General features: G+C 68.8%; 91 protein-coding genes. 47 read left to right on the forward strand and 44 right to left on the reverse strand.

Annotation, left to right across the window (positions count from 1 at the left end; translation table 11 throughout):
- Both BR31_RS0118965 and BR31_RS0118970 read left to right on the forward strand, forming a co-directional pair.
- Window positions 1–388 (forward strand): HNH endonuclease signature motif containing protein (locus BR31_RS0118965; protein WP_027502358.1); only part of this gene is annotated, 388 nt, incomplete at its 5' end.
- A gap of 210 nt (window positions 389–598) precedes the next feature.
- On the forward strand, window positions 599–1117 hold the full coding sequence (locus BR31_RS0118970) for a hypothetical protein (RefSeq protein WP_027502359.1): 519 nt from the start codon (window positions 599–601) through the stop codon (window positions 1115–1117).
- A gap of 54 nt (window positions 1118–1171) precedes the next feature.
- Here BR31_RS0118970 and BR31_RS0118975 read toward each other — a convergent pair whose 3' ends face one another.
- The 4 genes from BR31_RS0118975 to BR31_RS0118990 form a co-directional block, all read right to left on the reverse strand.
- Window positions 1172–1573, reverse strand: coding sequence for an SgcJ/EcaC family oxidoreductase (locus BR31_RS0118975; protein ID WP_027502360.1), 402 nt, complete (start codon window positions 1571–1573; stop codon window positions 1172–1174).
- A gap of 29 nt (window positions 1574–1602) precedes the next feature.
- Entirely contained in the window at window positions 1603–2064 is a 462-nt protein-coding gene (locus BR31_RS0118980; RefSeq protein WP_197023658.1) for a hypothetical protein, read from the reverse strand.
- A 30-nt stretch (window positions 2065–2094) separates the two neighbouring features.
- A complete protein-coding gene (locus tag BR31_RS0118985) occupies window positions 2095–2733 on the reverse strand; it encodes an NAD(P)-dependent oxidoreductase (protein WP_027502362.1) in 639 nt (212 codons plus the stop codon).
- Between the two features lie 62 nt (window positions 2734–2795).
- Complete coding sequence (locus tag BR31_RS0118990) at window positions 2796–4025, reverse strand: MFS transporter (RefSeq protein ID WP_231496580.1); 1230 nt, start codon at window positions 4023–4025, stop codon at window positions 2796–2798.
- A gap of 40 nt (window positions 4026–4065) precedes the next feature.
- On the opposite strand from BR31_RS0118990, the gene BR31_RS29270 reads away from it, so the two are divergent.
- Window positions 4066–5013, forward strand: a complete 948-nt coding sequence (locus BR31_RS29270) for a LysR family transcriptional regulator (RefSeq protein WP_231496582.1) — start codon at window positions 4066–4068, stop codon at window positions 5011–5013.
- A gap of 39 nt (window positions 5014–5052) precedes the next feature.
- Here the strand turns inward: BR31_RS29270 and BR31_RS29275 are convergent, their stop codons facing one another.
- The 4 genes from BR31_RS29275 to BR31_RS0119015 all read right to left on the reverse strand — a co-directional run bounded on the left by BR31_RS29275 (window position 5053) and on the right by BR31_RS0119015 (window position 8166).
- Window positions 5053–5421 (reverse strand): Rieske 2Fe-2S domain-containing protein, encoded by a 369-nt coding sequence (locus BR31_RS29275; RefSeq protein WP_051637569.1) that lies wholly within the window; start codon window positions 5419–5421, stop codon window positions 5053–5055.
- 160 nt (window positions 5422–5581) lie between these two features.
- Window positions 5582–6037, reverse strand: a complete 456-nt coding sequence (locus BR31_RS0119005; protein WP_027502364.1) for a group II truncated hemoglobin — start codon at window positions 6035–6037, stop codon at window positions 5582–5584.
- Window positions 6038–6112: 75 nt separating this feature from the next.
- Entirely contained in the window at window positions 6113–6637 is a 525-nt protein-coding gene (locus BR31_RS0119010; protein WP_051637570.1) for a hypothetical protein, read from the reverse strand.
- Window positions 6638–6735: 98 nt separating this feature from the next.
- Window positions 6736–8166: an amidase gene (locus tag BR31_RS0119015; RefSeq protein WP_027502366.1), complete on the reverse strand. Its 1431-nt coding sequence runs from the start codon at window positions 8164–8166 to the stop codon at window positions 6736–6738.
- Between the two features lie 119 nt (window positions 8167–8285).
- Between BR31_RS0119015 and BR31_RS29280 the strand changes: the two genes are divergently transcribed.
- Entirely contained in the window at window positions 8286–8873 is a 588-nt protein-coding gene (locus BR31_RS29280; protein WP_231496584.1) for a TetR/AcrR family transcriptional regulator C-terminal domain-containing protein, read from the forward strand.
- A 4-nt stretch (window positions 8874–8877) separates the two neighbouring features.
- Here the strand turns inward: BR31_RS29280 and BR31_RS0119025 are convergent, their stop codons facing one another.
- From BR31_RS0119025 to BR31_RS0119035, 3 genes are all read right to left on the reverse strand, one after another.
- Window positions 8878–9825, reverse strand: coding sequence for a tyrosine-protein phosphatase (locus BR31_RS0119025; RefSeq protein ID WP_027502367.1), 948 nt, complete (start codon window positions 9823–9825; stop codon window positions 8878–8880).
- 84 nt (window positions 9826–9909) lie between these two features.
- Window positions 9910–11073 (reverse strand): Rv3169 family protein, encoded by a 1164-nt coding sequence (locus tag BR31_RS0119030; protein ID WP_027502368.1) that lies wholly within the window; start codon window positions 11071–11073, stop codon window positions 9910–9912.
- Window positions 11070–12251, reverse strand: a complete 1182-nt coding sequence (locus BR31_RS0119035; protein ID WP_037177313.1) for a phosphotransferase family protein — start codon at window positions 12249–12251, stop codon at window positions 11070–11072. Before BR31_RS0119035 ends, BR31_RS0119030 begins: the two co-directional genes overlap by 4 nt.
- A 124-nt stretch (window positions 12252–12375) precedes the next feature.
- On the opposite strand from BR31_RS0119035, the gene BR31_RS0119040 reads away from it, so the two are divergent.
- Together BR31_RS0119040 and BR31_RS0119045 are read left to right on the forward strand one after the other, a co-directional pair.
- Window positions 12376–12999, forward strand: a complete 624-nt coding sequence (locus BR31_RS0119040) for a TetR/AcrR family transcriptional regulator (RefSeq protein WP_027502370.1) — start codon at window positions 12376–12378, stop codon at window positions 12997–12999.
- 302 nt (window positions 13000–13301) lie between these two features.
- On the forward strand, window positions 13302–14111 hold the full coding sequence (locus tag BR31_RS0119045; protein WP_027502371.1) for an alpha/beta fold hydrolase: 810 nt from the start codon (window positions 13302–13304) through the stop codon (window positions 14109–14111).
- A gap of 61 nt (window positions 14112–14172) precedes the next feature.
- Here the strand turns inward: BR31_RS0119045 and rsgA are convergent, their stop codons facing one another.
- The 3 genes from rsgA to BR31_RS0119060 all read right to left on the reverse strand — a co-directional run bounded on the left by rsgA (window position 14173) and on the right by BR31_RS0119060 (window position 17675).
- Window positions 14173–15195: a ribosome small subunit-dependent GTPase A gene (rsgA, locus tag BR31_RS0119050; protein ID WP_027502372.1), complete on the reverse strand. Its 1023-nt coding sequence runs from the start codon at window positions 15193–15195 to the stop codon at window positions 14173–14175.
- A gap of 309 nt (window positions 15196–15504) precedes the next feature.
- Entirely contained in the window at window positions 15505–16179 is a 675-nt protein-coding gene (locus BR31_RS0119055) for a DUF305 domain-containing protein (protein ID WP_027502373.1), read from the reverse strand.
- A complete protein-coding gene (locus BR31_RS0119060) occupies window positions 16176–17675 on the reverse strand; it encodes an LVIVD repeat-containing protein (protein ID WP_231496615.1) in 1500 nt (499 codons plus the stop codon). Before BR31_RS0119060 ends, BR31_RS0119055 begins: the two co-directional genes overlap by 4 nt.
- 221 nt (window positions 17676–17896) lie before the next feature.
- Between BR31_RS0119060 and BR31_RS0119065 the strand changes: the two genes are divergently transcribed.
- Window positions 17897–18454, forward strand: coding sequence for a TetR/AcrR family transcriptional regulator (locus tag BR31_RS0119065; protein ID WP_027502375.1), 558 nt, complete (start codon window positions 17897–17899; stop codon window positions 18452–18454).
- A 20-nt stretch (window positions 18455–18474) separates the two neighbouring features.
- On the opposite strand, the gene BR31_RS0119070 is transcribed toward BR31_RS0119065, so the two are convergent.
- Window positions 18475–19074: a helix-turn-helix domain-containing protein gene (locus BR31_RS0119070; RefSeq protein WP_027502376.1), complete on the reverse strand. Its 600-nt coding sequence runs from the start codon at window positions 19072–19074 to the stop codon at window positions 18475–18477.
- A 132-nt stretch (window positions 19075–19206) separates the two neighbouring features.
- On the opposite strand from BR31_RS0119070, the gene BR31_RS0119075 reads away from it, so the two are divergent.
- The 7 genes from BR31_RS0119075 to BR31_RS0119105 all read left to right on the forward strand — a co-directional run bounded on the left by BR31_RS0119075 (window position 19207) and on the right by BR31_RS0119105 (window position 26017).
- Window positions 19207–20625 carry an MFS transporter gene (locus BR31_RS0119075; RefSeq protein WP_231496585.1) on the forward strand — a complete coding sequence of 473 codons (1419 nt, stop codon included), beginning with the start codon at window positions 19207–19209 and terminating at the stop codon, window positions 20623–20625.
- A 128-nt stretch (window positions 20626–20753) separates the two neighbouring features.
- Window positions 20754–21173 carry a YciI family protein gene (locus BR31_RS0119080; RefSeq protein WP_027502378.1) on the forward strand — a complete coding sequence of 140 codons (420 nt, stop codon included), beginning with the start codon at window positions 20754–20756 and terminating at the stop codon, window positions 21171–21173.
- A 15-nt stretch (window positions 21174–21188) separates the two neighbouring features.
- Window positions 21189–22475, forward strand: coding sequence for an RNA polymerase sigma factor (locus BR31_RS0119085; protein WP_027502379.1), 1287 nt, complete (start codon window positions 21189–21191; stop codon window positions 22473–22475).
- Window positions 22476–22563: 88 nt separating this feature from the next.
- The gene (locus BR31_RS0119090) at window positions 22564–23340 is read left to right on the forward strand and encodes an IclR family transcriptional regulator (RefSeq protein ID WP_027502380.1); all 777 of its coding nucleotides are present in this window, start codon (window positions 22564–22566) and stop codon (window positions 23338–23340) included.
- Window positions 23337–24587, forward strand: coding sequence for a CaiB/BaiF CoA transferase family protein (locus tag BR31_RS0119095; protein WP_051637572.1), 1251 nt, complete (start codon window positions 23337–23339; stop codon window positions 24585–24587). Before BR31_RS0119090 ends, BR31_RS0119095 begins: the two co-directional genes overlap by 4 nt.
- Window positions 24584–25453 carry a citryl-CoA lyase gene (locus BR31_RS29285; RefSeq protein WP_037177278.1) on the forward strand — a complete coding sequence of 290 codons (870 nt, stop codon included), beginning with the start codon at window positions 24584–24586 and terminating at the stop codon, window positions 25451–25453. Before BR31_RS0119095 ends, BR31_RS29285 begins: the two co-directional genes overlap by 4 nt.
- Window positions 25454–25504: 51 nt before the next feature.
- Window positions 25505–26017 carry a hypothetical protein gene (locus BR31_RS0119105; RefSeq protein ID WP_231496593.1) on the forward strand — a complete coding sequence of 171 codons (513 nt, stop codon included), beginning with the start codon at window positions 25505–25507 and terminating at the stop codon, window positions 26015–26017.
- On the opposite strand, the gene BR31_RS0119110 is transcribed toward BR31_RS0119105, so the two are convergent.
- Entirely contained in the window at window positions 26003–26728 is a 726-nt protein-coding gene (locus BR31_RS0119110; RefSeq protein ID WP_027502383.1) for a TetR/AcrR family transcriptional regulator, read from the reverse strand. The genes BR31_RS0119105 and BR31_RS0119110 overlap by 15 nt on opposite strands.
- Before the next feature lie 116 nt (window positions 26729–26844).
- On the opposite strand from BR31_RS0119110, the gene BR31_RS29290 reads away from it, so the two are divergent.
- Together BR31_RS29290 and BR31_RS0119120 are read left to right on the forward strand one after the other, a co-directional pair.
- A complete protein-coding gene (locus BR31_RS29290; RefSeq protein WP_037177294.1) occupies window positions 26845–27564 on the forward strand; it encodes a DUF4386 domain-containing protein in 720 nt (239 codons plus the stop codon).
- Between the two features lie 106 nt (window positions 27565–27670).
- The gene (locus tag BR31_RS0119120; RefSeq protein ID WP_027502384.1) at window positions 27671–28303 is read left to right on the forward strand and encodes an NAD(P)-dependent oxidoreductase; all 633 of its coding nucleotides are present in this window, start codon (window positions 27671–27673) and stop codon (window positions 28301–28303) included.
- A 73-nt stretch (window positions 28304–28376) separates the two neighbouring features.
- On the opposite strand, the gene BR31_RS0119125 is transcribed toward BR31_RS0119120, so the two are convergent.
- A complete protein-coding gene (locus tag BR31_RS0119125) occupies window positions 28377–28865 on the reverse strand; it encodes a MarR family winged helix-turn-helix transcriptional regulator (protein ID WP_027502385.1) in 489 nt (162 codons plus the stop codon).
- 50 nt (window positions 28866–28915) lie between these two features.
- Here BR31_RS0119125 and BR31_RS0119130 point away from each other — a divergent pair, with 50 nt between their 5' ends.
- From BR31_RS0119130 to BR31_RS0119145, 4 genes are read left to right on the forward strand one after another with little or no spacing between them, the layout of a single operon-like run.
- The gene (locus BR31_RS0119130) at window positions 28916–29689 is read left to right on the forward strand and encodes an SDR family NAD(P)-dependent oxidoreductase (protein WP_027502386.1); all 774 of its coding nucleotides are present in this window, start codon (window positions 28916–28918) and stop codon (window positions 29687–29689) included.
- A complete protein-coding gene (locus BR31_RS0119135; RefSeq protein ID WP_231496595.1) occupies window positions 29686–30486 on the forward strand; it encodes a hypothetical protein in 801 nt (266 codons plus the stop codon). The genes BR31_RS0119130 and BR31_RS0119135 overlap by 4 nt, the downstream gene beginning before the upstream one ends.
- On the forward strand, window positions 30483–31292 hold the full coding sequence (locus tag BR31_RS0119140; RefSeq protein ID WP_027502388.1) for an SGNH/GDSL hydrolase family protein: 810 nt from the start codon (window positions 30483–30485) through the stop codon (window positions 31290–31292). The genes BR31_RS0119135 and BR31_RS0119140 overlap by 4 nt, the downstream gene beginning before the upstream one ends.
- A 30-nt stretch (window positions 31293–31322) precedes the next feature.
- On the forward strand, window positions 31323–32198 hold the full coding sequence (locus BR31_RS0119145; RefSeq protein ID WP_081830586.1) for an alpha/beta fold hydrolase: 876 nt from the start codon (window positions 31323–31325) through the stop codon (window positions 32196–32198).
- A gap of 14 nt (window positions 32199–32212) precedes the next feature.
- Here BR31_RS0119145 and BR31_RS0119150 read toward each other — a convergent pair whose 3' ends face one another.
- Both BR31_RS0119150 and BR31_RS0119155 read right to left on the reverse strand, forming a co-directional pair.
- Entirely contained in the window at window positions 32213–32995 is a 783-nt protein-coding gene (locus BR31_RS0119150; protein ID WP_027502390.1) for a thioesterase family protein, read from the reverse strand.
- Window positions 32996–33066: 71 nt separating this feature from the next.
- Complete coding sequence (locus tag BR31_RS0119155; protein WP_027502391.1) at window positions 33067–33687, reverse strand: TetR/AcrR family transcriptional regulator; 621 nt, start codon at window positions 33685–33687, stop codon at window positions 33067–33069.
- Between the two features lie 162 nt (window positions 33688–33849).
- Here BR31_RS0119155 and BR31_RS0119160 point away from each other — a divergent pair, with 162 nt between their 5' ends.
- Together BR31_RS0119160 and BR31_RS0119165 are read left to right on the forward strand one after the other, a co-directional pair.
- Window positions 33850–34800, forward strand: a complete 951-nt coding sequence (locus BR31_RS0119160; RefSeq protein WP_027502392.1) for a metal-dependent hydrolase — start codon at window positions 33850–33852, stop codon at window positions 34798–34800.
- Window positions 34800–35960 (forward strand): hypothetical protein, encoded by a 1161-nt coding sequence (locus BR31_RS0119165; RefSeq protein ID WP_027502393.1) that lies wholly within the window; start codon window positions 34800–34802, stop codon window positions 35958–35960. The genes BR31_RS0119160 and BR31_RS0119165 overlap by 1 nt, the downstream gene beginning before the upstream one ends.
- Window positions 35961–36037: 77 nt before the next feature.
- On the opposite strand, the gene BR31_RS0119170 is transcribed toward BR31_RS0119165, so the two are convergent.
- The 6 genes from BR31_RS0119170 to BR31_RS29300 form a co-directional block, all read right to left on the reverse strand.
- Window positions 36038–37204, reverse strand: coding sequence for a serine hydrolase domain-containing protein (locus BR31_RS0119170; RefSeq protein ID WP_051637573.1), 1167 nt, complete (start codon window positions 37202–37204; stop codon window positions 36038–36040).
- Between the two features lie 171 nt (window positions 37205–37375).
- On the reverse strand, window positions 37376–38191 hold the full coding sequence (locus BR31_RS0119175) for a mycofactocin-coupled SDR family oxidoreductase (RefSeq protein WP_027502395.1): 816 nt from the start codon (window positions 38189–38191) through the stop codon (window positions 37376–37378).
- Window positions 38188–39720 (reverse strand): flavin-containing monooxygenase, encoded by a 1533-nt coding sequence (locus BR31_RS0119180; protein ID WP_027502396.1) that lies wholly within the window; start codon window positions 39718–39720, stop codon window positions 38188–38190. The genes BR31_RS0119175 and BR31_RS0119180 overlap by 4 nt, the downstream gene beginning before the upstream one ends.
- A gap of 22 nt (window positions 39721–39742) precedes the next feature.
- Complete coding sequence (locus BR31_RS29295; protein ID WP_156042545.1) at window positions 39743–40345, reverse strand: TetR/AcrR family transcriptional regulator; 603 nt, start codon at window positions 40343–40345, stop codon at window positions 39743–39745.
- A gap of 223 nt (window positions 40346–40568) precedes the next feature.
- Window positions 40569–43010, reverse strand: coding sequence for a beta-glucosidase (locus tag BR31_RS0119190; protein ID WP_027502397.1), 2442 nt, complete (start codon window positions 43008–43010; stop codon window positions 40569–40571).
- 152 nt (window positions 43011–43162) lie between these two features.
- A complete protein-coding gene (locus BR31_RS29300) occupies window positions 43163–43780 on the reverse strand; it encodes a TetR/AcrR family transcriptional regulator (protein WP_051637575.1) in 618 nt (205 codons plus the stop codon).
- Window positions 43781–43897: 117 nt separating this feature from the next.
- Here BR31_RS29300 and BR31_RS30705 point away from each other — a divergent pair, with 117 nt between their 5' ends.
- The 5 genes from BR31_RS30705 to BR31_RS29310 all read left to right on the forward strand — a co-directional run bounded on the left by BR31_RS30705 (window position 43898) and on the right by BR31_RS29310 (window position 48400).
- Window positions 43898–44902, forward strand: a complete 1005-nt coding sequence (locus BR31_RS30705) for a poly(ethylene terephthalate) hydrolase family protein (RefSeq protein ID WP_156042546.1) — start codon at window positions 43898–43900, stop codon at window positions 44900–44902.
- 108 nt (window positions 44903–45010) lie between these two features.
- A complete protein-coding gene (locus tag BR31_RS0119205; protein ID WP_231496603.1) occupies window positions 45011–45628 on the forward strand; it encodes a TetR/AcrR family transcriptional regulator in 618 nt (205 codons plus the stop codon).
- Window positions 45625–46638, forward strand: coding sequence for a TIGR03617 family F420-dependent LLM class oxidoreductase (locus BR31_RS0119210; RefSeq protein ID WP_027502399.1), 1014 nt, complete (start codon window positions 45625–45627; stop codon window positions 46636–46638). Before BR31_RS0119205 ends, BR31_RS0119210 begins: the two co-directional genes overlap by 4 nt.
- Window positions 46635–47447 carry an enoyl-CoA hydratase/isomerase family protein gene (locus BR31_RS0119215; RefSeq protein ID WP_027502400.1) on the forward strand — a complete coding sequence of 271 codons (813 nt, stop codon included), beginning with the start codon at window positions 46635–46637 and terminating at the stop codon, window positions 47445–47447. The genes BR31_RS0119210 and BR31_RS0119215 overlap by 4 nt, the downstream gene beginning before the upstream one ends.
- Window positions 47444–48400: an SDR family NAD(P)-dependent oxidoreductase gene (locus BR31_RS29310; RefSeq protein WP_051637577.1), complete on the forward strand. Its 957-nt coding sequence runs from the start codon at window positions 47444–47446 to the stop codon at window positions 48398–48400. The genes BR31_RS0119215 and BR31_RS29310 overlap by 4 nt, the downstream gene beginning before the upstream one ends.
- A 108-nt stretch (window positions 48401–48508) precedes the next feature.
- On the opposite strand, the gene BR31_RS0119225 is transcribed toward BR31_RS29310, so the two are convergent.
- Entirely contained in the window at window positions 48509–50110 is a 1602-nt protein-coding gene (locus BR31_RS0119225; RefSeq protein ID WP_442970228.1) for a hypothetical protein, read from the reverse strand.
- Window positions 50111–50468: 358 nt separating this feature from the next.
- Here BR31_RS0119225 and BR31_RS0119235 point away from each other — a divergent pair, with 358 nt between their 5' ends.
- The 5 genes from BR31_RS0119235 to BR31_RS0119255 all read left to right on the forward strand — a co-directional run bounded on the left by BR31_RS0119235 (window position 50469) and on the right by BR31_RS0119255 (window position 55043).
- A complete protein-coding gene (locus BR31_RS0119235; RefSeq protein WP_027502402.1) occupies window positions 50469–52151 on the forward strand; it encodes an alpha/beta hydrolase in 1683 nt (560 codons plus the stop codon).
- A 23-nt stretch (window positions 52152–52174) separates the two neighbouring features.
- Window positions 52175–53200: an alpha/beta fold hydrolase gene (locus BR31_RS0119240; RefSeq protein WP_231496610.1), complete on the forward strand. Its 1026-nt coding sequence runs from the start codon at window positions 52175–52177 to the stop codon at window positions 53198–53200.
- Window positions 53201–53279: 79 nt separating this feature from the next.
- Window positions 53280–53915: a pyridoxamine 5'-phosphate oxidase family protein gene (locus BR31_RS0119245; RefSeq protein ID WP_027502404.1), complete on the forward strand. Its 636-nt coding sequence runs from the start codon at window positions 53280–53282 to the stop codon at window positions 53913–53915.
- A 58-nt stretch (window positions 53916–53973) separates the two neighbouring features.
- Window positions 53974–54600 (forward strand): DJ-1/PfpI family protein, encoded by a 627-nt coding sequence (locus BR31_RS0119250; protein ID WP_027502405.1) that lies wholly within the window; start codon window positions 53974–53976, stop codon window positions 54598–54600.
- Window positions 54597–55043: a MarR family winged helix-turn-helix transcriptional regulator gene (locus BR31_RS0119255; RefSeq protein WP_027502406.1), complete on the forward strand. Its 447-nt coding sequence runs from the start codon at window positions 54597–54599 to the stop codon at window positions 55041–55043. Before BR31_RS0119250 ends, BR31_RS0119255 begins: the two co-directional genes overlap by 4 nt.
- 31 nt (window positions 55044–55074) lie before the next feature.
- Here the strand turns inward: BR31_RS0119255 and BR31_RS0119260 are convergent, their stop codons facing one another.
- A complete protein-coding gene (locus tag BR31_RS0119260) occupies window positions 55075–55395 on the reverse strand; it encodes a DUF6191 domain-containing protein (protein WP_027502407.1) in 321 nt (106 codons plus the stop codon).
- Between the two features lie 122 nt (window positions 55396–55517).
- Here BR31_RS0119260 and pip point away from each other — a divergent pair, with 122 nt between their 5' ends.
- Window positions 55518–56483, forward strand: coding sequence for a prolyl aminopeptidase (gene pip / locus BR31_RS0119265; protein WP_027502408.1), 966 nt, complete (start codon window positions 55518–55520; stop codon window positions 56481–56483).
- Window positions 56484–56776: 293 nt separating this feature from the next.
- Here the strand turns inward: pip and BR31_RS0119270 are convergent, their stop codons facing one another.
- Window positions 56777–57583, reverse strand: a complete 807-nt coding sequence (locus BR31_RS0119270; RefSeq protein WP_051637578.1) for an MBL fold metallo-hydrolase — start codon at window positions 57581–57583, stop codon at window positions 56777–56779.
- A 70-nt stretch (window positions 57584–57653) separates the two neighbouring features.
- Between BR31_RS0119270 and BR31_RS29315 the strand changes: the two genes are divergently transcribed.
- Together BR31_RS29315 and BR31_RS0119280 are read left to right on the forward strand one after the other, a co-directional pair.
- Complete coding sequence (locus BR31_RS29315) at window positions 57654–58640, forward strand: GlxA family transcriptional regulator (RefSeq protein WP_037177303.1); 987 nt, start codon at window positions 57654–57656, stop codon at window positions 58638–58640.
- A gap of 59 nt (window positions 58641–58699) precedes the next feature.
- Entirely contained in the window at window positions 58700–59710 is a 1011-nt protein-coding gene (locus tag BR31_RS0119280) for a LacI family DNA-binding transcriptional regulator (RefSeq protein ID WP_027502410.1), read from the forward strand.
- A gap of 55 nt (window positions 59711–59765) precedes the next feature.
- Here the strand turns inward: BR31_RS0119280 and BR31_RS0119285 are convergent, their stop codons facing one another.
- Window positions 59766–60266: a nuclear transport factor 2 family protein gene (locus BR31_RS0119285; protein WP_081830581.1), complete on the reverse strand. Its 501-nt coding sequence runs from the start codon at window positions 60264–60266 to the stop codon at window positions 59766–59768.
- A 212-nt stretch (window positions 60267–60478) separates the two neighbouring features.
- Between BR31_RS0119285 and BR31_RS0119290 the strand changes: the two genes are divergently transcribed.
- Together BR31_RS0119290 and BR31_RS0119295 are read left to right on the forward strand one after the other, a co-directional pair.
- Complete coding sequence (locus tag BR31_RS0119290) at window positions 60479–61654, forward strand: NADH:flavin oxidoreductase (RefSeq protein ID WP_027502412.1); 1176 nt, start codon at window positions 60479–60481, stop codon at window positions 61652–61654.
- Window positions 61655–61771: 117 nt separating this feature from the next.
- Complete coding sequence (locus BR31_RS0119295) at window positions 61772–64093, forward strand: FHA domain-containing protein (RefSeq protein ID WP_037177336.1); 2322 nt, start codon at window positions 61772–61774, stop codon at window positions 64091–64093.
- Window positions 64094–64097: 4 nt separating this feature from the next.
- Here the strand turns inward: BR31_RS0119295 and BR31_RS0119300 are convergent, their stop codons facing one another.
- The 4 genes from BR31_RS0119300 to BR31_RS0119315 all read right to left on the reverse strand — a co-directional run bounded on the left by BR31_RS0119300 (window position 64098) and on the right by BR31_RS0119315 (window position 68143).
- A complete protein-coding gene (locus BR31_RS0119300; protein ID WP_027502414.1) occupies window positions 64098–65333 on the reverse strand; it encodes a DUF4303 domain-containing protein in 1236 nt (411 codons plus the stop codon).
- A 116-nt stretch (window positions 65334–65449) separates the two neighbouring features.
- Complete coding sequence (locus tag BR31_RS0119305; protein WP_027502415.1) at window positions 65450–66241, reverse strand: ABC transporter ATP-binding protein; 792 nt, start codon at window positions 66239–66241, stop codon at window positions 65450–65452.
- Complete coding sequence (locus tag BR31_RS0119310; protein ID WP_027502416.1) at window positions 66238–66930, reverse strand: FadR/GntR family transcriptional regulator; 693 nt, start codon at window positions 66928–66930, stop codon at window positions 66238–66240. The genes BR31_RS0119305 and BR31_RS0119310 overlap by 4 nt, the downstream gene beginning before the upstream one ends.
- 175 nt (window positions 66931–67105) lie before the next feature.
- The gene (locus BR31_RS0119315) at window positions 67106–68143 is read right to left on the reverse strand and encodes a beta-ketoacyl-ACP synthase III (protein WP_027502417.1); all 1038 of its coding nucleotides are present in this window, start codon (window positions 68141–68143) and stop codon (window positions 67106–67108) included.
- An 88-nt stretch (window positions 68144–68231) separates the two neighbouring features.
- Here BR31_RS0119315 and BR31_RS0119320 point away from each other — a divergent pair, with 88 nt between their 5' ends.
- Window positions 68232–68816 (forward strand): TetR/AcrR family transcriptional regulator, encoded by a 585-nt coding sequence (locus BR31_RS0119320; RefSeq protein ID WP_027502418.1) that lies wholly within the window; start codon window positions 68232–68234, stop codon window positions 68814–68816.
- 57 nt (window positions 68817–68873) lie between these two features.
- On the opposite strand, the gene BR31_RS0119325 is transcribed toward BR31_RS0119320, so the two are convergent.
- Window positions 68874–69413, reverse strand: a complete 540-nt coding sequence (locus tag BR31_RS0119325) for a hypothetical protein (RefSeq protein WP_027502419.1) — start codon at window positions 69411–69413, stop codon at window positions 68874–68876.
- A gap of 227 nt (window positions 69414–69640) precedes the next feature.
- On the opposite strand from BR31_RS0119325, the gene BR31_RS0119330 reads away from it, so the two are divergent.
- Window positions 69641–70801 carry a zinc-binding dehydrogenase gene (locus BR31_RS0119330; protein WP_027502420.1) on the forward strand — a complete coding sequence of 387 codons (1161 nt, stop codon included), beginning with the start codon at window positions 69641–69643 and terminating at the stop codon, window positions 70799–70801.
- Window positions 70802–70829: 28 nt separating this feature from the next.
- Here the strand turns inward: BR31_RS0119330 and BR31_RS29320 are convergent, their stop codons facing one another.
- Window positions 70830–72365 (reverse strand): hypothetical protein, encoded by a 1536-nt coding sequence (locus BR31_RS29320; protein WP_156042547.1) that lies wholly within the window; start codon window positions 72363–72365, stop codon window positions 70830–70832.
- Window positions 72365–72991: a hypothetical protein gene (locus BR31_RS0119340; protein WP_027502421.1), complete on the reverse strand. Its 627-nt coding sequence runs from the start codon at window positions 72989–72991 to the stop codon at window positions 72365–72367. The genes BR31_RS29320 and BR31_RS0119340 overlap by 1 nt, the downstream gene beginning before the upstream one ends.
- 177 nt (window positions 72992–73168) lie before the next feature.
- Between BR31_RS0119340 and BR31_RS29325 the strand changes: the two genes are divergently transcribed.
- Complete coding sequence (locus BR31_RS29325) at window positions 73169–74248, forward strand: SMI1/KNR4 family protein (protein ID WP_197023660.1); 1080 nt, start codon at window positions 73169–73171, stop codon at window positions 74246–74248.
- Between the two features lie 3 nt (window positions 74249–74251).
- On the opposite strand, the gene BR31_RS0119350 is transcribed toward BR31_RS29325, so the two are convergent.
- Window positions 74252–75850 (reverse strand): MFS transporter, encoded by a 1599-nt coding sequence (locus BR31_RS0119350; protein ID WP_027502422.1) that lies wholly within the window; start codon window positions 75848–75850, stop codon window positions 74252–74254.
- Between the two features lie 158 nt (window positions 75851–76008).
- Between BR31_RS0119350 and BR31_RS0119355 the strand changes: the two genes are divergently transcribed.
- Complete coding sequence (locus BR31_RS0119355; protein WP_027502423.1) at window positions 76009–76632, forward strand: TetR/AcrR family transcriptional regulator; 624 nt, start codon at window positions 76009–76011, stop codon at window positions 76630–76632.
- 34 nt (window positions 76633–76666) lie between these two features.
- Window positions 76667–77752, forward strand: a complete 1086-nt coding sequence (locus BR31_RS0119360) for an NAD(P)/FAD-dependent oxidoreductase (protein ID WP_027502424.1) — start codon at window positions 76667–76669, stop codon at window positions 77750–77752.
- Between the two features lie 134 nt (window positions 77753–77886).
- Here BR31_RS0119360 and BR31_RS32485 read toward each other — a convergent pair whose 3' ends face one another.
- The 3 genes from BR31_RS32485 to BR31_RS30710 all read right to left on the reverse strand — a co-directional run bounded on the left by BR31_RS32485 (window position 77887) and on the right by BR31_RS30710 (window position 80769).
- Entirely contained in the window at window positions 77887–78021 is a 135-nt protein-coding gene (locus tag BR31_RS32485; protein ID WP_269321361.1) for a hypothetical protein, read from the reverse strand.
- Between the two features lie 167 nt (window positions 78022–78188).
- The gene (locus tag BR31_RS29330; protein ID WP_231496616.1) at window positions 78189–79604 is read right to left on the reverse strand and encodes an MFS transporter; all 1416 of its coding nucleotides are present in this window, start codon (window positions 79602–79604) and stop codon (window positions 78189–78191) included.
- Between the two features lie 505 nt (window positions 79605–80109).
- On the reverse strand, window positions 80110–80769 hold the full coding sequence (locus tag BR31_RS30710) for a TetR/AcrR family transcriptional regulator (RefSeq protein ID WP_197023661.1): 660 nt from the start codon (window positions 80767–80769) through the stop codon (window positions 80110–80112).
- 272 nt (window positions 80770–81041) lie between these two features.
- Here BR31_RS30710 and BR31_RS30715 point away from each other — a divergent pair, with 272 nt between their 5' ends.
- Together BR31_RS30715 and BR31_RS29345 are read left to right on the forward strand one after the other, a co-directional pair.
- A complete protein-coding gene (locus BR31_RS30715) occupies window positions 81042–82202 on the forward strand; it encodes a saccharopine dehydrogenase family protein (RefSeq protein WP_027502425.1) in 1161 nt (386 codons plus the stop codon).
- Between the two features lie 115 nt (window positions 82203–82317).
- A complete protein-coding gene (locus BR31_RS29345; protein ID WP_051637582.1) occupies window positions 82318–83553 on the forward strand; it encodes an NAD(P)/FAD-dependent oxidoreductase in 1236 nt (411 codons plus the stop codon).
- 55 nt (window positions 83554–83608) lie between these two features.
- Here the strand turns inward: BR31_RS29345 and BR31_RS29350 are convergent, their stop codons facing one another.
- Both BR31_RS29350 and BR31_RS0119395 read right to left on the reverse strand, forming a co-directional pair.
- A complete protein-coding gene (locus BR31_RS29350) occupies window positions 83609–84040 on the reverse strand; it encodes a nitroreductase/quinone reductase family protein (RefSeq protein ID WP_051637583.1) in 432 nt (143 codons plus the stop codon).
- A gap of 93 nt (window positions 84041–84133) precedes the next feature.
- A complete protein-coding gene (locus tag BR31_RS0119395; RefSeq protein ID WP_037177304.1) occupies window positions 84134–84709 on the reverse strand; it encodes a pentapeptide repeat-containing protein in 576 nt (191 codons plus the stop codon).
- A 74-nt stretch (window positions 84710–84783) separates the two neighbouring features.
- On the opposite strand from BR31_RS0119395, the gene BR31_RS31950 reads away from it, so the two are divergent.
- Window positions 84784–85383, forward strand: coding sequence for a TetR/AcrR family transcriptional regulator (locus BR31_RS31950; protein ID WP_051637584.1), 600 nt, complete (start codon window positions 84784–84786; stop codon window positions 85381–85383).
- A gap of 40 nt (window positions 85384–85423) precedes the next feature.
- Here BR31_RS31950 and BR31_RS0119405 read toward each other — a convergent pair whose 3' ends face one another.
- Together BR31_RS0119405 and BR31_RS0119410 are read right to left on the reverse strand one after the other, a co-directional pair.
- A complete protein-coding gene (locus tag BR31_RS0119405) occupies window positions 85424–86185 on the reverse strand; it encodes a hypothetical protein (RefSeq protein WP_027502427.1) in 762 nt (253 codons plus the stop codon).
- Between the two features lie 472 nt (window positions 86186–86657).
- Window positions 86658–88850 (reverse strand): acyltransferase family protein, encoded by a 2193-nt coding sequence (locus tag BR31_RS0119410; RefSeq protein ID WP_027502428.1) that lies wholly within the window; start codon window positions 88848–88850, stop codon window positions 86658–86660.
- 233 nt (window positions 88851–89083) lie between these two features.
- On the opposite strand from BR31_RS0119410, the gene rox reads away from it, so the two are divergent.
- Entirely contained in the window at window positions 89084–90520 is a 1437-nt protein-coding gene (rox, locus tag BR31_RS0119415) for a rifampin monooxygenase (protein ID WP_027502429.1), read from the forward strand.
- A gap of 200 nt (window positions 90521–90720) precedes the next feature.
- A partial coding sequence (locus BR31_RS0119420) for an amino acid permease (protein WP_027502430.1) occupies window positions 90721–91207 on the forward strand: 487 nt, incomplete at its 3' end.

Below are 91207 nucleotides of genomic sequence, written 5' to 3' on the forward strand. Positions count from 1 at the left end.
CTCCTGCGACGCCGACATCACCCCCATCACCATGGACACCGACGGCAACCCCATCGACGTCGGACGCACCACCCGCCTGATCCCCCGCAAACTCCGCCGCGCCCTCAGCGCCCGCGACTGCGGATGCGCCTTCCCCGGCTGCGGACGACCCGCCGCCTGGACCGAAGGCCACCATATTCAGCACTGGTCCAGTGGCGGCCCCACCAACCTGTCAAACCTGGTGCTGCTCTGCCGCTTCCACCACACCACCATCCACCGCGGCGACTGGACCGTGACCATCAGCAAAGACGATGGCCATCCTTGGTTTGTCCCACCCGCCTGGGTCGACCCCCAGCGACAACCACTGCCGGCACACAACCGGCGCAACCAACTCCCCTTCGCCGCCTGAGGCGAAACCATCGGGCACTGCGCTCGAAGAATAGAGCTGGGTCAAACAGGCGCGGGGCGATTGCCGTAGATCGCGCATTGAAGTTGCGGTTGACCGCCTCAGTGGCCGGTGCACGCGGGAACTGCGGTAGGTGACCGATGGTGTGCGAGGACTACCATGCGGGCTCGTCTACTCGTCTGAAGCGCATCATTCTCGGAAAGGTATGGCCCGATGGACCCGATCGACCGGCTCAGGGAGGAAATCGTGCGGACTGGGTTGCTGACGGCGCCCCAGGCGGACGACGGATTCGTCTTCGGGACCGCTCGGATGCGTGCTGTCGGAACCGACGTCAACGTGAACGTCGACCCCGAACTCGACGACAGGTCCGACATGGACACCGGGACGCTTCTCGCTGCCATCGAACGAGTGCTCACGGTCACCGATGCGCGATGGGGTCAGATCGTCCACTCGGTCGCCGAGGAGATCGAGGAGGCGGTCGGCGATCAGCCCGTGGTCGAGGCAACCGACCTGCGTGATGATCTGACGCTCACCTCGATGGCTGTCTTCCATGACGCGGTTCTGCTCTCCTTCGCCGCGCCGAAGCAGTTTCCCGACAGCTGGATCCGGGCTCAGCTCGACGATGATCTCGACGTCAATGGCGTCGTCGTGGACGAGAAGGACGACGACACCGAGGTCGTCGAGTTCGAGTCGCTCGACGACCTCTTGGACCACCTGACCGCCGACCGCTAGGTCGCCCGCACCGGCGACCAACCGGGCGTGCCCTTGTCGAGGGGTGCGGCGTGTTCAGGCCCTGATCGGTGTGGTCTGCGCGGAGGCGATCCGCCAGCGGTCGCCGTCCTCGACCATCACGTAGGTGAGCTGCCCCGACGTCGCCGGCAGGGCCGTTGTGGCGGAATCCCTTCCGTCGAAGATCCGTTTGACGCAGGTCGCGATTGCCACGTCGTCGCGGAGGAATCGGATGTCCTCGACCTCGACCGTGGTGGTCACGTCCGCGAGGGGTGTCGCCAGGGCCTGCCGCATGGCCTCGGTCAGCGCGTCCCGGCCCGAGACTCGGCGTCCGCCGAAGTTGACGATGGTCACCTCGGGTGTGTGCAGCGGGATGAATCGGTCCACGTCGTTCTGGAACTCCACGGCGTCGGCGACGAGGCGGCGGATGGCGGCGAGTGCGGATGAATCGGTGCTCATGTCGGTGCTCCCGGTGGGGGTCGTGGTGGTCAGGGCAGATCCGTGCGGCCGTCCAGGTTGGCGACCATGCGCCGCAGGACATTGACGGTCGCGACGTAGTCGGCGGTCGGCACTCCCTCACGCATCCGCCCGTGCGCCTTGGCGTTCCGCTCGTGGGCGCGCAGCCTCCCGGCCTCGCCTTCGTCGGTCAGGGCCAGTGTGCCGTCGCTGCCGTCGACGCGCAGCCAGTCCCTGTCGGTCAGATCGTCGAAGACAGCGCCGAAATCTGTTCCTTCCTCGGCGAATTCGTCGAGACGCTGGGCCAGCGTCGTGCGGGTCCAGGATCCGGGGGACCCGCTCACGTGGTTGAGGGTCCACCAATGCGGCTGGGTGAGCTGTTCGACCGCGAGCTGTCCGCGCAGGGCCCCGATGATTGCGCGGGCTGCCAGGTCGGTCCAATAGCCCATCGGTTGGGCGGCGATCACGTCGTCGGCGTAGTCGATCATGGTCATGTCGTTGTCCTGTCAGTGGTGGGGCGCAGATCAGTAGGCGGCGGTGAACCGGACGCGGTGATGCTGCGGCTGTTCCGCCTCGTCGAGCAGCGCCACCGCCAGGTCCTCCATGGAGAGCACGGAGGCGCCGTCGGCGTCGACCAGCAGGTCGTCCGTGCCCAGCCGGAACAGTCCGGTTCGCGTGCCGGGCTCGAGCAGTGCGGGCGGGCTGAGGTACGTCCACTGCGTGGACGCATCGGCACGGCATACCTCGAGCTGGTCGGCGCACGCCCGCGCGATGCCCCGCAACGAGGCCGGGAAGTCGGGCTCGTCCATCACGGTCACCCCGGCCGTGCCGGGCACGGTCAGGGTCGCGGCGCCGCCGACGACCAGCAGCCGCACCCGGGTCCTGGCCAGACCCGCGAGCAATACCTTCGTGGTCGCGACCAGATCGCTCTCCCGGCCCGGTGTCGGTCGGGTCGCGCTGATCACGAGGTCCTGGCCGATGCTCAGGTCGATGACGTCCTCGAGGTCCGCCGCGTCGCCGATGCGGACCTCGGCTCCCGCAGGCACCTCGTGTGCCCGGGCGGGGGTCCGCAGCACGGCCGTCACCTCGTGGCCTCGATCCAGGGCCTCTGCCACGGCCCGGCTTCCCACCTGTCCTGCCGCGCCGAAAACTGTGATGCGCATCGTTGTTCGCTCCCGTTCGATTTGTTTGTCAGTGGAATGTCGGAATGCCCGGGACGGTGCGATCAGGCCGGAACGACGGTGCCGCGCCTGGCGCTCACGCGTTCGGCGACCCAGACCAGGAAGGTGGCGAGGGCAAGCGCTCCGCCGAGGGCGCTCACCCCTGCCCACCCGCCGCGCACCCAAGCGACGGCGGTCAGTGCCGAGCCCGCGGCGCCACCGACGAAGAAGGCGGTCATGAACGCCGAGTTCAGCCGATTGCGGATCTCGGGGGCGAGGGCGTAGATGACGTTCTGGTTGCTGTTGAGCACGGACTGCTGCGCGACAGTCAGGGCGATCGCTCCGGCCAACAGCCACACCAGCGACGTCGCCCCCGCGGCGATCGCCACCCAGGACACCGCCAGCAGAGCGGTGCCGATGCCGGCCACCCACTGCACGTAGCCGCGGTCGGCGAGCCTGCCCGCCACCGGGGTGGCGATCGTCCCCGCGACGCCGACCAGGCCGAAGAGGCCGATCACCGCTTCCGACCACCGGTAGTGGTCCGCGACCAGCAGGAAGGTGACGGACGTCCAGAACACGTTGAACGAGGCGAGTGAGAGCGCGGCGATGACCGCCCGCCAGCGCAACACGGGTTCGGTTCGGAACAGGACGACGGTGGAGCGCAGCAGTGCCGGATAGGACATCCCGGCGGGGGTGTGCAGGCGGGGCAGAACGCGCCACAGCAGCACCGCCACCACGGTCAGCAGCACCGCGTTGACGAAGTAGACCGTGCGCCAGCCACCGAACTCCGACAACATCCCGGAGACCGTCCGCGCCAGCAGGCCACCCAGCAGAAGGCCGCTCATCACGGTGCCCACCACCCGGCCACGATGCTCAGGATCGGCCAGCGCCACGGCGAAGGTCACCAGCACCTGCGCCGCCACCGAGGTGATGGCGGCAAGCGCGGTTCCTGCCAGCAGGACGGCGCCGTTGGGTGCGGTGGCCGACATCAGCAGGAACGCCGCGGTGGCCCCGAACAGCGCCACCGCGAGGCCGCGCCGCTCCAGCAGGTCTCCCAGCGGGAGCAGCAGGATCAGGCCCAGTGCGTAGCCGGCCTGGGCGGCGGTGACGACCATCGCCGCCGTCGACGTGCTGAGTTCGAGGTCCTGGCGGATCACGTCCAGCAGCGGCTGCGCGAAGTAATTGCCCGCCGCCACGAGTCCGGTCGAGACCGACATGAGCAGCAACAGCCCTCGGCCGATCCCGGCCTCGGCAGCGTTGTCGCGCTGCGTGGTTCGCGTCATCACGTTTGTCATGATCGAAAGCCTGGCCAAGAAAGATCAATGAGTCCAACACATGTTTGTCACCGCAGCGATCGTGATTCAAGATAGATGGGTGGAGCTACAGCAGATGCGGTACGTCATCGCCGTCGCGGAGGAGAAGAACTTCACCCGCGCGGCCGAACGCTGCCTGGTGGTCCAGTCAGCGCTGAGTCACCAGATCGCGCGACTGGAGCGAGAACTCGGCGCGAAACTGTTCGACCGGACCAGTCGCCGGGTCGAGCTCACACCCGCGGGTGAGGCGTTTCTCCCTGAGGCCAGGCAGAGCGTGGAGGCCGCGGAACGGGCCAGGGCCGAGGTCACCGCCGCCGCGGGCGAGATCCGGGGCCGGCTCGCGATCGGTGCCATCCCGACGGTGGGGGCGATCGATCTCGCTGCGTCCCTGAAGGATTTCCGGGCGCGCCATCCGCAGGTACAGATCAGCCTGCGCATGGGAGCGAGCGGCGATCTGGTCGATCAGGTCCGGCTGGGATCCCTGGACGTCGCGTTCCTCGGACTGCGTCCCGAGACACCGCCGACGGGCGTGTGCGGTGTCGAGCTCGCGCGCGGCGAGTTGGTCGTATTGGTCCCGGCCTCGCACCCGCTTGCGGACGAACGCGCCGTTGACCTGAACCGGCTCGCCGACGAGGTCTTCGTCGACTTCCCGGCGGGGTCGGGAGGGCGAGCCCAGTCGGACGAGGCCTTCGCCGCGGCAGGCGTCCGGCGCCGGGTCGCCTTCGAGGTGATGGCTGTTGACTTCATTGCGAGGCTGATCAGGCAGGGCCTGTGCATCGGGCTGTTGCCTGCATCCATCGTGTCGGAGTTCCCCGACCTGCGGGTCGTCGAGCTGGTCGACCCCCCGACGAGGGTGGAGCACCTGGTGTGGGGCCGGTTGCGGCCCACACCCGCGGCCGCGGCCTACCTGTCGGGGCTCGGGGTCGCCGACGAGCAGCTCCTGTCGCCGCCGCGCCGCCGGGACGGGTAGGGGTCGGGGGCCGGGCTCACCGCGCCAGGGCCGACTCGATCAAGCGCGGGCGCACGCCTCGGCGGGCGGAGGGCCGCTCTCCTGGTCGTGCCACACGAACAGCAGCCGGTCCCGCTCGAGGGTCGCCCAGGCGCGAGTGGGCGTCGGGTGCGGGGATCCGCCTGCGGCCTCGCCGTTCCCGTCCCAGCGCCAGCGGTGGATCGGGCAGTCGATCGTGTCGCCCACGACGGAGCCGTGACTCAGGTCGCCGCCCATGTGCGGGCACCGGGCGTCGAGGATCCGGATCTCGCCGCTGCGGTCGGCGAACGCGACGAGCTTGATGCCGAAGGCCTCGATGGCATGCGGCTTGCCGTCACGGTAGTTCTCGGCCGGTCCGAGGCAGTGCCATCCGGTCTCGACAGCGGTCAACGCGCGTCCCTTCGTTCCTGGCGTGGGCGCGTGCCGTCCAGGGTCCGGTCGCTCGGCGCATCGACGCCCATCCGCGCAACCGTGTCAATCCGAGGGTGGGGCGTCAATCGGTCGATCCGCTGGGCGGAACGCGCCTGTTCGGCGGCGACTGGACGCCTGCTCACCAGTCCCAGCGGGGCACTTCCTGACAGGGATGAAGGTCGACGTCGTCGGTCGCGTGCGAGTTCTGCACCGCCACTTCGGTGCCGAAGCGGAGGTAGTCGCGCAACGCGGTGCGGAATCGCGTGTCGGAGGGTAGTCCGGCGTCGTCGGCGGCGGTGAGGAACAGGTCGACGAACCGTTGACGCTGCTCCTCGCTGATCTGTTTGCCGCGGTGCACCTCGAGGAGCGCGGGAAACCCGCCCAACTCGTCGGTGTAGGTGGTGGGCCCGCCGAACACCTCGGCGAGGAAATCCGTCAGGTGATCGATGTGGCTGGGGCTGCCCGCGCCGAACAGCGGGTGCAGGAGCGGATCGGCGAGGACCCGCGGGTACCAGGTCGCGACGAGGCGGTGCAGTCCTTCCCGGCCGCCGACATGCTCGAAAAGTGATTCGGTGGTGTTCCTGTCCGCTGTCATGGCACTCCTCGGTGAGGGAATGATTACATGATTACAGAATTACTTTCGGTCCGCGAGGATCGAGGAGCCGCTCCGTCACCAGCGAAACATCGGTAGCGGGCTCCAGGGCTTGGTGAGGGCCCGCTTGCCACCCAGCTCGAGCAATCGGCGATGGAAGCCGGCGTCCGGGAACTCCCGCAGCAGTTCGCGGTAGTGCCCGCGCGGCACACCGAAGTTGCGCAGGCCAAGCGTGACATCGATCCAGTCGGCCCGGCGGAAGATCTCCACCGCATCCCGCGCGGCCCCGGCCGAGGTCACCTTGTGGTGCTGCTGGATCAGGGTGGTGACCAGTTCGGTCTTGTCGGCGTGGCCGTGTTCGCGCAGCCAGCCGACGGCGCGCGTCGCCGAGGGGTCCAGGTAGTCGAAGGTGCCGTCGCTCCAGATGCCCAGGTCGTGGTAGACCGCCGCCACCCCGAATGCGACCGGATCGGGCAGTTCGCCGCCCGCGAGCGTCGTGCACAGGCGCAGCACCCGCTCGACATGATGGCGATAGGCCGTGCGGTCCTTGCCGAGTGCCCGGTTCCACGGCTCGAGGAGGCTGTCGAGATCGATCGGGTCCATGACCACGGCCTTCCTGGTCGGTTCAGTTGTCTCTCGGGGAGATCGCGCTACCGGTGGCGTTGCCGCCGGAGCCCCTCGAGCATGCCGGTCGCGACGGGCTATGAGACCGGATTCCGGTCGAAGCGATAGCGGCCGTGCCATGGCATGGCCGCCTCCAGCATCGCCGCGGCCGTCAGCAGGTCCGCGTCGGCGCCCCACTTCGCCGAGATCATCACGCCGAGCGGGACCTCCTCGTCGGTCCAGCCCAGCGGCAGGCTGACGGACGGGAAGCCCGTCGCGTTCGCGACGATCGTGTTGCCGGTGAAGGCCACCATCTCCACGAGCTCGGTGGCCGGGTCGGCGTCGTTGCGCAGCTCGCCGAGGGCGACGGGCGGCCGGGTGACGGTCGGCGTGATCACCAGGTCCACGTCGGCGTGGTCGAGGCTCCAGCGCCGCGACCACGCCTGCACCAGCCCCACCGCGGCCGCGAGGTCGCCCGATGACGTCTCCCTGGCCCGAATCCGCAAGTGCCGCACGATGGGGCGTAGCAGGTGCTCGTACTCCTCCGGGATGGGCTTGGTGCCTGCCAGGGACGAGAACATCGTGATGAACGCGTCCGAGAACGCCGGGTCGACGGCCTGCGGACGCTCGATCACGGTGTGTCCCAGCGACTCGAGCATGGCGCCCACCCTCGCGACGGCGGCCGACACCTGTGGGTCGACGGGACCCCGCGACACCGACCCCTGGGCCAGCGCGACGGTCAGCCTCCGCGTCGACCCGTCGGCGCCGCGCACGACGGCGTCCTCGAAGGAGTCCGGCCGCGGCGGGTGCACGGTCCCGGCGCCGGGGCGGGTCGCGAGCACGTCCAGTAGCGCGGCGGCATCGCGCACCGTCCGGGCGATCGGACCCTTGCTGGCGAAGCCGAAACCGTCGTGCCCGGCGTACCCCATGGTGAGCAGCCCCCGGCTCGGCTTGAGTCCGACCACGCCGCACGCACTCGCCGGTGACCGCAGCGAGCCCGCGGTGTCACTGCCCTGTGCGATCGGGACGAGGCCCGCGCCGACGGCGGCCGCGGCGCCGCCACTGCTCCCGGCGGCGCTGCGCGCGGGGTCGAACGGGCTCCGCGAGGGCGGGGCCACGTCCGGTTCGGTGTAGCAGGCGGCGCCGAACTCCGGGACGGTGGTCTTGCCGATGTCGACGAGTCCGCCGTCGCGGATCGCCTCGACGATCTCGTCGTCTACCTCGGGGACGAAATCGCGGAAGATGGCTGAGCCGAACGTGGTTCGGATCCCTCGGGTGGCTTCGAGGTCCTTGATCGCGGTGGGGACGCCGAAGAGCCGGGGCAGGCCCTCCTCGCCTGCATCGAGCCGGGCCTGCGCGCGATCGGCGAGCTCGAGCGCGTGTTCGGTCGCCACCGTGGTGAAGGCGCCGACGTCATCCTGCGTGGTCGCCCGGTCGAGGAAGTGGCGCGTCACCTCGGGAACGGAGAGCTGCCGACGGGCGATCGCCTCGGCGAGATCGACGGCGGAGAGCTGGTGTAGATCTGTCACGGCGGCCACCTTGTCATTCCGTTACGCGTATCGTTATGGTGGAATGCATGGTAGTCGAATCTGGGGACGCCGCAAGGGTGGGACGCCGAAAAGCCGTGAGCCACAGTCAGATTCTCGAGGTGGCGGCCCAAATCGCCGATGACGAGGGGCTCGACGCCGTCTCGTTCCGCGTGCTCGCAGACCGGCTCGGGACCTCGCCGATGGCCGTGCATCGCACGACGGGCGGCATCGACGCGCTGCGCCGGGACCTGGTGTCCACCTTGGTGGGCGGCGCCGTGGCGGCCATCGTGTGGCCCGAGGAGTGGCGCGCGGTCGCGCGGACCTTCGCCGACACCCTGCACGACCTGCTCATGCGGCACCCGCTCGTCCTCGAGGCGCACCGGCAGGCCGCGCTGGAGGCGCCGGGCGCCGACGACACCGCGCATCGCGTGGTCCGCGCCTTTCTCGAGGCCGGGTTGGGGGACGAGCAGGCCACGTACGCCTACGCCACACTGCACGACTTCGTGACCGGGCACGTCGCCATTCGGCTCAGCCGAGGGGACTTCGGCACCGTCCCTGCCGTGCGCCGGGCGGTGTCGGTCTACGCCGATCACCACGACTACGACCGGCGGTTCGCCGCGGGGGTTGGGCTGATCCTCGACGGTGTCGGCGTCGCTGCAGCGCGGTCGGCAACCCCGGGTGCTGTACGGCACCCGGGGTCGCCCTGATGGGCTAGCCGACCAGCTTGGCCTTGAGGGCCGCGATGGTCGCCGGGCTCAGCCCGAGGCCTTCGGTGAGGTAGTTGCCGACACTGCCGTAGTCGGCGGTGATCTGCGCGAGGCCGGCCTCGAGGAAGCTCTGGTCGACGCCGAGGACCGGCGTCAGGTTGGCGGCGGCCTGCGCGCCCATGGCCGCGGTGATCTGCGCCAGGGTCTTCTGGTTGGTCTCCGCGAGATAGGTGTTGCTCAGCAGGTAGTCGTCCATGACGGTGGCGGCGGGGACCCCGGCGATCGACTGCAGCAGCATGGCGGTCCAGCCGGTGCGGTCCTTGCCCGAGGTGCAGTGGAAGAGCTGCGCGCCGTCACCGGTGGCGATGTCCGTCAGCACCTGTGCGAAGCCGGCGCGACGGGCTGGGTCGGTGACGAAGCTGCGGTTGGTGTCGATCATGAACTGGCGGCCCTGTTCGGGCGACTGGATGGTCTGGGCGAGCTGGACCAGATCCGCGAACTCGATCGGGATGCTCTTGTATGCGACGCCGTCCGGCAGCTTGTCCTGGCCGCCGACCAGCGGATTGGCGATCTCGGCCGACCCACGCAGGTCGTAGACGTCGGCCAGGCCGAGGGTGGTGAGGGTCGCCTTGTCGGCGTCGCTGGTCTTGGTGAGCGCGTTGGAGCGGTAGATCACGCCGCGCTTGAGGTGCTTGCCGTCGGCGGTGGCGTAACCGGCGCCGTCGTTGCCCGCCACGTCGCGGAAGTTGGCCACGGACGCCAGCTTCGGCGTCGGTGCGAGGACCGGGTTGCTCGAGCCCGGGTCGAGCAACCCGCCGAGCGAGCCGGTGTCGATCGAGCTGAGGTCGAAGGCGCCCGCGGTGGCGGGCGCGGTGAACAACAGACCGCCTGCGAGCAGTAAGGCGGCGGCCCTCGCAGTACGGGTGGACAGCGTTCGGGAGCGTGTGGACATCTGATGGGTCTCTCTATCTGTGTGGAACGGACCGACCGAAGGGATTGACGGACGGTGGTCGAACCCGGCGAGGGCCGGGGCCGGTCAGGGGGCGACGTCACCGATCCCGGTGAAGCCGTAGCGCTGGTGGGGGCCGATGACCGCCACCTCGAACAGGCCTGCCCCGGTGCGGGAGTCGCCGTCCTCGCTGACGGTGAACCGGGCGAGGTTGTCGACCGGGCACAGCATCTTCTTCCACGGTTCGATCGCCGAGACCTTCTCCCGCAGTCCCTGGACCACCAGCTCGCCCTGCCACATCCCGTGGCGCCAGTCCTGCTCGAGGCCGTAGCCGGTGCCGACGCCGAGATAGTGCGGCAGCACCGGTTCGCAGGTGACCGAGAGGACCCGGTCGGGCTCGCCCGGTGCGCCAGGGCGTCGGAAGTGCAGGGTTCCGGTGGCAACCTCCCTGGTGCCGGGAACGAAGGTCAGCTCGTGGTCGGGTCGGCCCAGCCACTCCGGTTCCCTGGTGCGGTCCGACCAGACCCGGGTCGCGTCCTCGACGATGCGGCGACCCTGCTGGTCCTCCTGGATGACCGTGACGATGCTGTAGTCGCCGAACTGCATGATCGAGTAGATCCAGAAGAAGTTCTGGCTCGCGGCGAGCGCCGGATCCGCCTTGCGCCCAGGCGGTTCCGCCTCACCGACCGGGCGGACACCCCACGAGCGGTCGCGATTGCCGCGCCAGGTGTCCGCGGTGACGGGCCTGACCTCGCCGTCGACGGTGAGGGAGCCGGACCACGTGCCGGTCTGCACGAACCGCTGGGTGTCGAACGTGACCCGCTCGAGCTGGCGGTGGAAGTGCCTGGCCTCGAGGTTGGCGGGCCCGTCGGACTCGAAGACGAGATCGAAGCTCAGGTCGGGTGCCTCGGTGCTCGGGTCCAGCACCACCCGCAGGCGGTGCAGGCCCTCGAGGATCTCGATCCGCAGCGGTCCGACGGACAGGTCCATCCGGTCCTCGCCCAGCGCGCGGGACGCCCGGAAGACGATGTGGTCGTCCCCGCGCCGTAGCACTGCAAAGCCGTCGCACACACCGAGATTGGGGTACTGGCCGAGTCCGATGATGAGGAACAGTGGGTCGGTGTCGCCGTCGAGGCCGGGATGGCAGTTGAAGTAGTAGCGGTCGTAGAAGTTGCGGTCGGAGGTGCCGACGTGCCGGATCGTCTCGGCGATCTGGTGCACCGGGTAGTCGTCGAGCGGGGACAGCGTCATCGGGCGGATCCCGTCGCCACCGACGACCAGTAGGTGCCGTCGAGCATGGCCTCGAGCGTCGCGCGGTGCAGGATCATCTCGTCCGGGTTCGCCGGCAGCTCGGCCTGGCCGAACGCGACCGCGCGGCACTGCACGCGGAACATGATCACGGCGTGCCGAAGTGCGGCGTAGAGGGTGTAGAAGTCCAGGTCCGCCGCACGGTGTCCGGTCAGTTCCAGGTAGGTCGCGGCCACGTCCTCGCGGCGCAGGAAGTCGGGCATGCCGGGCAGGCCTGCCAGGCCTGCCAGGTCCTCGAAGAACCTGTGCAGGAAGATCATCCAGCTGAGGTCGAGTTCGCGCGGCCCGATCGTGGCCATCTCCCAGTCGAGCACCGCCGTCGGCTCGAAGTCCCGGAACATCATGTTGCCGATCCGGGCATCGCCCCAGCACAGCACCGCGGGCCCGGCCTCGGTGGGCAGGTTCGACTCGACCCAGTCGAGTCCCCGCTCGATCAGCGGGGACCGGGGACCGTCGGCGGTGGCCCACTCGTAGTACCGCCGCTGCGCCGCCACGTGAGCGCGCAATGCCGAGGCACCGGTCGGTTCGGTATCGGCGTCGGCCAGGCTCGGGCAGGTCAGGTGCGGATCGGCCATGGCGTGCAGCTCAGCCAGAACCCCGACGGAGGCCTGCTGGAGCCGGGTCCGCTCCTCGGCGGAGGCCTCGGACAGCCAGGACCCGAACGTGTAGGGCATGACGTCGGGCGGCACGTCCCCGTCGAGCCGTTCCATGACGAAGAACTCGCCGCCGAGTGCCTCGGGCCGGGACTCCGACCAGTAGACCCGGGGGATCGGCACGGAGGTGTGGGCGGCGACTGCCCGCATCACCTCGTACTGCTGGTTCAGGTCGTAGGACGGGAAGAGCGGCGCCGCGCTGGCGGGCGGGGCGATCCGCGCGACCAGGCGGTGTTCGGATCGACGCCCGTCCTCGGTCCACGTGGCGTCGAACAGCACGGTCTCGTTGGACATGCCGTTCGCGGCCGGGACCTCGACCGCGGTCACGGCGGGTTCGGAGCCGGGCTCCAACACGGTACCGAGCCAGCGCTCGAGGCTCGCCTGCATCACGGCGGGGTCGTTGCGGGATTCGCCGGGGCGGGCGAGTTCGGCGTAGTCGGGATCTACGTCGGCAGTTTCAGAGGTCATCACCACTCCTCGTGGTTCGGGTGGCGCCGATGCGCACGTGGCGATAGTCGATACACGTTGTATCGACTAAAGTCGTGACAGAATGTAACGGCCATCACACGAGGACGCAAGGGGTTTGTCAGAAATGCCGAAGGAAACCGAGGCCAAGCACCGTCTCGGACCGCAACGAAACCCGGCGATCGACGCGGCGGTGCTGGACGCCACCCGGCAGCTGCTGGCGGACAAGGGGTACGCCGGGACATCCATCGACGCCATCGCCACCCTCGCGGGCGTCGGGCGCCCGGCGATCTACCGGCGCTGGCCGTCGAAGGCCCACATCGTCAACGAGGCGATCTATCCGGTGCTCGACGCGGAGCAGTCCGCCGATCTCGGCGCCGGTCTCGGCACCGAGGGCCCGATCGCGGACCAGGTTCGCGCGCTGGTCCATGGTGCGGTCGCCCTCTTCGCCGCCCCGGCCACTCGGGCGGCTGCGCCCGGGCTGATGAGCGAGGTCCGGACAAACGCGGAGCTACGCGAGGTTCTGGTGGTGCGGATGCTCGCCGGAGTCCGGGTCGAGCTCAAGCGTCGTCTCGAGGCGGCGAAGGAACGCGGCGAGATCCGTGCGGGGGTCGATGCCGACACCCTCCTCGACATCATGGCCGGTGCGGCCATCTTCGCGATGTCCGTCCGCGATGTCGAGGACCCGGGGCCGTTCGCCGACTCGTTGGCGGACATCGTCCTACACGGCATCATTCCCCCCGGGCAGTAGGCGCGCCAAGGTCGGGCGCTGTCCGGAATTTCCGTTTTTCTGCGTGCGTGCACCGGTCGGTCGATATCCTCGAACCGAGTCCGTATGCGGTCGAGTGATCGCCGGGACCTGCGAACGCAGTCAGCGTCCGGGGCGGCCCGCTGGACGGAAATTCGGATACACCCGTCGGGAGGGTGACGAATGGATCTGTCGGAGAACCTCGACGCCGAGGTGAGTCCGAAAAGCCAACAGTGTTGTGAAACATCGACTCTCGTGATGCCCCGAGGTGTGCGAGCGCCGGAACCTTCGCCGAAGGAGGCACGATGAGATTCACCCGATTCGCCCGAGCCGTTCTGCTGGTGCTGACCATGCTCGCGACCGCGTTCGCGGCGGCCGTGGTGCCGGCCTCCGCCGCGCCGCGTCCGACGATCGTGCTGGTGCACGGCGCCTTTGCCGACACCACCAGCTGGGACGGCGTCGCGGCCGACCTCCGTGGGCGTGGCTACACCGTCGTGGTGCCCGACAATCCGTTGCGCGGACCCGGCTACGACTCCGCCGTGATCGAGAAGACGCTCGCCGGGATCTCCGGCCCGATCGTCCTCGTCGGACACTCCTACGGCGGCGCCGTCATCACCAACGCCCACAACCCGAACGTGAAGGCCCTTGTCTATGTCGCGGCCTTTGCGCCGGCCCAGGGCGAGCCGGTGATGCTGGCCCTCGATCCGATCCGGTTCCCGGGTAGCCAACTGCTCCCGCCTGCGTTACAGGTGAAGGTCGTCGACGACGCCCAGGCCATCGGTGGGAAGAACCTCGACGGCTATATCGCCGACGATGCCTTCCATCGTGTCTTCGCGCCCGACGTCAGTGACGCGACGGCCGCGACCATGCTGGCACACCAGCGCTCGATCGCGTTGTGGGCCAACATCGAGCCGTCCGGCCCCACCTCCTGGTCGGCCACGCCGAGCTGGTACCTGGTCTCCGCGGGAGACACGGTCATCCCGCCCGCCGCACAGCGGTTCATGGCCACCCGGATCGGTGCCCATACCAGCGAGGTCCAGGCCTCGCACGTCGCGTTGGTCTCCCAACCGCGGGTCGTGGCCGACACGATCGTCGCCGCAGCCGACGCCACCTAGACCGGCATGGGCCGTCGAGCAGGTGCCCGTACCCTGCTCGACGGCCGAGCGTCGCGCCGACCTACCGGTTGCGGTAGCGCTCCTTGAGCGAGCGCGACAACACCTTGACCTGGCGTGTCCGTTCGGCCTGCAGGCGCGCATCGGTGCGCGCGGCCATCCACTCGTTCTCGCGTTGCAGCTTGCGGTAGCTGTCGAGTCGGCGCTGCGGCAGCTCATCGCGCTCCACGGCCTTGCGTACCGCGCAGCCCGGTTCGGCGGCGTGGTTGCAGTCACCGAACCGGCATTGCTCGGCGAGGACGTCGATCTCGCTGAAGGCCCGACCGATTCCGTCGGCCGCGTCCCACAGCCCGACACCGCGAAGCCCAGGCGTGTCGATGAGGGTGCCGCCGCCGGGCAGCGGCACCAGCTCGCGGTGCGCGGTGACGTGACGGCCCTTGTGGTCGCCTCGCCTGACCTCGCCGGTCGCGAACAGGTCCTCACCGAGAAGCGCGTTCGCCAGCGTCGACTTCCCCGCGCCGGACTGCCCGACGAGTGCGACGGTGCCGTCGACCGCCGCGACCAGAACGTCGAGGCCGTCCCCGGTCCTGGCGCTGACCGCGAGCACCGTTGCGCCCGGTGCGATCGCCGCGACGTCGGCGAGCGTGTGGGAGACCTTCAGGGCCGCATCGGATTTCGTCAACACGACCACCGGCATCGCCCCGCTCTCCCAGGCGAGGGCGAGGAAGCGCTCGATGCGGCCGAGGTCGACGTCGGTGTCGAGCGCGGCCGCGATGACGACGGTGTCCACGTTGGCGGCGAGCACCTGACTCTCGGAGCGGATCGACGCCGTGGCGCGAACGATCGCGCTGCGTCGGGGCAGAACGTCCGTGACGACCGAGTCTCGGACGGTGACCCAGTCACCGGTGCAGACCGAGTGGGCGCCGGTGTGCGCACGAATCTGCCCTGATGCGGTGACGACGTCGCTTTCGCCGCGGTCGACACGGACGACGCGGCCCGGCTCGCAGTGATCGAGGTCGAGGGTGCTGAAGGCATGGGAGACCGACTCGTTCCAGCCGAAGCGGACGAGGTCATGGGGATTGAACATGGTGGGGTGATCCTTCGACGGGGCGCCGACCGGGTCACGTCATGTGGGGCCTCGGTCAGCGGGAGGGTAGGGGAGCGAGACGGCGCGCGGCGCCGAACGGCCAGACGGCCATGAGTTCGCCTCCCTGGAATCGACTGTCGGATCGGACACCACCGATGTTGCAGGAGGCGACCGGCCTGCCGCAACCGAATTTCCGGCCGCTCGGAGCTCGGAGATGCTCGTCAACCTGTCCCTGCGGGGTCGGTGCTGGGCGGCCGGGTTCGACGACGGCGTCGTCCAGTAGCTGCGACGCCGCTGTGGGAGGTTCGACTATCCGAGCGGCCGGGCACCTCGTTGCTCGAGCAGGGCCGTCATCAGCCCGGCCTCCTTGCCTTGTTCCAGGACCATGCTGCGCGCGATTTGTTTGACCGGTCCGTCGTCGAGCATGTGGTCCGCGGCCTGGGCCATGGCGATTCCGCCGAGGTGGTGGCGCTGCATCAGCTGCAGGAAAAGGGTTTCGGCATCGGGGCCGCGGGCGGCTGCGAGGGCGTCGAGTTCCGCGGTGGTGGCGATGCCGGGCATGAGCGCCGCCGGCGGGTCCGCCGGCTGGCTTGCGGGCGGGACCGCGGCGTGGTGCGCATGGGCGCCGTCGGTTTCGTGGCCGGCGCCCATCCAGGCCATCGGCGCTGGGCTGGCGGCGGTGACGCCCGCGAGCCGGAGCCAGCCCACCAGGGTGCCGACCTCGATGCGCTGGGCGTCACCGATTTGCTGGGCGAGGCGCGCGACGCCCGGATCGATCCCGGGGTCCAGCCGCTGGACCATCATCAGCGCCTGCTGGTGATGTCCCGCCATGTCCTGGATGAAGCCGATCTCGGTGTCGTTCAACACCGTTGTGGCGACCTGTGGCTCGTCGATGACGAGTGGACGGAGCGCCGCGCCCAGAGCAAGGAAGAGCAGCGCCGCCGCTCCGAACACGGCGACCCGAATCCAGGTTGCCTTCGTCATGATCCGAGCGTGGACTTCTGGTTCGCGGGCGGGTCGTAGACGTCGTTGTCGAGTTGCAGGGCCATGAATCCGTTGTCGGAGCAGGTGACCCAGAGTTGGGTGCCCCGCCACTGCGGCGGCGAGAAGCACCAGTCGGTGGTCAGGTCGCCGCCGGCGATCATCCCGGTGCGCGTGGTGAGCGCCTCGTCCACGTCGAACTTGCCCTGCTCCTGGGCCTGCATCGCGGCAGGGATGCTGAGTGCTGGGATTCCCAGGACGGAGGCTATCGCGTGCGGCGAGTTCCAGCGTTCGAGGTTGCGACCCTTCATCGCAGGCGGGTTGTAGTAGGCGATCTCCCGCACGTCGAAGGGGTCACTGACGTCGAACACCCGGATTCCCGAGGAGCTCCAGCCGCAGGCCAGGGCGGTCGGGTTGGTCGGCCGGTCGGCCGCGCAGTAGTGCGACTCGTAGCCGAATGCCGAACCGCCGGAAGCGGATCCGATGGCCGAGTCCTGGTTCTCCGGGAGGTTGATCTCGAGCTTGATCGTGTTGACGATACGAGGGTTGGTGTCCTCGGAGACGTCGATCAGCTTCACTCCGCCCGAACCGCCCTCGTTGGGGGTGAACAGGTAGGGCGTGCCGTCGTAGGTGACCGGGATGCTGTGCTGCGTCGCCATGCCGTCGGTCCAGGTCAACTGGGCGAGCTGGGGGACATGGGGATTGGGGTCGCGGCGTTGCACCGCGCTGGTGTCGAGCACGGTGATGCCACCGGCGTTGTCCGACAGGTACATCCGGTTGCCGTCGGGGGTGATGCCGAACCCGTGGGCGGACTGGCCGATCAGGCCCTGCCAGATGACGCGCGGGTTGGCCGGGTCGGTGAGGTCGACGGCGCTGACCACACTCGGGGCGATTCCCGAGGACCAGTAGGTGTTGCCGTCGGGGGAGAAGCCGCCCTCGTGAGAGGTGATGGGCAGTGGCATCTGCAGGTCCGTGCCGGGACCGGGGTTCAGCAGGCGCGGGTGGGCGCAATCGGCGATGTCGTACACCGAGAGCAGGCCGTTGCCGATGCCCGCGGGGACGCCGGTGCCGACCAGGAGCTTGCGTTTCTCGTTGACCTTCAAGCTCTCCCAGGTACCGGCGAGCATGGCGGGTTCGGTGAGGTTCGCGGTGGGGACCGGGTGGGCCGGGTCGGACACGTCCAGGACCTGCACGCCGGGGGAGGGGCCGAGCAGGTCGCCGGGGAAGATCGTGCCCAGGTAGGCGCAGTGGTCGTAGGCGGCCGAGACGATGCCGGCCCCGCGCCCCGCGAATCCCCCGAGCGTGGAAGCGTTGCAGCGGTATCCCTGAATGCTGCGGCCACTGTCGCGCTCGGCGGCGGGAACGTCGCCCTGCAGTCCGGTTTCCGGCAGTGAACCCGGGCCGCAGTCCGCGAGTGCGGCCGTGCTGGTGGCGATGGTGTGTTCCTCGAGCACCTTGCCGGGCGCGGCGGACTGGGGCGCGGCGGCGCCACTGACCATGGGTAGCAACAGTGCCGCGGCCGCAGTGAGCGCGGCGGTTCGGCCGGCGCGCACCACACACTTGGAGTTCACGCTTTTGTCCCCCTCCAACCGGACACTGTTGTCCGGATGGTTCTGTAGTCTCCGTCACACCGATTGCCGAGTCAAGCTTCGAATAGCCGTTCAGTGCACTGCCCGCGGCGGCCGATGTCCGGAATCCCCACCTCCGTAGGGTGGTCGGCGTGAACACATCGCGCGGCGTCAATCGAGGCCCCAAGGCCGCGGCGGGAAACCGTGCGGCGCTGGTCGATGCGGCGCGCCAGGTGTTCGCCGAGAACGGCGTCGATGCGCCGCTGAGTCTGATCGCGCGCGCCGCCGGGGTGGGCCAGGGCAGCCTCTACCGTCACTTCCCGAACCGGGAGAGCATCATCCTGGCGGTGTTCGAGGACAACATCGCCGAGATCGAGGAACTGGCCACCCGGCCGGAGTCGACGCTCGACGAGGTTCTCGAGTTCATCGTCGAGCAGATCACCGCCTCAACGGCATTCGTCGCGATGCTCAGCCCCACCGGGTTCGACGACCCCCGCATCCTCGAGATCAGCCGGCGGATGACCGGCCTGCTGGTCGACAAGGTCGAGGGTGCCCGTCGCGCGGGCGCCGTCGCCGCCGACGTGGATGCGACCGACGTCGTGTTGGCGCTGGCGATGTTCGCCCCCATCCTGTTGCAGACCGACGAGTCCTCCCGCCGTGACGTCGCCGCCCGGGCGTGGCGGTTGTTGCGTCGCGGGCTGGGAGCGTAACGGATCGGGTCTGTTGGTCCTCAGCGGTCCTCATCGTGTTGGGCCGCAGGTTCTTTCGGGCGCGCGCGAACGTGGGCCCGCTCGCCCTGCGGTCCGAACAGGTGGAGGATCTCGACCGGGTGATCGCCCGCCGGGCCGAACCAGTGCGGTTCGCCGGTGTCGAACTCGGCCACCTCCCCGGGGCGCAGGACCACCTCACGTTCGCCGAGGATCAGGCGTAGGTCACCCGCGAGGACATAGAGCCACTCGTATCCGGCGTGGGCGACGAGTTTCGGTGTGCGCGGCCCGATCACCTGTTTGAAGACCTGCACTCGGCCCGGGTAGTGGGTCAGCGCAATGACGACGCTGCCGTTGCGGCGGCGTTGCGGTGTGAGGTGGACGCGCGGATCGCCGGTCGCGGGAGCGCCGACGAGCTGGTCGAGAGCCACCCGATGAACCCGGGACAGGGGCACGAGGAGATCCAGGGTGGGACGCCGCTTCCCGGACTCGAGCCGTGACAGCGCGCTGATGGAGATGCCGGTCGCGGCGGAGAGTTCCTCGAGGGTCATACCGCGATCACGGCGAAGCGAGCGCAGGCGTGGTCCGATGTCGGCGAGCACCTGCTCGAGTTCGGCGTCCATGCCGGCCATTTTGCAGTCTTCGCAAATCTTCTACCCGGTCCGGGTGATCGACTGCGACGATCCCCCCGACGAATGGGGATCGGTGCGGCGAAGTCCCGCGCCCGGTCCGGTTGACCGACCGGAGGAATGAGCGTGCAATCTCAGCCTGGAATCAGCACCACCGCCCCGCCGAGCCCGGTCGGCCCTGCGCCCAGTGCCAGTAGGGGCCGGATCGTGCTGGCGATCTGCTGCCTGAGCCTGTTCGTGGTCGGCTTGGACACGACCATGGTCAACGTGGCCCTGCCTGCGATCGGACAGGATCTGGACGTCGGCACGCGCGGCCTCGAGTGGACGGTCAACGCCTACACGCTGGTCCTGGCGAGCCTGCTGATCTCCTCCGGTGCGGTGGCTGATCGGGTCGGGCGGCGACGGGTCTTCCAGCTCGGGCTGCTCGTGTTCGGTGCCGCGTCCGCCGCGTGCGCGCTGGCGCCCTCCGTCGGTGTCCTGATCGGCGCCCGGGTCGTGCAGGGCATCGGCGGGTCGATGCTCAGCCCGGTGGCGCTGGCGATCGTGGTCAACGTGATCACCGACCCCAGGGAGCGGGCCAGGGCGATCGGTGTGTGGGCGGCGGTCTTCGGCGTCAGCATGGCCGCTGGTCCCGTGACCGGTGGCGCGCTCGTCGAGAGCCTCGGCTGGCGATCGGTGTTCTGGATCAACGTGCCGGTGGTCGTCGCCGTCCTGCTCTTGACCGCATTGTTCGTCCCGGAATCGAGAGGCCAACGGCCGAGAAGGCTCGATGTGCCCGGTCAGCTGCTGTTGGTTCTCATGGTCGGCGGCGCGGTGGCGATGCTGATCGAAGGTCCGCGAATCGGATGGGTTTCCCCGGTGGCACTGATCGGATACGCGGTGGTCGCCGCCGCCACGGCGGGATTCGTGTGGACCGAGTCCCGGCGGCGCGAACCCCTCATGGATCTGCAACTGTTCCGCCGAAAGTCGTTCACCGGGGCCGTGGTCGGTGCCGTCGTGGTGTTCGTGGCACTGAACGCCACGTTGCTGCTCGGTACGCTCTACCTCCAGGACGGGCGAGGGATGAGCGCCCTGGCTGCGGGTGCCGTCACTCTTCCGATGGCCCTCGGTGCCACGGTCTGCGCGCCGCTCGCCGGGATTCTCGTCGGACGTGTCGGCCCGCGGCGGCCGCTGCTGATCGCGGGTACCTTCACCACCCTCGGCGGCCTGTGCCTGGTGGCGTTGGACGACGACACCAGCCTCCTGGTGTTGCTGCTGGCCTACCTGCTGCTCGGCATCGGCTTCGGCTTCTCCAACGCCCCGATCACCAACACCGCGGTCAACGGATTGCCGGCCGACCGTTCGGGGGTTGCGGGCGGGTTGACCTCCACCGCGCGCCAATTCGGCGCCGCCCTCGGCGTTGCTCTCGCGGGCGGCGTCGTCGCCACCACCGCCCCCGCCGACCTCGCGCACGCCTCCCGCCCCGGCTGGATGCTCGTCGCCTGTTGCGGACTGCTGGTGCTCCTCGTCGCCCGCGTGTCGCCGACGGCCGGGAAGTCGAGTTGACCGACCCCGCGCCGCCCCGAACTCGGATCGCCCGAAGAAAGTTCGTGACCGTGTCGATCCGCGACCTTCCCCGTTCGACCTATGGATGAGAGGGTCCGAGAGGGACCCGGACACCGAGGGAGACAACGATGAAGTACATGCTGATCATGCGAGCCACCGACGAGGCCTTCGCGGGAATGATGAACACCGACTTCAACGAGATGCTCGAGACCGTCGGCAAGTACAACGACGAGATGATCAGGGCCGGGGTGCTGCTCGCCGCGGAGGGACTCGACGATGCCGCCGAGGGTGTGGTCGTCGACCACTCCTCCGAGCAGCCCGTGGTTACCGACGGCCCGTACGGCGAGACCAAGGAGCTGTTCGGCGGGTTCTACCTGCTCAACGTGGCGTCGAAGGAGGAGGCGATCGAGTGGGCGAAGCGGTCGCCGATCACCGGCCCCGGCTTCAAGACCGAGATTCGCCGGGTCCCCACGATCGACGAGTTCCCGCAGGACAACGAGTGGATCCAGAAGGAGCGGGCGTGGCGCGAGGCCACCGGCCAGCTCTGAGCGGTTCGACGGGCGATGGCAGATCCCACCGGCCGTGAGGCGGTCGCGGCCGTCTGGCGGATCGAGTCCGCGCGGATCGTCGGCGCGCTCGCGCGGTATACCGGCGACTTCGCGCTGGCCGAGGATCTGGCGCAGGAGGCGCTGGCCGAGGCGCTCGTGACCTGGCCACGCGACGGCGAACCCCGCAACCCCGCGGGGTGGCTGCTCACCGTCGGCCGTCGCCGCGCGGTTGACGCGTTCCGCAGGCGCTCCGCCCTCGACGAGCGGTACGCCGCCCTCGCCCACGACCTGGGTGAGGGCGGCGTGGTCTCGGGCGGCGCGCCGAAAGATCGGGCCGCAGAACCCGAGGACGTGCTGTGGGACCCGGACCAGATCGACGACGACGTGCTCGCGCTGATGTTCATCTCCTGCCACCCCGTGCTGTCGCGGGAGGCGAGGGTGGCGCTCACCCTGCGGGTGGTCGGCGGTCTGACCAGCGACGAGATCGCCAGGGCGTTCCTGGTGCCGACCGCGACCGTGCAGGCTCGGATCACCAGGGCGAAGAAGACCCTCGGGGCGGCCCGGGTGCCGTTCGAGGTGCCGTCGGTGCAGGAGCGTGCCGAGCGGCTCGGCTCGGTGCTCAGCGTGGTCTACCTGATCTTCACCGAGGGGTCCTCGGCCAGCTCCGGTGGCGACCTGATCCGGTTCGACCTCGCGAGCGAGGCGCAGCGGCTCGCCCGGGTGCTGGCGCGGTTGGTCCCGAACGAGCCGGAGGCGCACGGCCTGCTGGCGCTGCTCGAGCTGACCGCGGCGCGTTTTCCCGCCCGCACCGGGTCGGACGGCGAGCCGGTGCTGCTCGAACACCAGGACCGCCGCCGCTGGGACCGCGCCGCGATCCGTCGGGGGCGCGCCGCCCTGGCCCGCGCCGAGCGGGCCGGACGGGGCCTCGGCGTCTATGGCCTGCAGGCGGCGATCGCCGAATGCCATTCCGTCGCACCGTCGGTCGACGCGACGGACTGGGGCCGCATCGTGCTGATCTACGAGGCGCTGGGCCGGCTCGCGCCCTCGCCGGTGGTCGAGCTCAACCGGGCGGTTGCGGTTTCCATGGTCGAGGGACCGGCAGCTGCGCTGTCGATCGTGGACGAGCTGGTGGCGGCCGGGGCGCTGTCGAACTCGCACCTGCTTCCGACCGTTCGAGGCGAGCTGCTCACCCGCCTGGGGCGCACCGATGAGGCGCGCACCGAACTGGGAGTCGCAGTTCGGTTGTGTGGCAACGAGCGTGAGCGGGAGGTGCTGGAACGTAAGCTCGCTGGCCTGGATTGACGGCGGCTTCGACGGATCGCGATGAGCGGGCGGCGAAGAAAACCACAGAATGGTTCTGAAGAACCGACTAGCGGTCTAGTGTGAGGTGATGGCCGAAGCGGGACCGGCGGCGGGCAAGGTGGACGGCGGGGTGCGCAGCATCGCCCGGGCAGTCGACGTGCTCCAGTTGTTCGACGTCGACCACCCCCGTCGCACGCTGCGCGAGATCGTGGCGCTGACCGACCTGCCGAAGACCACCGCGGTGCGGGTACTGGCCACCCTGGACGCGCTCGGGCTGATCGTCGATCAACGCGACTCCACCTACAGCCTGGGCGCGGGTTTCCTTCGCTGGGTCGATCTCGCACGGTCGTTGTGGGAGGTCGGAGCGGACGCGCGGCGCGTCATGACCCGCCTGGTCGACACCTGTGGCGAAACGGTCAACGTGTACATCCGTCAGGACCTCAGCCGGATCTCGATCGCGCAGGTCGAAGGAACCGCCACCGTGCGCAGCGTGGTGAAGACCGGCGTCCCGTACCCCCTCGAAACCGGCGCCGCCGCGAAGATCCTCCTCGGCGGGGCGCCCGAGTCGGTCCTGCGTCAACTCGTCGAGTGCCGCGCGGACCTCGACGTCGACTCGCTTCGCCGCGAGGTGCTCGGCATCCGCCGAGCGGGATACGCGGTGACCCACGGCGAACGCGAACTCGGTGCGTCGGCCGTCGCGGCACCCATCCTCTCCGACGACGGACGCGTGCTGGCGGCGCTCTCCATCGGCGGTCCCACCTCCCGATTCACCGCCGATCGGGTGGACCGCTACGTCGAGGCGGTCACCGAATCCGCAGCAGAGGTCAGCAGCATCGGTCTGGGAAGTGTGGAGGCGTTCCTATGAACGAAGAGCACGAACACGATATCGAGGGCGGGGGCGCGGACACGAGCGCCGGACTGCTCGCCGGCATCCGCGTCCTGGACATGACAAACGTCCTCGCGGGCCCCTTCGCCGGCTATCAACTCGCGCTCATGGGCGCCGACGTCATCAAGATCGAGACACCCGGGACCGGTGATCTCGCCCGCCAGCTCGGCGACAGCGCCGAGCTGAGCGGCGAGCTTCTCGGGACGTCCTTCCTGGCGCAGAACTCCGGAAAGCGTTCTGTCACGGTCAACCTCAAGACCGCAGGCGGCAAGGAGGTGTTCGAGCAGCTGGTGACGGGCGCGGACGTCCTGCTCGAGAACTTCCGTCCCGGCGTACTCGAACGGCTCGGATTCGGTTGGGGCCGACTGCATTCCATCAATCCCCGCCTCGTGTACTGCGCCGTTTCCGGATTCGGTGCCGACGGGCCCATGCGGACCAGGCCCGCCTACGACCAGGTCGTCCAGGGATTGTCCGGGATCATGTCGGTGACCGGCACCCGCGACACGGCGCCGTTGCGGGTCGGCTATCCGGTGTGCGACAGCTTCGGTGGGCTCGCCGCGGCCTTCGCCGTGTCCTCGGCGCTGGTACGTCAGCAGCGCACCGGGCAGGGTGCCTACCTCGACACCTCGATGCTCGACGCAGCTCTCACCTCGATGGGATGGGTGGTCTCCGACCACCTCATCGCCGGCAGGGAACCGACTCCCATGGGGAACGAGAACATCACCTCGGCGCCGTCCGGCACCTTCCGCACCGCCGACGGCGCCCTCAACATCGCCGCCAACAAGCAGGAACAGTTCGAGACCCTGTGCCAGATCCTCGAGCGCCCCGAACTCGTCGATGATCCTCGCTTCGCCACCCGCGAAGACCGCAAACTGAACAGGGACGTTCTGCGCGAGGAGCTCGAAACCTCACTCAAGGCCAAGACCGCCACGGAATGGGACGAGATCTTCCTGGGTGGCGGTGTCCCCGCGGCCCCCGTGGTGTCGGTACCTCGGGCCCTGCGCTCGGAGCAGGTCGCCGGTCGTGGCCTGGTGGCCACCGTCGAGTCCCCGGCCGCATGTGGCGGTACCGTCCAGGTCCTCGGGCTTCCCACCCATGTCGACGGACACGCGGTGTCGCCCGCGTCGCCCGCACCGAGACTCGGTGAGCACACCGACGAGATCCTTGCCGAGGCCGGTTACTCTCGGTCCGAGATCGACAGTCTCCGTGAGGATCACGCGATATGAGCAACGCGCGCGAGGACGCGCTGTCCCGCACCAGCAGCCGCGACGTCGCCGACTGGTGGTCCACCGCGGTCAGCGACATCGAACCCGGCGTCATCCGCTTGCGCGGGTATCCCGTCGAGCAGCTCATCGACGGGGTCGGATTCGTCGAGATGATCTGGCTCATGGTGCGGGGCGACCTGCCGACGCGCGCGCAGGCGTCGCTGCTCGAGAAGGCACTGGTGTCCGCGGTCGACCATGGGCCGCAGGCGCCGTCGATCGCGGCGGCCCGCATGGCCGCGACCTGTGGTGTCGGCCTGCACGGCGCCATCTCCACGGGTGTGGGCCTGCTCGGCGACGACCACGGCGGCGCCGGCCAGCAATGCGTGGAGGTCCTCGACGGGATCCGCCGGGCCGCCCTCGCCGGTGACGACCTGACGAGGGTCGTGCGGCATACCCTCGACGAGTTCGCCCGCGATCGCCGGTACGTGCCCGGCTTCGGGCATCGCTTCCATCCACGTGACCCCAGGCGCGACCCCCTGCTCGCCGCGGTGCGGAGTCACGTCGACCTCGGCACGGTGTCAGGGGAGCATCTGGTCATCGCCGAGGAGATCGAACGGCAACTCGCGGAGGGGCATACGCGCCCGGTGCCGATGAACATCGACGCGGCTACCGCGGTCATCTACGCGGAGCTCGGTTTCGCGCCCGAGCTGGCCCGCGGCCTGTTCATCCTGTCCCGATCGGTCGGGATCCTCGCGCACTCATGGGAAGAACGCGAGGGAGGTCACCGCATCAAGGGGCCGATGCCGCCGCCGTTGCTCGCCGCCTATGTCGGGCCTGGTGAACGGGCGGTGCCCCGCGGCGAGAATGTCGAGCACACCGCTGGCTAGCCTGGGTGGGTGGCCGGAAACTCAAGCTTTCGAATCACGCGCCTGCGAACCTTGATCGAGCATCCACGTACCGGCGCCGGTGAGCGGGCAACGGCGCAGCGGATGCTCGATCGGATCCTGACGAGGTCCGCCAGGGACGGCTCCCGTGACCCTGCCCACGGTGCGCGGCCCGATCGAGTCGGCAGGCATGCGGGTCTCTCACACATCGCGGACGCGATCCGCGACGACATCGCGTTCGCGCGAGTGGTCTTGACGACCACCACTGTGCCGGGGCAGCCGGCCGTGCACGATCCGATACGCGATGCCCCTCCCGGGATCACCTACCTCGTCGAGACTCCGCACGATGCAGGCGTGGTCATCACGATCGACGACGTCCCCCGGGACTGGGGGTGGGTGTCCGAGGACGGCATCGAGACCGTCAGCCCGGCCCTGCGGGCGCTCGCCGACGAGCTGGCCGACATGATGGACGGCTACAACCGCGGTGGTGCGGAAGGCGGGCGGCGGTTCTTCGGACGTGTTCGCGTGGGCGGCGAGACGTTGGTGTGGGGGTCACCCGGTTCCTGACGCCGCCATTGCTTCGCCACTCCCTGACCCAGAGGTCCAGCCCCGTCGGTGCAGCCGCTCGACACCGTCGAGCAGGAGATCGAGGGTGAACTCGAACTCGAACTGGTCGTCGCAGCCGGTGCCCACAACCGAGTGTCCGTCGTGCGGTCGGCTGGCGACGACGGCCGCGATGTGGGGGTAGGCGGCGGCCAATTGGGCGGCGGCGGCCGCAGGCGGGGCAGGCGCCGCACTCGTGGCATCGGCGTAGAGCTCCTGGGTGAACCCGAAGATGCGGCTCCCCAGCGCGTGCATCACGTGGTGGGTGAGGTCGATGGACAGACCGCCGGCGTCGAACGTCGCGATGGTGGAGTCCATGTAGGCCAGCACCGCCGGTGTCGGGGTGGTCCTCGACTCCATGACGCGTCGCGCCCACGGGTGCCGGAGCAGCATCGCGCGGGCGGACAGGATGCGCGACCGGATCGCGCTCCGCCAGATCAGGTTCGGGTCCGGGGCGTCGATCTCGGTCACGACCGTGTCCACCATGGCGTCGAGGAGCTCGTCCTTGTTGGCCACGTGCTTGTAGAGGGCCATCGGCACCACACCCAGCTCCTGCGACAGCCGGCGCATGTTCACCGCCTCGATCCCCTCCGCGTCGGCAAGGGCAATGGCGGTGGCCAGCACGCGGTCTCGGTTCAGGGGCGTGCGGCGAGCCTCCGCCGTGCTTCGGGCCATCGGCTCCGTCCTCTCGCGACAAACATCCGTCATCGGTTGACAGGTGTACTTCGTACACCTTACCGTTCCGATCACTGGTGTACGTAGTACACCTCCGGATCTCGAGGAGTGGCGCAATGACCTCAGCTAGAAGGACCGCGGTGGCCGCGGGTGTGTTGTTCCTGATCACCGAGGTCTCGGCGATCGCCGGACTGGCCCTCTATCAGCCGGCCCTCACGGATGCCGGCTACCTCGGCGGCGCCGGTGCCGACGGCCGGGTGCTGTTGGGTGGTCTCTGTGAACTCGTCCTGGTCGCGGCCGTCATCGGCACCGCCGTCACGCTGTACCCGGTGATCCGCAGGCGGCACGAGAGTCTCGCCCTCGCCCATGTCGCCGGCCGCATCCTCGAGGCAGCCCTCATCGCCGTCGGCATCGTCAGCGTGTTGTCGCTGGTGACGCTGCGGCAGGACGGCGCGGCCGCTGGCGCGGACGAGGGCGCCCTCGTCGCGGTCGGGCAGGTGCTGGTCGCCGTCCACGATTGGACCTTCCTGCTCGGCCCGAGCGTGGTGCTCGGCGTGAACAGCCTGGTACTGGCGTACCTGGTGTACCGGTCGGAGCTCGCGCCCCGGCCCATCGCAGTGCTCGGGCTCGTCGGTGGCCCCCTCGTCACCGCCTCGGCCGTCGCCGTGTTGTTCGGGCTCTATGGCCCTGCCGCCCATGCGATCTCCGCACTGCCGGTGTTCGCATGGGAGGTCAGCTTCGCCGTCTATCTGATCGCCAAGGGCTTCAAGGTATTTCCCGTCGCCGACCGCACCGTCACCGCAGGCGGTATGCGCCCCGAGTTGTCGGTGGCGTGAGACCCGAGCCTCCGGGCGGTGGGGGTCTCGCTCGGCATGTGGGTGCGCGAATCGCGTGAATATGGTTCAGTTAGATGAATCATTTACTGCTGCGATCGGAGTTGCTATGGACCTGTTGATGGCCGGGGTGACCGGCGGCACCGGACGGTTGGCGTTGGAGCGGGCGCTGGCCGCCGGGCATCGGGTGGTTGCGGTCGCCCGCAGGCCGGAGGTGGTGGCGGCCCGACCGGGGCTGCGGGTGATCGGGGGTGACGTGCTGCAGGGCGGGCAGTGGCGCTCGGAGGTCGGCGACTGCCGGGCGGTCCTGTCCTGCCTGGGCAGCACGGATCGCAGGCATCCCACCGCCGTCTACTCGCAGGGAACGGCAAACCTACTGGAGGCGCTGGCCGGCGGCTCCGAGCGGCGGCTCGTCTGCCTGTCCTCGGCGGGTCTGGAGATCGCGCCCGGCACGCCGTTGGCCCAGCGTGTGGTGACGCGGTGGGTGATCCAGCCGCGATACCGGCACGGATACGCCGACATGGCCCGGATGGAGGAGTTCGTCACGGCGCAGGACGTGCGATGGACCATCATCCGGCCGCCGATGCTCACCGATGCCGCTTCGGCGGGCGAGGTCCGGGCGGCCGTGAACGGGCACCTGGACAAGCCTCGGTCGATCAGCCGCGCGGCCCTGGCCGACTACGCGGTGCGGATCCTGGATGACCCCGCGACCTGGCGGGGAACGGTCGAGGTATCGGCCTGACCGAGGCGCGACCCCTGTGCCGTGCGACGCTCGCCGTCGCGCGGCACAGGTGTCTCGGGCCGATGTGTGTCCGTCAGGGCTGGCCGCGATAGCCGGGGTGTACGTCCGGCTCGATGCCGTGGCTGGTGGCCATCTTCGCCAGCAATTCGCCCAGGGTGCGCCGCTCGTCCGCCGACAGGGCCTCGACCAGGTCGGCCTCGTGTGCCTCCCCGATCTGGCGCATCTGCGCCATCACCGCCCGGCCGCCAACGGACAGGTGTAGCTCGTAATTGCGGCGGTCCCTTGCGCTGCGTTGACGCTCCACCAGCCCCTTGGTCTGCAGGCCGTCCACCAGCGCCACCACCCGGCTCGGCACCACGCCGAGCTTGGTCGCCAACGCCTGCTGGCTCATTCCCGGATCGGTCGCGATCAGCCGTAGCAGGCCGACGTCGCTCGGCTGCAGCTCCAGCGCGGACAGTCGCTCGGCGAACCGGGCGGTGGCGTACGTGCCGAGCTGGGAGAGCAGGAAGCTGACCCGCTGCGCGGGCGGTCGGAACGGCTGCGCCGCGGGGTCGGTGGCCATGTTCGCACCATACCATTGACGCGCAATCATTCTGTGCTATGAATGATTACATGACAGAAATCAATAAGCTCGACAGAGCCGACCTCACCGGTCGGGTGGCGTTGGTGACCGGCGCGTCCGGATCGATCGGGGCAGCCGTCAGTCGCGCCCTCGCCGACCGCGGAGCGACGGTGGCCGTACACGGGCGCACCGAGGATCGGTTGACCGCACTGGTCCGGCAGACCCGCGGGTCGGGCGGTACGGCCACCGCTCACCTGGGTGACGTGCGCGACCCCGACCACCTGGCGGAGCTGACCGAACGGGTGTCCGAGGACCTCGGGCCGATCGACATCACGGTCCCGCTGGCAGGCGGCGCAGGAGACCCGGAGCCGTCGGCGGCGATGAGTGCGCAACGCTGGCGGGAGGTCATAGACCTCGACCTGACCTCGACGTTCCTCACCCTGCGGGCCGTCCTGCCGGGGATGGTCGAGCGTGGCGACGGGCGGATCGTCACCGTCGCCTCCAGTGCCGGGCGCCGGGCCTCGCAGGCCAACGCCGCCTACGCGGCGGCCAAGGCGGGCGTGGTGATGCTGACCGAGCATCTGGCAAAGGAATACGCAGGCAACGGTATTCGGGTCAACTGCGTGGCGCCGTCCATCGTGGAGACCGACACGCTGCGGCACCGAATGCCGGCCGCGCAGCTCGCCGCCGTCGCCGAACGCGTGCCGCTGCGCCGCATCGGTCGACCCGCCGACATCGCCGAGACCGTCGCGTTTCTCGTCTCGGACCAGGCGGGATGGATCACCGGGAACACCATCGACATCACCGGAGGGATGACGCTGTGAACGAGGACGTGACCGAAACGAGGAGTACCGTCGGCCGGCCGTCGGGCGGACCGTCGGGTGGCGTGCAGACGCTCGACCGCGCCCCCGGTCGGGCGCAAGGGAGGCGTCCGCAGGAGGGGCCGCCGCTACCGCCGGTGGCGATCGCAACCGTCGGCCTTTTCATGGCCTCGCTGGTACTGCCGATCGTGCTGAGCGGCGGGGACGTCTACCCGTCGCCGTTTGCCCAGGGGGAGGAGATCGTCGGCTACTTCCGGGACCACGCGAACCAGGTGCTGGTGGCCGGCCTGCTGCAGTTCGCCGCCGCGCTGCCGCTGGCCGTCTTCGCCGCGGTCGTGTCGGTTCGGCTGGGCCGGCTCGGCGTGCAGGCGCCCGGGCCGCGGATCGGTTTCGCGGGCGGCATCCTCGCCGCGGTGTCGCTGGCGATGTCGGCCGGCTTCAGCTGGGCGTTGACCCGGCCGGAGATCCTGGCGCACGACGAACTGATCCGGCTGCTGCACGACCTGGCCTTCGTCACCGGTGGGGCAGGGTTCGTCGTGCCACTCGGGCTGCTCGTGGCCGGCATCGCCGTGCCCGGGCTACTGGCCGGGCTGCTGCCCGGCTGGCACTCCTGGGCGGGCCTGGTGATCGCTGCTGTGGCGATGGTCGCGACGCTGTCCGTGGCGTTGCCCGGCCTGTCGATCCTGCTGCCGATCGCCCGGTTCCCTGCCTTCGCCTGGATTGTGTCGGCGGCATTCCTGCTGCCGCGTCGGCGGGTCCGGCGTGGTGAAACCACTGCAAATCAAGGGAGTTCGCGATGAGCAATCCGATGTTGCCCAAGTTGGTGCGATTTCAGCGGCCGGACCGGGCGCTGCCATGGGCGCGGCCGGACCGGGCCACCGAGGCGGCGCTGTTCGGCACCGACCTGGCGGGATACGAGGCCGCGCTGGCCGATCTGGATCGGCAGCGGGACGAGGCATCGGACCGGCTTGCCGCGGACGAGGGGGTGGCGGATCGATTGCGTCGACTGCCGTTCGCCCCGGGGGAGCGCATTGTGGCGATCGGCGAGAGCACCACGGCCGATCGGTTGTCCTGGTTCGAGGTGCTGCGCATGCTGATCGACCGGCACCGGCCCGACCTGGGATTGGAGCTGATCAACCTTGCGGTGTCGGGGGCGTCCACCACGGCGGCGTTGGCCGGGCTGGCCGGGGTCCGCCGGCAGCAGGCCGACCGGGTGTTCATCCAGTTGGGCGGCAACGACATCCAGCGGTGCGGTGTGGACGGGCCGCGGCTGGTCAGCGAGGCCGAGACCGAGCGGAACCTGAGGCTGCTGCGCGAGCGAGCGTCCGACGATGCGGCGCAATGGATCTGGCTGACCCCAACGCCGGTGGACGAGGCGGCCGTCGCCGCGTTTCCCTTCTTTGGCGGCGCCGGACTGCACTGGTCCAACGAGGACGTCCGACGCACCGCCGATGCGGTCCGCCGGATCGCGGGGGACCGAGACGTGGTGATCGACACGAGCCCGGCTGTCACGGGACCCGAATCGTTGCTCGAGGACGGGGTCCATCCCCAGGCCGCGACCCAGGCGGCCGTGGCTGGGCTGGTCTTGGATGCATTGACCCGGTGAGGGGGTGGCGGATGGGTCAGGATGGTCGGCATGCGTGAGATCGCCCTTGACCTGGACGAGGTCCGGTTGCGGGCCCTGACCTGGGGACCCGCGACCGGCCGGCTGGCGCTGCTGCTGCACGGCTTTCCTGACACCGCGCACACCTGGCGGTACCTGGGCCCCGCGCTGGCCGACGCGGGTTGGCGGGTGGTTGCCCCGTTCACCCGCGGCTACGCCCCCTCGGGGGTGCCGGAGGACGGTAGCGGCCACATCGCCGCCCTGATGGACGACGCCGTCGCCGTCCACGCCCGGCTCGGCGGCGGGTCCGACGCGGTGCTGGTCGGACACGACTGGGGGGCGATCACCGCGAACGCGCTCGCCGCCCACGCCGACAACCCCTTCGTCGCCGTGGCGGCGCTCTCCGTCCCGCCGTTCGCTTCCCTGCGGACGCCCGCCGCGCTGCGCGTGCTCCCGCGGCAGCTGCGCAACAGTTGGTACATCCTGTTCAACCAGCTCCCGGTCCTGCCCGAGCGCGTCGCGGAACCGCTGGTCCGTCGGTTGTGGGCCGACTGGTCACCCGGATACGACGCGAGCGAGGACCTGCCGGCCGTGCTGGAGGCGATCGCCGATCCGGCGCACCGCAGGGCCGTGATCGGCTACTACCGGAACAACATCCGGCAGTTCGCGCGTCCCCCCGCGCGCTACCGGCGCTGGGCCGGAGCCGAGATGCGGCTGCCGGTGGTCCCGACGCTCTACCTCCACGGTGATACCGACGGCTGCCTGGATCCGCGGCTCGCCGCCCTGGTGGGAACCGGCCTCCCGCCGGGCAGCGAGGCCCACCTGATCGCAGGCGCGGGCCACTTCCTCCAGCTCGAGCGGCCGGAGGCGGTCAACGCCCGCATCCTGGAGTTCCTCGCCCGGCGGTGAGGCCCCCGCGTGACCTACCGGGTGAAGTCGATCTGCCGACGGCCGTTGGACAGCGCGGTGACGACGCAGGTGCCGAGCGGTCCGGTGCGGTCGTAGAGGGTGGCGGTCCCGATCGAGATGCCCTCGGAGGTGACGGTGTTGTCGGCGCGGAGGCCGAGTTCGTATCCGACGGGGAGTCTCGACAGCGTGAGTGTCATATCGGTGTTGATGTAGCCGGCGCCATGGGAACCCCAGTGGCAGACGTGATTTGTGGTGTCGCCGAGGACCGCGGCCCGCTGGAACGGCGAGATCGGTTCGCCGTCGACGAGGGGAGGGAGGCTGTGCCACGAGGTCTTGCGGTCGGCGTTCTGGTTCGCCGCGAAGTCGTGTGTCCACTCGCGATCGCCGCTCTTGAACAGCGGTGGCGCACCATAGGGGGACACGCTGCCCTCCGACGGCACCGGCAGGTCCGCCTCCGGGCTCCACATCCGGCCCGCGGGCGCCGGGCCGGTGGTCAGGAACGCCGCCGAGGCGCGTGCCCGCACCTGGTCGTCCTGCACGATGGAGGCGTCCGCGACGGTGATCCTGGTGCCCTGGCGGACGACCTCGCTGCGCACCTCGATCGGGGCGTTGAGGACCGGTCTGAACAGGTCCACGGTCATCCGGGCCGGGACGAACCCGGCGGGGCAGTGCGTTTCGAGGCTCCTGGCGAGTAGACCGCACACGGCGTGACCGCCGACCTGGGTCGGCGTCCAGTGGCTCACCGCCAACTCTTCCGCCACGAGTAGATCTCCACGTCTGGTGAAGAAACTGACCATCGTCACCGAACCCCCCTCCGGATATGCGATGAGTCTAGATGCGGCGCCGGGGAACTGGCGCGGATGGTCGGCTAATCGCCTGTGGGCGAGCGTGTCTGGGCGGAGATGGCCGTTCCCATCCAGCGGCGCAGATAGCCCCGAAGCTCTTCCTCGCTGCGGGGCGGGTTGCTGGGTGAGATGAAGAACGACTGCATCGTCCGCAGGGCGTACTCGACGAGTTCGCGGAGCGATTCCTCGTCGTATCCGTGCCCCTCCCAGTCGACGTCGAAGCGTCGGATCATCGTCATGCCGAAGGCGCGCGCCTCGTCCGAGGTGAGCCCGTAGGCGCCCACGTTGGTGTGCGAACCCGAGAGCATGATGCCGAGATGGGGAATGCGGTGCACCTCGTCGAGCGTGTAGATCACGCCCTCGGTCATCGCCTCGGCGGGATCCTTGAGGCCGTGCACATGCTGTGTCAACCGATCGAGGAAGCCGTCGACGGAAGCGATGGCCGCGGCCCGCATCAGGGCCTCGGCGCTGGGGAAGTAGCGGTACACGGTCTGGCGGATCACGCCGAGCGACTCCGCGACGTCGGCGATGCTGATCGCCGACCCGGTGCGCGAGATCACCTCGACCGCGGCGGCGACTATGCGCCGGGAGGCTTCCTCGTCACTGCCGGGGGGACTTCCACCCCATCCACGTCTGCGTGCCACCGAGCGGACGGTACCAGCACCGCATCCGGCCCCGGTGCGAACGGCGGTGGATTCGACCAAAGTGATCATACACAGTTCCGATTGTTTGTATGATCGCTGAGAATGCGACCCCACCTGCCCTGACAGGGGTTCGCCGGCGCCAACGGAAACGAGGAATCGCGCATGACAGATCTGAAACCCCGGAAGATGGACTTCGGGTTCGAGGGCGAGGACGTCCCCTTCCTGTGGAACCCGGAGAACCCGGCGTGGTCGAGCATGTCCAACGCGGTCTCGTTCCTCGCCATCGGCTTCGAGAAGATGATCGTCAAGCTGATCCTGCAGGCGAAGCCGCTGATCACCGATCCGGAGGTCGCGGCGGAGGCAGTCGCGTTCATGCGCCAGGAGGGCCACCACTCCACCGCGCACCGCCAGCACGTGAACGCGCTGATCCGGCGGTACCCCGGCCTGCAGAACACCCTCGACGCCGTGACCGGAGAGTTCGACCTCCTCACCGAGCGGACCTCGATCAACTACAGGCTGGCGTACACCGCCGACCTGGAGGCCACGTTCACTCCTGTGTTCAAGCTGATGCTCGACAACGAGGCCACCCTGTTCCGGCCCGGCGACGACCGGGTCGCGTCCCTGTTCCTCTGGCATTTTGTCGAGGAGGTCGAGCACCGCAGTTCGGCGCTGATCATCTACAACTCCGTCGTCGGCAACGAGCTCTACCGGATGCGGATGGCCGCGTCGATCTTCGCGCACGTGATGAAGTCGATCCGGATCGCGTGTGCCGGCTTCAACCAGCACGTTCCGCTGTCCGAGCGGAAGGTCGACTCGATGTCGATGTTCGCCAGGCACCGGGCCAAGCAGAAGGTGCTCACCGCCTTCGCGCCGTACCTGACCAAGGGGCCGATGCCGCGCGCGTTCGACGGCCTGCCGATCGGTGAGCAGCTCACCGCACTGTCCGGCGCCATCCGCAGCCAGATGCCCGGCCACAAGCCCGAACACGAGAAGCTGCCCGTACTCGCCGACGAGTGGTTCACCCGCTACGACGCCGGTTACGACTGCACGCGGTGGTACACCGGGGACTCGCAGAAGCCCGAGGCCGAGCCGGTCTCCGCGGGGGCGAACTGATGTCGGACCACTGTTCGCCCACCTTCTCGGATCTCGCGACCCGTCTTGGCTTCTCGTGCGAGGATGCCGGTGGGCTCGTCGAGGTCCGCAACCCGTTCGCGCTGGAGAACTGGACCCTGCCGGTCCTCGAACTCACCATCGTCCTCGGGGCGGTGCTCGCGCTCGTCTACGCGGTACTGCGGCTGCGCAGGCACGGTGATCCCACCAACCTGGTGCTGTGGTTCGGTGCCACCGCGTTCCTGTTCGTGATCGAGCCGCCGATCTACTTCCCGGCCACCTTCGGTACCGAGGAATACCTGGGAACGATGTTCGCGCACAACGTGTTCACCGTGGACTTCCTGTGGGGTCGACTACCGCTGTACATCGTCGCCATCTACCCGCTGATGGCAACGCTGGCGTTCGAGATCGTCCGGATGCTCGGCGTGTTCCGGAGGTATGGCGTGCTCCTCGGCGCGGTGTGCGTCGGCTTCGTGCACCACGCGTTCTACGAGATCTTCGACCAGCTCGGACCGCAGCTGCGCTGGTGGGAGTGGACACTGGACAACAAGGTCAACCTGCCCTTCTTCGACTCGGTTCCGCTGCCGAGCGTCGTGGTGTTCGCGGCGCTGTGGCCGATGTCGCTGGCGCTGTGCGTCCAGTTCTTCGTCGGCAGGCACGTCGATGCGGGCCGGCGCTTCTCCGGCCTGCAGCTGGTGTGGCGCACCGTGGTGATCGGTCTCACCGCCTCGGTCGGGGTGTTCGTGCTCCCGCTCCCGGCGACGGTCTTCGGCATGGGGAGCGACACGGTCCGCGGGTTCCTCTATGCGGCGGAGTTGGCCGCGCTCTCGGCCGTCGCCGTCGTGGTCCTGGCCCGGCAGTGGGGTCAGCTCCGCAGGCACCCGTCGGAGGCCCCCGGCTACACCGACCGCTTCGTTCAGGTCTACGCACTCGTGTACCTCGGGGTGATGGCCGTGCTGTGGGCGACCGCATTGCCGGACTTCCTCGGCGCCATCGACGGTGTGACCGGCAACGGGGATCCGATCGGCAATCTCTGGTACACGATCGCCTGCTTCGCCGTCGCGATCGTGTGCGTGGCCGCCACCTTCACCGTGCCGCGCGGCCGGCCGACGGACGGCGGCGAGTCCGTATCCGGCGAGAGCGCGGTGCCGCAGTCGGCCTAGGCCGGTTCGATGCGAAGACACGGTTCGAGGCCCGTTGCGTGTGACGGGCCTCGAACCGCATCCCGACCCGTTCTCGGTCAGTCCGCGCACATCGCGGCATCGACGACCCGCTGCGCCGCGTCGACCGAGTCCTCGCTCATCGGGATGTGATTGAGGGTGAGCGTGACCGCGAGGCCGTTGGCGTCGACGCCGCCGGAGGTGGCGAACCCGGGGATGCCCCCGCCGTGTCCCCAGATCTCCTTCCCGCAGGAGCTGTGCACGTGGACGAGCCCGAGGCCGTATTCGTCCTTCGGGCCTCGGTCGAACGGCACGGTGTGCTTCATCTCGGCCAGTCGGTCCTGCGACACGAGGTCGCCGCGCAGTAGCGCCGCGAAGAAGGTGTTGAGATCGGCGCCGGTCGCGACCATGGCGCCCGCGGTATCCGCCCACGACACGTCGCCCTCGGTGACGTCGACCTGCTGCCCGCCCATCCGGTGATATCCGCGCGCGTGCGGTCCGCGGATCTGCGTCTCGCCGGAACCCGGGAAGTAGGTGTCCTTCAGCTCGAGCGGATCGATGATGCGTGTGGTGATCTCCTCCGCGGCGGGGCGACCTGTCACCTTCTCGACGAGCATCCCGAGCACGACGTAGTTGGTGTTCGAGTAGGTGGCCTCGTCCTTGGCGGCCGGGCCGGGCGGCAGGGACATCGCGATCTTCACGAGCTCGGCGGGCGTGTAGTGCCCAACGGGTTCCGTGCTCGTCGCGATCTGTAGCTGTCCAGGCTTGACGTCCTCCGGCTTCGCGCCACCTGGCGCGAGATAGTCCGTCAGTCCGCTGGTGTGCTGCAGGAGATCGCGGACGGTGACCCGGCTGCCGTCGTTCCCGTTGCCCGTCACGATTCCGGGCAGGTACTGCTCGACGCTCGCGGCCAGGTCGAGCCGTCCCTCGTCGACGAGCTGCATGACGACGGTCGCGACGAACGCCTTGGTGTTGCTGCCGATCCGCGCCCGCGCGTCGTCGGGGATGGGATCGCCGGTGGCCGTGTTCCCCGTCCCCGCGCGGAGGACGCGCGTGCCGCGGTCGGGATCGGTGACCACCAGCTGCGCGCCGGGAATCCCCAGCTCGGTGACGGCGTCGAGCTCCTGCTGTATCGCGGCGTCGGGCGACGGTGCGGACTGCGCGGTGTCACCGCACGCGGTCGCCCCCAACGCGATAGCGGCGGCGGTGGTCACGGCGAGCACGGCGCGACGTCGAGATGCGGTCATCGGCACTGGTCCTCCTGGTCCATCGAACCTCGCGGTGAGATCCGTACGACCAGAAGAGTATTGACGCGCGATGACGCTTCCCATGGTGCTGACCACCGCTTTCTCGGTGGACTGGGCCGGAGCGTCCGGGGTATGGCGGGCTGTACCCCGGACGCCATGGCTCCCCGGCGATCAGCGCGCGAGGAACCCCTTGTCCACCGGAATCTGCGCGCCGGTGATCACGGCCGAGGCGTCGTCGGCGAGCCACACAACGGCCTCCGAGATCTCCTCCGGCTCCACCAGCGCATCGGTCTTGAGCAGGTTCGGCGGGTAGCTGTAGACGTACGTGGGGTACTTCTCGAAGAGCTCGTACATCGAGGTGTCGTTGCCCAGCGCCGTATTGGTGCCGTACGGCAGGACGACATTGGCGCGAATGCCGAACTCGCCCAACTCCACCGCCAGTGCCTTAGTCAGTCCGGCCACCCCGAACTTGGCCGCGGCATAGTGGCCGCAGCCGGGAGGCGCCTTCACGCTCGCCGACGAGCCGACCGTGATGATGGATCCGCCGTTGCCTGCCTCGATCATCGCGGGAACCGTCGCCTTGATCGTGTTCCACACCCCGGTCAGGTTCACGTCAACGGTCTCTTGGAACTGCTCGGCCGAGATCTCCCAGATGCGGCCCCAGTTGCACACGCCCGCGTTGGCGACCACGACATCGAGTCGGCCGAAGGTCTCGATGGTCTCGGCCACGACCGCCTGCTGGCCGGCCAGATCCCGCACGTCGACCTGCCGGGTGAGGACCTTGCGCCCCTCGGACTCGATCAACCGCGCCGTCTCCTCGAGATCCGCAGGCTCGGCCATCGGATAGCCGCTGAACTCTGCGACCTGCGCGCAGACGTCGACGGCAACGATGTCCGCCCCAGCCTGCGCCATTCGAACCGCATGCGAACGGCCCTGTCCCCGAGCCGCTCCCGTCACATAGGCGACTTTCCCCGCAAGTGAGCTCATGTCGAAACCTCCGTGAATGTGTAGTCGTCGAACGATGAGAACCGGCTGAACCAGAACGCGCCGCTGATGGTCTGCGGGCGGTAGTAGAGGGCCTCGCCCTGCGAGTTGACGAAGTAGGTGCGCAGACCAGGGTTGCTGTCCACGGTGTAGGCGCTGATCGCCTTGCCGTGGCGGCGCATCTTGCGCACCCATCGGGAGAAGGCCTCGGTGCGCACCTGCGCCACCGTCGCGCCCCTTCGCCCGGTCTCGGTGATCACCCGCACGGCGTGCCGGGCCGTCAGGTCGACGAACGTGTGCCACGCGATGCCGACGTACCCCTGCGGCGCCACCAGCGACCAGCGGTTGGGCAGGCCCGGGTGCGCGCTGCCGCCGTAGCTGCGAAGCCCGTTGCGGTGGTAATCATCGGCGAGGTCGAACCCGTCGCGACCGATGATCGCGCCGCTGCGGTACGTCTCCGGGTCGGTGAACAGCTCGTATCCGGTGGCCGCGACGATCAGGTCGTAGGGGCGCTCGGTGCCGTTCGACGTGCGAATGCCGTTGGCGGTCACCCGTTCGATCGGGTCGACGACCAGCGACACGGACGGATCCGCGAGGGCGGGGAAGAAGGTGCTCGACAACACCGGTCGCTTGGCGAGGACGCCGTAGTCGGGAACCAGTGCGGCGCGGATGCTCTCGTCATCGACGTTGCGTCGCAACAGGGATCGGTAGACCGACTGCCAGATCCGGTCGTACTGCGGCATGACGGCGGCGAGGAATCTGCGCGGGAGCAGGCGCAGCACATTGCAGAGGAACTGCATCGGCAGTTCCATGGCGGCCAGCGCGGCCCCGTTGACGAGGGCGCCCGCGCCGGGGACCGCGAGGAGGCGGTGGGCTCGTGCGGACAACTCGACGTCGGGCTTCGGCAGGATCCAGGACGGCGTCCGCTGGTAGATCTCGACGCTGCGGGCCTGTCGATAGATGGCAGGGACGATCTGCACCGAACTCGAGCCGGTGCCGATCACCGCGACCCGTTTGCCGGACCAGTCGTAGTCGGGGTCCCAGGCGTTCGGGCGCAGGACGGTTCCGGCGAACTCGCCGATCCCCTCGATGTCGCCTGCCGGTTTGGCGTTGACGTAGCCGCCGACGGCATTGATGACGAACCGGGCGCGCACCGGGGCGTCGTCTTCGATGTGCAGCACCCACAGCCCCTCCGCGTCATCCCATACCTCCCGGCTGACGGTGCAGTTGCCTCGAAAGTACTTGTGCAGGTTCAGGTCATCGGCGACCCGCCGGTTGTACTCCTGGATCTCCGGTCCCGTGGGGAAGAGGCGTGACCAGTCGGGCTTGCGGGCGAAGGGGAACTGATAGAACAGCGTCGGCACGTCCACGGACAGGCCGGGGTAGACATTGTCGCGCCAACTGCCACCGAAATCGTCGGTGCGTTCGAGGATGACGAAGTTCTCGATGCCGGCGCGCTGCAGGTGGTGGGCCGCGGTGATACCGCCCGGCCCGGCGCCGATGATGGCAACGTCGACGTACTCGTGTGTCATTGCGGCTCATTTCTGTTCGTCGTCAGCGACGTGGTGTCAGCCCGTCGAGCATGAGGTCACCGACCCGGGTCCGCGCGTCGTCTGCGCTGCTGAATCCGGCCACCGAGAAGGGCAGGATCTCCAGGCTCAGGAGAACGCGCACGATCCAGTCGCCCGCGTGCATCGTGTCCAGGCCCGGGTCGACCTCGCCCCGCCGTTGGGCCTCGGCGACCAGCGTCGACCAGAAGGCGGCCCAGCTGCGGCAGAGTTGGTCGCCGTGGTGCTCCAGCAGCGTCGCGATGATGCTGTCGGTGCGCAGCGGCGGCACCAGGGCCTGCGGTGTGGTGGCATGTTCGTAGATGAGAGCGGCCGCCTCGCCGACCTGGCTTCGCAGCGTCCGCTTGGGCGTCACGGCGGCGGCCAGCCCATCGATGAAGGCGCTGCAGAGGTAGGCGAGTCCGGCGTTGATGGCCGCCTGCTTGTCGCCGAAGGCGTTGTACACCGTCCCTCGGGACACCCCGGCCGAGGTGGCGACCTCGCTCAGGCGGAATCCTCGAACCCCGTTGCGCCGCACGCATTCCGCGGCGACACGAACCAGTTCGATGGGCGGCTCGGTCACCTCTGCCCCGTCGTTCCCGCTGAGCATGTTGAACAAATTACGCCAAAGTGTTCAATGCAGTGCCCGATTCTAAAGAATGCCCCGTCGCCGAGCCCGCGCCGTTTCAGGCAGCGGGCTCGGCGACGGGGCATTTCCTGACCATGCCCGTCCTACCGCGAGGGACGGTGTTGCCGGGGATGGTCTACAGGCCGGCTCACCGCGAGGGACGGTGTGCCGGCACGGTCTCGGGCCGTACTCGGCAGCTGAGCTGTCAGACGGCCGCTTCGATGGGCAGGGTGAGGGGGCGGTCGGCGGAGGAGCCGCCGACCGTCAGGTCATACGCACCGGGGCGGTAGGCCCACGTCCGGCTCGCCTCCTCCCATACCTCGAAGGCGCGCTTCGGCAGGGTGACGGTCGCCGTCACGGTTTCGCCGGCGGCCGCCTCGATACTCGCGAAGCCTGCCAGCGCACGGGCGGGACGGGACGGGTCGCCGTCGACCGGGGCGAGGTAGACCTGCACGACCTCGCGTCCCGGCCGGGATCCGGTGTTGCGGACCCGGACCGTGACGGCCTCGCCGTCCCAGTCGACCTCCTCGTACTCCCAGGTGGTGTAGCCGAGGCCATGCCCGAACGAGTATGCGGGCGCGATGTCGGATCGGTCCCAGGCGTGATAGCCGATGAACAGGTCCTCGGTGTAGACGAGCTTGCCGTCGGTCGGTGTGACCTCAGTGACCGGGCAGTCCGCGAGCGTGGCGGGCCAGGTGGTCGGCAGCCGGCCGCCGGGCTCGGCCGCGCCGGTGAGGACCTCTGCCAGCGCCGAGCCCGCCTCCTGCCCGGGGAACCAGCTCAGCAGCACCGCGGCGACGTCGTCGCGCCACGGCATCTCCACGGGGGCACCGGAGTTGACGATCACAACCGTGCGCGGGTTCGCGGCGACGACGCGGGAGACCAGCTCGTCCTGACGTCCGGGTAGCGCGAGGGTGGTGCGGTCGAAGCCCTCGGACTCCACCTTGTCGGTGGTCGCCACGACGACGACGGCCACGTCGGCCTGGGCCGCGGCGGCCTCGGCCTCGGCCATGAGCTCCTCGGGGTCGCGCTGCGGCTCGAGGTGCCCCAGACCGAAGCTGACGATGGCGATGGGGGAGCCCTCCATCTTCATCGGCTCGTACCGCAAGGCGACCTCGACGGGGCGCCCCGCCTCGAGCTCGACGACGGCGCGATCCTTCGGCGAGCCGAAGAGCATCTCGAATGGGTCGAAGCTCTCGAGCGTCTGCTCTCCCTCGAACACCGTCTCGCCGTCGACGGTCAGGGTGAACTGGCCGATTCCCTTGGTGCCGAAGCGGTGTGGGCCTGACAGCTCCGGCGTGAACGTGCCGAGGATCTCGATGGTCTGCAGCGACGGGTAGTCGACGCCCTCGGGGAGGTTGCCCATCCACATGATGTTGCCGTCCGCCATCGGGAGCTCGCGCTGCAGCGAGCCGTCGGTGGCGAGGCAGCGGGCGCGCAGGGTGAACCCGCGGTCGGCGACGCCCATGTCCTCGCTCAGCACCGTGCCGACGTGGTAGCTCAGCGTGCCCTCGGGCAGCGCGGCCGTCAGCCCGTCGAGCGGGGAGACGACGGTCTCGGGGAAGACCATGGCGGAGCCGCCGCCGAGCACGCGGGCGTCGCGCGCGGCCAGGCCGATGAGGGCGACCGTGGACTCGGCGGGGGTGATCGGCAGGACCGGAGTGTGGTCGACCTCGGCGTTGCGGGCGAGCACGAAGGAGCGCCGGGCGATCTCGCGCGCGATCTCGCGGCCGTCGACCACGGCGGGGAACTCGGCGACGGCGGCGGGAGCGCCCTCGAGCAGGCCGACGCGCGCCGCGAGCAGCAGGACGTGACGCACGGCCTCGTCCACCACGGACTCGTCGACCTCGCCGTTCTGGACCGCCTTGACCAAGAGCTCGCCGTAGACCGACTGCGGGCCGGGCATCGCGACGTCGAGGCCGCCCGTGATCGCGCCCACCGTGGAACGTGTGCCCATCCAGTCGGAGACCACGATGCCGTCGAAGCCCCACTCGTCGCGGAGCACGCCGCGCAGCAGCTCGGTGTGCTCACTCATCGTGGTGCCGTTCACGCCGTTGTAGGCGGACATGATGGCCCACGGGCAGGCGTCGCGCACGATCGCCTCGAACGGTGCGAGGTAGATCTCACGCAAGGCTTCGGGGGAGACGATGTTGTCGACGCTCATCCGGTCGGTCTCGGCGTCGTTGGCGACGAAGTGCTTGACGGTGGCGCCGACGCCGCCGGACTGCACCCCGTGGACGTAGCCGGAACCGATCGCGCCGGTGAGCAACGGGTCCTCGGAGTAGGCCTCGAAGTGCCGGCCGCCCACCGGGGTGCGGTGCATGTTCACGGTGGGGGCCAGCAACAGGTGCACGCCCTTGCGGCGGGCCTCCTGCGCGAGCAGCACTCCCGCCCGGGCGATCAGCTCGGGGTCCCAGGTCGCGGCCATGGCGGTGGGCGACGGCAGCAGGATGGACGGGTCGTCGGGGCCCCAGAAGACTCCGCGCACGCCGACCGGCCCGTCGGACATCACCAGGGAGCCGAGCCCGATCTCGGGGAGGGCGGGCAGCGTCCACATGTCCTGTCCCTGGAGCAGCCGCGCCTTCGCGTCCAGATCGAGCTTGGCGAGTGCCGATTCCACGGCCTCGCGCGTTGCTTCGTCCTCCATCGTGAACTCCTTCGTCATCGGCCGGGTGTTGCCCGGCATGCCGGGTGGGAGAAGTGACCGCGCCGGCCCGCCGGAAGGTGATACTGCCAGCCTACCTTGTGACCACTAGGTGTTGTTATCAAACCGTTATCAAACGAAGGAGTGTGTGGGGCCTAGCCCTGGTCGTCCTGGTTCTCGACGTGGGTGCCCGCGCGGAGCAGGGTGACGAAGTCCCGGAAGGCGGCGAGCATGTCCACCTCGTCTGGGGCCAGCAGCCACTGGATCTGCATGCCGTCGAGCATGGCGATCAGCAGTGGCGCCGTCTGCTCGGGTGTGAGTCCGCCCGGCAGTTGGTCGCCGAACTCTTTGTGTAGCAATTCCGCGAACGCGCCCCGGGCGGCGGCGTAGCGCTCGGTGAAGTACTCGCGGGCCGGGTGCTGTCCGGTCGTGCTCTCCGCCGCCAATGCCGTGAACGTCTGGACGACGCCGGGGCGGTCGGCATTGAACTCCACGATCTGTTCCAGGTGGGACAGTCGCACGTCCGTCGATCGCGCGAGCAGGGCCGCGGTATCCCACTGATCGCGGGCCTCGAGCACGCCGATCAGCAGGTGCTCCTTGCTGGGGAAGTAGTGAAGAAGGCCCGGCTGGGTCAGTCCGACGCGCTCGGCGACCGCGGCAAGGGTGGTGGCTCGGTACCCGCGCTCTGCGATCTCGGCCATGGCGGCGGCGAGGATGGCCTCGCGCCTGGCTTCCGCCCTGGCTGCACGTCCGCCCCGCTGTCGCTCCGTCACGAGGCGAGCCTAACGACGGGGGTGGCGCTCCGGCGCGACGACCTGCGCAGTTCGGTATATGTAACGATTACATATCAACACCTTAATGTTGTTAGGCACTGTCGTTAGTCTCGAGCCATGAGAAGTCGCTTGAGTAGAGGTTCGGTCCTCCTCGCCGCAGCAACCCTGGCCGTGCTCGGTACCGGTGCCACGGCGCAGGCAGGTGCGCCCGCGCCGGGTAACGAGCCGAGCAAGTCCGTCGAGGCCACGTACTCCGAACGCGGACCGTGGGAGGTGACCAAGCAGCAGGGGTTCGGCTGCTGCGACTCCTCCGGCCACAAGTTCGACGTCTGGTACCCCACCGACCTCGGTGCGGACGGCACCAAGCACCCGATCGTCACCTGGGGCGACGGCACCTGGGCGCATCCCCATCAGTACGACTACCTGCTCTCGCACCTGGCGTCCTGGGGTTTCGTGGTGATCGCGCCGGACAACACCAACACGGGCTCCGGCCAGGAGATGCTGCAGGCGGTGGACTTCCTCAAGCAGCAGGACAGTGACCCGTCGAGCGTCTTCTATCGGACGCTGGACACCGACAACGTCGGCGCGATGGGGCACTCGCAGGGCGCGGTCGGCACCCTCAATGCCACCGTCCGTTCCGACGGTGCGATCAAGACCGCAGTCCCGATCGAACTCCCCGGACAGTTCATGTGCACGCTCAATTCGCCGAAGCCTGACCCCGCGATGACCGTCTGCGCGGACCCTCGGGCGCTGACCACCGGCTCGGTCCTCTACGTCAACGGCTCCGGCAGCCCCATCTCGCCGTCCGCTCAGCCGCTTCCCTGGGAGCAGATCGGACCCCAGTCTGCGCAGGGCTACTTCGGCGCCACCCCGGACTCGGTGCAGAAAGCGATGGCGACGCTGAACGGCCCGAACCACAACGACATTCAGGGTCAGCCCGGCTGCCCCGCGAATGATCCGGGCTGCGTCAGCGGCGTGCAGGGGTTCCTCGGTGTTCTCACCGCCTGGAACATGGACAAGCTGCGCGGCGATGCGCACGCACACAGCGCGTTCGTCTCCGGGACCGGTGAGCTCTTCGGTGAGACTGCCTGGAGCAACCAGGCGAGCAACATCACCGGCTGATGCCGGAGTCGACCGCATACATCAGCCGGGGTCTTTTCATGCTGCGACACCTAGGGGGGCGAAGGGCGAAGCGCCGCGTCGATTAACGTAACGAGTTACTATGTAATGGTGAAGCATGAGGATTCGCCCCGCGCCGGGCGTCCCCGCGATCCGAGCAAGGACAAGGCGACGCTCGTCGCGACCCGCCGCCTCCTGGCGGAGGTCGGTTACCAGCAGACGACGGTCGCCGCGATTGCCAGGCGGGCCGAGGTGAACACGCCGGCCATCTATCGGCGGTGGCCCACTCGCGAGGCGTTGATCGAGGAAGCCGTGCACGGGACCGGTGGGCATCCGCTGCCCGAGGCGTCGGGTGACCTGCGCACGGATCTCGCGACCTGGGTGCGGGTCTTCCTGGTTCGTGCCGCACGTCCCGCCGCGCGCGCGGGTGTGCCGGGCTTGCTCGCCGATTCGCAGTCCGAGGAGGCGCGCCAGCGCCTGCTTGCCATCGGGGTGCCGGTGCGCAAAGCCTTTCGGGATCTTCTGGACGACGCTGTCGCCAGGGGAGAGATCGCAGCCGGGGTGAATGCGACGTTCCTGTTCGACCTGCTCTCGGGCGCCACGACCATGCGTGGGCTCACCAGGGGAATGGAGGACGACGAGGATTTCGTCGACGCGCTCGCCGGTTCCCTGTACGTCCTCGCCGCGCATGCGACCGAGGCGACGGACATCAAGTCGGTGCGCCCATGAAGGTCGATGTGCAGCTGGACGGCCGACCCGAGGACGCGGCCTCGCGGGCGCGTGAGCTCGTCGCGCTCGGGGCCGACGGGCTGTTCACCTTCGAGGGTGCCCACGACGTGTTCGTCCCGCTTGTCGCCGCGTCGGGTGCGGTCGAGGCGGACCTGATGACGAACGTGGCCATCGCGCTGCCCCGCAGCCCAATGCACCTGGCCCACACCGCCAACGACCTGCAGACCCTGAGCCGGGGGCGGTTCCGTCTCGGCCTCGGTTCACAGATCCGTCCGCACATCGAGCGCCGCTACGGCGCCCAGTGGTCGAAGCCTGCCGCCCGCATGCGCGAGACGGTGCTCGCGATCAAGGCGATCTTCGCCGCGTGGGAAGGCCGGGCGCCGCTCAGGTTCCAGGGCGAGTTCACCACGCACACCCTCATGCCTCCCACCTTCGATCCCGGCCCCAACCCGTACGGACCTCCGGAGATCTGCCTCGGGGCGCTGGGCCCGTTGATGACTCGGGCGGCCGCCGAGGTCGCGGACGGACTGCTCGTCATGCCGTTCAACAGCGCCAGGCACTTCCGGGAACGGACCCTTCCCGCGATCGAGAAGGGTCTCGAAATAGGTGGGCGTTCGCGGTCGGACCTCGCGATCTACCCCCAGGTCATCGTGGGGACCGGCCGCACCCCCGAGGAGCTGGACGCGGCGGCGCGCGGTGTGCGGCGCCTGCTCGCCTTCTACGGCTCCACCCCGGCGTATCGGCCGGTGCTGGAGGTGGAGGGGTGGGCGGACGTGCAGCCGGAACTCAACGTGCTCTCCAAGCGCGGCGACGTCGCCGCGATGACGGAGTTGATCGACGCCACCATGATGACCACGCTCGCGGTGCACGGGACCCCCGAGCAGTGCGCGGCGGAGATCGTCGCTCGGTTCGGCGACCACGCGGACCGGGTGTGCTGCTACTTCCCCGGCTATCCGGTCTCGAACGACCATGTCGCCGAGCTTATCTCGGCGTTGAAGGCGTCGCGATGACGGCCGGGGTGTCTGTCACGGTCGATCGGGGGGTCGCGGTGGTGACCCTCGACCGGCCCGAGAGGCGCAATGCGTTCACCGGTGCGATGGGCCCGGCGCTGAGCGAGGCCTACCGGACTCTCGACGAGGACGATGCGATCCGAGCCATCGTGCTCACCGGCGCGCCCCCCGCGTTCTGCGCGGGCGCCGATCTCGGCGGTGGCGGCGCCACCTTCGACGCTCCCGACGCCGAGTTCACCGCCTCGCCAGTCGATCCGCCGGCCTTCGATCTGCGTAAACCGGTGATCGCCGCGGTGAACGGGCACGCCATCGGAATCGGGTTCACGCTCGCGATGCAGGCCGACATCCGGATCGTCGCCGAGGACGCCAGGTTCGCGATCCCGCAGGTTCGCCGCGGGGTGCTCCCCGACGCGATGTCCCACTGGACCGTTCCGCATGTCGCGGGCATGTCGGCCGCGGCGGATGTGCTGTTGACGGGCCGCACCTTCGACGGCGCCGAGGCGGTCCGGCTGGGGCTGGCGAGTCGCTGCCTGCCATCCGGCGAGGTGCTGCCGGCCGCGCTGGAGGTCGCCCGTGACATCGCGGTGAACACCGCGCCGATGTCGGTCGCGTTGTCCAAACGACTGCTGTGGCAGACCGCCCGACACGGGTACGGCCCGGATCGAGTGGCGACCCTCGAGACGGACCTGCACCTGCGGGTGATGGGCACACCCGATGCGGCCGAGGGAGTTCGCGCGTATCTGGACAGGCGCGAACCCCGGTGGACGTCGCGGCTGTCCACGGACTGGCAGGAGGATTCGCCGGAATGACACAACAACCCATCCCGCGGCCGCAGGGCACCGTCGACCGCGCGCGCACCGCAGACGAGGTCCTCGACGGCGTAGAGCTGAGCGGGCGCACGGTGCTCGTCACCGGGGTGACGAGCGGTCTGGGTGCCGAGACCGCTCGAGCACTGGCAGGATCGGGCGCTCACGTCGTCCTCACCGCCCGCGACACCGCCGCGGCAGGCGCGGTGGCGACGCGGATCCGTGAGGCGCATCCCTCGTCGGAACCGGAGGTTCTCGGTGTCGACCTCGCGGACCTGGAAAGTGTTCGCGCCCTGGTCGATCGGGTATCCGAGCGTCGGCTTCCGGTGGACGTCCTGATCAACAATGCCGGGGTGATGTACCCGCCGTTCGAACGCACCCGCGACGGGTTCGAGCTCCAGTTCGGCACCAACCATCTCGGCCACTTCGCGCTCACGTCTCTTCTGCTGCCGTCGCTGACGGCCGCCGCCGATCGATCCGGTGTCCCGGCACGGGTGATCACGGTGTCCTCGGACGCACACCGGGCGCACCCCGTCGATCTCGTCGATCCGAACTTCGAGCGCCGCACCTACGACAAGTTCGTCGCCTACGCCCAGTCCAAGGCCGCGAACGTGCTGACGACCGTCGAGCTCGAGCGACGGTTCGGCGGCCAGGGTGTGCACGCCTTCGCGGTTCACCCGGGAGTGTGCGCCACCGGCCTCGCGCGCCACATGTCCCGGGACGACATGGCGGAGATGAAGCGCATGTCGGCGGGCTCACCGAACGCGCTGACAAACCTCAAGTCCGTCCCCGCCGCCGCGGCGACGTCGGTATGGGGAGCGACCGCGCCCGAGCTCGACACGGCCGGCGGCGCCTATCTCGCGGACTGTGGGATCGGCGCGGCCAGCGGCCACGCCACCGACCCCGCCACCGCAGCGGCCCTGTGGGAGTTGTCGGCCCAGCTCACCGCCCCGTGACAGACCGGGCGCGACAGGGGTGGCGGTCGCACCTTCCGAGGTGAGATGGGCAAGGTCGACAACGACAGGTCGAGCAGGTTCCTGTGATCAGCGGGATGGGCCGGGTCGCTATCGCACGACCAGGTCGTGATCGGTGGCGCTGAGGGTGATGGGCGCGATGCGCTTGCCCCGCGACCAGTCCCGCACGAATGCGTCCAGGGTCGGATCCGCGCCCCGCGCGTCGAAGGCGGCGCGGGGTACCTCGATGGCGCCGACGAGGTGCCTGGGCTGATCGTCGAGGCCTGCGCCGCGCGGCCCGAGTCGCAGGCCGTCCGCGGTGTGCAGCAGCACCGGGATCGCCTTCCCGTCGGGTGCGGTCACGGTGGCGGGCCGGGTGGTCGCGGCGGGATCGAAGTGATCGACGGACAGCCTGTACCCGGACGGTCCCGCCTTCAGGCCGGCCTCGTCGAGCAGGCGGGGGTCGAGGATCGAATACGGGACCTGCCAGTCGACGAGCAACTGCGCGTCGACGACGGCGTCGCGACCGGGCAGCGGCGCAGTCAGGTTCCACGGCGCCGGGGGCGCAAGGGTGTCCGAGGATCGGTCCGCCTGCGAGTTCCGCACTGCGGTGCCGGGAAGCGGTGCGCCGGTGGGTGTGAACTCCCACACCGGGGCGGTCAGGTCCTTGTGCCAGAATCCGGTGCGTCCGTCCCTCTTGCCTGCCACGCGCAGCTCCCGGCGGTCCGGGCCGACGCCGGTGGAGTGCACGCTGATCGCCGAGGTGTTCTCGCCCGGGATCTTGGGCTGGTGCACCCAGTCCTGCGCGGGCAGCTGGATCGCGGCGTAGTTCTTGAACCACGCTTCGAAGGCTGAGTTCGGCGCGGTGGGTTTGCCGGTCTGGTCGTCCCAGCTGTAGCGGAAGAACACCGAATCCCCTCCGGTGCCGTCGATGTCGTAGTTGCGGGTGTACATGTCGCCGTACTTGTTCATCACGAAGGTTGTCGAGGCCGAGGAGGACAGCGCGATCGACTGGAAACGCCCGCCGACGGGTCCGCCGATCTCGTAGCTGTCGTCGTCGGGCAGCCACGGGTCCGCATAGGTGATCCGGCTGCCGTCGCCGGTCAGCGCGGGCACCATTGTCATCTTCGCGAGCCCGAAGAAGTGGATCCGGCCTGCGACGTCCGCGTAAGTCTGGTTGTCCCAGGGGGATCCGACGCTGAGCGCCCAGGTTCCCGGGTCGCCGCCTGGCAACTGCTTGCCCTTGCCGGTCCACAGCGGTGCCCCGAACGAGGAAGTCCAGTTCCAGAAGGCCGGGGCCTGCGAGGCGTTGTCCATGGTGTAGATCCAGCCGCCCTCGTCGATCGCGACCAGCTCGTCGTCGTCCACCGAGATCCCGACCAGGCGGTCCCGCAGGCACGTCGGCAGCGGCGCGTATCGCCACGGCTCTGGGTTGGCGCCGTTCCATACCCGAGGCCTGGTCAGCAACGCCTGGCCTGCCAGCGAGTAGTCCCAGAACTTGTTGAACTGTGTGGTCTGAGTGCGCAATTCGACACTCGCCGGTGCACCCGAACCCGAGAACTCCGGCAGGTTCGCCAATCCGTCCCTGGCGCCGAACGAGGGCAGGCCGGGCGGTACCTGCGCGGTGCCGAAGGGGACGCAGTCGGCCGGTGCGCTCGATGTCGGCGCTGCCGTCGCGGCAGGCGCCTGAGCGGCCAGCCCGACAACTGCGATCGAGCAGACAACGGCGGTGCGAACTCGAAGCCGGGGGACATCGGCAAGTTGGGTAGAAAGGCTCACGAACTGAATCATCAACTGCCATCGGTGGTTTGTTACATGCCGCAGGTTCGGAGGTTTGCTGGGCGGTGACCGCCAAGGCTCCGGCCTTCGGATTTCCTCGCGATTCGAATGCACCAGACTGGATCGACCAGACCGTCGGCCCTCACCAGTCGAAGGCTCCCCGCCCCATATCCCCGCCGACGGCGGCGTGTTCCAATGGTGGTGGAGGTTCGGTCAGGGGGAACGGACCGAGGTGGGGTGCAGTGTGCCGACTCGGCCGACTGCGCCAACGGGGGGAGGAGTTGCAGTGCGGATGGTTCTTCGGGGGCGGGCCAGGCGACGTGCCGTCGTCGCGGCGGGATCGGCGTTGTTCATCGGGTTCGCCGGGAGTGTCACCGCCATCGCGGCACCGGCCCCGTACCCGGGCGTCCCTCCCGGGTACGCAGAACAGGAGATCCGCTGGCATCCGTGTCCCTCGGACATCCTCGATCATGCGCTGGCAGGCGACGGTTACGCGGCGGCTCGATCGGCGGTACTACCCGGGCTCGACTGCGCCCGGATCCGAACTCCTCTCGACTGGGCGCGTCCCGCGGATGGGCGCGAGGCGACCTTCTGGATCTCGAGGCTTCGCGGCACGGGCGCCGCGTCCACGCCGCTGCTGACCAGTTCCGGCGGTTCGGGCGCTGGTAGCCTCCTCGATCCTCACAGCTTCTCCGGTGGAATGCCGATACTCCGAGATTCGTTCGACCTCATCGGTTTCGACGCTCGGGGAACATCAACATCGTCGACGGCGCAGTTCTGTGATCCGGTCGTCTCCGGGGATCCCGCCCTTCTGGGAACCGGCCAACGGGAGGGCTACGACGTCCTCGACTTCTCGGCACAGTCCGTTGCCCGTCAACTCGACGACGCACGGCGATGGACCGAGCGATGCCTCGCCGGGGCGGCGAGGACCCCGGATGGCGCGTCGACGGCGCCCTACGTCACCTATTGGCAGACGGTCCGTGACCTGGACCTGGTGCGTCAGCTCCTGCATGCGGACAAGTGGAGCTACCTCGGGGTGTCGCAGGGGACTGCGCTCGGGCGGGAGCTGGCACGGACCTTTCCCGAACGCGTCGACCGATGGGTGCTCGATTCGGTTGTCGATCCGCTCAGGAGTCCGAACGAGGTTCTGCAAGAACGGTATCGGGCTCGGCAGCAGGCGGTCGAGACCGCGTTCGCGCCCTGGGCGGCGACCCGCGGAACCGTTTTCGGCGACTCCGCGGAGCGGGTGTTGGCGTCGATGACGAAGCTCCGGGGCGACCTCGCCGCCCGGCCCATCCGACTCCTCGGGGGACAGACCTTCACCTCGAACGACCTCAACGCCGTCCTGTTCGGTGTCGGGAACGCCGCCAACGAGGCCGTGCTGTCGAGGCTCGTCACCATTCATGCAGCGGTGTCGGGGGATTCGTCACTCGCATCTGTCCAGTCAGCAATCTCGATGATCTCCCAGTTCCAGCTCTCGCCATTGATCGATCGTGAGCTCGGTGCCGTCCTGTCCGGCGGCCCGCGGCAGGGCTGGTGGACGGCCTACAACTGCAACGCCGCGGAATGGAGCCACGACACGGACGCCGTCCTGGCGGAGCAGAGGCGGGCGGCCGAGAAGGCGCCGCTGACGTACCTCGGGATGGGCTTTCCGGCGGCGTGCGCATACTGGCCGTTCCCCGGGCAGGCGGATTCGCAGTCGGGGTGGGGTGACGTGCCTGGCATGCTGCTGATCACCAACGAGCGTGACGCCGTCACGCCGGCCGACGGCGCGCGCACCCTCCGGGACCTGGTCGCCGGCTCGCGACTGGTCACGGTGCAGGGCAAGTCCGCGCACCTGGTCCTGCCCCAGCGGATGCCGTTCGGACTCCCTGGCGGCGTCCCGGGAACCAGTTCGTGCGCCGCGGACATGGCCAGCCGCTACCTGGCGACCGGTGAACTGCCGTCGAAAGACCATATCTGCAAACCCAATTGAGCCTGGAGGCCATCGTGAACGGCATGACGTCGAAGCGATCGCGGCCGCGCCGCGTCCTGCGTGTGGTCGGGCGGGTGTTCGTCGGTCTCGTCGCACTGGTCGTCGTCGCCGTCGCGGTCTCGGGCGGCATCCACCGGTGGCAGACTACCCGCGACAAGGACGCCATCGAGGCGGCGATCGGCTCCGACCACCGCTATGTCGAGGTGGACGGTCACCGGATGAGCGTCGCGGTCCAGGGCTCGGGACCGCGAACCATCGTCCTGTTGCCCGGATTGGGCACACCGGAACCGATTCTCGGCTTCGCTCCGCTGGCCCGGCGGCTCGCCGAGCAGAACACGGTCGTCACCGTCGAGAACTTCGGGCTGGGTCTGAGCGACGGCACCGATGCCCCGCGCACCAGCGAGGCGATCGTCGACGAGACCAGGGGAGCGCTCCGGGAACTGGGGCTGGACGGCCCCTACGTCCTGATGCCCCATTCGATTTCGGGTCTGTACGCGATGTGGTGGGCGACCCACCACCCGGACGAGGTCGCCGCGGTGGTGGGCCTGGACGACGAGCGCTACACCTCCGGTCTTGCCCAGGACTCCCCGGCGTGGCCGGGCTGGATGTCCGCCGTCACCGCGGTCGGCGGTATCCGAGACCTGATCGCCCTGGACAAGAGCACCGACTACCTGGGCCTGGTGGCCGACTATCGGCAGAGCCTCGGCGCCGCCGCCGAGTACACCCCGAACCAGCAGGACCTGTACCTGCGGGCCTACTCGTGGGTGTTGAACCCGACCATGCTGGACGAGGCTGCCCGCGAAGCGGAGAACGTGCGAGCGGCCGAGGGCGCCGTGTTCCCTCCCACCCTGCCTGCCCTGTCGATCCTCGCCTCCTCCTCGCTCACGGCGGACCCGGAATGGGAGTCCTCGCATCGCGCGGCGATCAGCAATCCGTCGATCCAGCAGGTCATGGTCATGGACGGCCACCACTACCTCTTCCACGCCCACGCCGCGGCGATCGCCGCACAGACAGAGCGCTTCCTCGACGATCACGTGAAGGTGCCCTGAAGTACCGGAATTCTGGTCTGGCTGGTTTGTCTCATTCTGGGCCTGTTGTCCATGCCGCAAACTGGGCACGATTCGGTGCATGGACCGGATCAGGAGATACCCAGACCTTGCCAGCGGCCACCGGGCCGATCTCGACGCGGTGCTCGACGCCGCGGCGGTCGGCACCCTCGCGACCGTGGTGGACGGATTGCCGTGGGTGGTCCCCATGCTCTACGCCCGCGACGGCGACCGCATCGTGCTGCACGGATCGACGGGTGCAGGCGCCCTGCGGCACGTCGCGGCAGGCGCCCCGGTCGCCTTCTCTGTCACGATGCTCGACGGGATCGTGGTGGCGGACACCCTGTTCGACTCCACGGCCAACTACCGGTCGGCCGTCGTGCGCGGTTGCCTGACCGAGTTCTGCGGGGGCGGCGCGGTGGAGGCCCTCGATCTGATGTCCGATGCGCTGATCCCCGGCCGGAGCTCGGAGGTGCGCACCCACACGAAGAAGGAGCTCGCGGCGACCCTGGCGATGGCCCTGTCCATCGAGCCGGGATGCTGGACGGTCAAGATGCGCGACGCGCCGCCGCCCGAGCCGTCGGCGGCCTCCGGTGAGTGGGCGGGCGTGATCCCACTGCGGACTGTGGCCGGTGCGCCGGAACCCGCACCGTGGGTGGGCGAGGACGTCCAGGAGCCGGAATCCGTGCGCCGACTGGTTGCCGGGGCGAGGGTGTGATGGCCGCATCGGCCGGAGGCTGAGTGACAGCATGCTGTCTATATGACAGAATGCTGTCATGAGAACCCAAGTGGTGCACCTGGCGGTCTACGACACCCTCGCGGACTGGGAGGCCGGTCACGCGATCGCGCACATCAACCAGCGTCAGTGGCAGCGCGAACCGGGTCGCTACTCGGTGTCCACCGTTGGGCTGACCCTGGACCCGGTGACCACCAGCGGCGGCGTGCGCATGATCCCGGACCTCGTCCTGGCCGATCTCGACCCCGAGGACAGCGCGATGCTGATCCTGCCCGGGGCCGACACCTGGATCGGGGGCGACGCCTTGGCCCCGTTCGCGGCCAAGGCGCGCACGTTCCTCGACGCGGGCGTGCCGGTCGCTGCCATCTGCGGCGCGACCTACGGACTCGCGGGGGAGGGCCTGCTCGACGACCGTGACCACACCAGCAACGTCGCGTACTTCCTGGCCATGACCGGCTACGCGGGCGGCGGCCGGTACCGGGACGAGCCCGCGGTGACCGATCGGGATCTGATCACCGCGGGCGCGACGAACCCCGTCGAGTTCGCCCGCGAGATCCTGGGGCGCCTCGACGTCTACACCCCGGAGGTGCTCGACGCCTGGTACCGGCTGTACGCGCGCTCGGACGCGAGCGCCTTCGAGGTGTTGCAGACGGCGACCGCGCAATGACCGAGCCGAAGCCGGCCGAGCTGCTCTCCGGCGCCGCCCTGACTGCATTCCGACTCAACGGCCAGTTCCTGGCAGTGGCGGAGCAGCTGGCTCGGCCGGCCGGTCTCACCGCCGCGTGGTGGCAGGTGCTCGGCGCTGTCGTCGACGAACCACTGCCGGTCGCGGGCATCGCCCGGGCCATGGGGATCACCCGGCAAAGCGTGCAGCGGATAGCGGACCTGATGGTGGACAAGGGGTTTGCCGAGTTCCTACCCAATCCCGCCCATCGTCGGGCGAAGCTGTTGCAGTTGACCGCCGAGGGTCGGGCGGCGATGGCGGGCATCACGCCCGACCAGCGCGCCTTCGCCGACCGGCTCGCGAATCACCTGGGGCTCGAGGAATTCCGGCGTGCTCTGGATGTGCTGGAGCGGATGTCGGCAGCCCTCGACACGCTGGCAGATTGACCCGCTGCGAGAGAGCCCGGTCCCGAATCCGTCAGCGCGGGGCGTCGCTGGCGTTGCGCAGAACGGCACGGTTCGACGCGATGTCCAGGCGTACCAGCGGCGGCGCCCCGTCGGCGTCGTCCTCGCGATGCATCAAGGACACCTGGCGCTGCTCGAACTCGTGGTGCTTCGAGCCCTGGAACACCGCCGTGACCTCCTCGAAGCCCGTCGCCGACACGGTGCGGCCGCCACCACGACGGGTCCACGGCAACATCCGTCCGCCGGTCACCCGATTGAACAGGGTCTCGGCGAACGCGGCCAGGACGAGCAGGCACACCAGCCCCGGAATCGTCATCGCGAACAGCATCCCCATGCGGTCCGAGTGTAGTGACCGCCCGCTGCGGGTGCGGTGAGAGAGATTCGACGTCGACCGCGCGGACGCGCGACAAGGCCGAGGTCGTGGATCGGACGCCGGTGGTTGGGCATGCTGCTTCGATGAGCACCCGCTACCCGCCGATCGAGCCGTACGAGTCGGGCCAGCTGGAGGTGCCCGATGGTCACCTCCTCCACTGGGAGAGCGTCGGTGACCCCCGCGGGGTGCCGGTGCTGTTCCTGCACGGCGGTCCGGGCTCCGGCTGCACCGCCGGTGCCCGGCGGTACTTCGATCCACAACGATGCCGGGCGGTGCTGTTCGATCAGCGCGGCTGCGGCCGCAGTCGCCCGCTCGCGGACGGACCGGACGCGGACCTCGCCTCGAACACCACGGCTCACCTGGTGGGGGACATCGAGCGACTGCGCGAGCACCTGGGCATCGACCGGTGGATGGTGAGCGGGATGTCGTGGGGAGTGTCGCTGGCGTTGGCGTATGCGCAGCAGCACCCCGGCCGGGTGCTGGCGATGGTGCTCGGTGCGGTGACGGCCGGTACCCGCGTCGAGATCGACTGGATCACCCGCGCGATGGGGCGGGTGTTCCCGCAGGCGTGGGAGCGGTTCGTGGAGGGAGTCCCCGAGGCCGAGCGCGGCGGAGATCTCGCGGCGGCCTACGCGCGGCTGCTGTCCGACCCGGACGCGGCGGTACGCGAGGAGGCGGCAAGGAAATGGTGCGAGTGGGAGGATGCGCACGTGTCCCTGGCGCCCGGCTGGACGCCGAGCTCACGGTACTCGGACCCGTTGTTCCGCAGCGTCTTCGCGCGGCTGGTCACGCACTACTGGAGTCATGACTGCTTCCTCGAGGAAGGGCAGATCATGGCCTCGATGGACCGGATCGCGACGATTCCTGCGGTGCTCGTGCACGGTCGGTACGACGTGTCCGGTCCGTTGGACACACCGTGGAGGATGGCCCGGGTGTGGCCGGCGAGTCGGCTCGTGATCGTCGACGACGCGGGACACGGTGGTGGCGGCTTCGCCGCGGAGTTCACGGCAGGCGTCGACGCGATGCTGGTCGACGTTCTGAAGCGATAGCTAGTGCCCGTCTGCGCGGTGCGTTGTTCGGGATTTCGCCCCGGAGTTCGGCCGCCTATGTATAAATGGGTCGTCCCTCGAGTCAGTCGAGGCGACGGCAGATGCCAACGGCAAGAAGGAGTCTCGATGCTGGTGTTCGACCCGATCTTCTCGTTGTTCAACGAGATCGCCGGTGCGCTCGGTTCTAGCGACGTCGAGACCTAGACCCCCTGCGGAAACGGTGGGCCGAGTCGCGAGAATTCGACCCACCGTTTCCGCGTCCGGGGTTTCCGCAGCCGCGTCGCCCCGAGCGTTCAGATGTCGAAGTACGTGCCGGGTACCGGCGTGTGTAGGCGTGCGTCGAGCCCGGCAGCCTCGAAGGCCGCGGTGAACCGGTCCGCGCCCTCGGTGAAGTGTGCCCACCCGTCGGTGTGCACGGGGATGACGACGGACGGATCGAGGATCCGGGCCACCTCGACGGCCTCCGCCGACGTCAGCGTCACCGGCACCGGGAAGCGTCCGGGATCCGCGGCCCCGGCGAAGAGGACGGCGATGTCCACGGGGCCCAGCCGTGCCCCGATCTCACGAGTCAGCTCGACCGACGCGTTGTCGCCCGAGATGTAGATCGTGGGAATTCCCTTGGCACTGAGCACGAATCCGGTGACGGTGCCGGTGATCGGTTCGCATCCGGTGGGGCCGTGCAGCGCCGGGACCGCCGTGACGGTGAGCTCACGGCCGTCCGGGGTGGTGATCGACGTGTGATCCCACGGCGCGAGTCCGGTCACCCCGGGCAGCCGCCCGGCCGCCTCCGGCGTGGAGAGCACCGTCTCGACCCCGTCCAGCAGTCGCTTCCCTGTCTCGTCGAGGTTGTCCGCGTGCTGATCGTGCGAGAGGAGCACGAGGTCGATGGGACCGAGCGCCTCCGCGGGCAGTGCGGGCGGGGTCAGCTTGGTCAGGGTGACGCCGCCCTCGTAGCTGCCCGGTTCGTCGAACGTCGGATCGGTGAGGATGCTCAGCCCGGCCACCCTCAGGTGCAGGGTGGGGCCACCCACGAGGACGGCCCGAACTCCCTGCGCCGCTACGGAACCGGTCGATGTCGTGCTCTCTGTTGTCGAGGTCATGCCACAAGCATCGGCCGATCACCCCGGCGCGGCCAGTGGCCCGCAGGACATGTTCCGCTAAGATCGGGCCATGGTCAGATCCGTCGCGGTGATCGCCTTTCCCGACATCAGCCCGTTCCATCTCTCGGTGCCCTCGCTCGTCTTCGGGCACGCGGAGTCGCGCGACACCCCGCCGCGCTATCGGGTCACCATCTGCGCCGAGGATCCGGGCATCCTGCCCACCAACGCCGGCTACGACATCGCGGTCCGGAGTTCCCTCGGCGCACTGGTCGAGGCGGACACGGTGGTGATCCCGAGCTGGGTGCCCGACCGCCAGCCGTCGGATGCGGTGCTCGAGGCGATCCGGCGTGCCCACGGACGCGGGGCGCGCATCGTCGGACTGTGCCTGGGCGCCTTCCCGATTGCCGATTCCGGGATCCTCGACGGGCGGGAGGCGGCGACCCACTGGCACGCCGCGGAGACCCTGGCGCGTCGGCATCCGCAGGTGACGGTCCGGTCGGACGTATTGTGGTCGGATCTCGGCGACGTCGTGACCTCGGCCGGTACGGCAGCTGCGCTCGACTGCTGCCTGCACCTGGTCCGATCGGACCACGGTGTCTCCGCCGCCACCGCGCTCGCCCGCCGACTGGTCCTGGCTCCGCACCGCAGCGGCACCCAGGCGCAGTTCATCCCGGTCCCCGTGCGCGAACAGGACGGTGAGGACGAGATCGAGCGGGCGATGGCGTGGGCCCGGATGAACCTGTCCGAGCCCGTCGACCTCGATCACTGGTCGCGCGTGGTGCTGATGAGCAGGCGCACCTTCACCCGGCGGTTTCGCGAGCGCACCGGATCGAGCCCGCAGCAGTGGTTGCTCCTGCAACGGCTGGACCGGGCGCGCCTGCTGCTGGAAACGACGGAGCTCGGTGTCGACGCGGTGGCAGGCGAGTCGGGCTTCGGGTCACCGGCCTCGCTCCGGCTGCATTTCGGGCGCACGTTCGGAATCAGCCCGTCGGCGCACCGCGCCCTGTTCTCGGCAGGGGACTCGGAGCAATCCACTGTCGACCGGTCACGCGTGTAGCGTTCCCGGTATCCCGTTCCGATACCCGGAGCGGTCGGTCGGAGGTCAAGGGGACGACGGTGGACCGGGCGCGAGAACGACGGCCGACCAGCGCAGACGTCGCGCGTCACTCCGGTGTGTCGAGGGCCACGGTCTCCTACGTGCTCAACGGTCGAGACGATCACCCGATCAGCGAGCAGACCAAGCGGCGCGTGCTGGCGAGCGTCGACGCCCTCGGATACACGCCGAACCTCGCCGCGAGCGCCCTGCGCGCCGGCCGCAGCAACATCGTGCTGATGCCGATGCCCGACATCCCGCTCGGCTTCGCGGTCGACGCGATCCTGCAGGGGCTCGATCGCGGCCTGTCCGAGCGGGGGCTCCGCTTCCTCCTGCACGGCGACCGCGGTTCGAGCGGTGTGACCGGGGCTCGCGCGTGGGCGCAGCTCCGCCCGGCCGCGGTCTTCACCGACACCGCGCGTTGCGACGCGAAGGCGGCGGCGCTGCTGCGGAGTGCCGGGGTTCGGGCAGTGCTCCTCGCCGGACCCGAGGTGGTCCCGTACGCGCCGACGGCGCGGTTCCAATTCGATTCGCTGGCCGACTGCGCGGCACGGTATCTCGCGGGGCAGCGCGGCCATCGACGACTCGCGTGCCTGGTGCCGGGCGGCGAGCTCGCCGATCTAGGCGAGCGTCGGTTCGGGGTGTTCGTGTCGGCGGCAACGCAGGAGGGGGCCTCCGTCGAACGGGTCGACTGCGCCCTCTCGATCGACAGCCTCCTTCCCGTCGTCTCGGCTTGGTGCGATCCGGACCGGCGCCCGGACGCGGTGTACGCCTACGACGACGAGTTCGCGTTGGTGCTGATCCAGGCCCTGCGGGAGGCGGGGCTGGAGGTGCCACGCGACATCGCCGTCGTCGGGTCCGACAACCTGCCGCTCGGCGCGATCCTGCGGCCGCACCTGACGACGACCTGTGTCGACCTGCAGGCGATCGCGTCGGGCCTGGCGGAGTCGATTCACCGCCTGGTCGACGGGCGCCCCTTCGAGCCCCTCGGCGATCTCTTCGCCCCGCGGGTGCTGGTTCGGCAGTCGGCCTGACCGGGCCAGCGTCGGTGTGGGTGGCGCGGGCCCCGATGCCGGTCGGGGTCGGGGGTCACCGCGGGGTGATGACGGCGCGGTCCCCGGTCTCCGCGCGGACGGCGATGACCCGGCTCGTCAACGCCCATCCGGTGTCGGTTCGGGCCCACGAATCGGTGTAGTCGCCGAGGCACTCGTAGACCGCGCCCTCGTTCGCGCCCGCGCCGACGTGGAACGCGCGGAAGTACGACCGGGTTCTGGCCGTGTCCCCGTCCAGCTGCACCTGCACGTTGCCCATGAGGTGCTGCGTCGCGCCGCACACGTCGAGGTGGGCCCGGACCACGGTGAGCACCGCGTCGACGCCCTCGACAAAGTAGGCACGGGCGTCCTCGGTCATCGCCGACCGGAGCCCGGGCCAGTCCTTCGCGTCGAGTCGGGCCTGGAACCGGTACAGGCTGTCGATCACCGCCAGGTGGTCTTGCAGTTGCCCGAGATCGGCAGGCGGAGTCGAGCGGAACGTCGGATCTGGCTCATCGGTTCGCACGGTCGAGGCACCCTTCCCTGCTTGATCGGTCATGTTTCCCCTGGCCCAGGGGGTGACACGTGTAACAATGCATGTGTCTGCCGCCCGGTGCAGCAGGATTTCCCGCTGAGTGAGACGCGTCACACCGGGGTCGGTTGTCCGGCCGCAGTCTTGTGCACGCACCGGACCTCGGCGGCCGCCTCAGCCGTCAGTACCGCGCCCCGCCATGGCCCGGTCGCATTCACCCGAACACTGGAGGACCACTCATGACCCACCCCGATGTCCTGGCGCCGGCGAAGCTGGGCCCGCTGACGCTGCGCAACCGGATCATCAAGTCCGCGACCTTCGAGGGCAAGACGCCGAACGCCCTCGTGACCGATGAGCTGATCGAGTTCCACCGCCGCCCGGCCGCGGGCGGGGTTGGCATGTCCACCGTCGCGTACTGCGCGGTGGCCCCGGAGGGCCGCACCGAGCGCGGGCAGTTGTGGATGCGGCCGGAGGCCCTGCCGGGCTTGCGGCGGCTGACCGACGCCATCCACGCCGAGGGGGCGGCGGCCTCGGCGCAGTTGGGGCATGCCGGTCCGGTCGCGAACGAGAAGTCGACGGGACTGCCGGCGTTGGCGCCGTCGCGCTCGTTCAATCCGTTGAGCATGAAGATGATCCGGTCCGCGTCGACCGATGACATCGAGCGGATCGCCGAGGCGCACGGGACGGCGGCCCAGCTGGCCGTCGACTCCGGCTTCGACGCGGTGGAGATCCACTTCGGCCACAACTACTTCGCGAGCTCGTTCCTGAGCCCGAAGCTCAACAAGCGCAAGGACTCCTACGGTGGCTCGCTGGAGAACCGTGCGCGGGTGGTGCTCGACACCGCGCGCGCCGTGCGGGCGGCGGTCGGGGACAAGGTCGCGATCCTGGCGAAGCTGAACATGGATGATGGTGTGCCGGGCGGCTTCTGGATCGACGAGGCGATCCAGGTGGCGCAGTGGTTGGAGGCGGACGGCAGTGTCGACGCGCTGGAGCTGACGATGGGCAGCTCGCTGCTCAACCCGATGTACCTGTTCAAGGGCGACGCCCCCGTCCGGGAGTTCGCGGCGGCGATGCCGCAGCCGGTGCGGCTCGGCGTGCAACTGGTGGGCAAGCAGATGCTGCACGCCTATCCGTACCGGGATCTGTTCATGCTCGAGCAGGCCCGTCAGATCCGGGCGGCGGTGACGCTGCCGCTGGTGCTGCTTGGCGGGGTCACCGACCGGGCCGGGATGGACATCGCGATGGCGGAGGGTTTCGAGTTCGTGGCGATGGCCCGCGCGTTGCTGCGCGAGCCGGATCTGGTCAACCGCATCGCCGAGGACGCTCGGACGAAGTCGCTGTGCATCCACTGCAACAAGTGCATGCCGACGATCTTCTCCGGCGCGCGCTGCGTCCTCGTCGAACGCGCCGGATAGTCGCGGGCGTGGCGGCCTGAGGCTCGGCTGGACCGCGATCCTGGTTCGACGCTTGGCGTACGTGCGACGATGGAGGGGTCGACGCTCTACACCCGATGCTGATCGGAGGCCGTGGCGATGGACGACCGGACGAACGAAGCGCACCCGAGGGTTGTGGTCGAGACCGGACACGGCCGCACAAGCTACGGCGCGGGCACAGCCGTACGCATCGGCAGGGATCCGCAATTGGAGATCACGATCGTCGATCCGCTGGTGTCGCGCGAGCATGCACGGCTCAGGTGGGACGAGGGATGGCAGCTCGTCGACTCCGGCAGCAAGAACGGGCTCTATGTCGACGGCGAGCGCCGGGAGAAGGTCCCCGTCACGAGCGACGTCCGCGTCCGCCTGGGTGACGCGGTCGAGGGACCCGTCGTGCGGATCTCGATCGAAGATCCCGAGGCGACGCGACTGGACGTGGGCGGTCGATGGGACGAGTCGACGATCGAGGTGGGGGCCTCGGCCGCCCCGCCCCCGGCACCGCATGATGCGGTCCCGGCGGGATCCCTCACGGTGGGACGGTCGCCCGACAGCGACATCGTTGTCCGGGACGTGCTGGCCTCACGCCATCACGCCATCGTCCACAACTTGCCGTCCGGCCTCGAGATCGACGACCTGGGGAGCGTCAACGGAACGTTCGTCAACTGCGCCAGGGTATCGCGCGCGCAGTTGACCGACGGCGACGTCGTCACGATCGGCAACACCGATTTCAGCGTGCAGGAAGGCCGACTCGTTCCACGGCGGGCGACGACCCCGACCGCGGGCGGTCTGCGTGTGGACGGCGTCGGACTCACCATCGAAGGCGGGCGGCGGCTGCTCGAGGACGTCACTTTCGCTGCCCAACCGGGGAGTCTCACCGCAGTGATCGGCCCCTCGGGAGCGGGAAAGACCACCGTCGCCAAGATCATCTCCGGTTCGGAAAGACCGACGGAAGGCGTGGTCGAGTTCGAGGGCCGCAGCGTGCACGTCGACTACCAGGTGCTGCGTTCTCGCATCGGGATGGTCCCCCAGGACGACGTCGTGCACCGGCAGCTGACCATCTCGCAGGCGCTCGGTTATGCCGCCGAACTGAGGCTGCCGCCTGACACGAGCCGGGCCGACCGCGAGGAGGTGATCGCGACGGTGCTCGACGAGCTACAGCTGACCGAACACGCCGCCACCAGGGTCGACCGCCTGTCCGGCGGACAGCGCAAACGTGCATCCGTCGCGCTGGAGTTGCTGACGGGTCCATCACTACTCATCCTCGACGAACCGACCTCGGGTCTCGACCCTGCACTCGACCGGCAGATCATGGCGACTTTGCGCCGCCTCGCCGATTCGGGCCGCATCGTCGTCATCGTCACGCATTCGCTGTCGTACCTCGAGATGTGCGATCAGGTGCTGCTCCTCGCACCGGGCGGCAAGACCGCCTACGTCGGCCCGCCGGACCGGGTGGGGGCCGCGCTCGGCAGCACCGACTGGGCCGACATCTTCGCGCGCGTCGCATCCGACCCGGACGGGGTGTTCGCCGAGTACCGCGCCACCCGCCCGGTGGTGGAGGCGCCACCACCGACCCCGCCCGGGCCGCTCGGCTCTCCCGCGCACACCTCGGGGCGCAAACAGTTGAGCACCGTCGCCCGCCGCCAGGTTCGCCTGATCCGCGCCGACCGGGGCTACCTGATCTTCCTGTCGCTGCTGCCCTTCGTGCTCGGCGGCTTGGCCCTGCTCGTGCCGGGAGACACCGGGTTCGGGCCGTCTGGTGCCGACGTTTCCGGCGAACTCACCCAGATCCTGGTGGTGCTGATTCTCGGCGCCGCCTTCATGGGCTGCTCACTGACCATCCGTGACCTGGTCGGAGAGCGCATGGTCTATCAGCGTGAACGTGCCGCCGGGCTGCTGCCGTCCGCCTACCTGACGGCGAAGATCGTCGTGTTCTGCGCCGCCGCGATCGTGCAGTCGGTGATCATGGTGCTGATCGTCTTCGCGGGCAAGGGTTTCCCCGGTCACGGCAGCGTGCTGTCCTCGGGCTCCGTCGAACTGATCGTGGACATCGCTCTCACCACCTGCTGCTGCGTGCTGGTCGGATTGGCGCTGTCGTCGGTGGCGCGCTCGAACGAGCAGGTACTGCCGATGCTGGTGGTCACGATCATGGCGCAGCTGGTGATGTGCGGAGGATTGATCACGATCACCGGACGCGCCGTGCTCGAACAGTTCGCGTGGCTCTTCCCGTCGCGCTGGGGGTTCGCGGCCGCGGCCTCGACGGTGGACCTGGTCACGAATTCCACCGGCACTGAGCCGGACACGCTGTGGCAGCACACCGCATCGTGGTGGCTGCTCAGCATCGCCATGCTGGTGCTCATCAGTTGTGTGCTCGCAGTCTTCACCTACAGCCGGCTCCGGTTGCGTCGTCCGCGCCGGGGCTGACCGCTCACCGGCAGGCCACTGCGATGGCATCGCGAACGAGGGTGTCCGGGTCCGTCGCCAGCCGGTGCAGCTCGGCGTCGTACCGTTCGCGCTGGTCCGGGGTCAGTGCCGTGTCCGCGAGCACGAACACCGCGTGTCGCCGGACCCCCGCCCACGGCGAGGCGAGTCCCGCGAACGCCGCCTCGGCCTCGTCCGTGTCGATGGTGCAATACCCGCTGCCGGGAGCCAGTCGATTGCACACCGGGCCGTGCAGCGCTGGGTGTTCGGCCAGCGCCGCCTCCAGCGGGCCGTAGTCCAACGGCTCGTGGACGCCGACGTCCCGGAAGGAGGTGTACGGCGCGATGAGCCCCCGGACGGCGACCTCAAGGGGAAGCCGATCGAGCCGAGCCGTGACCAGGTCCATCCGGCCGAGACGGGAGAGCGCCGCCGCTGCCCAGGCTCGATCGGGTTCCCCCAACCGACCGTTGCCCGCGATCGCGTCCAGCTCCGCGACCACTTCCCTTGTGGGGGTACCGAGTTCGCCGAGAAGCTTCGCCCACGGCCACGCCTCCCGCGCGGCAGGCAGGTGCCCCAGGATCGCGGGTACCGCTTCGGCCCCCAGCTCACGGAGCCAGGCACGGGCGCGCTCGGCACCAGGAGGCGCAGGGGTGGGGGAGTCGGCGATCGCGATCAACTCGATCACCCTCTGCGCGGGCGGCAGTGCGGTCAGCCGGTCGATCGCGCGCTGCTCCTCGTCGAGCTCGGGAAAGTGCCTGCGCACCTGGGTCCTGGTCAGGCTCAGCGGAATCAGCTCCCATGCCTCGTCCATGGCCACCGCGACGAATTCTCGGTCGACGACGCCCTCGTCGATCAGCGTGCGACGCGCCGCCTTGCAGGCCCTGGCGACCGCGCGCTCGAATCGGTCGTGGACGGCATGCCAGCGCTTGCCGCCGTCTGCCGTCGCGGCCGCCTCGACCCGCCCGGCCCAGCCGTCCTCCGCTTCGCCCGGGTCGAGCTGCCACGGCCAGTCGGCCGGGCTCCACCGAAGCGCGTCGGCGTCGTGGCGGTCGGTCACGACCGACGCGAGGGACTCCTCGCTCGCGACCCCGATCGTCGGCCACGCGATCACGCCGCCTGCCTCGGCATAGAACTCGTGCACGGCGGCGCCGTAGATCCTGTCGTCGGCGTGCTCCACGCGCATCCGGCGCACGAACGCGACGATCTGATCCCGCACGGCCGCTTCCACATTCGCCCAGTCCACCCGTCGAGCGTAGGAGAGGCCACCGACGCACCTGATGGGCTGCCCCGGTGAGACCGGTGGTGGGTCGGCGAGTACGTCACCGGTGAACGGACGCCGAGGCATCCCGGCGGTTCCCTTCAGGCGGGCGCCAACGCCCGGGCGGCCCAACGACCGCGATGCATGCTGATCTCGATGCTGTGCTCGAAGCACGCACTGACCCGGGCGCTGGTGAGGACCTCCCCGATGGGTCCCTGCGCCAGGACCCGGCCACCACGGATGAGGATCGCGTGGGTGGTGGACGCGGGGATCTCCTCGATGTGATGGGTGACGAGCACGCTTGCAAGCCGGGGATTCTCGAGCCGAACCTGGTCGAGGGCGGTCAACAGCTGCTCTCGGGCGGCGAGGTCGAGGCCGGTGGACGGCTCGTCCAGCAGGAGCAGTTGTGGCTCCGGCATCAGGGCCCGGGCGATCAGCACCCGGCCCCGCTCGCCCTGGGAGAGGTTCGGCCATCGGGCATCGGACCGCTCGGCCACCCCGAATGCCGCGATCAAGGCGTCGGCCCTGTCGAGTTGCCGAGGAGTCGGGGTCCAGCGTTGCACCAGTTCGGTGGTGTTGGTGAGGCCGGTGAGGACGACCTCACGCACCGTGAGCGGGTACTGCAGGGGATGCCGGGGGTTCACGTGCCCGATCGCGGCGCGAAGGCTACGCATGTCCACCCGACCGAGCCGATGGCCGAGCACCCGGACGATTCCGCTCGTCGGATGGGTTTGGGCGCCGAGCAGGCCGAGCAGGGTGCTCTTTCCCGCCCCGTTGGACCCGAGCAACACCCAGTGCTGGCCGGGCTCGATTGTTGCCGAGACGTCCGAGATCAGGGACCGCCCGTCCCGGACGACCGTGACGGCATCGGTGGAAACGATCGGCGAGGTCATGCGTCGTCCTCCATCTGTAGCGCTGTGATCACGGAGTCGATGTTCGCGGCCACTGCCGCCATGGCCGCGGCGCCGTCCTGCGCCTCGATGGCGTCGAGGAGATCGTCGTGAGCACTCGAGGTGTCCGGATGGTCGGGCTCGTGCCTCTCGAGTTCGATGAGCGCGTCGCGGAGCAAGGGACGGACCGAGGTGAACAGCGACGCGAGGACGGCGTTGCCGGACAGGTTCACGATCGAGGCGTGGAAGTCGAGATCGGCATCGACGAAGTCCTCGATGTCGTTCCCCAGCAGGGCGTGCCGGGTCGCGAGTCCGGACCGGATGGCGCTGAGGTCGTGGGATCGGGCGCGGGCAGCAGCGAGTCGGGCCGCCTCGACTTCCAGCGCCCGCCTGACTTCGAACACCTCGCGGAGGCGGGCGCGGCGTAGCAGCCGGGGGAGATCGGATGCTTCCGTTGCGGTGCCGGACTCGGCGACGAAGGTGCCGACGCCGTGGCGCACGATCAGCTGGCCGTCCTGCGCCAACAGTCGAACGGCCTCCCGTATCGAGGATCGGCCGACGCCCAGCTCGGCAGCCAGATCCGACTCGCGGGGCAGTCGTTCCCCGGCAGCCCAGTGGCCGCTGGAAATGCGGTCGCGCAGTAGCCGTTCCAGCTGGGGAACGAGGGGGCCGCTGCTCAGCTGAGAGTTCACGGGTCTCCTTTCGGTGGCACCGCCAGGCTAGCAAAGAGATCAGACATCTGATCTCTTGCGGCGGCGTCACCCGTGTGCTTCCTGATGGCCGGTGCGGGCCGCACGTGGATCCGGGGTGGACGCCACGCAGGCCCGGCGGTTTCCGCGTTGACGCGGGGCCGCCGGGCCAGCGGGCTCAGACGATGGCGGGGAGCCGAACGACCTGCCCGGCGTAGGCCAGGCCGGCGCCGAAGCCGAGCAGCAACGCGGTGTCGCCGGGCTTGGCGCCGCCGGACCGGAGGAGCTGTTCCATGGCCATCGGGATCGATGCCGCGCTGGTGTTGCCGGTCTCGACGATGTCGCGGGCGACCGCGACGGTCTCGGGCAGCCCCAGCGTCCGGATCAGCGCGTCGGTGATGCGGCTGTTGGCCTGGTGCGGCACGAAGGCGTCCAGGTCGTCGGCCGTGATCCCGGACTTCTCCAGGGCGTCGCGGCAGGCCTTCTCCAGGAAGGTCACAGCCCACCGGAACACCGCCGCGCCGTTCATCCGGATGTAGGGGCGCTCGGTGGTGCCGCCGCTGGCTTCGGCGGCCGCGACCTCGGCGAAGTACTGCTTGAAGTCCTTGTCCTGCTTGATCGCCGCGGTCTGGGTTCCGTCCGAACCCCAGGCGACCGGGCCGATTCCCTCTGCGTCGGCGGGACCGACGACTACCGCGCCCGCGCCGTCGGCGAAGATGAACGCGCAGGTCCGGTCGGTCGGATCGAGGAGGTCGGACAGCCGTTCCACGCCGATCACCAGGACATGGCGGGCCTGCCCGGCGCGGACGAGACTCGCGGCGTTGCCGAGCGCGTAGCAGAAGCCCGCGCACCCGGCGGAGATGTCGTAGGCCGCGGTGTCGTGCATGCCAAGTTCCGTGGCGACCACAGCGCCCGCCGACGGTCCGAGCACCATCTGTGAGGACGTCGCCAGCACCACGGCGTCGATCTGCGCGGCCTCGAGGCCCGCGGCGGCGAGTGCGTCGCGGGACGCCGCGACGCTCATCGAGACGATGGTCTCGTCGCCGTCGGCCCAGCCTCGGGACTTGATGCCGGATCGGGTCTGGATCCATTCATCGCTGGAGTTGATGGCGTCCACGATCTCGGCATTGGGGACGACACGTCGGGGCCGGTACGCGCCGAGACCCAGCAGGGCCGTGTGCGTGACGGGATTGGCGGTGGCGATGGGGGCGGGCACGGCATCCTCTCCATGTGAACCGATCGGTCCATCAGTAGTGATCATCTAACATGAACCGATCGGTTCACACAAGCGCGGGAGGATTCGGATGACCACGGCACGACCGCGAGCTCGACTCCTCGCGAGCACCATCGCCACGGTGCAGGAGCTCGGTGTGAATGCGGCCGGGCTGACCGAGCTGCTCAAACGCAGCAATGCGTCGCGCAATTCGCTGTATCAGCACTTCCCGGCAGGCAAGGGTCAGCTCGTGGAGACGGCGACGCGGATCGTGTCGCGAGTGGTGTATTCACACCTGAACGTGATGGCGGAGAAGCTGGCGGGCACACCGTCGGTGGAGCAGTGGTTGGACGAGCTGTTCGCCTTCTGGCGTGAGCCGCTCGAGTCCAGCGAATACCGGCTGGGCTCGTTCATGATGGCGGCCGCGCTGGACGAGCAGAACCCGGCGGTGCAGTCCGCCGCCGGTCAGGCGTTCACCGACTGGACCTCCCGGCTTGCCGACGGCATGGTCGCGGCGGGAATCGAGAGAACCGCCGCGCGCTCGATGGCGGGGCTGCTGCTGTCGGTGATCGAGGGCGCCATCGTGCAGAGTCGTGCGCTCGAGTCGAGTCAACCCTTCGTGGACGCACGCGACCAGCTCAGCGTCCTGATGGAGCATCACCTCACGCCCAGATGAGCGCGGGCGGCGTCCGTCCGGTCGGCGGCGTACCGCCAACCGGACGGACCCGAGTGACTACGCAGGCACCACCGAGATCGTGCCCTTGCAGACGGCCTTCTGAGTATTGATGAACCGCAGTCCCGCCCCGGTCTCGACGGTGACGGTGAAGTCCACCGCTCCGGTTCCCGTCCAGGTTCGGTTGATCGGGATTCCGGGATACTGCTGGAAGGCCGTCTCATCGCTGACGCTACGGCCGGTGGCTCCGGTCGTCTTGTTGGTCCAGTCGACCAGCACCCGCGTGCCGTACCAGTTGACTCCGATGCTCGGAATGAGTCCTCCGGGGGGCACGGGCAGTTCGTTCCCGCCGCTCAGCAGAATCGCCGGCTCCAGCGCGTCTGCGCCAGGGCGGAGCGACGCTCCCGACGCGGCATGGACGGTCCACGTGAACGACGGTGCCCAGAAGAGCGGGTTCAGGCTCCCGCACGTCATGGTCGTCGACGTCGGCGGCGCGGGCTGCGCGTTCGCGACAGCGCCTCCGCCGGTCACCACCGCGGTACTCAGCCCGACAGCAGCGAGGGTCGCAGCGCACCCACGCCGCACCAACTGATTGCTCATGATCACTCCCCTTGATCTGAGATGCGCGAACCGAGACGTCCGCCGCACCCTCCATACCGGTTGCGCAACAGAATTCGTTACAAATCGTGCAACCTGGACCATACTCGCGCAATCGAATTCGGCGATCGCGGCCACCCACGCAGTCGAGGTTCTACCCGGGATCGATCACCTGAGACAGGGGTTGATCCACCGCTATGGTGTCCACAGCTTCGACTGAGGAGTTGACGATGAAGGCCGTTCTCTGTACCGACGCACAGTTGAGGGTGTCCGAGATCTCGACCCCGACGCCGAAGGCGGGGCAGGTGCTCCTCGACGTGCTGCGATGTGGGATCTGCGGCTCGGACTTGCATGCGCGCGTCCACAGCGACCAGGTGGCGGGTCTGGCCGCCGAATCCGGCTACGACGGGTTCATGCGCTCGCACCAGGATGTCGTTCTCGGCCATGAATTCTGCGGAGAGATCGTGGAGTACGGGCCCGACTGCCGGAAGCGCTGGCCCGTCGGGACCCGGGTGGTCGCCATGCCGATCATCCGCCAGGACTCCGGCGTCCACATGACCGGGCTCTCGGCCGCGGCGCCAGGAGGCTACGCGGAACAGGTGGTCGTTCAGGAGGCGGTGACGATGGTGGTGCCGAACGGCCTGTCGGTCGAGAAGGCCGCCCTCACCGAGCCGATGGCGGTGGCCTGGCACGCGGTGCGCAGGGGCGAGGTAGGAAAACGGCAGACCGCCATCGTCATCGGCTGTGGACCGATCGGCCTGGCGGTGATCAGCATGCTCAAGGCGTCGGGAGTCCGCACCGTGGTCGCCAGTGACTTCTCGCCTCGTCGGCGAAAGCTGGCCGCGCAGTGCGGAGCCGACGTCGTGGTCGACCCCGCGACGCATTCTCCTTGGACCTCGTACACCCCTCGGAACGAGCTCGGCGGGGTCCGCGAGCTCCTCGACCTGGGCATCGGCACGATGGAGAGACTGCAGAAGGTGCCGAAACTGCCGTGGTGGCAGGTGTTCCGGCTCGCCGACGCGGTCGGCGCGACGCCGTCCGGTCCGGTCGTCTTCGAGTGTGTCGGCCTTCCTGGGGTCATCGACCAGATCCTGGCAAGCGCCCCGCTGCGCTCGCGTGTGGTCGTGGTCGGGGTGTGTATGGAGGTCGATCGAATCCGGCCCGCGATGGCGATCAACAAGGAGATCGACCTTCGTTTCGTGCTGGGGTACGACCCGAGCGAGTTCCGTCACGCGCTGCGCCTGATCGCCGACGGCAAGGTCGACCCGTCGCCGCTGATCACCGGGACGGTCGGGTTGGCTGGAGTCGAGAACGCCTTCGCGGCGCTCGGCAACCCCGAGGAGCACGCGAAGATCCTGATCGACCCGAAGAGCCCCGCCGTCACCCCGTAGCCGTCGGCGTCTGGGACGTGCCCGATTTCTAGGGCGTGCGGGTGAGGGTGAGGCCGAGGCCGTCGATGCGGAGCTCGCGATCGGTGACGTCGACCCCGAGATCAGAGAAGCGCCGACCGCCCAGTGCGCCTGCGATGAGGTCACGGATCGGACCGGGCTGGGCGGCGACGGAATTCGCGACATCCACCGGTACCTCGATCGTGCCGTCGAAGTGACGGGCCTGTGCGGTGAGGCCGGACGGCTGCGGCGCCTGCCGGAGCGCGTCGACGGTGTGGAGGATCAGGTCGATGGCCACGCCGTTGCCGAAGTCCAGGCGCAGTGGCGTGGGAGAGCTCGCGATGTCGAAGGACTCGACGGTCGCGGTCCAGCCCAAGGGGGAGCGGCCCGCGTAGTTGTACGGTGCGGCCGATACGGACGGGTCCACGCTGCGGTCGTCGGCGGTATTGGCCAGCCGCACGCCGCGCAGCGGCTGATCGGTGGGCACGAATTCCCACTCGTCCGCGGTGAGTTGCTTTGTCCAATATCCGGTTCGGCCGCCGCTGGCGCCCTCGATGCGGAGTTCACGGGCGTCGGAACCGATGCCCGTCTTGTGAATCGAGATGCGGTCGGTGATCTCGCCGGGGACCTTCGGTTGACGAACCCAGTCGGGGGCGGGGAGATGAATGGCCGCGGTGCCCGCATCTACGCGCTCGCTGAGCATGTCGGTGGCCTCGCGCAGGCCGCGCTGGTCCTCGTACGAGTAGCGGAAGAAGACCTTGTCCGCGCCGGAGATGTCGAAGTCGTAGAGCCGGGTGTAGAGGTCGCCGTTGCGGTTCACCACCAGGGAGGTGGAACCGCTGGTGGAGAGGGCGACCGCACGGAAGCGGCCGTCGGCGGGCATGCCGACTTCGTAGCTGTGATCGACGGGAAGCCAGGGGTCCACGTAGCGGATGCGGGTGCCGCCGTCGGTGAGTGCGAAGACGTGGGAGACCTTGGCCCCGCCCACGGGGTGGTTGTTGCCGATGGCGTCGCGCCAGACGTGGTCCTCGTTCGGCGAGAGCACCGACCACGTCCAGTCGAGCGTGCCCGGGGGGAGGGTGTTGCCGGGTCCGGTCCAGAGCGGGGTGCCGTAGCGGGTGCTCCAGTTCCAGTCCTTGGGCGCGCTCAGGGCGTGGTCCAGCGTGTAGAAGCGGCCGTTGCGGTCCACCGCCAGCACCTCGTCATCGTCGGCGGAGACCCCGGCGACATTGCCCGCCAAGCAGTCGGGCAGCGGCATGGCTCGCCAACCGCCCTTGGCTACGGCTTCTTTGACGTAGATGCCGCCATCGCGGGCGGTGAAGGACCAGCGCCGGTTGAAGGTCTCGGTGGAGGTGCGGAAGTAGACCTGATCGGGGAGCGCCGCGGTGGCGGGGGAGAAGGACTCCAGCCCCGCGGTGCTCGGGTCCGCACCGAGTTCGGGGGTGCCGACCGTGCCCACGAGTACGCATCCGGCCGGGTCGGCCATCGCGCCGGGATGCACGGTGAGGCCTGTGAGTACGAGTCCGGCAACCGCGACGAGGGCGGTCCGGCCGGCAAGTCGCGTCATCACACCCAACCCAGGGTTCCGAAGATGATGAGGGCGAGGGCATCGATGCCGAAGATCGTGCCGACCGTGATGGCCTTGGCGCGCACGGTCTTCATGTCGTGGACCCAGAAGCAGACGGCGAAGAACGGTACGTAGCCGATCAGCCAGATGAGGAACGGGAACTCGGGCTGCCACCAGGACCAGTCCCAGGTCAGCACGCCCATCTTGTTCAGCACCACCTCGACGCCAACCGCGGCGGCGGAGTTGATCGCGATGAGCACCGGCCGGTTGGGCAGACCGAAGATTCGAGTCTCCTTGGGCGGTAGCATCTTCGCCGCCGCGACGCCCATGACGGCGAACATGAAGCAGATCTCGATGTTCAGCCCGATGAGCAGCTGGTACGCCGTCGGCCCTGTCGCGGCCCACACCGGTGCCCGGCCCGTGGCCTGGAAGACCAGCGAGTTCCAGATCTCGTTGAACAGGTCCATGCCCCACAGCGCCAGCCCGGCGAAGAAGACATTCCAGTTCCGCCGCTCCACCTCGGTGGCGTACACGTAGATGACCAGCAGCAGCAGTGGAATCACGTACCACTTGAATTGGCTGCTGTCGCGCAGCAGCTCGAGCGCCATCTCGGCGTGCTCGGTCATCTGTTCACCCTCCCCGGGACCGTCAAAAACTCTGGGGGAGTGTTACATATTGACGTTGTTTGTCACCCTGTAACTGAAAAATTGGTCGCGTCCGGAATTCAGTCGAGGGCCGGTGGTGGGTGCCTCGTGGTTCGATCGTCGGCGTCGCATCCGGGTTACAGGTGAGAGGACAGGCCAGTGAGTGTGGAAGACATCGATTCCGTCGAACCGGACAGCCGCCGGGCCGATGGCGTTCCGCGCACGACAGGACATTTCGACGGCCTCGACTTCGATGGCTTCTGGGACGACGGCGACTACTCGCGGGAGAACTATGTCGAGCCGGGCCCGACCGACGACCTGATCGCGTCGATCGAGGAGGAGTTGGGTGGATACCGGCTTCCGGACTCCTATGTGGAGTTGATGCGGTTGCACAACGGCGGCATGGTCGAGCGACCGTGCCACCCGATGGATGAGCCGACGAACTGGGCGGAGAACCACATCCAGATCAGCGGGCTGTACGCGATCGGCCGCACCGCGACCTGGTCGCTGTGCGGGGAGTTGGGCTCGACGTTCATGCGGGAGGAGTGGGGGTACCCGGACATCGGCGTCGGTATCGCCGACACCCCGAGCGCCGGGCACGAGCAGGTCATGCTCGACTACCGCGCGTGCGGGTCGCGCGGCGAGCCTCGGGTCGTGCACGTCGACCAGGAGGCCGACTACCGCATCACCCTGGTCGCCCCCGACTTCGCGACATTCGTCCGGGGCCTGGTGCGCGAGGACGAGTTCGACGACAGCGCAGAGATGAAGGAAGCCGATCTCACGGCGGTGCGGCACGGCACGCTCTCGCCGATCGTCCGTCGCGCACTGGAGGTGGCTGACCTCCAGGACGGCGAGGCGCTGCTCCGCGCCCTCGCCGAGCGGATCGTGACGGAGAAGGGGTTCTTCGCGCTCCACGCGGACGGGGACTCGTGGCTGATGTACGACGTCATGTTCTGGCTGTACTCGCACCTGGCCACCGCGACCTCGTTCGAGGACTTCGTGAACCGGGCGGAGGGGCAGATCGACTACGAGCGACCCTGCTACACCCTCATGGTCACCACGTCATTCGTCGCGGACCCGTACGGCTTCTGCACCGGTGGGTACGCGGAGGGGTTCCTGCGGGACTGGTGGGCCGCGAAGGTCGAACGCGGGAACCTCATCGCCGTGGATGGCGGGTACCGGTTCGACCCGGAGTACGCGGCGCAGGTTCTCCGGGTTCTGCACGCCACCGGTGGGTAGCAGTCAGGTCGGGGACGCGCCGTTGGAGGCCGGTGACGGGGTGTCCGGTATGCGAATCATGCGGAACGAGTTGAGCAGGCCGAGGAGACCGGCAAGGATCGGGACGAGCAAGGCGATCTGAAGGGCGAGGGGTCGCGCGTCGGTGTTGATGCGGATGATCTCGTCCTGGATCGCCTGGGGCTGGTCGACGAGCAATCCTTCGAGTTGGGTGTTGCTCATGACCTCCGCGTCGTCCTCGAGCACCTGCGCCACCTGCTGCTGCTCTGCCTGCGGCAGTACGGTGCTCGATTGCGCCATCGTGGTGAACGTGATGGACAGCGTCGCCAGCAGGATGGCGCCGGCGAACGCCAGCCCGAACGACAGCCCGAACGACCCCGCTGCCGAGTTGGTGCCTGCGGCCTCGCTGACCCTCTCGTCCGAGATCGGGGCGAGCGTGTAGTCGTTGAGTTGCGACACCAGCAATCCCAGCCCTGATCCGGCGACGATCAGGGGGACCACCAGCGCCCAGCCGAATTCCGCCCGGGGCACGATCGGGATCAGCGCCGCGATCCCGATCGTGAGCAGAAGGAAACCCCACCGGATGATGCCGCTGGGGCGCCGATCGCCCGCCTTCTTCCCCGCGAGCACCGCCACCGCGAACATGCTGAGGGAGAGGGGCGCGAGGGACAGGCCCGCCTGCATCGCGTTGTATTCGAGCACCATCTGGAGGTAGATCGGCAGCGCGATCATCGTGCCGCCCAGGGCGATCTGCTGGAGCATCTGCCCCGTGATGCCCAGCCGGAAGATCTTGGACCGGAACAGGTCCGGGTCCAGCAGGGTCGGTTCGCCTCGCCGCTTGCGCCGCACGAGCCAGTACGCCAGTCCGGCCAGCGCCGCCGCACCGATCACCAGGAGCGCGGCCACCGCTTCGCCACCCTCCTGCCACACCAGGATTCCCAGCACGATGCCGCCCATGCCCAGCACGGAGAGTGCCGCACCGACAGTGTCAACGCCTCGAGATCCCGTGTACGGCACGTCCCGGACGAGCTTGATGCCGGACAGCACGATGGCGATGATGACGACCTCGAGCAGGAATGCGATGCGCCAGGAGAGGAAGGTGGTGATGAAACCTCCGAGCAGCGGCCCGACGGCCGCCGCGATGGCGGCCGCGGCCCCGACGAGGGCGTAGACCTTCTTCTGGGCGTCTCCCTCGAAGTTGCCGTGGATGAGGGACTGCATGGCGGGCAAGAGGAGTGATGCGCCGATTCCGCCCAGCACCGCCCAGAAGATGATGATCGCGGTCAGGCTTTGTGCGAGTGTCATCGCGGACGCACCGACGGCGTAGCCGAGTAGGCCGAGCACGTAGGCACGCTTGCGTCCGATCAGATCGCCGACCTTGCTGCCGATCAGGATGAATGCCGCCGACACCAGTGCCTCGAGGGCGATGGCCGCCTGGACGCCACTGACGGTCGTGTCGAGATCTCGAACCACCGACGAGATCGACACGTTCATCAGGGACGTGTCGACGACCAGGACGAACATCGCCATGGCAAGCAGGATGGCGAGCAGGCGTTGGCTGCCGGCCAGCGGCTCGGCACTGCCGGTAGTCGATCCCTCTGTCATGGGACACCCGCCATCTCGGCTGTCATGGAAATTCTCAGGACGGCATCAGTTCAGACAGCGTACCGATCTACGCAGGTGACCGTGGTCTTTGCGAGGCGAGTCCGCGTTGTCGAACGCCAAGCGTTGACCGGAAGTCAGTAAGCACTTACTGTCGCCCTGTGTCCACGCGAGAGAAGATCATCGAGGTCGCCCTGCGGCTCTTCGGTGAGCAGGGCTTCGCCAGGACATCGGTGGCGCAGATCGAAGGAGAGGCGGGCCTGCTCCCCGGCGGGGGAGGACTCTTTCGCCACTTCCGCTCGAAGCGCGAGTTGCTGACCGAGGCGGTCACTCATCGCTTGGCGCAGCGCGGAGATTGGGAGTACCTGCTCGACCCCGAGTTCTCCTTCGTCGGGATGCTCGACTCGATCGCCCCGACCGCGAGCCGGGTCGACCGGTTGCTCCTTCTGTCTGAGATGGGGTTGGCCCGCCTCGACCACAATCGTGACGTGTCTCGAATACTGATGCGGGACAACTCGATCGACGACTCGGTGCTCGCGGCGTTCCGGCACGACGAGTACGAGGTCGTGATGACGGTGGTCACGCGCGCGCTGACCGAGCTCGCGGGCGGCGCCGACGGAGACTGGCCCGCGGCGGCGGCGGTACTCGTCGGCGCGGTCTCCCACTACTGGCTGATGGCCGACATCTTCGACGGCGAGCACCCCAGTGGCATCGACTCACAGCGCTACCTGCGCGCCACCGCGGAGCTCGTCGCAGCCAGGCTCGACGAGGCGAGCGAGCAATAAGTTCCCGATCCGATTCCGATACAGGAGGTCAATCGTGAAAGTTGTTGTGGTTGGTGCAGGCTATGCCGGGACGATCGCGGCGAACCGGCTGGCGAAGAAGGTGCCGGACGCGGAGATCACGGTGGTCAACCCTCGGTCGAGCTTCGTCGAGCGGGTGCGGCTCCACGAGGAGATCGCGGGGACCGGCGACGCGGCGACGCCCCTTGTCTCCATGCTCGCCACGGGGATCGCCGTGCGGGTCGGGAGCGTCGAGAAGGTCGGCGACGGAAACGTCACGCTGGACGACGGTGGCAACGTCGACTACGACTACCTGTTCCTGGCGGTCGGCAGCACGGTCACGCCGCTGGCCGGCACCATCGGGGTCGGCACATGGGAAGGCGCCGACCAGGCCCGCGCGGCGCTCGCCGCGCTTCCTGCGGATGGCACGGTGACCGTCATCGGCGGCGGCCTGACCGGAATCGAAACCGCGTCCGAAGTCGCCGAAGCCCGCCCCGACCTGCGGGTCCGTCTGGTCGCCGAGACGGTCGCGGCAAGCCTGTCCGCCGGTGCGCAAAAGCGAGTGCACACCGCTCTGGAGCGCCTCGGCGTGGAGATCGTCAACGGCTCGGTCAGCGCCGTCGACCCCGGCCCGAACGGCGCCGTCCACCTCCGCTCGGGCGCGGGACTCGATTCCGACCTCACGCTGTGGGCGGTGGTGGCCGGCGTTCCCGAGCTCGCCGCCCGCAGCGGCCTGCAGGTGAACCAGGAAGGGCGTGCGGTGGTGGACGAGTTCCTCCGCAGCGTCACGGATCCTCGGATCTTCGTGGTCGGCGACTGTGCCGCCGTGCCCGGCGCTCGATTGAGCTGCGCCACGGCCGCGCCCCAAGGAGCGCACGCGGCCGACACCCTCGCGCGAATGGCCAAGGGGCGCAATCCGAAGCCGTATTCGATGGGCTACACCGGCCAGGCCCTGAGCCTGGGGCGCAAGAACGGCGTGGTGCAGGCAAGCCGACGCGACGATCGGCTGCGGCGGCTGTACGTCACCGGCAGGGTCGCGGCCATCAGCAAGGAATGGGTGTCCAGATACGCCAAGTACGGGTCGAGGACGGCTAACTACGCATGGCTGCCCGGCAAGGGTTAATCCCGTAGTGGTGCAACATGTGTCGAAGGTTTGTCTCTGTTGACAGGTCGGGGGCGATCGTGACGATCTCTCACGGCGGAATCCTCTCGGCAGGCTCGTGGGCATGCCGAGAGGATTCCGCTCTCTGTTCGCGGCTACGTGGCCGAGCCTGCGCCCGCGAGAGCCAGCAGGCCCAGCGCTGAGCCGACGCCGGCGACTACGCCGCCGATTCCGCCGATGAGCGCGGCCGCGGTGCCGATCTGCTGAAGGTCGGCTTCTGTGGATCCCATAGTCGAAACTCCTTGTTTTGTAGTGTGATTCGCTTGATGCGGTATCGAACTGGTTCGTCGATCACTGGTGTGGGCTGTCTCGGCTGGCTCCTTCCGTTGGGGCGATGGCAGGAATCGGTCGGGGTGTGGTCGGCCGCGCCGTACGTTCGGGGCACGATTCCCCGATGTCAGGGCGCGTTCGGCGACAGGACGGGCTCGTCGGACAGCGGCTGAGCCTGTATGTCGAGGTCGGCGACCTGCTCGACTCTTCGTGGCAGCGCAAACGCGGCGACAGCCGCGATCAGTGCAGCGCCGGCCGCGATCAGGAAGCCGATCGTCAGTCCCTCGTCGGTGTAGAACGCCGCGCCCTCGACGACGGTGGCGATGTGGGAGTTGAGGACCGTGAATGCGACGACTGGCAGGACGGCGGGTAGGACGTTCTGCGATACCGAGGACACGGCACCGGTTGTCCCCTGCAGCGGTTGCGGAACCGTCGCGAGCAGCAGGTTCGGTGCCGCCGCGTAGCCGATGCCGCCGCCGAGCCCGACCAGGGCGGAGAAGATGATGACCTGCGGCTTGGACTCGTGGGAAATCGCGGTCAGCGTGCACGCGAGCGCCATGACGGCCATGCCGACGGTCATCGGGGTGCGTGAACCCGTGCGCGAGACCAGGAAGCCGACGATGAATCCCCCGATAACCGTCGCGCCGCCGAACGGCGCCTGGAAGACGGCGAAACCCTCGGCACTCACTCCGAACCCGTAGCCGAGGCCGAGGACCGCGGGGGTCATGCACATGAATGGCAGCAAGATTGCGAACACGGCGCTGACCGCATAGCAGAGTCCGCTGCTGAGTACGGTCAGGGCGACCGCACGATTGGACAGAATCCGGAGGTCGATCAGCGGTTCGCGAATCATGCGAGCCGACACGATCCAGGCTGCGAACATCGCGGTTCCGCCGATCAGGTAGGCCAGCGTGCTCGGTGCGGTCCACCCCCAATCCGGCGCGAAGCTGACGCCGATCAGCACTCCGGCGATCCCCGCTCCGAGTAGCGCCGCGCCGACGAGGTCGATCGTCGACCGCAGCCGCACGGGCGACTCATCGGTGGTGGCGAGAATGAGGGGCCCGAGAACGCAGAGGCAGATCAGGGTGAACCAGAACACGCTGCGGAACCCGAAGTTATCGACCAGCCAGCCGGTGAGGAAGGGGGCGGGGACCGTGACCAGGCCCATGCCGCTGATCGCGATGCTGACCGCCATGGCGACCGTTTGCTTGGGGAATACATCGCGGATGAGTGTGTAGACCAGGAACAGGCAGGGGCCCAACATGCCGGTCAGCGCTCGGCCGGCGACGATGACACCGAAACTGGAGCCGGTGGCGGATACCAACGCGCCCACTGCGGAGAGCGCGATGCACACCATCAGCAGCTTGCGCTTCCCATGCGTATCGGCGAGCTTGCCGATGAGTGGCGAGGCAACAGCGCCGAGCAGGAGGAAGCCCGTCTGTAGCCAGGCGCCCTGGGTGGTCTGGTAATGAGCGGAGATCTGGGGCAGGGCGATGGCGATCATCATGTAGCTGATCGACAGCAGTTCGAGCAGTAGGGCCATGGAGATCAGCGAACCGATCACCCGAGGTGTCCATTGCCTGACTGTCGGAGTGCTCTGGTCTCCGTTCGGGGGATCAGGGGTACCGAGAGCGAACTGAGAAGCGTCCATAGGTCGGAGTCCTTCCGGGAAGGATGCAGATGCGGCAGGTGCCTGGCTCGGAGGCGCGTCGATCGGTGGAGTCCTGGAGCGGATGGGGTCGCTGGCGACCTGTACCGAGCTCTGAGAATCGTTCTCGGCCAGCAGATTCGACGACGAGAACTTGGACGGGAACGCTATAGCCGTCGATTCGGGCGGACGAGCGACCCTCCCGTTGAGTGGGACACTGCGTGACTTTCAGGCGTGTCGGCGGACCGCGGAGGTGGTCCGAGTGGGCCGCCAATTCGTACATCTCGGACGATCCGCCGAATTATTTTGAATACCAAACGATCCCGGCGCCACGCGATGAAACCGCGTGGCGCCGGTGGGCTGTCCAATGGGGGGGAGTTGGCGCGATTGGCGCTTCGGGTCAGGTGGGTACGTGACGGGCCTCGATGCCGGCGATGAAGACATCCAGTGCCGTGATGAACGCGGTGTAGCCGGCATGGTCCTGCGTTTCGGACGCGAATCGCACGGCTCGCCCATGGGCAGGGGTGAGCCGCTGATCGAGATCGGCGGCGGCCTGGAGTCGCCATTCCCGCAGGTCAATGCCGGATTTGATCTCTTCGCCGGGGTTGTCGATGCTCAGCGCAGCCATTCCGAGCGTCAGGCCCGCCACGCCAATGAGTGCCGCGTAGCTCGTGGAGCTGTCCATTCCGATCTGATCCAGACGTGCGAGAACGATCTCGAGCTGGTCGAGTGAAGCCATGTCGACGCGTCGGCGCGGCGTGGACCACACCCCGATCAACCAGGGGTGGTCCACGAAAGCCTGCCAGTCGCCGAGCGCCATCGTCTTGATCAATTCCTGCCAGGGCACCTCGGGATCGTCAGGCAGGTGGGTCTGGCGGGTGATGGCATCCACCATGGCGACAACGAGGTCGTCGCGATCCGCGACGTGACGATACGGAGACATGGTGGCCACGCCGAGGGTGGTGGCCACGCGGCGCATCGACAGGGCGTCCATTCCCTCTGCATCGGCAATGGCTATGCCTACCTGGGCAATTCGCTCGCGCGTCAACGGTTCCTTCATGGTCCGAAAATATCTCCTCGTCAAGTAGTGACACGACTCGCGGTGATGTGTACATTGTACGCACGGCAGGTGATCGGCGCCACAATCCGTGCGTCGTGGCTGCCGGACATGCCTGCGACCGACTGCCGTCCCGGCCGACCCGCCACGCCTACGCGGCCGGATCGGCTCGCCGTCCCCGCCTGCCGATGTCGGACTCATTACGCCCCCTCGGCCAGGCCACAACCACTTCCGACTACGGCTCTTCCGCCCACACAGATCGAGGTTTGCCACCCATGAAACTCGTCATTCTCAGTGCAGGTTCCATCGCCAGCGGCGTAGCCAGAATCCTTGCTCCATCAGCCTGTTACGACGAACTCGTCATCGCTGACATCGACATCGACAAGGCCGCCGCCCTCGCCGACGAGCTGGGCGGAAAGGCCGAACAGTTCGATGCGTCCGATCCGGCAAGCATCAAGTCGGTGATCACCGGCGCCGATGTCGTGTTCAATGCGGTCGGGCCGTTCTTCAAGTACGGCATGCCCATCATCCGCGCTGCCATCGAGTGCGGCGTCAACTACGTCGACGTCTGCGACGAGTTCGATGTTGCCGAGCAGATCATTCGGGACTCGGGCCTCGACGAGGCCGCGAGGGCGGCCGGTGTGACGATCGTGTTCGGCATGGGTTTCGCGCCGGGCATCACCAGCCTCCTCGGCCGATGGGCCGCGGACCTGCTGGACACCGCCGACAGCGTCGACGTCATGATGGCGATCCCGTACATGGTCAACATGGGCGCCACGATCAACGAGCACATGCTGCATTCGATGTCCGGAGAAGCCCGGCAATTCATCGATGGCGCAGTCCGCTCCGTGCCGGCCTGGGGTGACCCGAAACCCTTTACGCTGCAGGAACCTTTCGGAGTCTGCCACGCCGGATACATGGGGCACCCCGAAGGCATCACGCTCGGCCGCTACGTGCCCGGGCTGCGCAGCGCCACCGTCAGGTACACCTGGTTCGAGGAAGCCGGTAACGACATGTGGAAGGCGTTCGAGACGCTCGGCCTGACCAACCCCGTCAGGCTCGATGGGTTGCCGATGTCGCCTCGGGAGTTCCTTGCGCGGTACATGGCCACCGCGGAGGGAGAGCGGGCACTTGCCGTCGAGCCCAGCGGCATGCCGGGCACGGTGATGCAGATCGTCGCGGAAGGCGAAATCGGTGGTGAGCCTGCCCAGGTCATCTTCGAAGCGCAGGTGATCTACGCGGACGGGGTCGCAGATGATCCGACGCCGCGGGCCGCCGCCGCCGCGGTGAGGGAGATGCTCGAAGGCCGGATCGTCGCGCGTGGCGTCTTTTCTCCGGAAGCGTGCATCGATCCGGAACCGTTCGTGCTCGGTGTCCTCGCATCAGCCGGTGTCACGCTCAGCAAGCGCATCGTGACCCTGACCGACATTCTCTGAGCGATCCTCTGAAGAACCCTGTGGGGCACCGGCATCGCGCGGTGTCGTCGATTCCGGTGCCCCACAGGCCCCGTTTCCGCACAGACCCGAACGGGCACAAACTAGGAGACTGCACATGCAGGCTGAACACGAGTTCGATGTCATTGTGGTGGGAGCTGGGCCCATCGGAGCAGCCACGGCCCGGCATCTGACTGCGCTCGGAGCGGACGTCCTCATCGTCGGACCCGACGAACCCGCTCGTTTCGACGATCACGACGGAGTGTGGGCCGGGCACTACGACCAGGGCCGACTGGCGCACGTCCTCGAGGTGCCGTTGGTCTCGTCGCTTCTCGCCAACCGTTCGATCCGCCGGTTTCCCGCCTTGTACGAGAACACCGGCATCGAATTCGCCAAGCCCACACCATCACTCGCCGTGATGCCGGAGGCCATCACGGACCCTGAATCGGCCGAGTGGTTCGACAGGGACCGGCTGGTGGGCAACGCCGCGGACCTCGGAGTAGGAGTTGTCCGACTTGACGAAGCGGACCTGCGCCAGCGGTACCGCCACCTGAGCTTCGAACCCGGTCACGTAGGGGTTCTCCAGCCGGATGCCTTCATCGTCAATCCGCGTGAGCTGGTGCGGGCGTTGCTCGGGGTAGCCACAAGAGGCGGGGCAACTCTCATACGTGACGAGATCACCGACATTCGACGCGAGGCGCGCGGGCAACGTGTCACCGCCTACTCCGGTTTGTCGTGGCGCGCCCGGTCCGTCGTAGTTGCGACCGGTGCGGCCACGAACGCGATCGAGTTGTTGGGCAGGCCCCTTGCGATGGACGCATTCGGCGCCACGGTCGTTCTCGTGGAGGCACCGGAGCCCGATGAGGTCGACCTCCCGGCGACGATGTACCTCAAGGTCCGCGACGGCGAAACCCTCTACGGTGGAATCGTCATGCCGCCGCTTCGCTACCCGGATGGGCGCTGGTACTTCAAATGCGCGGGCAACAGTGTGCTGGAAACTCCACTCGATACACCTGACGAGATTGCTCGATGGGTCCGATCCGGCGGCAATCAGAAAGACATCGACGAGGCACATTCCGTCCTGACGGACTTGATGCCGCGGCAGCAGTTCGGTGCGGCCCACACGCGACCCTGCCTGGTTTCCGCCAACCGCACCGCCCTTCCATACATCGATCAGATCGACGACGACCTCTTCGTAGCGGTCGAGGGTGAACGCGGTGTGATGGCAGCCGACGAGATCGGGCGGCTCACAGCCGAACTCGCTTCAACAGGTCGATGGTCCGACAGCATCCCTCACGACCTGCTTCGTGCCGTTTGGGAGATTCCGCTCGCGACCGAGTCGCCCGTACGGTGACGCCCGCCGCAGCCAGTCGCCTGCGGCGGTGGGGATCTATGTACAGGGCGATACTCTACGGCGTCGTGAGGACGCCGACCGGGAACGTGCGCCCGGATTTCGCCTCGTGTTCGGCGATCGTCGGCAGTTTGGGGACGATCACGTGCTGCCAGAGCCTTTCGCGCTCTTCGCCGTTCGCGATCCTTGCTGATACTTCCCGCTCGTGATCGCCGATCCGGATCCGGACGGTCTCGGCCGCCGCGAGGTTTCTCATCCAATCGGGGTCGGACTTCGCTCCGTATGCGGAGCCCACGACAACGTACGAATCGCCGTGCCCGAGGTAGATGACCGGTGCCGTTCGCGGGATCCCGGTCTTGCGTCCGGGCACCGTCAACAGGAGAACGGGCAGTCCCACCGTCGTCCCGCCGAGGCGACCGTCAGATATCCGGTACAGGGCGACGGTCGCTCGGTTGACGAACGCCAGTACGGTCTTCGCTATCGGATGCATCTGTGGGTCGGGAAAGCGGGGGATTGCGCCCGGTACTCTCCCATTCTCCCCTCGAAGGCGGTCGTCTCGGCTGTCATGCGTTCGCCCGGTCGGTCAGTCGAGCTCGGTGCCGTCCGGCATGGTGACGCCGGTGAGATCGGCACCGTCCAGGACGGCATCGGCGATGTTCGCGCCGGTCAGGTTGGCCTTGCCCAGGTAGGCGCCGATCAGCGTGGCGCCGGTCAGGTCGACATCGCCGAGGTAGGCGCTGGTCATGTACGCGCCGGAGAGATCCGCTCCGGTGAGGTCCGCGTGCCCGAGGAAGGTCGACGTCAGAAAGGCCATCGTCAGGTCCGCGTCCCGCAGGACGGCCCTGGTGAGAAACGCACCGGTGAAGTTGGCGTCGTGGGCCACCGCGCCGGCGAGGTCGGCCCGCGCCAGGTCGGCGCCGACGAACTCGGCGGAGGTCAGATTCGCACCCGCAAGGATGGCGTCCGTGAGGTCGGCTCCCGACAGGTCGGCGCCGGTGAGGTCTGCTCCGGCCAGGTCTGCACCGGCCAGGTTCACGCCCGCCAGGTCGGCGTCGACGAGGCTGACGCTCCCCGAATCGCAGACCGCCCGTAGGGAATTCCAGGCCGCAGTATCCGAACGGAGCAGGTCGAGAGGATTCGCCTGCGATGTCGATGTCATTGAGCCCCCTATGTTGACGGCGTCAACCTAACACCGGCTTGTTGACAGCGTCAACAACCTCCTACCCTCAGGAGATGCAGGAGAGAAGCCGGGACACACGCCGCACCCTGATCGCCGCGGCCAGCGACCTCTTGGCGCGGGGCGGACCGGCCCACGTCACGCTGCGGGCAGTCGGCGCGGCGGCCGACGTGTCGCGGACGGCGCCGTACCGGCACTTTCAGGACAAGGACGACCTGCTGAGCACCGTGGCCGCCGAGAGCCTTGCCGCCCTGACGGCGGAGATGCAGCACGCGGTCGCGGACACCACGACAGCGTCCACGCCGTTGTTTCGCGCCTGCCATGCCTACGTCCGCTTTGCCTGGGCATACCCGAACCACTACCGGCTCGACTTCTTCGGAGGCGACCACACGATCCCCCCGAGTCGGGTGCTGGTAGATGCCGCCAACGATTTCAATCGGTACTTCAACGACCTCGTTGTCGAGGCACAGCAGAGCGGCACGCTCATTGCCGGCGACATCCGGGACGTCGGCCCACTGCTCTGGGTCCTGCTGCACGGACTGGCCATGTCCAACCACCTGGTCGCCGACCAAGGGTGCGAGCCCAAGAAGGGCTATGACGCCGACGACATGTCGCGTGTTCTCGCGCTGGCCCTGCAGAACCTGGCCCCACGCTGAGCCTCACCCGGCCCTGGCAACAGCTGCCTCCGGTCGCGAATCAGTGTGCGGGAGCGGCGATTGCCGAGCCGAAAGAGCCGTCCCCGCCGGTCTGACCTGGCTCTGTACCGTCGGCGGGTTCGCGCACGTAGGCGTACATCTGCGAGGGTGCGGTCGAGGTGCCGCCGAAGTAGAAGCCGGCGAACCACTTACCGGTGCTGGTGGGATTGGCGGGGCAGGACCGCGGGAGGGTGGCCGTCTCGTGGATGTCCCGGCCGTTGATGGTGCCGTCGATCGCGAAACGGTAGACGGACCCGTCGATCTGGATCGAGTACCGCAGGGGCTGGATGGCCGCGAGGTCGTCGTGGGAGAGGGTGACGAGCGCGCTCTCCGGGTACTGATGCACGCCGTTGGAATTGGCATACGGCACGATCTCGAGCACGCGGGGCGACGTGTCGGTACGCCACCGCCAGCCGAACATGGCGCCGTTGCGAGCAAGATCGAAGTCGCCGCAGTCCGAGAAGCCGGGCAGTTTGTTCCAGTCGAACTGGTCCTCGGACTGAGTGGGCGAGGTGAGCACATACTCCGCCGTTGGGGTCAGGATGAAGTCGTAGGTCCGTGACGCTCCACCGGGGCTGATCCATCCCTCCAGGGGGCCGGTTGCGCCGGCTGGTCGACCCACCGTTGCGCTGTGCGCGCCGCGCTCGATGGTGTAGCTCGACCATCCGGGGGGTGTGCCGGGGGCCAGGCAGCCGCTCAGGGCGGTGGCCGTGATCAACAGGACGGCGGCGATGCCCGCCTTTCGGATGATCGTGCGGCTCACGGCTTCCCCTTCGGTTCGTCCCGCCACCCTGCCACACGCTCCGCTCGCCCACCCCCGTTTCTGCAGTGGCCGATCGCCGGTGACCACGGACGCGAGACGGCATGGTCAGATCGACGGGTTGCGACTGCGATTCATCACGGTCTGCCACCAGTCGTTGAGGGGGCTCGGCTCCGGCCAATGGACCCGCTCTTCTGCGGGCGGAACGGGGTCGCGGTGGCTCGTCTTCGGCTCGCCGACTCGGGTCTGCGTGTGATCGTCCTCGTGGGGCACAGCTCTGTACCTCCCTGACGCCCGTGCGGCCACCGAGCGCGAGCGCGGCCGTTGTGCAATACGACGCTAGCACCGAACGTGCCTGGCCGGTGGGACCTGGCGCCGGTTGATTCGATCGTGGCCGGGCGTCGATACCGCACCGGCACAAGACAATCGGTGCGTCGCCACGTGGAGACGAATGGCGCCCAGGTGCCCCTCGAGCTCAACGCGGCGCGAGTGCGCGGTCGGTGAGCGCGGTGACGACGGGCGTGAGCGCCAGGGCGTGCTCGAGGGTCAGGTGGTTGTCGTCGCGGAACACCAGGTCCTTGCCGACTATGACGGGACAGCGGTCTGCGGTGCAGAACAACTCCGTGAGATCGGCATATCGCCCGCCGCCCGCCGCGGTTGCCGCGGCCTCGGCCGCGATGCCACCAGCATTCACCGCGACCGGGCGGGGCGGCGAGCACGCGGTCACGTCGTCGAGGTTGGCGGACAGGCAGGTCGGCACGGTCGAATGCGGATCGGGGATGGGGCCGAGAACGAGGACGGCCGCCCCGGTGGCCCGCAGCTGCGCCACCATGCGAGTCAGGCTGTCGAGCCAGGCGGGATCGTAGGCGATGAAACCGAAGTCACCGCCGTATCGCCGGGACATGCTCAGCACGATCAACCGCGGCCGCTCGGCCTGTAGCCGCGCGACGACCTGGCCGCGCCACTGCTCGCACTCGCTGTACTCCCGGCCGAGATAGGGGCTGGTGATCGGTAGATCCAGCAGCGGACAGGTGACCTTGCCCATGGTCTCGAGCCGCCAATGCCGTTGCTCCGCGGCCGATTCGAAAGCCGGACTCCACATCGCGGCGTGTGAGTCGCCCACCAGGGCCACCGTCGTCGTGGAGAACGGGTCGCCCGAGGCGCACTCGCTCACGCCGATCTCGAGCCAGGACCGCACGCAGCCGTTGGCGAACACCTCCGGCTTGTCGGCAGGCGCGTCGGCCAGCGCCGGGGACAGATTCGACGGCACGGCGAGTGTCGCCGCCGACTCCGTGACCGCGGCCTGCACCTGCGCGGTCAGTTGCTGCACCGCGGCGTCGCGTGGGTCGACGGCCGGGGTCGCCGCGGGTGTGGGTGCGGCGGTGACCGTCAGATCCGCCGCCGCCGCGCCGTGGCCGACCGGGACTGGGCGCGCGAGGAGGAGCACCAGCCCCGCGCATACGGCAACGGCGGTGATGGTGCCGCCGAGCACGAGACTGCGCGCCGCCGAGACCCGGAGTGGCGCGGCGAAGCGGACCGGATTCTCGACGAGGTGCAACGTGAGCACGGCCAATCCGCCGGACAACGCGAGCGCACCGAGCCGTCCGGTCAGGTCGAGGGTGTGACCGATGAGCGCAGGCACCAGCAGCAGCACCGGCCAGTGCCAGAGGTACCAGGAGTACGACACCCGGCCGACCGCCCGGATCGGCGGGAGCGCGAGCCCAGGACCGACCCCCCGTCGCGGCGTGGCGCAGCCGGCGCCGATCACCAGGACGGTGCCCAGCACCGGGAGCAGCGCGGCGGTACCGGGATACGGAGTCGTCTCGTCCAGCCGTGTGCAGGCGAGCACGAGCAGGGCCAGGCCCGCCCACCCGGCGAGGGTGGCCGCCACCGAGGGCAGCCGACTCCACCCGCGGGCCGAGAGCGCCACCAGTCCGCCGGCGGCCAGTTCCCAGGCCCGCGACGGCAGCGAGAAGAACGCCCACGGCGGAAGCGTGTCGGTCCAGACCAACGAGATCGCGAACGATGCCGCGGCAACCAGTGCGAGTACGAGCAGGTACGGCGCCGCGGATGGCGTGGCGGCGGCGCGGTTCCGACGCGCGGTGCGAACCAGCCAAGCAGCCCCGATGATCAGGGCCGGCCACAGCAGGTAGAACTGTTCCTCCACGCCGAGCGACCAGAAGTGCTGGAACGGCGACGGCGGCGCGTCCGCGGCCAGGTAGTCGGTGCCCTGCAGGGCGAACCGATAGTTGCCGACGTAGAGTGCGCTCGCGATCTCGTCGCCGAGGACGTCCCGCGCCTGCAGGGGAGGAAGCAGCAGCGCCGAGCAGATCGCGGTGACGACCAGCACCAGGCCCCCGACCGGCAGCAGTCGGCGGGCCCGCGCGCCGTAGAACCGGGCGAGGCCGACGGTGCCGGTGGTCGACACATCGCGCCACAGCATCCCGGTGATGAGGAACCCCGAAACGACGAAGAAGACGTCGACACCGACGAACCCGCCCCCCACGCCGGGGACGCCTGCATGGAACAGGACGACCATGACGACGGCGACGGCCCGCAGACCCTCGATGTCCGGACGGAAGCTCGACCCGGATCGTGTTGCAGCGGGATCGGCGAGGCGGTCACCGTCGGATCGGTGTTCTCGCTCTGCAGTGACAACCGTGTTCACCCCGACCAGCCGTCCTCCCCCGAAGACCCAGCCACCGTGCGCAACCGGGCAGCGGCACCGCACCGGAGTCCGGTGCAGCGGCCGGGCCGGAGCATAGGCGAGATCATTCCACCGGCACCCCGGAACGGACTCGAGCCACGCCGCGATATCTCGGTCCTGTCCATCGGGACCCGAGCTGTGCAGCATGGGTGGACGGCGCCGTGGCATGTGCCCGTGTCGGAAAGGGGGATTGCATGATCGACGTGATCGTTGTCGGCGGCGGGCCGACCGGCTTGATGCTCGCCGCCGAGCTGCGCCTGCAGGGCGTGCGGGCGCTCGTGCTGGAGAAGGAGGCCGAGCCGACCGGGCAGGTCCGGTCGCTCGGCCTGCACGTGCGCAGCGTCGAGGTGATGGACCAGCGCGGCCTGCTGGAGCGGTTCCTCGCGCTCGGCAAGCAGTACCCGGTCGGCGGCTCCTTCGCCGGGATCACCAAGCCGCGGCCCGACAGGCTGGACACCGCACATCCGTACATCCTCGGCATCCCGCAGAACATCACCGAGCGCCTGCTGGCCGAGCACGCCGTCGAGCTCGGCGCCGAGATCAGGCGCGGCACCGAATTGATCGGGCTGAGCCAGGACGACCACGGCGTGACCGCCGAGCTGGCCGACGGCACGCAGCTGCGCTCGCGCTATCTCGTCGGCTGCGACGGCGGCCGCAGCACGGTGCGCAAGCTGCTCGGCGTCGGCTTCCCCGGCGAGCCCGCGAGGGTCGAGTGGCTGCTGGGCGAGGTGGAGGTGACCGCGCCGCCGGAGGAGCTGGCCGCCGTGGTGGACGAGGTCCGCAAGACCCACAAGGGGTTCGGCGCCGGGCCCTCCGGGGACGGGGTGTACCGCGTCGTCGTGCCAGCCGAGGGGGTGGCCGAGGACCGGTCGACCCCGCCGACCCTCGAGGAGTTCAGGCAGCAGCTGCGGGTGTTCGCCGGCACCGACTTCGGCGTGCACTCACCGCGATGGCTGTCCCGCTTCGGCGACGCCACCCGGCTGGCCGAGCGCTACCGGGTCGGCCGGGCTCTGCTGGCAGGCGATGCGGCGCACGTCCACCCACCGCTGGGCGGGCAGGGCCTCAACCTGGGCGTCCAGGACGCGTTCAATCTGGGCTGGAAGCTGGCCGCCGAGGTCAACGGCTGGGCGCCGGAGGGGCTGCTGGACAGCTATCACACCGAACGGCATCCGGTGGCCGCCGACGTGCTGAACAACACCCGGGTGCAGTCCGAGCTGATGTCCACCGAGCCGGGTCCCCAGGCGGTGCGTCGGCTGGTGTCGGAACTGATGGATTTCGACGACGTGAACCGATATCTGACCGAGAAGGTCACCGCGATCGGGGTCCGCTACGACCTCGGCGAGGGGCACGAGCTGCTCGGTCGACGGCTGCGCGACGTGGCGCTGAAGAAGCGAGGGCGTCTCTATGCGCTGATGCATGGCGGCCGCGGGCTACTGCTCGACCAGACCGGCGAGCTCTCGGTGGCGGGCTGGGCAGATCGAGTCGACCACGTCGTGGACGTCATCGAGGAACTCGACGTGCCCGCGGCGCTGCTGCGGCCGGACGGCCACGTGGCCTGGATCGGCGAAGACCAGCAGGATCTGCGCGCCCACCTGTCCACGTGGTTCGGCGACTGGGATTCACCGCGGTGACACTGCGCCCCGGACTTGGCGTGCCGTAGAGCCGATCCAGGACGCCTAGTTCACACGGATCGACGCGGATCGGGACGGCCGGGACCTTGACGAAGTTGTATATACAGGACTATACATACCTCTCGAAGGTGTGACTCGCCACACAGTGCGAGGGGCCGGCCAGGCCGAATCCACCCCAGCCCAGTCCAGGGAGATCGATTGTGAAAGACACCGCCGCGGCGCTGACCCGAGGTCTGACAGCACGCCACATCAGGTTCATCGCGCTGGGTTCGGCCATCGGGACCGGCCTGTTCTATGGATCGGCGGAAGCGATCAACCGGGCCGGCCCGTCGGTGCTGCTCGCCTATTTGATCGGTGGGGCGGCGATCTACATCGTGCTCCGCGCGCTCGGTGAGATGGCCGTGAGCAATCCCGTGTCGGGCTCGTTCGGTGAGTATGCGAGCAAGCATCTCGGGCCGCTGGCCGGGTTCATGACCGGCTGGACGTACACCTTCGAGATGATCGTGGTGTGCCTCGCGGACGTGACCGCGTTCGGCGTCTACATGGGGTTCTGGTTCCCCGACGTGCCGCGGTGGATCTGGGTGCTGGCCATCATCTTCTTCATCGGCGCGATCAACCTGCTCAGCGTCAAGGTGTTCGGTGAGGTGGAGTTCTGGTTCACCCTGGTCAAGATCGCGGCGATCGTGG

The organism is Rhodococcus sp. UNC363MFTsu5.1 (assembly GCF_000686785.1).
Classification (GTDB): Bacteria; Actinomycetota; Actinomycetes; order Mycobacteriales; family Mycobacteriaceae; genus Rhodococcus_G; species Rhodococcus_G maanshanensis.

Excerpts from the sequence above, each read along its gene's own strand:
- BR31_RS0118970 (WP_027502359.1), top strand. The coding sequence starts at position 599 with ATGGACCCGATCGACCGGCTCAGGGAGGAAATCGTGCGGACTGGGTTG.
- BR31_RS0118975 (WP_027502360.1), bottom strand. The coding sequence starts at position 1,573 with ATGAGCACCGATTCATCCGCACTCGCCGCCATCCGCCGCCTCGTCGCC.
- BR31_RS0118980 (WP_197023658.1), bottom strand. The coding sequence starts at position 2,064 with ATGACCATGATCGACTACGCCGACGACGTGATCGCCGCCCAACCGATG.
- BR31_RS0118985 (WP_027502362.1), bottom strand. The coding sequence starts at position 2,733 with ATGCGCATCACAGTTTTCGGCGCGGCAGGACAGGTGGGAAGCCGGGCC.
- BR31_RS0118990 (WP_231496580.1), bottom strand. The coding sequence starts at position 4,025 with ATGACAAACGTGATGACGCGAACCACGCAGCGCGACAACGCTGCCGAG.
- BR31_RS29270 (WP_231496582.1), top strand. The coding sequence starts at position 4,066 with ATGTTTGTCACCGCAGCGATCGTGATTCAAGATAGATGGGTGGAGCTA.
- BR31_RS0119005 (WP_027502364.1), bottom strand. The coding sequence starts at position 6,037 with ATGACAGCGGACAGGAACACCACCGAATCACTTTTCGAGCATGTCGGC.
- BR31_RS0119010 (WP_051637570.1), bottom strand. The coding sequence starts at position 6,637 with ATGGACCCGATCGATCTCGACAGCCTCCTCGAGCCGTGGAACCGGGCA.
- BR31_RS0119025 (WP_027502367.1), bottom strand. The coding sequence starts at position 9,825 with ATGTCCACACGCTCCCGAACGCTGTCCACCCGTACTGCGAGGGCCGCC.
- BR31_RS0119030 (WP_027502368.1), bottom strand. The coding sequence starts at position 11,073 with ATGACGCTGTCCCCGCTCGACGACTACCCGGTGCACCAGATCGCCGAG.
- BR31_RS0119035 (WP_037177313.1), bottom strand. The coding sequence starts at position 12,251 with ATGACCTCTGAAACTGCCGACGTAGATCCCGACTACGCCGAACTCGCC.
- BR31_RS0119040 (WP_027502370.1), top strand. The coding sequence starts at position 12,376 with ATGCCGAAGGAAACCGAGGCCAAGCACCGTCTCGGACCGCAACGAAAC.
- BR31_RS0119045 (WP_027502371.1), top strand. The coding sequence starts at position 13,302 with ATGAGATTCACCCGATTCGCCCGAGCCGTTCTGCTGGTGCTGACCATG.
- rsgA (WP_027502372.1), bottom strand. The coding sequence starts at position 15,195 with ATGTTCAATCCCCATGACCTCGTCCGCTTCGGCTGGAACGAGTCGGTC.
- BR31_RS0119055 (WP_027502373.1), bottom strand. The coding sequence starts at position 16,179 with ATGACGAAGGCAACCTGGATTCGGGTCGCCGTGTTCGGAGCGGCGGCG.
- BR31_RS0119060 (WP_231496615.1), bottom strand. The coding sequence starts at position 17,675 with ATGGTCAGTGGCGCCGCCGCGCCCCAGTCCGCCGCGCCCGGCAAGGTG.
- BR31_RS0119070 (WP_027502376.1), bottom strand. The coding sequence starts at position 19,074 with ATGGACGCCGAACTCGAGCAGGTGCTCGCCGACATCGGACCACGCCTG.
- BR31_RS0119080 (WP_027502378.1), top strand. The coding sequence starts at position 20,754 with ATGAAGTACATGCTGATCATGCGAGCCACCGACGAGGCCTTCGCGGGA.
- BR31_RS0119085 (WP_027502379.1), top strand. The coding sequence starts at position 21,189 with ATGGCAGATCCCACCGGCCGTGAGGCGGTCGCGGCCGTCTGGCGGATC.
- BR31_RS0119090 (WP_027502380.1), top strand. The coding sequence starts at position 22,564 with ATGGCCGAAGCGGGACCGGCGGCGGGCAAGGTGGACGGCGGGGTGCGC.
- BR31_RS0119095 (WP_051637572.1), top strand. The coding sequence starts at position 23,337 with ATGAACGAAGAGCACGAACACGATATCGAGGGCGGGGGCGCGGACACG.
- BR31_RS29285 (WP_037177278.1), top strand. The coding sequence starts at position 24,584 with ATGAGCAACGCGCGCGAGGACGCGCTGTCCCGCACCAGCAGCCGCGAC.
- BR31_RS0119110 (WP_027502383.1), bottom strand. The coding sequence starts at position 26,728 with ATGGCCCGAAGCACGGCGGAGGCTCGCCGCACGCCCCTGAACCGAGAC.
- BR31_RS29290 (WP_037177294.1), top strand. The coding sequence starts at position 26,845 with ATGACCTCAGCTAGAAGGACCGCGGTGGCCGCGGGTGTGTTGTTCCTG.
- BR31_RS0119120 (WP_027502384.1), top strand. The coding sequence starts at position 27,671 with ATGGACCTGTTGATGGCCGGGGTGACCGGCGGCACCGGACGGTTGGCG.
- BR31_RS0119125 (WP_027502385.1), bottom strand. The coding sequence starts at position 28,865 with ATGGCCACCGACCCCGCGGCGCAGCCGTTCCGACCGCCCGCGCAGCGG.
- BR31_RS0119130 (WP_027502386.1), top strand. The coding sequence starts at position 28,916 with ATGACAGAAATCAATAAGCTCGACAGAGCCGACCTCACCGGTCGGGTG.
- BR31_RS0119140 (WP_027502388.1), top strand. The coding sequence starts at position 30,483 with ATGAGCAATCCGATGTTGCCCAAGTTGGTGCGATTTCAGCGGCCGGAC.
- BR31_RS0119145 (WP_081830586.1), top strand. The coding sequence starts at position 31,323 with ATGCGTGAGATCGCCCTTGACCTGGACGAGGTCCGGTTGCGGGCCCTG.
- BR31_RS0119150 (WP_027502390.1), bottom strand. The coding sequence starts at position 32,995 with ATGGTCAGTTTCTTCACCAGACGTGGAGATCTACTCGTGGCGGAAGAG.
- BR31_RS0119160 (WP_027502392.1), top strand. The coding sequence starts at position 33,850 with ATGACAGATCTGAAACCCCGGAAGATGGACTTCGGGTTCGAGGGCGAG.
- BR31_RS0119165 (WP_027502393.1), top strand. The coding sequence starts at position 34,800 with ATGTCGGACCACTGTTCGCCCACCTTCTCGGATCTCGCGACCCGTCTT.
- BR31_RS0119170 (WP_051637573.1), bottom strand. The coding sequence starts at position 37,204 with ATGACCGCATCTCGACGTCGCGCCGTGCTCGCCGTGACCACCGCCGCC.
- BR31_RS0119175 (WP_027502395.1), bottom strand. The coding sequence starts at position 38,191 with ATGAGCTCACTTGCGGGGAAAGTCGCCTATGTGACGGGAGCGGCTCGG.
- BR31_RS0119180 (WP_027502396.1), bottom strand. The coding sequence starts at position 39,720 with ATGACACACGAGTACGTCGACGTTGCCATCATCGGCGCCGGGCCGGGC.
- BR31_RS29295 (WP_156042545.1), bottom strand. The coding sequence starts at position 40,345 with ATGCTCAGCGGGAACGACGGGGCAGAGGTGACCGAGCCGCCCATCGAA.
- BR31_RS0119190 (WP_027502397.1), bottom strand. The coding sequence starts at position 43,010 with ATGGAGGACGAAGCAACGCGCGAGGCCGTGGAATCGGCACTCGCCAAG.
- BR31_RS30705 (WP_156042546.1), top strand. The coding sequence starts at position 43,898 with ATGAGAAGTCGCTTGAGTAGAGGTTCGGTCCTCCTCGCCGCAGCAACC.
- BR31_RS0119210 (WP_027502399.1), top strand. The coding sequence starts at position 45,625 with ATGAAGGTCGATGTGCAGCTGGACGGCCGACCCGAGGACGCGGCCTCG.
- BR31_RS0119215 (WP_027502400.1), top strand. The coding sequence starts at position 46,635 with ATGACGGCCGGGGTGTCTGTCACGGTCGATCGGGGGGTCGCGGTGGTG.
- BR31_RS29310 (WP_051637577.1), top strand. The coding sequence starts at position 47,444 with ATGACACAACAACCCATCCCGCGGCCGCAGGGCACCGTCGACCGCGCG.
- BR31_RS0119235 (WP_027502402.1), top strand. The coding sequence starts at position 50,469 with ATGGTTCTTCGGGGGCGGGCCAGGCGACGTGCCGTCGTCGCGGCGGGA.
- BR31_RS0119240 (WP_231496610.1), top strand. The coding sequence starts at position 52,175 with ATGACGTCGAAGCGATCGCGGCCGCGCCGCGTCCTGCGTGTGGTCGGG.
- BR31_RS0119245 (WP_027502404.1), top strand. The coding sequence starts at position 53,280 with ATGGACCGGATCAGGAGATACCCAGACCTTGCCAGCGGCCACCGGGCC.
- BR31_RS0119250 (WP_027502405.1), top strand. The coding sequence starts at position 53,974 with ATGAGAACCCAAGTGGTGCACCTGGCGGTCTACGACACCCTCGCGGAC.
- BR31_RS0119255 (WP_027502406.1), top strand. The coding sequence starts at position 54,597 with ATGACCGAGCCGAAGCCGGCCGAGCTGCTCTCCGGCGCCGCCCTGACT.
- BR31_RS0119260 (WP_027502407.1), bottom strand. The coding sequence starts at position 55,395 with ATGGGGATGCTGTTCGCGATGACGATTCCGGGGCTGGTGTGCCTGCTC.
- pip (WP_027502408.1), top strand. The coding sequence starts at position 55,518 with ATGAGCACCCGCTACCCGCCGATCGAGCCGTACGAGTCGGGCCAGCTG.
- BR31_RS0119270 (WP_051637578.1), bottom strand. The coding sequence starts at position 57,583 with ATGACCTCGACAACAGAGAGCACGACATCGACCGGTTCCGTAGCGGCG.
- BR31_RS29315 (WP_037177303.1), top strand. The coding sequence starts at position 57,654 with ATGGTCAGATCCGTCGCGGTGATCGCCTTTCCCGACATCAGCCCGTTC.
- BR31_RS0119285 (WP_081830581.1), bottom strand. The coding sequence starts at position 60,266 with ATGACCGATCAAGCAGGGAAGGGTGCCTCGACCGTGCGAACCGATGAG.
- BR31_RS0119290 (WP_027502412.1), top strand. The coding sequence starts at position 60,479 with ATGACCCACCCCGATGTCCTGGCGCCGGCGAAGCTGGGCCCGCTGACG.
- BR31_RS0119295 (WP_037177336.1), top strand. The coding sequence starts at position 61,772 with ATGGACGACCGGACGAACGAAGCGCACCCGAGGGTTGTGGTCGAGACC.
- BR31_RS0119305 (WP_027502415.1), bottom strand. The coding sequence starts at position 66,241 with ATGACCTCGCCGATCGTTTCCACCGATGCCGTCACGGTCGTCCGGGAC.
- BR31_RS0119320 (WP_027502418.1), top strand. The coding sequence starts at position 68,232 with ATGACCACGGCACGACCGCGAGCTCGACTCCTCGCGAGCACCATCGCC.
- BR31_RS0119325 (WP_027502419.1), bottom strand. The coding sequence starts at position 69,413 with ATGAGCAATCAGTTGGTGCGGCGTGGGTGCGCTGCGACCCTCGCTGCT.
- BR31_RS0119330 (WP_027502420.1), top strand. The coding sequence starts at position 69,641 with ATGAAGGCCGTTCTCTGTACCGACGCACAGTTGAGGGTGTCCGAGATC.
- BR31_RS29320 (WP_156042547.1), bottom strand. The coding sequence starts at position 72,365 with ATGACGCGACTTGCCGGCCGGACCGCCCTCGTCGCGGTTGCCGGACTC.
- BR31_RS0119340 (WP_027502421.1), bottom strand. The coding sequence starts at position 72,991 with ATGACCGAGCACGCCGAGATGGCGCTCGAGCTGCTGCGCGACAGCAGC.
- BR31_RS0119350 (WP_027502422.1), bottom strand. The coding sequence starts at position 75,850 with ATGACAGAGGGATCGACTACCGGCAGTGCCGAGCCGCTGGCCGGCAGC.
- BR31_RS32485 (WP_269321361.1), bottom strand. The coding sequence starts at position 78,021 with ATGGGATCCACAGAAGCCGACCTTCAGCAGATCGGCACCGCGGCCGCG.
- BR31_RS29330 (WP_231496616.1), bottom strand. The coding sequence starts at position 79,604 with ATGGCCCTACTGCTCGAACTGCTGTCGATCAGCTACATGATGATCGCC.
- BR31_RS30710 (WP_197023661.1), bottom strand. The coding sequence starts at position 80,769 with ATGAAGGAACCGTTGACGCGCGAGCGAATTGCCCAGGTAGGCATAGCC.
- BR31_RS30715 (WP_027502425.1), top strand. The coding sequence starts at position 81,042 with ATGAAACTCGTCATTCTCAGTGCAGGTTCCATCGCCAGCGGCGTAGCC.
- BR31_RS29345 (WP_051637582.1), top strand. The coding sequence starts at position 82,318 with ATGCAGGCTGAACACGAGTTCGATGTCATTGTGGTGGGAGCTGGGCCC.
- BR31_RS29350 (WP_051637583.1), bottom strand. The coding sequence starts at position 84,040 with ATGCATCCGATAGCGAAGACCGTACTGGCGTTCGTCAACCGAGCGACC.
- BR31_RS0119395 (WP_037177304.1), bottom strand. The coding sequence starts at position 84,709 with ATGACATCGACATCGCAGGCGAATCCTCTCGACCTGCTCCGTTCGGAT.
- BR31_RS31950 (WP_051637584.1), top strand. The coding sequence starts at position 84,784 with ATGCAGGAGAGAAGCCGGGACACACGCCGCACCCTGATCGCCGCGGCC.
- rox (WP_027502429.1), top strand. The coding sequence starts at position 89,084 with ATGATCGACGTGATCGTTGTCGGCGGCGGGCCGACCGGCTTGATGCTC.